This is a genomic window from Paraburkholderia ultramafica, assembly GCF_902859915.1.
Classification (GTDB): Bacteria; Pseudomonadota; Gammaproteobacteria; order Burkholderiales; family Burkholderiaceae; genus Paraburkholderia; species Paraburkholderia ultramafica.
Map to the genome: position 1 here is coordinate 1 of NZ_CADIKK010000023.1, position 114879 is coordinate 114879.

99 protein-coding genes and 3 pseudogenes are annotated in these 114879 nt (G+C 63.6%); 33 read left to right on the plus strand and 69 right to left on the minus strand.

The genetic code is table 11. The features are described 5' to 3' along the window. From HV744_RS22985 to acnA, 4 genes are all read left to right on the plus strand, one after another. The coding region (locus HV744_RS22985; protein WP_281363666.1) for a citrate/2-methylcitrate synthase at positions 1 to 178 on the plus strand (178 nt) is incomplete at its 5' end. A gap of 104 nt (positions 179 to 282) precedes the next feature. Further along, complete coding sequence (locus HV744_RS22990; protein WP_175151700.1) at positions 283 to 786, plus strand: hypothetical protein; 504 nt, start codon at positions 283 to 285, stop codon at positions 784 to 786. 25 nt (positions 787 to 811) lie between these two features. Beyond that, positions 812 to 2263 (plus strand): bifunctional 2-methylcitrate dehydratase/aconitate hydratase, encoded by a 1452-nt coding sequence (locus tag HV744_RS22995; protein ID WP_175151701.1) that lies wholly within the window; start codon positions 812 to 814, stop codon positions 2261 to 2263. 40 nt (positions 2264 to 2303) lie between these two features. After that, positions 2304 to 5021, plus strand: a complete 2718-nt coding sequence (gene acnA, locus HV744_RS23000; RefSeq protein ID WP_175151702.1) for an aconitate hydratase AcnA — start codon at positions 2304 to 2306, stop codon at positions 5019 to 5021. A gap of 137 nt (positions 5022 to 5158) precedes the next feature. On the opposite strand, the gene HV744_RS23005 is transcribed toward acnA, so the two are convergent. From HV744_RS23005 to HV744_RS23040, 8 genes are all read right to left on the minus strand, one after another. Beyond that, on the minus strand, positions 5159 to 6235 hold the full coding sequence (locus tag HV744_RS23005) for a hypothetical protein (protein ID WP_175151703.1): 1077 nt from the start codon (positions 6233 to 6235) through the stop codon (positions 5159 to 5161). Further along, positions 6232 to 7593, minus strand: a complete 1362-nt coding sequence (locus HV744_RS23010; RefSeq protein WP_246279153.1) for a sensor histidine kinase — start codon at positions 7591 to 7593, stop codon at positions 6232 to 6234. Before HV744_RS23010 ends, HV744_RS23005 begins: the two co-directional genes overlap by 4 nt. A 417-nt stretch (positions 7594 to 8010) precedes the next feature. Beyond that, on the minus strand, positions 8011 to 8649 hold the full coding sequence (locus HV744_RS23015; RefSeq protein WP_175151704.1) for a response regulator transcription factor: 639 nt from the start codon (positions 8647 to 8649) through the stop codon (positions 8011 to 8013). A gap of 114 nt (positions 8650 to 8763) precedes the next feature. Next, on the minus strand, positions 8764 to 9825 hold the full coding sequence (locus HV744_RS23020) for an OmpA family protein (protein WP_175151705.1): 1062 nt from the start codon (positions 9823 to 9825) through the stop codon (positions 8764 to 8766). A gap of 182 nt (positions 9826 to 10007) precedes the next feature. Next, positions 10008 to 10847: an ABC transporter permease gene (locus HV744_RS23025; protein ID WP_175151706.1), complete on the minus strand. Its 840-nt coding sequence runs from the start codon at positions 10845 to 10847 to the stop codon at positions 10008 to 10010. A 15-nt stretch (positions 10848 to 10862) separates the two neighbouring features. Beyond that, positions 10863 to 12131, minus strand: coding sequence for an ABC transporter permease (locus HV744_RS23030; RefSeq protein WP_175151789.1), 1269 nt, complete (start codon positions 12129 to 12131; stop codon positions 10863 to 10865). Positions 12132 to 12298: 167 nt separating this feature from the next. Next, positions 12299 to 13348, minus strand: a complete 1050-nt coding sequence (locus tag HV744_RS23035) for an ABC transporter substrate-binding protein (RefSeq protein ID WP_175151707.1) — start codon at positions 13346 to 13348, stop codon at positions 12299 to 12301. Positions 13349 to 13468: 120 nt separating this feature from the next. Further along, positions 13469 to 14575: an ABC transporter ATP-binding protein gene (locus HV744_RS23040; RefSeq protein WP_175151708.1), complete on the minus strand. Its 1107-nt coding sequence runs from the start codon at positions 14573 to 14575 to the stop codon at positions 13469 to 13471. Positions 14576 to 15055: 480 nt separating this feature from the next. On the opposite strand from HV744_RS23040, the gene pdxR reads away from it, so the two are divergent. Further along, positions 15056 to 16603 (plus strand): MocR-like pyridoxine biosynthesis transcription factor PdxR, encoded by a 1548-nt coding sequence (gene pdxR, locus HV744_RS23045; RefSeq protein ID WP_175151709.1) that lies wholly within the window; start codon positions 15056 to 15058, stop codon positions 16601 to 16603. Positions 16604 to 16669: 66 nt separating this feature from the next. Here the strand turns inward: pdxR and HV744_RS23050 are convergent, their stop codons facing one another. Together HV744_RS23050 and HV744_RS23055 are read right to left on the minus strand one after the other, a co-directional pair. Continuing rightward, entirely contained in the window at positions 16670 to 20470 is a 3801-nt protein-coding gene (locus tag HV744_RS23050; protein ID WP_175151710.1) for a DUF748 domain-containing protein, read from the minus strand. A 239-nt stretch (positions 20471 to 20709) separates the two neighbouring features. Continuing rightward, positions 20710 to 22128, minus strand: a complete 1419-nt coding sequence (locus tag HV744_RS23055; protein ID WP_175151711.1) for a DUF1254 domain-containing protein — start codon at positions 22126 to 22128, stop codon at positions 20710 to 20712. A gap of 314 nt (positions 22129 to 22442) precedes the next feature. Between HV744_RS23055 and HV744_RS23060 the strand changes: the two genes are divergently transcribed. From HV744_RS23060 to HV744_RS23070, 3 genes are all read left to right on the plus strand, one after another. Further along, positions 22443 to 23159 (plus strand): FMN-binding negative transcriptional regulator, encoded by a 717-nt coding sequence (locus HV744_RS23060; RefSeq protein WP_175151712.1) that lies wholly within the window; start codon positions 22443 to 22445, stop codon positions 23157 to 23159. Between the two features lie 141 nt (positions 23160 to 23300). Beyond that, positions 23301 to 25988 (plus strand): heavy metal translocating P-type ATPase, encoded by a 2688-nt coding sequence (locus HV744_RS23065; protein ID WP_175151713.1) that lies wholly within the window; start codon positions 23301 to 23303, stop codon positions 25986 to 25988. A gap of 144 nt (positions 25989 to 26132) precedes the next feature. Then, entirely contained in the window at positions 26133 to 28106 is a 1974-nt protein-coding gene (locus HV744_RS23070) for a methyl-accepting chemotaxis protein (protein WP_175151714.1), read from the plus strand. 18 nt (positions 28107 to 28124) lie between these two features. Here the strand turns inward: HV744_RS23070 and HV744_RS23075 are convergent, their stop codons facing one another. Beyond that, the gene (locus HV744_RS23075; protein WP_175151715.1) at positions 28125 to 28778 is read right to left on the minus strand and encodes a glutathione S-transferase family protein; all 654 of its coding nucleotides are present in this window, start codon (positions 28776 to 28778) and stop codon (positions 28125 to 28127) included. A 219-nt stretch (positions 28779 to 28997) separates the two neighbouring features. Between HV744_RS23075 and HV744_RS23080 the strand changes: the two genes are divergently transcribed. Further along, a complete protein-coding gene (locus HV744_RS23080; protein ID WP_175151716.1) occupies positions 28998 to 30392 on the plus strand; it encodes a polyhydroxyalkanoate depolymerase in 1395 nt (464 codons plus the stop codon). A 78-nt stretch (positions 30393 to 30470) separates the two neighbouring features. On the opposite strand, the gene HV744_RS23085 is transcribed toward HV744_RS23080, so the two are convergent. The 8 genes and pseudogenes from HV744_RS23085 to HV744_RS23120 all read right to left on the minus strand — a co-directional run bounded on the left by HV744_RS23085 (position 30471) and on the right by HV744_RS23120 (position 35239). Continuing rightward, positions 30471 to 30905, minus strand: coding sequence for a cupin domain-containing protein (locus tag HV744_RS23085; protein ID WP_175151717.1), 435 nt, complete (start codon positions 30903 to 30905; stop codon positions 30471 to 30473). Positions 30906 to 31062: 157 nt separating this feature from the next. Beyond that, positions 31063 to 31326, minus strand: a pseudogene (locus HV744_RS23090) (flavin reductase family protein); the annotation flags it as partial. A 22-nt stretch (positions 31327 to 31348) separates the two neighbouring features. Beyond that, positions 31349 to 32302, minus strand: a complete 954-nt coding sequence (locus tag HV744_RS23095; protein WP_175151718.1) for a 3-hydroxyacyl-CoA dehydrogenase family protein — start codon at positions 32300 to 32302, stop codon at positions 31349 to 31351. A 109-nt stretch (positions 32303 to 32411) separates the two neighbouring features. Then, on the minus strand, positions 32412 to 32714 hold the full coding sequence (locus HV744_RS23100) for a hypothetical protein (protein WP_175151719.1): 303 nt from the start codon (positions 32712 to 32714) through the stop codon (positions 32412 to 32414). A 217-nt stretch (positions 32715 to 32931) separates the two neighbouring features. Then, on the minus strand, positions 32932 to 33081 hold the full coding sequence (locus HV744_RS23105) for a hypothetical protein (RefSeq protein WP_175151720.1): 150 nt from the start codon (positions 33079 to 33081) through the stop codon (positions 32932 to 32934). Positions 33082 to 33148: 67 nt separating this feature from the next. After that, positions 33149 to 33307, minus strand: coding sequence for a hypothetical protein (locus tag HV744_RS23110; RefSeq protein WP_175151721.1), 159 nt, complete (start codon positions 33305 to 33307; stop codon positions 33149 to 33151). Between the two features lie 191 nt (positions 33308 to 33498). Next, positions 33499 to 33807 (minus strand): hypothetical protein, encoded by a 309-nt coding sequence (locus tag HV744_RS23115; protein ID WP_175151722.1) that lies wholly within the window; start codon positions 33805 to 33807, stop codon positions 33499 to 33501. Positions 33808 to 33877: 70 nt separating this feature from the next. Then, entirely contained in the window at positions 33878 to 35239 is a 1362-nt protein-coding gene (locus HV744_RS23120) for a hypothetical protein (RefSeq protein ID WP_175151723.1), read from the minus strand. Positions 35240 to 35651: 412 nt separating this feature from the next. Here HV744_RS23120 and HV744_RS23125 point away from each other — a divergent pair, with 412 nt between their 5' ends. The 3 genes from HV744_RS23125 to HV744_RS23135 all read left to right on the plus strand — a co-directional run bounded on the left by HV744_RS23125 (position 35652) and on the right by HV744_RS23135 (position 37983). After that, complete coding sequence (locus HV744_RS23125; protein WP_175151790.1) at positions 35652 to 36761, plus strand: AGE family epimerase/isomerase; 1110 nt, start codon at positions 35652 to 35654, stop codon at positions 36759 to 36761. A 68-nt stretch (positions 36762 to 36829) separates the two neighbouring features. Continuing rightward, positions 36830 to 37675: an HNH endonuclease gene (locus tag HV744_RS37515; RefSeq protein WP_246279154.1), complete on the plus strand. Its 846-nt coding sequence runs from the start codon at positions 36830 to 36832 to the stop codon at positions 37673 to 37675. 104 nt (positions 37676 to 37779) lie between these two features. Next, complete coding sequence (locus HV744_RS23135; protein ID WP_007178724.1) at positions 37780 to 37983, plus strand: cold-shock protein; 204 nt, start codon at positions 37780 to 37782, stop codon at positions 37981 to 37983. 112 nt (positions 37984 to 38095) lie between these two features. On the opposite strand, the gene HV744_RS23140 is transcribed toward HV744_RS23135, so the two are convergent. Continuing rightward, positions 38096 to 39718: a methyl-accepting chemotaxis protein gene (locus HV744_RS23140; RefSeq protein ID WP_175151724.1), complete on the minus strand. Its 1623-nt coding sequence runs from the start codon at positions 39716 to 39718 to the stop codon at positions 38096 to 38098. Positions 39719 to 39985: 267 nt separating this feature from the next. Here HV744_RS23140 and HV744_RS23145 point away from each other — a divergent pair, with 267 nt between their 5' ends. The 3 genes and pseudogenes from HV744_RS23145 to HV744_RS23155 all read left to right on the plus strand — a co-directional run bounded on the left by HV744_RS23145 (position 39986) and on the right by HV744_RS23155 (position 42033). Next, positions 39986 to 40420, plus strand: a complete 435-nt coding sequence (locus HV744_RS23145; protein ID WP_175151725.1) for a PaaI family thioesterase — start codon at positions 39986 to 39988, stop codon at positions 40418 to 40420. Between the two features lie 66 nt (positions 40421 to 40486). Further along, positions 40487 to 40624, plus strand: a pseudogene (locus HV744_RS23150) (ArsR/SmtB family transcription factor); the annotation flags it as partial. A 56-nt stretch (positions 40625 to 40680) separates the two neighbouring features. Further along, a complete protein-coding gene (locus HV744_RS23155; RefSeq protein WP_175151726.1) occupies positions 40681 to 42033 on the plus strand; it encodes a pyridoxal phosphate-dependent decarboxylase family protein in 1353 nt (450 codons plus the stop codon). Between the two features lie 105 nt (positions 42034 to 42138). On the opposite strand, the gene HV744_RS23160 is transcribed toward HV744_RS23155, so the two are convergent. The 9 genes from HV744_RS23160 to HV744_RS23200 all read right to left on the minus strand — a co-directional run bounded on the left by HV744_RS23160 (position 42139) and on the right by HV744_RS23200 (position 51083). Further along, a complete protein-coding gene (locus HV744_RS23160; RefSeq protein WP_175151727.1) occupies positions 42139 to 42987 on the minus strand; it encodes an ureidoglycolate lyase in 849 nt (282 codons plus the stop codon). A gap of 63 nt (positions 42988 to 43050) precedes the next feature. Continuing rightward, complete coding sequence (locus HV744_RS23165; RefSeq protein ID WP_175151728.1) at positions 43051 to 43794, minus strand: SDR family oxidoreductase; 744 nt, start codon at positions 43792 to 43794, stop codon at positions 43051 to 43053. Positions 43795 to 43848: 54 nt separating this feature from the next. Further along, positions 43849 to 44679 (minus strand): amidohydrolase family protein, encoded by an 831-nt coding sequence (locus tag HV744_RS23170; protein ID WP_175151729.1) that lies wholly within the window; start codon positions 44677 to 44679, stop codon positions 43849 to 43851. A 7-nt stretch (positions 44680 to 44686) separates the two neighbouring features. Beyond that, positions 44687 to 45727 (minus strand): aldo/keto reductase, encoded by a 1041-nt coding sequence (locus HV744_RS23175; protein WP_175151730.1) that lies wholly within the window; start codon positions 45725 to 45727, stop codon positions 44687 to 44689. Between the two features lie 109 nt (positions 45728 to 45836). Next, positions 45837 to 47147, minus strand: coding sequence for a UxaA family hydrolase (locus HV744_RS23180; protein ID WP_175151731.1), 1311 nt, complete (start codon positions 47145 to 47147; stop codon positions 45837 to 45839). 62 nt (positions 47148 to 47209) lie between these two features. Beyond that, a complete protein-coding gene (locus tag HV744_RS23185) occupies positions 47210 to 47536 on the minus strand; it encodes a UxaA family hydrolase (protein WP_175151732.1) in 327 nt (108 codons plus the stop codon). 25 nt (positions 47537 to 47561) lie between these two features. Beyond that, positions 47562 to 48617 (minus strand): ABC transporter permease, encoded by a 1056-nt coding sequence (locus HV744_RS23190; RefSeq protein WP_175151733.1) that lies wholly within the window; start codon positions 48615 to 48617, stop codon positions 47562 to 47564. Beyond that, entirely contained in the window at positions 48607 to 50130 is a 1524-nt protein-coding gene (locus HV744_RS23195; protein WP_175151734.1) for a sugar ABC transporter ATP-binding protein, read from the minus strand. Before HV744_RS23195 ends, HV744_RS23190 begins: the two co-directional genes overlap by 11 nt. Continuing rightward, positions 50127 to 51083: a sugar ABC transporter substrate-binding protein gene (locus tag HV744_RS23200; RefSeq protein WP_246279162.1), complete on the minus strand. Its 957-nt coding sequence runs from the start codon at positions 51081 to 51083 to the stop codon at positions 50127 to 50129. Before HV744_RS23200 ends, HV744_RS23195 begins: the two co-directional genes overlap by 4 nt. A 374-nt stretch (positions 51084 to 51457) precedes the next feature. On the opposite strand from HV744_RS23200, the gene HV744_RS23205 reads away from it, so the two are divergent. Beyond that, positions 51458 to 52246 carry an IclR family transcriptional regulator gene (locus HV744_RS23205; RefSeq protein ID WP_175151736.1) on the plus strand — a complete coding sequence of 263 codons (789 nt, stop codon included), beginning with the start codon at positions 51458 to 51460 and terminating at the stop codon, positions 52244 to 52246. Between the two features lie 130 nt (positions 52247 to 52376). Further along, positions 52377 to 52922 carry a hypothetical protein gene (locus tag HV744_RS23210; protein WP_175151737.1) on the plus strand — a complete coding sequence of 182 codons (546 nt, stop codon included), beginning with the start codon at positions 52377 to 52379 and terminating at the stop codon, positions 52920 to 52922. 24 nt (positions 52923 to 52946) lie between these two features. Here the strand turns inward: HV744_RS23210 and HV744_RS23215 are convergent, their stop codons facing one another. The 7 genes from HV744_RS23215 to HV744_RS23245 form a co-directional block, all read right to left on the minus strand. Further along, a complete protein-coding gene (locus HV744_RS23215; protein WP_175151738.1) occupies positions 52947 to 55415 on the minus strand; it encodes a bifunctional acetate--CoA ligase family protein/GNAT family N-acetyltransferase in 2469 nt (822 codons plus the stop codon). 213 nt (positions 55416 to 55628) lie between these two features. Then, positions 55629 to 57230, minus strand: a complete 1602-nt coding sequence (locus HV744_RS23220; RefSeq protein WP_175151739.1) for a peptide chain release factor 3 — start codon at positions 57228 to 57230, stop codon at positions 55629 to 55631. Between the two features lie 811 nt (positions 57231 to 58041). Then, complete coding sequence (locus HV744_RS23225; RefSeq protein WP_175151740.1) at positions 58042 to 58338, minus strand: H-NS histone family protein; 297 nt, start codon at positions 58336 to 58338, stop codon at positions 58042 to 58044. A 128-nt stretch (positions 58339 to 58466) separates the two neighbouring features. Beyond that, a complete protein-coding gene (locus HV744_RS23230; protein WP_175151741.1) occupies positions 58467 to 59666 on the minus strand; it encodes a serine hydrolase domain-containing protein in 1200 nt (399 codons plus the stop codon). A gap of 138 nt (positions 59667 to 59804) precedes the next feature. Then, positions 59805 to 60008, minus strand: coding sequence for a hypothetical protein (locus HV744_RS23235; RefSeq protein ID WP_175151742.1), 204 nt, complete (start codon positions 60006 to 60008; stop codon positions 59805 to 59807). A gap of 561 nt (positions 60009 to 60569) precedes the next feature. Next, entirely contained in the window at positions 60570 to 60830 is a 261-nt protein-coding gene (locus HV744_RS23240; RefSeq protein ID WP_175151743.1) for a hypothetical protein, read from the minus strand. An 87-nt stretch (positions 60831 to 60917) separates the two neighbouring features. Continuing rightward, positions 60918 to 62396 carry a sigma-54 interaction domain-containing protein gene (locus HV744_RS23245; RefSeq protein WP_175151744.1) on the minus strand — a complete coding sequence of 493 codons (1479 nt, stop codon included), beginning with the start codon at positions 62394 to 62396 and terminating at the stop codon, positions 60918 to 60920. Positions 62397 to 62708: 312 nt separating this feature from the next. Between HV744_RS23245 and HV744_RS23250 the strand changes: the two genes are divergently transcribed. The 9 genes from HV744_RS23250 (at position 62709) to HV744_RS23290 (ending at position 72765) form a co-directional block, all read left to right on the plus strand. Next, entirely contained in the window at positions 62709 to 64109 is a 1401-nt protein-coding gene (locus HV744_RS23250; RefSeq protein WP_175151745.1) for a GntP family permease, read from the plus strand. 124 nt (positions 64110 to 64233) lie between these two features. Beyond that, positions 64234 to 64635 carry a RidA family protein gene (locus HV744_RS23255; RefSeq protein ID WP_175151746.1) on the plus strand — a complete coding sequence of 134 codons (402 nt, stop codon included), beginning with the start codon at positions 64234 to 64236 and terminating at the stop codon, positions 64633 to 64635. A gap of 210 nt (positions 64636 to 64845) precedes the next feature. Then, positions 64846 to 66558, plus strand: a complete 1713-nt coding sequence (locus HV744_RS23260) for a methyl-accepting chemotaxis protein (RefSeq protein ID WP_175151747.1) — start codon at positions 64846 to 64848, stop codon at positions 66556 to 66558. 325 nt (positions 66559 to 66883) lie between these two features. Continuing rightward, on the plus strand, positions 66884 to 67480 hold the full coding sequence (locus HV744_RS23265) for a DinB family protein (protein WP_217469150.1): 597 nt from the start codon (positions 66884 to 66886) through the stop codon (positions 67478 to 67480). 186 nt (positions 67481 to 67666) lie between these two features. Beyond that, entirely contained in the window at positions 67667 to 67918 is a 252-nt protein-coding gene (locus tag HV744_RS23270) for a hypothetical protein (protein ID WP_007178686.1), read from the plus strand. 262 nt (positions 67919 to 68180) lie between these two features. After that, a complete protein-coding gene (locus HV744_RS23275; RefSeq protein ID WP_175151748.1) occupies positions 68181 to 69173 on the plus strand; it encodes a DedA family protein/thiosulfate sulfurtransferase GlpE in 993 nt (330 codons plus the stop codon). A gap of 88 nt (positions 69174 to 69261) precedes the next feature. Next, on the plus strand, positions 69262 to 70989 hold the full coding sequence (locus HV744_RS23280) for an FAD-dependent oxidoreductase (RefSeq protein WP_175151749.1): 1728 nt from the start codon (positions 69262 to 69264) through the stop codon (positions 70987 to 70989). A gap of 162 nt (positions 70990 to 71151) precedes the next feature. Further along, a complete protein-coding gene (locus HV744_RS23285) occupies positions 71152 to 71430 on the plus strand; it encodes a hypothetical protein (RefSeq protein WP_175151750.1) in 279 nt (92 codons plus the stop codon). Positions 71431 to 71541: 111 nt separating this feature from the next. Beyond that, the gene (locus tag HV744_RS23290; protein ID WP_175151751.1) at positions 71542 to 72765 is read left to right on the plus strand and encodes a winged helix-turn-helix domain-containing protein; all 1224 of its coding nucleotides are present in this window, start codon (positions 71542 to 71544) and stop codon (positions 72763 to 72765) included. Positions 72766 to 73020: 255 nt separating this feature from the next. Here HV744_RS23290 and HV744_RS23295 read toward each other — a convergent pair whose 3' ends face one another. The 7 genes from HV744_RS23295 to HV744_RS23325 all read right to left on the minus strand — a co-directional run bounded on the left by HV744_RS23295 (position 73021) and on the right by HV744_RS23325 (position 81080). Further along, the gene (locus HV744_RS23295) at positions 73021 to 73278 is read right to left on the minus strand and encodes a hypothetical protein (protein ID WP_175151752.1); all 258 of its coding nucleotides are present in this window, start codon (positions 73276 to 73278) and stop codon (positions 73021 to 73023) included. A gap of 110 nt (positions 73279 to 73388) precedes the next feature. After that, positions 73389 to 75572: an NHL repeat-containing protein gene (locus tag HV744_RS23300; protein ID WP_175151753.1), complete on the minus strand. Its 2184-nt coding sequence runs from the start codon at positions 75570 to 75572 to the stop codon at positions 73389 to 73391. A 443-nt stretch (positions 75573 to 76015) separates the two neighbouring features. After that, positions 76016 to 77230, minus strand: coding sequence for an osmoprotectant ABC transporter ATP-binding protein OsmV (locus HV744_RS23305; RefSeq protein WP_175151754.1), 1215 nt, complete (start codon positions 77228 to 77230; stop codon positions 76016 to 76018). Beyond that, positions 77227 to 77880 carry an ABC transporter permease gene (locus tag HV744_RS23310; protein WP_175151755.1) on the minus strand — a complete coding sequence of 218 codons (654 nt, stop codon included), beginning with the start codon at positions 77878 to 77880 and terminating at the stop codon, positions 77227 to 77229. Before HV744_RS23310 ends, HV744_RS23305 begins: the two co-directional genes overlap by 4 nt. A 15-nt stretch (positions 77881 to 77895) precedes the next feature. After that, entirely contained in the window at positions 77896 to 78852 is a 957-nt protein-coding gene (locus HV744_RS23315; RefSeq protein ID WP_246279155.1) for a glycine betaine ABC transporter substrate-binding protein, read from the minus strand. Further along, the gene (locus HV744_RS23320; protein ID WP_175151756.1) at positions 78849 to 79565 is read right to left on the minus strand and encodes an ABC transporter permease; all 717 of its coding nucleotides are present in this window, start codon (positions 79563 to 79565) and stop codon (positions 78849 to 78851) included. The genes HV744_RS23315 and HV744_RS23320 overlap by 4 nt, the downstream gene beginning before the upstream one ends. Before the next feature lie 612 nt (positions 79566 to 80177). Then, complete coding sequence (locus HV744_RS23325) at positions 80178 to 81080, minus strand: DMT family transporter (protein ID WP_175151757.1); 903 nt, start codon at positions 81078 to 81080, stop codon at positions 80178 to 80180. Positions 81081 to 81272: 192 nt separating this feature from the next. Between HV744_RS23325 and HV744_RS23330 the strand changes: the two genes are divergently transcribed. Then, positions 81273 to 82163, plus strand: a complete 891-nt coding sequence (locus HV744_RS23330) for an AraC family transcriptional regulator (RefSeq protein ID WP_175151793.1) — start codon at positions 81273 to 81275, stop codon at positions 82161 to 82163. Positions 82164 to 82191: 28 nt separating this feature from the next. Here the strand turns inward: HV744_RS23330 and HV744_RS23335 are convergent, their stop codons facing one another. The 4 genes from HV744_RS23335 to HV744_RS23350 all read right to left on the minus strand — a co-directional run bounded on the left by HV744_RS23335 (position 82192) and on the right by HV744_RS23350 (position 88792). Next, a complete protein-coding gene (locus HV744_RS23335) occupies positions 82192 to 85224 on the minus strand; it encodes an FAD-binding and (Fe-S)-binding domain-containing protein (RefSeq protein WP_175151758.1) in 3033 nt (1010 codons plus the stop codon). A 42-nt stretch (positions 85225 to 85266) separates the two neighbouring features. Next, a complete protein-coding gene (locus HV744_RS23340) occupies positions 85267 to 86016 on the minus strand; it encodes a 2-keto-4-pentenoate hydratase (protein ID WP_175151759.1) in 750 nt (249 codons plus the stop codon). A gap of 39 nt (positions 86017 to 86055) precedes the next feature. After that, positions 86056 to 87342 carry an MFS transporter gene (locus HV744_RS23345; protein ID WP_175151760.1) on the minus strand — a complete coding sequence of 429 codons (1287 nt, stop codon included), beginning with the start codon at positions 87340 to 87342 and terminating at the stop codon, positions 86056 to 86058. Between the two features lie 229 nt (positions 87343 to 87571). Continuing rightward, a complete protein-coding gene (locus HV744_RS23350; RefSeq protein WP_175151761.1) occupies positions 87572 to 88792 on the minus strand; it encodes a pyridoxal-phosphate-dependent aminotransferase family protein in 1221 nt (406 codons plus the stop codon). Between the two features lie 160 nt (positions 88793 to 88952). On the opposite strand from HV744_RS23350, the gene HV744_RS23355 reads away from it, so the two are divergent. After that, entirely contained in the window at positions 88953 to 89678 is a 726-nt protein-coding gene (locus tag HV744_RS23355) for a GntR family transcriptional regulator (protein WP_175151762.1), read from the plus strand. 335 nt (positions 89679 to 90013) lie between these two features. On the opposite strand, the gene HV744_RS23360 is transcribed toward HV744_RS23355, so the two are convergent. The 13 genes from HV744_RS23360 to HV744_RS23410 form a co-directional block, all read right to left on the minus strand. After that, positions 90014 to 90289: a hypothetical protein gene (locus tag HV744_RS23360; protein WP_175151763.1), complete on the minus strand. Its 276-nt coding sequence runs from the start codon at positions 90287 to 90289 to the stop codon at positions 90014 to 90016. A 349-nt stretch (positions 90290 to 90638) separates the two neighbouring features. Next, on the minus strand, positions 90639 to 90899 hold the full coding sequence (locus tag HV744_RS23365; protein WP_042325090.1) for a hypothetical protein: 261 nt from the start codon (positions 90897 to 90899) through the stop codon (positions 90639 to 90641). Between the two features lie 381 nt (positions 90900 to 91280). Next, on the minus strand, positions 91281 to 91556 hold the full coding sequence (locus HV744_RS23370; protein ID WP_175151764.1) for a hypothetical protein: 276 nt from the start codon (positions 91554 to 91556) through the stop codon (positions 91281 to 91283). 196 nt (positions 91557 to 91752) lie between these two features. Further along, positions 91753 to 92019, minus strand: a complete 267-nt coding sequence (locus tag HV744_RS23375; protein WP_175151765.1) for a hypothetical protein — start codon at positions 92017 to 92019, stop codon at positions 91753 to 91755. Further along, on the minus strand, positions 92019 to 92939 hold the full coding sequence (locus HV744_RS37520) for an RHS repeat domain-containing protein (protein ID WP_246279156.1): 921 nt from the start codon (positions 92937 to 92939) through the stop codon (positions 92019 to 92021). The genes HV744_RS23375 and HV744_RS37520 overlap by 1 nt, the downstream gene beginning before the upstream one ends. A 245-nt stretch (positions 92940 to 93184) precedes the next feature. After that, positions 93185 to 94090: an RHS repeat domain-containing protein gene (locus HV744_RS37530; RefSeq protein WP_246279157.1), complete on the minus strand. Its 906-nt coding sequence runs from the start codon at positions 94088 to 94090 to the stop codon at positions 93185 to 93187. 66 nt (positions 94091 to 94156) lie between these two features. Then, positions 94157 to 94390 (minus strand): hypothetical protein, encoded by a 234-nt coding sequence (locus HV744_RS37535; protein WP_246279158.1) that lies wholly within the window; start codon positions 94388 to 94390, stop codon positions 94157 to 94159. A gap of 308 nt (positions 94391 to 94698) precedes the next feature. Continuing rightward, the gene (locus tag HV744_RS23385) at positions 94699 to 96030 is read right to left on the minus strand and encodes an MFS transporter (RefSeq protein ID WP_175151766.1); all 1332 of its coding nucleotides are present in this window, start codon (positions 96028 to 96030) and stop codon (positions 94699 to 94701) included. A gap of 60 nt (positions 96031 to 96090) precedes the next feature. Then, positions 96091 to 97056: a hydroxymethylglutaryl-CoA lyase gene (locus HV744_RS23390; RefSeq protein WP_175151767.1), complete on the minus strand. Its 966-nt coding sequence runs from the start codon at positions 97054 to 97056 to the stop codon at positions 96091 to 96093. After that, on the minus strand, positions 97053 to 98246 hold the full coding sequence (locus HV744_RS23395; RefSeq protein WP_175151768.1) for a CaiB/BaiF CoA transferase family protein: 1194 nt from the start codon (positions 98244 to 98246) through the stop codon (positions 97053 to 97055). The genes HV744_RS23390 and HV744_RS23395 overlap by 4 nt, the downstream gene beginning before the upstream one ends. Before the next feature lie 105 nt (positions 98247 to 98351). Further along, a complete protein-coding gene (locus tag HV744_RS23400; protein WP_175151769.1) occupies positions 98352 to 99329 on the minus strand; it encodes a LysR family transcriptional regulator in 978 nt (325 codons plus the stop codon). A 20-nt stretch (positions 99330 to 99349) separates the two neighbouring features. Beyond that, positions 99350 to 99658, minus strand: a complete 309-nt coding sequence (locus tag HV744_RS23405; protein WP_175151770.1) for a type II toxin-antitoxin system RelE/ParE family toxin — start codon at positions 99656 to 99658, stop codon at positions 99350 to 99352. Further along, positions 99655 to 99939, minus strand: a complete 285-nt coding sequence (locus HV744_RS23410; RefSeq protein WP_175151771.1) for a YlcI/YnfO family protein — start codon at positions 99937 to 99939, stop codon at positions 99655 to 99657. The genes HV744_RS23405 and HV744_RS23410 overlap by 4 nt, the downstream gene beginning before the upstream one ends. Before the next feature lie 242 nt (positions 99940 to 100181). Between HV744_RS23410 and HV744_RS23415 the strand changes: the two genes are divergently transcribed. Continuing rightward, positions 100182 to 101144, plus strand: coding sequence for a GlxA family transcriptional regulator (locus HV744_RS23415; protein WP_175151772.1), 963 nt, complete (start codon positions 100182 to 100184; stop codon positions 101142 to 101144). Positions 101145 to 101258: 114 nt separating this feature from the next. Then, positions 101259 to 102017 carry an SDR family oxidoreductase gene (locus HV744_RS23420; RefSeq protein ID WP_175151773.1) on the plus strand — a complete coding sequence of 253 codons (759 nt, stop codon included), beginning with the start codon at positions 101259 to 101261 and terminating at the stop codon, positions 102015 to 102017. A gap of 622 nt (positions 102018 to 102639) precedes the next feature. Here the strand turns inward: HV744_RS23420 and HV744_RS23425 are convergent. The 7 genes and pseudogenes from HV744_RS23425 to HV744_RS38050 all read right to left on the minus strand — a co-directional run bounded on the left by HV744_RS23425 (position 102640) and on the right by HV744_RS38050 (position 109096). Next, entirely contained in the window at positions 102640 to 103005 is a 366-nt protein-coding gene (locus tag HV744_RS23425) for a response regulator (protein WP_175151774.1), read from the minus strand. A 23-nt stretch (positions 103006 to 103028) separates the two neighbouring features. Next, positions 103029 to 104000, minus strand: coding sequence for a chemotaxis protein CheX (locus tag HV744_RS23430; RefSeq protein WP_175151775.1), 972 nt, complete (start codon positions 103998 to 104000; stop codon positions 103029 to 103031). A gap of 37 nt (positions 104001 to 104037) precedes the next feature. Then, the gene (locus HV744_RS23435; protein WP_175151776.1) at positions 104038 to 104577 is read right to left on the minus strand and encodes a hypothetical protein; all 540 of its coding nucleotides are present in this window, start codon (positions 104575 to 104577) and stop codon (positions 104038 to 104040) included. Further along, complete coding sequence (locus HV744_RS23440) at positions 104574 to 105308, minus strand: methyl-accepting chemotaxis protein (protein WP_175151777.1); 735 nt, start codon at positions 105306 to 105308, stop codon at positions 104574 to 104576. The genes HV744_RS23435 and HV744_RS23440 overlap by 4 nt, the downstream gene beginning before the upstream one ends. 44 nt (positions 105309 to 105352) lie before the next feature. Continuing rightward, the gene (locus HV744_RS23445) at positions 105353 to 107734 is read right to left on the minus strand and encodes an ATP-binding protein (RefSeq protein WP_175151778.1); all 2382 of its coding nucleotides are present in this window, start codon (positions 107732 to 107734) and stop codon (positions 105353 to 105355) included. Positions 107735 to 108087: 353 nt separating this feature from the next. Next, positions 108088 to 108243: pseudogene (locus tag HV744_RS23450) on the minus strand (multidrug transporter); the annotation flags it as partial. A 538-nt stretch (positions 108244 to 108781) separates the two neighbouring features. Continuing rightward, entirely contained in the window at positions 108782 to 109096 is a 315-nt protein-coding gene (locus HV744_RS38050) for an SDR family oxidoreductase (RefSeq protein ID WP_281363665.1), read from the minus strand. 380 nt (positions 109097 to 109476) lie between these two features. Between HV744_RS38050 and HV744_RS23460 the strand changes: the two genes are divergently transcribed. Together HV744_RS23460 and HV744_RS23465 are read left to right on the plus strand one after the other, a co-directional pair. Continuing rightward, complete coding sequence (locus tag HV744_RS23460; RefSeq protein WP_175151779.1) at positions 109477 to 109659, plus strand: DUF2934 domain-containing protein; 183 nt, start codon at positions 109477 to 109479, stop codon at positions 109657 to 109659. Between the two features lie 70 nt (positions 109660 to 109729). Then, positions 109730 to 110125, plus strand: coding sequence for a DUF2784 domain-containing protein (locus tag HV744_RS23465; RefSeq protein ID WP_175151780.1), 396 nt, complete (start codon positions 109730 to 109732; stop codon positions 110123 to 110125). A 63-nt stretch (positions 110126 to 110188) separates the two neighbouring features. Here HV744_RS23465 and HV744_RS23470 read toward each other — a convergent pair whose 3' ends face one another. Further along, positions 110189 to 111634: a tetratricopeptide repeat protein gene (locus HV744_RS23470; protein ID WP_246279159.1), complete on the minus strand. Its 1446-nt coding sequence runs from the start codon at positions 111632 to 111634 to the stop codon at positions 110189 to 110191. Positions 111635 to 112108: 474 nt separating this feature from the next. On the opposite strand from HV744_RS23470, the gene HV744_RS23475 reads away from it, so the two are divergent. Then, positions 112109 to 113782 carry an FAD-dependent oxidoreductase gene (locus HV744_RS23475; protein ID WP_175151782.1) on the plus strand — a complete coding sequence of 558 codons (1674 nt, stop codon included), beginning with the start codon at positions 112109 to 112111 and terminating at the stop codon, positions 113780 to 113782. 134 nt (positions 113783 to 113916) lie between these two features. Here the strand turns inward: HV744_RS23475 and HV744_RS23480 are convergent, their stop codons facing one another. Beyond that, positions 113917 to 114819, minus strand: a complete 903-nt coding sequence (locus tag HV744_RS23480; RefSeq protein ID WP_175151783.1) for a LysR family transcriptional regulator — start codon at positions 114817 to 114819, stop codon at positions 113917 to 113919. Positions 114820 to 114879: the final 60 nt, after the last annotated feature.

Consider the following 114879-nt stretch of genomic DNA (forward strand, 5'->3'; position numbering starts at 1 on the left):
GTATCACATGATGGGCGTGCCGACGGCGATGTTCACGCCGCTGTTCGTGATCTCCCGCACGGCCGGCTGGAGCGCGCACATCATCGAGCAACGGATCGACAACAAGATCATCCGCCCGAGCGCGAACTACACCGGACCGGAGAATTTAAAGTACCTGCCGCTAAATAGGAGAAAATAGCGGTCACTGTGCGCTTTCCAGGCGCGTGCAGTTCAACCCGCGCGGCCGCCAGGACCGGTAGCCCGCGCAATGTTTAACTGAAACTAGATAGAAAGGTTTTCTCCATGAACAAGCTGATGATCGTCGCCGTGATTGGCGCCCTGTCCACGACGATGCTGACCGTCTCGACCGAAGCCGCCGCGCAAACGGAGACCACCACGAAGCCGGCTGGCAAGGCGGTGGCAAAGCGCCCGCAGCCGAGGCGCCTGATCAAGCGCAAAGAAAACCCGGCCAAGGAAGCGAAGGTTGATCCGGTGCCGGAAGGCTCGGAAAAGTGGTCGTGCAAGGACGGTCTCGCGTTCGAGATGAAGGGCGACATGAAGCGTGACCAGATCGTCACGGTTCACTGGGCGAACAAAAACTACAAACTGCCGCGCGAAACGACCACCACCGGCGCAGACCGTTTCCACGACGCCGCATCGGGCATGGATCTGGTCGTGATCCCGACCAAGGCCATGCTGTTCCAGGACAAGGACAGCTCGCGTCTGGCCGACGAGTGCAAGACGGCAGCGATGCTGGAAGGTTCACCGGCTCCGACGCAATCGAACGCGATCAACAAGAGCAACTAATCACCGTCATCAGGAAAGCTCCCCGATGTCCGCTCCAATTTCCAACGTGCGACCCGACCCGGACCCCGTCCTCGTCGATATCGTCGATTACGTTCGGGATTTTCCGATCGAAGGCACGCTCACGCTGGAAACCGCGCGTCAGTGCCTGATCGATACGCTCGGCTGCGGACTCGAGGCGCTCACCTACCCGGCCTGCACCAAACTGTTGGGACCGATCGTGCCGGGCACGATCGTCCCCAACGGCGCGAAGGTGCCGGGCACGTCGTTCCAGCTCGACCCGGTTCAGGCCGCCTTCAACATCGGCGCGATGATCCGCTGGCTCGACTTCAACGACACCTGGCTGGCCGCCGAATGGGGTCATCCGTCGGATAACCTCGGCGGAATTCTGGCGACGGCCGACTGGCTCTCGCGCACTGCCATCGCAGCCGGCAAAGCGCCGCTGACGATGAAAGACGTGTTGATCGCCATGATCAAGGCGCACGAAATTCAAGGCTGTATCGCGCTCGAAAACTCCTTCAACAAGGTCGGGCTCGATCACGTGTTGCTGGTGAAACTGGCATCGACGGCCGTGGTCGGCCAGTTGCTTGGCCTCACACGCGACGAGCTGATCAATGCGGTGTCGCAGGCGCTCGTCGACGGGCACGCGCTGCGCACCTATCGCCATGCGCCGAACACCGGTTCGCGCAAATCGTGGGCCGCGGGCGATGCGACCTCGCGCGCGGTGCGCCTCGCGCTGATCTCGAAGACCGGCGAGATGGGCTATCCGTCGGTGCTGAGCGCGAAGACGTGGGGCTTTTACGACGTCCTCTTCAAGGGCAATGCGTTCAGGTTCCAGCGTCCGTACGGCTCGTACGTGATGGAGAACGTGCTGTTCAAAATCTCGTTTCCGGCCGAGTTCCACGCGCAAACCGCCGTGGAAGCCGCCATCGCTCTGCACGCGCAATTGAACGCGGCAGGCAAGCGCGTGGAAGACATCAGCAGGATCACGATCCGCACCCACGAAGCGGCGATCCGCATCATCGACAAGAAAGGCCCGTTGAACAATCCGGCCGACCGCGATCACTGCATCCAGTACATGATCGCGGTGCCGCTGATCCACGGCCGCCTGACGGCCGCGGATTACGAAGATTCGATCGCGCAGGACGCGCGTATCGATGTGCTGCGCGCGAAGATGGAATGTGTCGAAGACGCGCAGTTCACGAAGGATTACCACGATCCGGAGAAGCGTTCGATCGCCAATGCACTGACGGTCGAATTCAACGATGGATCGAAGTTCGATGAAGTCGTAGTCGAATACCCGATCGGTCATAAGCGCCGTCGCGAAGACGGGATTCCGTTGCTGGTCGAGAAGTTCAAGACCAACCTCGCGCGGCGTTTTCCGCTCAGGCAACAACTGGCGATTCTCGACGTGTCGCTCGATCAGGCAAGACTCGAAGCGATGCCGGTCAATGAATACGTCGATCTGTACGTCATCTAGTGAAGTACTGTAGTTCCGCGATCAAACCAAGGAAAACACCATGGCCCACAACCTCCACAAAACGCTCAAGGAATTCGACAGCGGTTCCGGCAAAGCCAAGTTCTACTCCCTGCCGCAACTCGGCAAGGCACTGAACATCAAGATCGACCGCCTGCCGGTTTCGATCCGTATCGTGCTGGAATCGGTGCTGCGTAACTACGACGGCAAGAAAATCGCCGAAGAACACATCGAGCAACTCGCCAAATGGAAGCCGACCGCGTCGCGCGTCGACGAAATCCCGTTCGTTGTGTCGCGCGTCGTGCTGCAAGACTTTACCGGCGTGCCGCTGCTCGCCGACATCGCTGCCATGCGCGGTGTCGCGCAACGCGTCGGCAAGAATCCGAAGTCGATCGAGCCGCTGGTCCCGGTCGATCTGGTGGTCGACCACTCGGTGCAGATCGATCACTTCCGCGAAAAGAACGCGCTCGACCTGAACATGAAACTGGAGTTCCAGCGCAACAACGAGCGCTACCAGTTCATGAAGTGGGGCATGCAGGCATTCGACACGTTCAAGGTCGTGCCGCCGGGCGTCGGCATCGTTCACCAGGTGAACCTGGAATACCTCGCACGCGGCGTGCACAAGAAGGCTGACGGCGCGGACACGGTGTACTACCCGGATTCGCTGGTCGGCACCGACAGCCACACCACGATGATCAACGGCATCGGCGTGGTGGGCTGGGGCGTGGGCGGTATCGAAGCTGAAGCCGGCATGCTCGGCCAGCCGGTGTACTTCCTGACGCCGGATGTGGTCGGTGTGAACCTGAAGGGCAAGCTGCGCGAAGGCGTGACGGCCACCGACCTGGTGCTGACCATCACCGAACTGCTGCGCAAGGAAAAGGTTGTCGGCAAGTTCGTCGAGTTCTTCGGCGAAGGCACGCGCTCGCTGTCGCTGCCGGACCGCGCGACGATCGGCAACATGGCGCCGGAATACGGCGCAACCATGGGCTTCTTCCCGGTCGACGAAAAGACCATCGACTACTTCAAGGGCACGGGCCGCACCGACGCTGAGATCTCGGCGTTCCAGAACTACTTCAAGGCGCAGGAGCTGTTCGGCATTCCGAAGGAAGGCGACATCGACTACACCAAGGTCGTCACGCTGGATCTGGGCACGGTCGCTCCGTCGCTGGCAGGCCCGAAGCGCCCGCAAGACCGTATCGAAATCGGCAATGTGAAGTCGACCTTCAACGACCTGTTCTCGAAGCCGGTCGCGGAAAACGGCTTTGCGAAGAAGGCAGCCGATCTGGACGCGCAATACACCACGTCGAACGGCGTCGATGTGAAGAACGGCGACGTGCTGATCGCCGCGATCACGTCGTGCACGAACACGTCGAACCCGAGCGTGCTGCTGGCCGCCGGCCTGCTGGCGAAGAAGGCTGTCGAAGCCGGCCTGACGGTTGCGCCGCACATCAAGACGTCGCTGGCTCCCGGGTCGCGTATCGTCACCGAATACCTGACCAAGACCGACCTGCTGAAGTACCTCGACAAGCTCGGCTTCACGCTGGCCGCTTACGGTTGCACGACCTGTATCGGTAACGCGGGCGATCTGACGCCGGAACTGAACGAAGCGATCACGAAGAACGACATCGTCGCGGCAGCGGTGCTGTCGGGCAACCGTAACTTCGAAGCGCGGATTCACCCGAACATCCGCGCGAACTTCCTGGCCTCGCCGCCGCTGGTCGTCGCTTACGCGATCGCCGGCAACATCACGCGCGACCTGATGACCGAACCGGTCGGCAAGGGCACGGGCGGCAAGGACGTCTACCTGGGCGACATCTGGCCGACCAGCGAAGAAGTCAACGACCTGCTCAAGTTCGCACTGGACGCGGAAGCGTTCCGCAAGAACTACTCGCAGCTCACCAAGAAGGGCGACCTGTGGAGCAAGATCGAAGGCGAAGAAGGCCAGGTCTACGACTGGCCGAAGTCGACCTACATTGCTGAGCCGCCGTTCTTCGGCAAGGACTTCTCGATGCAGCCGGCTGACAGCATCGCCGCTGTGAAGAACGCGCGCGCGCTGGGCATCTTCGGTGACTCGGTCACGACCGACCACATCAGCCCGGCGGGCTCGATCAAGGAAGACTCGCCGGCAGGCAAGTGGCTGAAGGCGAACGGCGTGCAGAAGGCCGACTTCAACAGCTACGGCTCGCGTCGCGGCAACCACGACGTGATGATGCGCGGCACGTTCGCGAACGTCCGGATCAAGAACCTGATGATCCCGGCGAAGGCAGACGGCTCGCGCGTCGAAGGCGGCCTGACGATTCATCAGCCGAGCGGCGAACAGGAATCGATCTACGACGCAGCGATGAAGTACATCGACGCCGGCACGCCGACCGTCGTGTTCGCGGGCGAAGAGTACGGCACGGGCTCGTCGCGCGACTGGGCTGCGAAGGGTACGCAACTGCTGGGCGTGAAGGTCGTGGTCGCACGCAGCTTCGAGCGGATTCACCGTTCGAACCTGGTCGGCATGGGCGTTCTGCCGCTGCAGTTCAAGGGCTCGGATAGTGTGCAATCGCTCGGCATCACCGGCGAAGAAACCTACGACATCGAAGGCCTCGGCGCGGACTTCAAGCCGCAACAGGAAGTGACGCTGGTGATTCGCGGCAAGGACGGCAAGGAGAAGCGCGTGCAGGTGCTGCTGCGTATCGACACGCCGATCGAAGTCGACTACTACAAGCACGGCGGGATTCTGCCGTTCGTGCTGCGTTCGCTGCTGGCTGCTTAAGCTCAGTTCGGTTCAGTTCAGTTCAGTTCAGTTCAGCGATAACGCAAACGGCTTGGCTGTTTTGCAGGGGCTGCGTCCTGTGGAGGGCGCAGCCGACTTTGAAGCCCGACCTCTGGTCGGGCTTTTTTTATTGCCGGTCAGTTTTGACCGTTGGGCGCCTGGAAGGCGGTCGGGTTGTCGGTGATCCGGCGCTGGGTCAGGTGGGCGTTCCAGTCGGCGTTGGTCGGTGCAAGTGCCGGTGTGCCTGCCCGCGCCGTGACGTTCGGGCGCCGTTGCTGCTGCGCGGCCCAATCGAGCCATACGGCCTGCCCGGTTGCGTCGCCGGCGGTGGTGGCGTCGGCAGCGGACGAGCGTGCGGTCCATTCGGGTTGCGTCGATGCGGCGGCCCGCGTGGCCGGGCGAATGGAACGGTTTAGGGCCAGGCGCTCGTCGACTTGCGCTTCGCTCAGGCGCGTGGCTGCCATTTTGCGCTCGGCCTTGACCTTTTTGATGACCTGGCCAGTTGCCGTGTCATAGGTCGACGCTCGCGCAGCCGGGTATGGCTCGAAGTGCTGCGCGGATAGTGCGGGCTTGGCCGGAAGCGCTGCTTGCAGCGACGGCGTGGGCTCACTTCGAAGCGCGGCCTTTGGCGCAGGATCGGCTGGTGCAGGCACTGTCTGTGCAACGGTCGGCGTGACCTCGACGACCGGCTGCGCCGGTCTGGCCGATGCGTGCGGATCAACCACCACCGGAGCGCCCTGCTGGACCACGGCCGGCCGTGTTATCGCCGCCGTTTGCGCCTTATCGGCGTCGTGCGCTGAGCAGGTTGTCAGCAACCAGACGAGCACGATGCCGCAAGCGACGAAGATCGTCGCCCCCAGCACATAATCCGAACGGGACGAACGCTCGCGCGTCTTGTCCATCTCCAGGTAATGTCTGGCTTCGGCCAGCTCCGCATCGAGACGCGCGGAATAGTCGCGTGGCTGCGGCAACTTATAGAAGAAGCGAAACTTTTGGCCCGGCCCAGACAGACTGTGACGCGTCAGTGGCGTCCAGCGTCGCACGGCGTCCTGAATTGCCTGTTGCGCCGCGGTCGATGCCATCGGTTGCGGTCGACGCTGCGTTGCGGCTCGCGCCGGCCATCGATACACGCCGTACGGCGGCGGCAAGCCACGGAGCAACCGCGCATTCGGCAACGCCAGATCGCCTTGAATCAAGGCCAGCGGTCGGTTCATGGTTGAGTGTTCCGGTATGCGAGGGGCGGCGTGTCGAGTTGCTTGACGAGGTTTCTGGCGCGCTCGATCAGCGCGTCAATCGAGCCCGTGCTCTGTTCCAGGGGCGAAGCGCTCGCGCGTCGCAACGCCTCCATCAAACCGAGCGCGCCGACGAGACCCACCGCGCCGCTCAATCGGTGCAGCACAGCGTGCAGATGATCGGGATCGATCTGGCGGCGCCCCAATACGCTCAGGCGCGCCAGGTCGTCGCCCATCGCACGGCGCCAGCCGTCAAGGAATGTGGGAAGGTCGACCCCTTCTTCGGACAGTGCGTCCAGATAACGATGCTCAAAAGGCTCCAACGGCGCATTTGGAGATGAGTCTCGTGGCTTCGTGGCTAGCGGGGAAAGCAGCGCCGGTGTATGGCCGCGAGACCGTCCCGAAGATGGCCCCCACTGTTCGACGCTGAACGGCGCATTGAAGCTCGCGCGAGCACCCGCATTCGGGCCGTTCGTGATCGAAAGCTCGCCCTGCATACGCTGCGCAAGCAAGCGGCAGAGCGGCAAGCAGGCATCGGCGTCGACTTCGGTGGCGTCGGGCCGCTTGCCCGTATCCGGGTTATCGGCGGTGAAACCGGAACCCTGCTGTTGCACGGCCGATGCGTTCCTCGCACCCGTTTCCATCACGCTGATGAGGATGCACTGCGAGCGTGAATTCACCGGCTCGGTACGCACCACGAGCACGATCTCTCGATGCGTGTTGAGCAGGAGCGTCCGGTTCAGCAAATGGAAACAGAGTTGGCCGAGTCGCGCGCGGTCGGCGAGAATCGTTTCGGCTACCTGACGATCGATGCTCGCACTCAGACGCAAGCCTTGTTGGGTCGCGGACGGCGCCAACAGCGCGATGACGCCGTCGATCAGCTCACGCAGGTTCGTGGCGCTTTCGTCGATGATCAACGCGCGCGATTCCAGCGGCGAAGTATCCAGCAGATCGTTGAGCGTTTGGCTCCAGGTGCGCACCGCGGACCGGATCGCCGGCCATTGCTGGCGTGGTGCGAACGATGCGGGGGTCGTGTCGAGCGAGTCGAGTAGATCCGCGACAGCGGCCAATGACGCTTCCACATAGCGGCGCGTTGTGCTGGGAAGCCAAGGCTGCCCGGGTATGGCGGCGGTGCTTGCCTGTTTGGTCGCTGCGACGCAGGCGGCCTGCTCTCGCGCTTCAGCGGCTTCGCAGCGGCGAGCCCACTCGTCCGCGATTTGTTTGTGTTTGTCGGCCGCTCGCCGCAACGCTGCTCGAGATAGGCACGCGCCAAGCAGCGCGATGAGCGCCGCGACCGCCAGCGCCAATGCCAGCGCCGAGAACCACGGCTGCCGCGTCACTGCCACGTCCTGTGCGTCCCGTACCGGCCGCTCAGAGGCGGCGTAGCCACTGACTTTCGAAACAGATGAGAAAGCTGTTGTGCCAGCAACGGCGCCTCTGCGCGCCAGGACGTCAGGGGCCGGTTGCTCAACGAGGGGCGCTATGTCGTGCGCGCCCGACGCTGCTGCCTGACGCGAATCATCGGCGAGCACGACGTGCGACGCGTTGCCAACTGACGGTGCAGCATTGGCGCGTAACGAAAGCACCCACAGCAGTGCAAACGCAAAGAGACAACCCGAAAACGTTGCCAGACGAATTGCAGTCCGCCCCGCACGATGAGCGTGAGAATGAGAAAAATCGTCGACGACGCGCCGCGCACGACGGCCCGTACCGACAGAAGAACCCGGCAGGCTCATATTGTTCATAGCCCGCAAAACTTAATCGATCAACTTATGCAACGAAGCAAACTCGATCAGCGCCGCCAACGACGACAGTCCGAGCTTTTCCTGAATGCGGCTCTTGTAGGTGCTCACGGTCTTGTCGCTGATAAACAGCGCGTCGCCGATCGCTTTGTTCGACATGCCTTTCGAGAGCATCTGCAGGATCACCAGTTCTTTATCCGACAGCAGCCTCACCCGCTCTTCTTCGTGGCCGGCCACACCAACGGGGGGCGTGATGCCGCCGCCGGTGGCCGTCACCGGGAACACGGTGTAGCCGGCCAGCACGGCCTCCACGCCGCGCATGATCTCCTTCATTTCCTGCGACTTGCCGACAAAACCGTGGACGCCGGAGCGCATCGCGCGCGGCGCGAACGTGGCAGGGTCGTGCCCCGACAGCACCAGCACCCGGATCGACGGATGGACGAGCTTCAGGCGTGGAATCACGTCGAGCCCGCTGATGCGCGGAATATCCAGATCCAGGATGGCGAGTTTCGGCGTGTGTTGGCGGGCCATTTCAACGGCGGTCTGTCCGTTGTCGGCCTCGATGACTTCTTCGATGCCCAGCAACTGCTTGAGCTGCATCTTGATGACCATCCGGAATGCCGGGTGGTCATCGATAACCAGAATAGTTGACATGTGTGCCTTCCCCTTGAAACCATTCCACGCCGCACGATGCTCGTCATCGTCAGGTCTGAAGATGTATCAGGCCGTGCAGCGCGCTTGCTCGTTTTGATTATCAGTAAAGCGGACCTAGGAAGCCGCGTCTGCAAGATCTATCTCGACCCGGCGATTCGGTGCGAGGCATCGTACCAATTCGTCGCGCTTCGTTTGCCGGCAGTCGACCCGCTGATTCGCGCTGCCTTGACCCTGCACAATAATCGGCAAGGTCACGCCACGCGTTCGCAGATACTGCTCAATGGTTCGCGCACGCAGCAACGACAGGCGCCGGTTGTATGCGTCGCCGCCGAGGCGGTCGGTGTAGCCGGTAATCTTCAGCTCGCGCGTGGCCGGCACCTTCTTCAGATCGATTGCCACCGCATTGAGCCGGAGCTTGCCGCCGGGCAGTATCGCGGCGGTGTCGGAGCCGTCGAAACGGAACAGCGAGTCGGCCCGCAGCGTGATTTTTTGCGGCGACGCTGCAGCCAGTGCCGACACGGACATTTGACCAGCCTGCTTGCATTGCAACGCTGTTTCCGCCGACTTGCGCAAGTTCTCCCGTACCTCGGGCAAGCGCTTCTCCGCGTTGGAAAAGCCGCGGGTCCACGCGTCATGCCCGGCCTGCATCAGTTCGACTTCGGCGCACGCGAGCGGCGGCTGTGCCTGGGGACAATGAACCACGGCGGAGTCGGCCTTGATCGCATTGACGATATTCCACAGATCGGGGCGCACCGTGGACACGGTACGTAGCGTGGGATTGACAGCGGAGATCGGCGTGCCGCGCTCGAGGCTCATCGTGATCATCGCCGCCTGGCCGATCGCTTCTTCGACGAAGCCCCAGTCGTCATGCGCGTCGCGCGCCTGGCGGGCGGCATCGATCCAGCATTGGGCCTTCGCGTGGAAATAGTCGGTCTTTTCGCCCGACACCTGATCGAGCCGCGCCTGCAACGACGCCAACATGGCGCGCGTGCCCTTGATCGACGCGTAGGTGTTGATCCATTGCGGGTTGGCCGCGCCCGCGGCTTCGTTCTGAGTGGCGCCGAGGCCGGTTTTCAGCACGCTCGGGTCTTCGATGCCGAGCCGTTCACGCGCGGCATGGTCCGCGCAGCCGGTTAAGGCCAACGCGCACACCAGCGTCGTTAGCGGGAATTTCATGGCCTGTCTGCGCCGAGCGCATTGTTTTAAATAAGGCTCAGAGTATGCAGACCCGCGGACCCATCGGGAATGGGAACATTCTTAGAATCGCGTCAGAGAATTTGCCGATCACGACGCAGGCCGGGAAGCGGCTGTCATCCCCGCTTTTAATCCCCGCTTTTAATCCCCTCTCACGGCCCCGCTCAAGCCCTGACCGCCCGCGCGGCATTGCGCCCCCGCAGCCATTCGAGCGCCAGCAACAGGCACGTCGAGAAGACGATCAGAATCGTGGCCAACGCGGCAATGGTCGGGCTGATGTTCTCGCGGATGCCCGTGAACATTTGCCGCGGCAACGTGGTTTGATCCGCGCCCGCGAGGAACAGCGTCACGACCACTTCGTCGAATGAAGTCGCGAACGCGAACAGCGCGCCCGAAATCACGCCCGGCGCGATCACCGGCAAGGTGATGCGGAAGAACGTCTTCACCGGATTCGCACCCAGCGACAGACTCGCGCGCACCAGGTTGTAGTTGAAACCCTGTAGCGTGGCCGCCACCGTCGTCACGACGAAGGGCACGCCGAGCGACGCATGCGCGAGGATCAGGCCGATATAGGTATTGGCGAGTCCCAGCGGCGCAAAGAACAGATACATGCCGACGGCGACCACCACCACCGGCACGATCATCGGCGAGATCAGGATCGCCATCAACAGGCCTTTGCCGCGGAAGTTCGCCTTGGTCAACCCGATCGCCGCCAGCGTGCCGAGCACGGTCGCGACCACCGTCGCCGACGGCGCGACAATGAAGCTGTTCTTCGCGGCCATGCGCCACTCACTGGACGCGATCAGGTTCTGATACCAGCGCAGCGACCAGCCCGGAATCGGATACACCAGGAACGTGCTCGACGAAAACGACAGCGGCACGATCGCCATCACGGGCAGAATCAGGTACAGCAGCGTCAGCACGACCAGCACGCGCAGCGCGAAATACCACACGCGTTCGACCAGCGACGTATGCGGTGCGAACAGGGGCTTGGCAAGTTTCATCGCAGTCGGCTCCGTTCAGCCCAGGCTCAATGACGAACGCGTGAAGCGTCCGTAAATCACGTACAGCACGAGCGTCGCGGCCAGCAGCAAACCGCCGAGCGCGCACGCCATACCCCAGTTGATCGTCACGTTGGTGAAGTACGCGACGTAGTAGCTGACCATCTGATCGTTCGGACCGCCGAGCAACGCCGGCGTGATGTAGTAGCCGATCGCCAGAATGAACACCAGCAGCGCGCCCGCGCCGACGCCAGGATAAGTTTGCGGCACGTACACGCGCCAGAACGCGGCGAACGGATGGCTGCCGAGCGACACCGCAGCGCGTTGATAAGTGGGCGGAATCGACTTCATCACGCTATACAGCGGCAGGATCATGAATGGCAGCAGAATGTGCGTCATCGAAATGTACACGCCGGTCCGGTTGAACAGCAGCGCGAGCGGATCATGCAGCAGGCCGCTTGCGAGCAGCGCTTTGTTCACCAGCCCTTCGCTTTGCAGAATGACGATCCACGCGGCAACCCGCACAAGGATCGACGTCCAGAACGGGATCAGCACGAGAATCATCACCAGATTCGCGCGCCGCTCGGACAGCGTCGAAATCCAGTATGCGAGCGGATAGCCGAGCAGCAGCGTGAAAAAGGTCACCGCCGCGCCGATCACGAAAGTGCGGCTGAACACCTTGAGATAGATCTGCTGATCGGGATCGGTCGGGACGATGCGGCCGAACGCGTCCTGCTTGTGATCCAGAGAAGCCAGCAGATAGAACGGCGAAAACGTGCTGGCGTTTTTCGCAATGGCCTGCCAATACGCGATGTCGTTCCAGCGTTCGTCGAGTTCGACGAATTTCGCGCGCAGCTGGGCGGGCGTCAGTTGCTGGGGCTGGCTGTTGTCGTCGACGAACGGCATGGCACGCGCGGACTTGGCGACCAGCGAGCGATAACCGGGAATTTCCACGTTGAGGCGCCGCGCTAGCGCGCCCATGCCGTCGCTGTCGGCGATCTTCGTGAGGTCGGTCGCGAGCGCGACATATGCGGCATCCGGCGGCGGCGTCCTGCGATCCCAGCCGCTCAATGCGCTCAGCGTATGCGGCAAGGCGTTGGCGACTTCGGGATTCTGCGCGGCGCGCGTCAACAGCGCGCCGATCGGCACGACGAAGATCAGCAGCAGAAAGATCGCGAGCGGCGCGATCAGCAGCAGCGCCATCGCTCGCTTTCTGGATTCCGCGGCCTTCAGTTCGCGCTTGAGCCGGCCGGTTGAATCAGGCGTTGAATCGGCGGCAATCGTCATCGTGGTCACACCTGTCTCCTGTCGGCTGGAGTTAGCGCTTCAGCGCTTACTCCAGCCCCATGCACCATCCCGCGCGCCTCCAGCTTCGGCCATGCGCGCGCGTTTCATTACATCGATACAGCGCGGCTTCACTCACCGTGTATCCGCGCCCTCTCACACCAACCCGCTTACTTCGAAGCCCACGACGAAAACCGCTGCTCCAGCTCATCGCCATGATCGGTCCAGAACGCGAGATTCTGCAGCACCGCGTTCTTGCCATTAGCCGGCGAATTCGGCAGATTCGCGAGCGTCTTCGCGTCGAGCGACTTGATCGCGATCACGTTCACCGGCCCATACGCGATGTTGTGCGCGTAGTCCTGCTGCGGCTTCGACGAAAGCGAATAGGCGATGTACTTCTCCGCCAGCGCCTTGTTCGGCGAGCCCTTCGGAATCGCCCAATAGTCGAGGTCGTAGATGCTGCCGTTCCACACCACCTTGAGGTTCTTGCCTTCCTTCTGCGCGGCGTCGATCCGGCCGTTATACGCGGTGGACATCACCACGTCGCCCGCGACGAGAAACTGCGGCGGCTGCGCGCCCGCTTCCCACCACTGGATGTTCGGCTTCAGCTCGTCGAGCTTCTTGAACGCGCGGTCCTGGCCTTCCTTGGTGGCGAGCACCTTGTAGACGTCCTTCGGCGGCACGCCGTCGGCCATCAGCGCGAATTCGAGGTTGTAGCGCGCGCCCTTGCGCATCGCGCGCTTGCCCGGGAATTTCTTGACGTCCCAGAAATCGGCCCAGCCGTTCGGCGCGGTTTTCAGCTTGTCGGCGTTATATGCGAGCGCCGTCGACCACACGAAGAAGCCGACGCCGCAAGTCTGCGGCGCTTCAGGAATCAGATCGGACTTCTTGCCGATCTTCGACCAGTCGAGCTTCTCATACAGCCCTTCATCGCAGCCGCGGCCGATGTCGCCCGACTCGACTTCCACCACGTCCCAGTTGACATGCTTGGCTTCGACCATCGCCTTCACTTTGGCCTGCTCGCCGTTGTATTCGACGGCCGTCACCTTATTGCCGGTTTGCGACTCGAACGGCTGGTTGAAGGCGAGCTTTTGCGCGTCGCCATTCGCGCCGCCGAAGTTGACGACCGTCAGTTCGGCTGCCTTGACTTGCGCGGCGCCCAGCGCGAGCGCGACAGCACCGACAGCGATGGCGCAGCGCGATTTCCCGATCTTGCTCATGGTGTGTTGCTCTCCTTTGGTGGTTTGCATCAAGCTGAGTACAGTGCAACGTTGTTATGTGCTGCTTATCTGCGGCCAAGCTGCGCTGCCCGCGTCGAACCCATTACGGGTTTAACGCGTTCACGCCCCTGCGAACACCCGCAGATGCTCGGGCGCGAACTCCAGTGCGACCGGCGCGCCGGGCGCGAAACTGTCGAGTGCGTCGGTGCCGAGCGGCACCTTGACGAAGCACTCGTCCTGCTGCGGCAAGCCGCAGCGCATGCGCACGTGGTCGCCGAAATAGATCAGCCCGCGTGCTTCACCGCTGAGCGCGTTGGCGCCGGATCGCGCGAGGCCGTTGGTCAGGTTGGCGAGCTTCATGCGCTCGGGCCGGATGCAGGCGATCGCCGGCGAGCCCGCCCGCGCGCCGCCGATATTGCGTCCCGTCAGGCGCGTGCCGTCGCTCAGATGAAACTCGCAATACTCGCCTTCGACATTCGCGATCGTGCCGCGCAGCTTGTTGCTGTCGCCGATGAAGTTCGCGACGAACTCATTGCATGGCGACTCGTACAACCGGTCGACGGTGTCGAGCTGCTGCACGATGCCTTTGTCGAACACGGCGACGCGGTCGGACATGGTGAGCGCCTCGCCCTGATCGTGCGTGACGTACACGAAGGTGACGCCGAGCTTCTCGTGCAATGATTTAAGTTCGTACTGCATGTGTTCGCGCAACTGTTTATCGAGTGCGCCGAGCGGCTCGTCCATCAGCACGAGCTTCGGTTCGAACACCAGCGCCCGCGCGAGCGCGATGCGCTGCTGCTGGCCGCCGGAAAGCTGTGCGGGATAGCGCTTCGCGAAGCTCTCCATGCGTACCATCTTCAGCGCGTTATTCGTGCGATGGGCACGCTCTTCGGCCGAGAGCTTGCGCACCGTCAACGGATACGCCACGTTCTGCTCGACCGTCAGATGCGGAAACAGCGCGTAGTTCTGGAACACCATGCCGATGTTGCGCTTATGCGGCGGCACCGTATTGAGCAGCGTGCCGTCGAGCCAGATTTCGCCGCCGGTGGGAAATTCAAAGCCCGCCAGCATCATCAGACAGGTGGTTTTGCCCGAGCCGGACGGCCCGAGCAGCGTCAGGAATTCGCCCTGATAGATATCCAGATCGAGTTGTTTGACGACCAGCGTTTCGCCGTCGTACGTTTTGCGTACACCTCGAAAGCTGACGATCACGTCATCGGTTTTCATACCCTCGTCTCCTCTGTCGATCGGAGTTAGTGCTTCAGCTGTCGGCCGGAGTTAGTGCTTTAGCACTTACTCCGGGCCCATGCAAAGCTCTTACTCCGATCCCATGCAAAGCTGTCGACCAGAGTTAGCGCTTTAGCGCTTACTCTGGTCCCATGCAAAGCTGTCGATCGGAGTTAGTGCTTCAGCTGTCGGCCGGAGTTAGTGCTTTAGCACTTACTCCGGGCCCATGCAAAGCTCTTACTCCGATCCCATGCAAAGCTGTCGACCAGAGTTAGCGCTTAAGCTCTTAGTCTGGTCCCATGCAAAGCTGTCGATCGGAGTGTTTACGCTTCAGTGCTTACCCCGATCCCATGCAAGATGGTTGCTGCGCTCCAGCACACTCCCGCCGCGTGGCAGCGGGATTGCATCGATTGCGTGGCTCACTATAGACCGTTACGGTTCTACAATATGGAACCATTTCATTATTCCGGATAGAACCACTTGGACACTGTGATCTTGTCGGACTGGCTCGCCGCACGGCTCGACCGCGGCGCCGCCGAACCGGTCTACAGGCAGACGTTGCGGCTGATGCAGCAGGCCATCCTGACCAGCCAGCTGCCGCCGGGCACCAAGCTGCCCAGTTCGCGCACGCTCGCCGAGGACCTCGGCATCGCGCGCAATACGGTGCTGCACGTCTACGACCAGCTAACCGCTGAAGGCTATGTGATCTCGACCACCGGCAGCGGCACCTATGTCGCCGACACGCGGCCGGACACGGCCGCGATGAACGCGCGCAAGCAGCCGGCGGTGGCGGGCGTCGCCGCGCAAGCCCAGTTGATTGGGGAAATCCCGAAGCCGCCCAAACGCGATCAGAGCGACCTGTCGAAGCGCGGACGCCGCCTGATCGACCAGGCCGGCGTGTCCGCGAAACAGTGGGGCGCGTTCATGCCGGGCGTGCCCGACGTCGCGGAATTTCCGGCGCGCACGTGGAGCCGCCTGCAGGCGCGCTTGTGGAAGGAAGCCAATCCCGATCTGCTCACCTATGCGCCCGGCGGCGGCTACCGGCCCTTGCGGCGAGCGCTGTCGGACTATCTGCGGGTGGCGCGCTCGGTGAATTGCACGCCGGACCAGATCATCATCACCACGGGCATCCATCAATCGATCGATCTGGCGGTGCGTTTATTGACCGACGTCGGCGATCGCGCGTGGGTCGAGGAGCCGTGCTATTGGGGCGCGCGCAGTGTGCTGCAATCGTCGGGGGTCACGCTGGTGCCGGTGCCGGTGGACGACGAAGGTCTGAATCCGCGCGAACAGGATCTGCAACAGCCGCCGCGTCTCGCGCTCGTCACGCCGTCGCATCAATACCCGCTCGGCATGGTGATGAGCCTCGCGCGCCGCCGCACGCTGCTCGAATACGCGCGCCAGCACAACGTGTGGATCATCGAGGACGACTACGACAGCGAGTTCCGCTACGGCAGCCGTCCGCTCGCATCGCTGCAAGGACTCGACGAGGCCGGCCAGGTGATCTACGTGGGCAGCCTCGGGAAGATGCTGTTTCCCGGACTGCGGATCGGCTACATGATCGCGCCGGAGCATCTGGTGGATTCGTTTCGCACCGGCGTCGCGGAGTTGTACCGCGAGGGCCAGTTGATGCAGCAGGCGGTGATGACCGACTTCATCATGGACGGCCATCTCACGTCGCACGTTCGGCGCATGCGGGCGCTGTACGGCGAACGCCGGCAGATTCTGATCGACGCGATCACCGCGCGCTTCGGCAGCGAACTGCCGGTGATGGGCGACGAGGCCGGTCTGCACCTGGTGCTCGGCCTGCCGGATCACGCGAACGATCGCGCGGTGACAGCCGCCGCTTACGATGCCGGCGTGATCGTGCGCCCGCTCGCGAGCTACTACAGCACCGACACGCCGCCGCGGCGCGGACTGCTGCTCGGCTATGCGTGCGTCGCGAACGAGAAGATCGGTCCCGCGTTCGACACACTCGCGCGCGTGATCGAGCAAACCGCGTTGAAGGTGCCGACGCGCGCCGCCTGAGCGGCTCAGATCGCACGCCGCGCGCATGATGCCAGGCGCGCGGCGTTACGAGAGCCGGTCACACCGTCACTTCAAGCCGAAGTCCACACGCGTGGTCGCGCCCTTGTCCTGGATGCCGTCGGCGTTCAGCTTCGGCGCAACGATGAACACGCGGCTGCTGTCAATTTTGCCTTCCAGATACTGCTGCACGCTTTGCGCCCGCTGTTGCGCGAGCTGGCGCAGGCTGGCGTCGTCGATCGGTGCATTGGCGGCGAGCGCGCTCTTCATGTCGTCGGCCGGCAAGCTCTTGGTCAGGCCGACAAAGTTGCGCGGCTTCTTGAAGTCGGCGGACTTGTAGGCCTTGCTCAAGTATTTATCGTAGTCCTTGGGATCGACGGTCACGGTCGACAAATCGACACTCTCGCCGTTGCCCACCACGTCCTTGATCTTCTGCTGCTTGACAAGGCGCTCGACGTACTGCGTGCGCAACGCCGGTTCGTCGAGCGCCGGGTCGACCCGGCCAATTACGTCCATCTTGATCGACGGCTTGTCGGCCAGTGCCTTGACGATCGTGTCGAGCTTTTTATTGTCGGCGTCCGAGAGTTTCGCCGAGCCCGGCTCGAACTCGACATAGCCCAATTCTTCGCCACCGCCGCCGAATGCGTGCGCGATCAGCGAGAACGGCGCGGTCACCGCCTTCTGCAACAGATTGAGCACCGCATGCCAGATCAGGCCACCCACGCTGAACTCAGGATTCGACAGCGAGCCCGACACCGGCAGGTTCACGTCGATTTCGCCGCGCGAGTTCTTCAGCAGCGAGATCGCGAGACGCACCGGCAGTTTGGTCGCCGTATCGTTCTCGATGTGGTCGCCGAACGTAAGCTGATCGATGAACAGGTGGTTGTCCGCGTTCAACTGATCGTTGTCGAGCTTGTAGTGCAGGTCGACGTTCAGCTTGCCCTTGGTGATCGGATAGCCGGCATATTTCGACGAATACGGCGTGAGGTTGGTCAGCTCGATATCGTGCGCGGTCGCGGTCAGATCGAGCGACGGTTTCGCGATCAGCGGGTTGACGGTGCCGCGAATCGACAGCGGACCGTTGGCCGCCAGTTTCGCGGCAATGTCGACCGGCGCGGGCGTGGTCGACTGCGTGCCGAATGCGCCGACCGTACCCTGAATGGCAACGAGGTTCGCGGTGTAATTCGGCCTGATGAAGTTGTCCGTGTACGTGACGCGCCCTTGCTGCAGCACCAGTTGGCCGAAGTGCAGCTTGACCGGGCTTTGCGGCGGCGTGGCGGCCGTGACCGTGGCCGGCGTGGCGGGCGTTGGCGACGAGGCCGGCACCGGCGCGGACGCCTCAGCTACCGTCGACGCCGCCGGTGGTGTCAGTTGCACGTGTTCGGCGCCGCTCTTGTCGCGCGTCAGCGATTGCGCGGCGCCGCTTTCATGCGCGACCACGTCCTTCAGGTTGAGTTTGCCTTGCGCGTCGAGCAGCACGCGTCCGTAGAACTTCGTGAACGTGACGCGGCCCGCGTCCACTACGGTGCCGCGTTCGTCGTAATCGGCCTTCAGGTTGGACAACGCGAGCGAGCCCCAGCCCGCGAACGGGTCCGAGGTCGCCTTGTCGAGCATCCGCACGTCGACGAGCGCCATCTCGCCGTGGTAGCTCGCTTGCACCGACTTCGCCTGAGTCAGCGCGAGATCGCCGTTCGCATTGAGCAGCGCACTCGCGATCACCGCGTTCAGCTTGCTGCCGAAGTACGGTTCGAAGGCCGCCGCGTCGAGCCGGTTCGCATTCACCTTGACGGCCACCTTGAGCGGTGTCGCCGTGACGTCGCCCTTCACGCCGAGCGTGCCCTTCTTGTTCAGTGTGGCTTGCAGATCGACCGGCAGCGGATGGCTCAAGTCGTCGCTGATCTGCTCCACCTTCAGCTGCAACGGCGTGATGCTCAGCTTCACCGGCTGCGGCGTGGTGTTGTCGGTGAAATTGGCGGTCGCGTCTTTCAGCGTCAGCTCGCCGATCTTGTAGTGCCACGCGGGCCCTTCGGCATGCGCCTTTTTGGCCGCGTGGATCGCGGTGCGCTCCTGCGCGGCTTCGTGCGGACCGGCAAGCGATGCGAGGTTGATGCTGCCGTCTTTCAGACGCTGCGCATCGACCGCGAGGCCGGTCGCGGCGACGCTGGTGACGTCCGCCGTGCGTGCGGCCACGTCCACCTGCTTGACCGTCACGTTGCCTTGCGCGAGCGAGATCACCGGCTCCTTGCTGCCGCGCGCGGCCAGCTTCAGCGATTGCAGATCCAGTTGCGTATCGGCGACCATCACGGCCACCGGCGACTTCGACCAGTTCGCGTCGATCTTCGTCGTCGCGGACAGCGCGCCGTCCGTCACTTGCGCGGCAGTCGCGGTGTCGAGATAGGGCTGCAATTCCGGCAGCTTCAATGATTTCAGATCGAGCTTCGCGCTGGCCGTCTTCGCCGCGAGACCGACCGTGCCTTCGGCGCCGAGCGAGCCGCCGCCGTCCTTGAAATCGGTGTTCAGCGTGTAATGCGCGGGCGCGGCGGCGAGCGTCGAAAAATCGTTCAGCGTCACCGCGAGTTTTTGCAGGCCGACGTCGACCGGCCGCGAGGCCGCGGCGTCGTGGACTTTGACGGTGCCGTCATCGAGCACGAAGCGTTTGATCGACAGGTCCATTGGCGCGGCTTTTTCGGTGGCGGTAGCTTTCGCCTTCGCGCCGGACGCCGCGGCCGGCGTGCTCGCCGCAGGTTTCTCCGCCACTGCTTCGGCTTCTGACGCGCTTGCCGATGCAGCAGCCGCGCCAGGCGCCGGCGCGACCATCCGCTCGACGCTCAGTACACCGTCCTTATCACGCGCGAGGCTCGCGCTCGGCGCATCGATACGGATCTCGTCGAAGTGGTAGAGACTCTTCAACGGCTCGAGCGTCGCCGCTGCAACGTGCACCGCGCGGGCCGCGAAGAACGGTGCCTTGCCCTGATCCCGCACGTCCACGTCGTTCAAATCGACGGTGCCGGCCACGCGCAGCGAAGGCGCGTCGTTGGACATCAGGAAGTTGAGCTTCAGATCGGTGGACAGCTTGCCGGACTGCACGATCACCGGCAGTTTGGCCGGCGCGTAGGACATCAGGCGCGACACGTCGAGCCCGTCGAAACGCAGCGACACTTCGGACTCGCGCGACGCCGCAAACGGCTTGGTCCTGCCGTCGATGGCGAGCGGACTGCCGTCGACACGCGCACGCAGCAACGGCTCGACGAAGATATCGGTTTTCGAAGGCAGCGTGGCGATGAACGGAATGCCGAGCTTCCATTGATCGATCACGTGAGTCGCGCCGAGCAGTTTGTCGTCGAACGTGATCTGACCGTTTTCGAGCCGAATGTTCGAGACGGAGAAGAGCGTCGGCTTGCTCTCGGGCTTGGCCGGCTGGTTAGCGAACTTCTCGATCAGGTCGGTGAAATTGAAGCGCTGCGTATCGTAGCGAACGATATGAAAACGCGGCGAGTCGAGTTGCACTTCGTCGACGATCGGCGCGCCGCGAAACAGCGAGCTCCACGACGGCTGCACGATGAGCCGCGAAATATCCACGAAGTCGCCCGCGCCGCCGCGCTCGCCGATCTGCACGTTATCGGCTTCGAGCCTGAGCGTGTAGGGATTGAGCGCGATGCGGCCAATCGTGGCGGGGCGGTCGAGCTGCTTGCTGAGCTGTTGCTCGGCGATGTGGCGAATCAGCGGCGGCGCCGCGAAAAAGCCCAGCAGACCGAACAATACGAGAAAGATCAGCAGACCTATGAGGACGCGCCGTGTACGGCGTGACTGCGCGACCTTGCGCACGGTCTGCATTGAAGATGCTAGTGATGCTTTATTGAGGCTTGCCATGCTCGGTCTTGGGTAATGCGGCGGCAAGCCCGCCGCGAAAACGAAAATCCCGCAAGCGGCAGTATAAGTCGTGAACGTGGCGTGGGATAGGAATGTCGGCCGCGGCTTGCACATTCGGCCGCGCGATAGCGCCGCATATCCGTCGCGGTGAGGCGATGGATATGCGGTGTTTGATGCGTCACGAGTGCGTAGCTGTCATTTCACTGACGCACATCAATACCGCATGTCATTGCGGTATTTCATTGACGCACGACGGCGGGCGGTTGCCAGCTGCCGTCGGTGGCTTGCGGCTTCGGTGCATAGAGGCGCAGCACGAGCTGCATATCCGCGCGCGGCGCCGGTAGCCAGTTACCGCTTTTGGCGCGCGCGGACGACACGATCACATCGAGCGAGCCGTCGCGATTGCGGTGCGCGCCGTTGCGATCGCCGACCGCGAGACGCGCCGGCGCGCTTTCGCCCAATGCGCCGTCCCTGGTGTACGCGGTGATCGACCAGAAGCCGCGCACCGGCGGCAACTGGTTCGGCGCGAAGTGGATCACGTAGCGGTTCGCGCCGTTGAGCGGATGGCCGTCGCTGTCCTGCGTGACGACGGCGCGCACTTCATCGTCCCGGGTGCCGATGCCCGGTTGCGCACTCGCGGCGTACGCGCGCAGCGCGTAGTCGGGACCGTAGTTGCCCGCGCCGTCGCCGAACCAGTTCCAGCCATTGCCGGTCAGCACATTGGAAGGCGGCGTGGCGACGCGCTCATGGCCGTCGGCGAGACCCGCGGCGATGGCCTCGGGCACGCGCGGCAGCTTCACCGGATCGCCGGGCGTCACCCCGAGATCCGAGAGGATTTTCAGCGCATGGGGATCGGCCGGCGTCGGCGGATTGTCAGGCAGCGAATCCGCGAGACGGCTGAAGAAGCCGTTCGCGTCGAGCGCGGCAACTTGCGCAGCCGGCGTGCCGTTGGCGCTCAGAGCGGTATCGGCGGCATTGCTGCGCGGCGGCGCAATCGAGGCCGAGCGTGAGTCGCCCACGTAGACGCTCAGCGGCGCGACGCGAATCGCATGTTGCAACTTGCGTACCGCCGTCAGATCGCGCGCGCCGTTCGACTGGATGCGCACGCTCATCCATGCGTTGCGGGTCGGCACGTCGACGCGCTTCGCACCCTTGGGCAGATCGCCCTGCCAGCCCGGGCCGACGAACGCGATGGTTTGCGCCCTGAGGCCCTTCACGCTCGTCGCGAACTGCGGGCCGGTCGACCACACCACGTTGGTCCACATGTCGAGCACGCGGGCATCGACGTAGCGGCCATGCGAATCGGGTAACGATACGATCACCGGCTCGCTGCCGACGTCGAGCCAGCCGGTCGAGTCGAGCGTGTCGACGCTCGGCCGCGGCGGATTGGCTGCGCCGATCGGCGGCAATGCCTGCGCGTGACGCAGCGTATTGAGGGGCGCCTGGCCCGGATCGGTGCCGACCGCCGCGTCGCGCGCGACGCCCATCAGCACCAGCGGATAACCGAAGACGTACGAATCGGCGACTTCATCCTTGATCCAGCCGGTGGTCTTTGGCGTCGCGGACGGTGTCGACGAGCAACCGGCCAGAAAAGCGAGGCCTGCGAGCGATGCGCAGGTCCAGTGAATCGAAAACAGTTCTCGGCGATTTTTTATCATGCGTTCAGATGGCGGAACGTGCGGTCCTATGGGAGATGCCGGCGCGCAGCGATACCTGCATGCGTGGTCTCCCAAAGCCCAGCGCAGCCAATTCGCGGTTCGCGATGCCGACAACATCGGGTTGTATCGTATCCTTGCTTGCCAGGCAAGCGCAAAGGCTGCGATAGCGCTTTATAACGCGCAGACGGAGTCTATTTAATGTACGGTTGACGTTTTTAGCCACATTCGTACTGGCTCGCGCGCCGCGCGCCATGCTTGCCGAGTCATCGACGACCGCTCGCTTCTTTCGCCCCTTTTGTATCCGGAGCGCTTCAATGTATATGCCCGCCCATTTCGAAGAGAACCGTCCAGAGGTTCTCCACCGCCTGATCACCGAGCAGCCGTTCGGCACGCTGATTACGAACGGCCCGAACGGACTCGACGCGAACCATGTGCCATTCGACGCGGAGCTAATCTCCGTAGGGGGCGACGCGCAACCCGTCTCCGCCAGCGGCGAAGCACAGCACATCTCCACCGGGGACGATTCAGCCCCTCGCACCCGCTGCATCCTCCGCGCTCACGTTGCCCGCGCCAACCCTGTCTGGCAGGAAGCCGCCACGCATCCCGACGCGCTCGTGATCTTCCAGGGCCCAGCGGCCTACATTTCGCCGAGCTGGTATCCGGGCAAACATGAAGCGCATCGGCAGGTGCCGACTTACAACTACATGGTGGTGCACGCTCATGGCCGGATCGCCGTGCGCGACGACGAGTCGTTCGTGCGCGGTCTCGTTGCGCGGCTCACCCGCAAGATGGAAGCCGGTGAAGCGGTGCCGTGGAAAATGGGCGATGCGCCCGCCGACTTCATCACGCAGATGCTCGGCGCGATCGTCGGGATCGAGATCGAGGTGACGCGGCTGGTCGGCAAATGGAAGCTCAGCCAGAACAAGGTGGCCGCCGACCGGCGCGGCGCAGCCGACACGCTGCTGGCACGCGCCGGCGATCAACAGCAGGCCGTCGGCCGGGCCATGCTGGATGCGCCGCCGGCTTTCTGAGCGAACGCTTGCGACGCTGGGCCGGCAGCCCGCCTGGCGCGATAGATCGTCGCCGCATCATCGGTCCTTGACCTTCCCTTCATGGGAAGGTCGATACTGGATTCACGATGCGGCCCAATGCCGCCACGAGCCTTGCCGACCATGACCGACCTTGCCAATCCCCAGCGCGCCGCCGACGCTGCCGCCTCCCCAGCCCCCGCCCGACTCGCTGAACTCGACATCGGCGGGATGACGTGCGCTTCGTGCGCAATGCGCGTCGAGAAGGCGCTCGCCAAAGTACCGGGCGTCACGCGCGCGTCGGTGAATCTCGCCACCGAGCAGGCACGCGTCGAAAGCGATGCCACGGTCGACCCCGAAACGCTTGCCGACGCCGTGCGCAAAGCGGGTTACGAAGCCACGTTGTCCGTCCGCGCCGACGTTGCGCCGGCTGAAGCGCCGCAGACCACCGAGCTGGCGATCGGCGGGATGACATGCGCGTCGTGCGCGATGCGCGTCGAGAAAGCGCTGGCGAAGGTGCCGGGCGTTGCGGGCGCGTCGGTGAATCTGGCGACCGAAACCGCCACCGTCAATCTGAGCGGCGCAGCTTCCGACCCGGATGCGCTGATCGCCGCCGTCAAGAAGGCCGGTTACGAAGCGACCTTGATCGCGCAGCCAGATGCGCCAGCATCCGCCGACGCAGCCGCCCCCGCCGCTGCGGTCGACCGCAAGCGTGACCAGGCGCGCCGCGAACTGGCGGCCGTGCTCGCCTGCGCCGCGTTGACGCTGCCGCTCGTCGTGCCGATGGTCGGCGAATGGTTCGGCGTGCACGCGATGCCGCCGCCGTGGCTGCAATTCGGGCTCGCGTCGATCGTGCAGTTCGTGTTCGGCGCGCGCTTCTATCGCGCGGCTTACCGGGCCATACGCGCGGGCGCGGGCAACATGGACCTGCTGGTGGCGCTCGGCACGTCGGCCGCTTATGGCATCAGCGTCTACGAGCTCGCCTCGCACCCGGGCGACATGATGCATCTGTATTTCGAAGCGTCGGCGGTGGTGATCACGTTGGTGCGCTTCGGCAAGTGGCTCGAAGCGCGCGCCAAGCGTCAAACCACCGATGCGATCCGTGCGCTCAACGCGCTGCGCCCCGAGCGCGCGCGCATTCGCGTCGGCGCCGGCGAGCGTGACGTGCCGCTCGCGCAAGTGCGCGTCGGCACAGTGGTGATCGTGCGTCCGGGCGAACGCGTGCCGGTCGACGGCGCGGTGCTCGAAGGCCGCACGCATATCGACGAATCGCTGATCACCGGCGAAAGTCTGCCCGTGCCGAAACAGGCGGACGATGCGGTCACGGCCGGCTCGATCAACGGCGAAGGCGCGATTGCCGTGACGACCACCGCGATCGGCGCAGAAACGACGCTCGCGCGGATCATCCGCCTCGTCGAAAGCGCGCAGGCGGAAAAAGCGCCGATCCAGCGACTCGTCGACCGGGTCAGCGAAATCTTCGTGCCGGCGATCCTGGCGATCGCCGCGCTCACGCTGGCCGGCTGGCTGATCGCCGGCGCGGGCGGCGAATCCGCGATTCTGAACGCGGTTGCCGTGCTGGTGATCGCCTGCCCCTGCGCGCTCGGGCTGGCGACGCCGGCGGCGATCATGGCCGGCACCGGCGTCGCGGCACGGCACGGCGTGCTGATCAAGGACGCCGAGGCGCTGGAGACCGCGCATCGGGTAACGATTGTCGCGTTCGATAAGACCGGCACGCTGACGCTCGGCCAGCCGTCGGTGACGGCGTTCGAGCCGATCGGCGAGTTTGGCCGCGACGACGCGCTGGGACTGGCCGCCGCGGTGCAGCGGCACAGCGATCATCCGTTGGCGCGTGCGGTGGTGAAGGCGTATGAAGCGGCGGCAGCGGGGGCGGGTACGGGAAGCCTGCCAACGGCCAGGAAGGCGGCGGATGTGGTTGCGACTGCGGAGACCGCAGCAACCGTAGCGACCATGGCGAATCAACCGGCGACGGCGGACACCGCCGCTATGTCTTCGGCAAGTGTCAGCCCCGCAGTCGCCCGCACTCACGCTCCCGCGCCCCACGCGACAGCCGCGCGCGCAGTCGCCGGCCGTGGCGTCGAAGCGGACGTCGACGGCCGCACCCTCGCGCTTGGCAGCACGCGCTGGCTCAACGAACTGGGCATCGCTCTGCCGCCCGCGCTCGCCGCGCGTGCTCACGAACTCGAAGCCGCCGGCAACACCGTCTCGTGGCTCATGCAGCGCGCTCCGCAAGTGCCCGCCGCGCTGGCGCTGATCGCTTTCGGCGACACCGTCAAGCCGACCGCGCGCGCCGCCGTCGAGCGGCTGGCGCGGATGGGCATCCAGAGCGTGCTCGTCACCGGTGACAACCGCGGCAGCGCGGCGAGCGTCGCCCAAGCGCTCGGCATCGATGAATTCCACGCCGAAGTGCTGCCCGACGACAAGGCCCGCGTGATCCGCGATCTGAAAATCCGCCGCGCCGGCATCGTCGCGATGGCGGGCGACGGCATCAACGACGCCCCCGCGCTCGCGGCCGCCGACATCGGCATCGCGATGGCGACCGGCACCGACGTCGCGATGCACGCGGCCGGCATCACGCTGATGCGCGGCGACCCGGCGCTGGTGGCCGACGCCATCGACATTTCGCGCAAGACCTGGCGCAAGATCCAGCAGAACCTCTTCTGGGCGTTCGTCTACAACCTGATCGGCATCCCGCTGGCCGGCTTCGGCTTGTTGAATCCGATGCTCGCCGGTGCGGCGATGGCGTTTTCCAGCGTCAGCGTCGTCACCAATGCGCTGCTGCTGCGCACGTGGCGGGGCGCGCCGGGGCGGTAGGGGCGTTGGGCGCCCGCATCCAATTACGAACCGCTTTCAACGACCCTAAAGGTTGCAGCCGCCGCAGCCGTAAACCAGATATCGAAGCCGGTCATGCCTGCGCATGACCCGCGCATTCGCTCATCCCCCTTACCGCGACTGCCCATGGATTTTCTCTTCTTGCGCCGCGCCAGCGTCGGCGCCCGGCTCGCCGTTCTCTCGTGCGTGCTGGTAGCGTTGCTTTTCGCCACCTTTACGTGGGCGCTCACGCGTGCCGCCGGCACGCAGGTCCGCGATCAGGTGCTCGAGCGCATCGCCGGAAAAGACCGCTCGATCGCCGCGATGATCGCGCTGTTCGACAAGGCGCTGTCGGCTGAAGTCGATCGTTCGATGTCGCTGTTCGCGAGCTTCCTGCCCACCGGCTACTCGCTCGACGACACGCAGAAGGTCGACATCGGCGGCGTCGCGACGCCAACCATCAAGGCCGGTGACAAAGTCCTGAACATGGACTTCACGATCCCCGACCAGTTTCTCGAACGCAGCGGCGCGGTGGCCACCGTGTTCGCGCGCAGCGGCGACGACTTCGTGCGCGTGACGACCTCGCTGAAGAAACAGGACGGCTCCCGCGCGATCGGCACGCTGCTCGACCGCAAGGGGCCGGCATATGCGCTGCTGCTCGCGAACCGCTCCTATACGGGACTGGCCGCGCTGTTCGGCAAACGCCTGATCACGCAATACCGGCCGATTACCGACGCGAGCGGCCGCGTGATCGGCGCGCTGTTCGTCGGCGTGAATGTGGACAAAGAGATCCAGTCAGTCGAAGACGGCATTCGCAATCTGAAGATCGGCACGAGCGGCTACTACTTCGTGCTCGACGCGTCGAAGGGCGCGGATCGCGGCAAGCTGATCGTGCATCCGGCCGCCGCCGGCCAGAAAGCGGACGACGCGAATGCGCCGTATCAGCGGATGCTCGACATGAAGCAAGGCCAGCTCGACTACAGCTCGGCCGATGCGGCACTCGGCGAGCACGACGCGCGCGACAAATTCGTGTCGTTCATCACCGTGCCGGAATGGCAATGGCTGGTGGGCGGCATCGCGCCACGCGACGAAGTGTTGGCCGACGTCGTCGCGACCCGCAATCAATTCCTGCTGCTCGGCTTCGCGCTGGTCGGCGTGTTCGCGATCGTGTTCCTGATCGCGGTGCGGCGTCTGGTGAGCCGTCCGCTCGACGAAGCGGCGAAAGCCTCCGAGCGTTTCGCGTCAGGCGATCTGAGCGTGCGCGTGGCGCAGAACGGCAACGCGCGCGCCGATGAAATCGGCCGCCTGATGCAGTCGATCGACGGCATCGGCGAAGGCCTCGCGCGCATCGTTTCGCAGGTGCGCAACGCATCGGCGGATATGAAGGAGGGCACCGAAAAGATCGCCGCCGGCAGCGGCAATATCGCCGCGCGGATCGCCACCCAGGCGAGCAGCCTCGAGGAAACGGCGGCCAGCATGGAACAGATCACGTCGACCGTGCAGCAGAACGCCGATCACGCCACGCAAGCCAACACGCTCGTCACGCACGCCGCCGACGCCGCGCTCGAAGGCGGCCGCGCGGTCGAACGCGTGGTGTCGACGATGGGCGAAATCAGCCGCTCGTCGCAGAAGATCGCCGAGATCACCACGGTGATCGAAGGCATCGCGTTCCAGACCAACATCCTCGCGCTGAACGCCGCCGTCGAAGCCGCGCGCGCGGGCGAGCACGGCAAGGGCTTTGCGGTGGTGGCGTCGGAAGTGCGTGCGCTCGCGCAACGCAGCGCGGCGGCGGTGAAGGAGATCGAAGGTCTGATCGCGACTTCCACGGCAACTGTCGAAAGCGGTTTCCGGATCGCCGAGGAAGCCAGCTCGACGATGCAGGGCATCGTTGCCCAGGTCGGCCAGGTGCGCGCGATCATGAGCGAGATCAGCGTCGCGTCACGCGAGCAGTCGGGCGGCATCGAACAGGTCAACCTCGCCGTCACGCAGATCGGCGAGGCGACCCAACAGAACGCGACGATCGTCGGCGAAGCGGAACTCGCGGCGGCCGAGTTGCGCGAACAGGCTGTGCGTCTTGCGCAGGTGGTCAGCGTGTTCAAGCTCGAAAGCGGGCGCGAGTGAGGTGGGGTTTTCCCTCTCTTAAAACTCGACGTCCAGTTCGTCGATCTCTTCCACTTCCAACTGCGCGTCGGCGATCCACTGCTGCATTTCCGGCAGCGCGATGATTCGTTGTCCGTATTCGACGATCTCCGGATCGAGTTTCACGTCATAGGTCACGAAACGCGTCACCACGGGCGCGTACATCGCGTCCGCGGCGGTGCGCTCGCCAAACAGAAACGGCCCTCCATACTGTTTCAGGCATTCGCCCCAGATCGTCACGATCCGGTCGATATCCGACTGAGCGCGCGCCCACACCTTGAAGCCCGGAAAATGCGCCTTGAGGTTCATCGGCAACGCCGAGCGCAGCGAACTGAAACCCGAATGCATCTCACCGCAAATCGAGCGGCAATGCGCTCGCGCGCGAACGTCTTTCGGCAACAGCGCGGCTTCCGGTTTCACTTCGTTCAGATATTCCGCAATCGCCAGCGTGTCCCAGACCTTGATGCCTTCGTGCACGAGGCACGGCACCAGAATCGACGGCGACAGCAGCAGCAATTCGGCGCGCGCCGCGGGATCGTCGATCGGCATGACGATCTCGTCGAACGGCAGGCCGCTGAACTTCGTCAGCAGCCAGCCGCGCAGCGACCACGACGAGTAATTCTTGCTGCTGATAGTAAGCGTGGTGTTCGCCATACGTTTCTCCTCCAGATCACGCGTTCGGCCGCCGCCTGCCGGCAGGTATGCACGCCACCGTGCGCGCACGCACCAAAGCGCGGCAGTTCCTGCGCGTTGCATCGACTTGCGCAAATGCCATGCCAACGCGCGGTAGCGGCTGGGCGCGCGCGGCAGTATGCTTGGCACATGACTTGCCTCTATTCGGGCTCCTTTCTTTCCTGCACTCGTGCGAAGGTTATGAACCTGTTCGCATACCCCACCTACCAGGCTTGCGCCGACCTGATGCTGCCAATGCGGCACGGCGCAGCACTGATGATTCATTCGCTCGACGCCTGGCCCGCGTTCGGCGACACATCGCATGGGCGCTCGCTACGCGCATCCTGCGAGCTGTTGACGCTGGCCGGACTCACGCCGGTGCGGCCGCCGTTCGGCATCGGCAGCGTGGTGACGGAAGGCAAGCAGGTGGCGGTCATCGAAGAAATCGTCGCGCACACGCCATTCTGTTCGCTGCTGCATTTCCGTAAGGACACCACGCCTTCGACACCGCAGCCGCGCGTGCTGGTCATCGCGCCGATGTCCGGCCACTTCGCGACACTGCTGCGCGGCACCGTGCGCACGATGCTCGCCGAACACGATGTCTACATCACCGATTGGCACAACCCGCGCGACGTGCCATTGAGCCAGGGCCGCTTCGGCTTCAACGAATTCGTGCAGCACGTGATCGACTTCACGGAGAAGATCGGGCCCAACTCGCATCTGCTAGCCGTGTGCCAGCCGACCGTCGCAGCGTTGGCCGCGGTCGCGCTGATGGCCGCCGACGATCATCCCGCGCAGCCGGCCAGCATGACGTTGATGGCCGGGCCGCTCGATACGCGCATCAATCCGACGCGCGTCAACGAACTGGCGAAGGGCAAACCGATCGAGTGGTTCGAGCAGAACCTGATCAGCGCGGTGCCGTTCGGTTTCGCGGGCGCACATCGGCGCGTGTATCCGGGCTTCGCACAGTTGATCGCGTTCATGTCGATGAACCTCGGCCGCCATGTCGACTCGTTCGAGACGATGCACTACGAGCGCGCGAAGGGCGAACCGGCGAAAGCCGACACGATTCACTCTTTCTACGAAGAATACTTCGCGACGATGGATCTGACAGCCGACTTCTATCTGGAGACCGTCGACACGGTCTTTCAGCGGCATGCACTGCCGCTGCACGAACTCGAAGTGCAAGGACGTCTCGTGGAACCGTCGAAAATTCGCCGGACCGCGTTGCTCACGGTGGAAGGCGAGAAAGACGATATCTGCGCGGTCGGGCAGACGCTCGCCGCGCAGGACATGTGCGACAAGTTGCGGCCGTACCTGAAGACGCATCATGTGCAGACCGGCGTGGGGCACTACGGCGTGTTCAACGGACACCGCTGGGAGCGGCAGATTTATCCGCGCGTGCGGGCCGTGATTTACGACAACGAGCCGCGCGCAGTGCTGGTCAGTTCGCGGGCACGCACGATCCAGCCGGTTCAAGTGCCTGCTGCAACCGCCGCCGAGGTCACGGCAGCGGCGCCGGCTGCTGCCGCGGTGGTCGAGGTGGCAGTGGATGCGCAGCCGGCGGCTGGCGGCTCGCATGGCGCCGGCGCTTAGCACTGGCGCCGGCGCCAACGGCAGTTCACACAGTGTTTGCACCACTGACGACCGACACGCCGCCTCCTTCCTCGGCAATCAAACCGCGCCGTTCTTCCAGGGCGTCACGGCCGGCACTTCGCACGGGCCTTCAACTTCGATCGACTTGAAATCGGCCGGCGAGACGATCTCGAGGTACTCCATGTCTTCCGAGTAGTCGAACAGATAGTGGACGATGCCCGGCGCCTGATGCACGCAATCGCCGGCGGCGACGAGCGTTTCCTTGTCGCCGTACATGAAGCGCGCCCAGCCTTTCAGCATGATCACGATGTGGAAATCGGCCGCATGGCGGTGCCAACCGGTGCCTTGCTCTGGTGCGTGGTTCGCCTTGACCAGTTGCGCGAGTACCTTGCCGCCGGTCGCCTGCGCGATGCCCAGATCGCGGTAGAGAAAAAAGTCGCGTAAGCCCTGATCCACGTAGGACGTGTCTTGCGGACGGACATGGCTGAATTGCGTGGCGAATTCGGTGGACATGATCGCGCTCCTGGAGAGTGAGCCGGCGGTTGAAAACGACGCGTGGGAGCGTCGGTTGCAAGCATCAAGCGAGCCAGTTTCAGGGCGCGGGCTTTGCTTCGCATGGGCGCGCTGCGGCAGGCGGCGCGGCGCGGCGTACTTCAAACGCCGACGGTGTTCATGCGCTCGGACGGAACATATCGAACATCTCGCCGATTTCGGCGTAGTCGGCGCGATAGCCCGCGCGCATGATCGGCTGCGCGGCGTGCGTATCGAACAGACCGTCTTTCAGATAGGCCTCGTTGATGTGAACGCCGACCACCTGGCCGAGCGACAGATAATTGTCCACCGGCGTGCCGTCGAGCGCATGCGGACGCACCACTTGCAGCTGTTTGCATTCGAGCGCGGCCGGCGATTCGGCGACGTGTGGCACGGCGACGCTCGTGCACCTTCAGTCGCCTGGATCAGCCGCGGCTGATCACGCGTTTGCGTCCTTCCTTGACCTGCGCCAGATGCGCGTCGTCCCATTCATAGAAGCCCGCGCCGCTGCGCACGCCGACACGCCCCGCTTCGACCTGCTGACGCAGCAGCTCCAGCACGTCTTCATCTTTGGCGAGTTCCGGCATCAGATGCGTGGAGATGTCGAGAAAGGTGTCGAGCCCGCCCATGTCCGCGCCTTCGAGCGGTCCGACGATCCCCCAACGGCGTCCAAGGGATGCCTTCATGACCCGGTCGACCACATCCGGCGTCGCCGCACCGGAGCGTACGATGTTCAACGCCTCGCGTAGCACCGCGAACTGCAAGCGGTTGCCGACGAAACCCGGAATCGCCTTCGCCAGCACCACCGGCTCCATGCCGATCGCGCTCATCAGCGCGACGGTCTGCTGCGTGACGTCCGGCGCGGTCGCGGTGCCCGGCACGACTTCGACGAGCGGAATCATGTGTGGCGGGTTCCAGAAATGCGCGATCAGGAAGCGCTCTTTCGCGCGCAGCGGCGCCACCAGCTGATCGGGCGGGAAACCGCTGGTGTTGCTCGCGAGAATCGCGTCGTCGGCCAGCAGCCCAGTCAGCGCCGCATACAGGCGGTGCTTCAGTTCAAGCACCTCGGGAATCGCCTCGATCACGAATTGCGCGGACGCCATCACGTCGAGTTGCGCATGGGTCTCGATGCGCGCAAGCGCCGCCCGTTTGGCCGCCTGGTCGATACGTCCGGCGTCGATCAATTCGTCCAGCACTGCTTCCGCTTTTGACGCAACGCTCGCGAGACGCGACGGGTCGACGTCGTGGACGATCGTCCTGTGTCCGTGCAATGCGCTTTGCGTCGCAATGCCGACGCCCATCAACCCCGTGCCCACTACGCCTATCGTTGTTTTCCCCACGCCGCTCTCCTGCTGCCGTCGATAAAAGCGTTCAAGCATAGCGCAGCGCGCCTTTTCGCAAGCCCGAACGTGACAAAGCCGGTCTTCCGCGAGGAAGGACCGGCTTTGTGGACTTCATGCCGCGGCGGGCGGCGCCGTCATGCACGCATCAATAGCGGTGCTGCGGCTCACGGTGGTCGTCGTGACGGTGCGGATCGCGATCGTGCGGGTGATTGCGCATCCACTCGTCATGATCCCAGTAGCGGTGGCCGTCGTAGTAACGGTCGCCATGCCAGCCGATATTGATCGACACACCCACCGGCATCATGTGCGGCTGACCATAAACCGCCGGGCCGTGGCCGTTCTCGACGATCACCCGTTGCTGGGCGAAGGCACTGCCGGCAGCGAGCAACGCGCCGCCTGCGAGCAGAGTTGCGATGATCGAACGCGATGTCTTGTTAAAGGTTTTCATAGTGATCTCCCATCAAAGTTTGTTTCAAGCCAGCGTCCGTGTTCGTTCGACCTTCGAACTCCGATTTCGGACTCGAACCGGACGCCGTACGCTTGAGACCAACTTTAGCGGCGCAAACCGCGCGAAGACGTGAGCACTTGTAAGCGGGCATTTCAGAGATGGTGCCGGATGACGGGGCCGCGTTTTCGCGCTCGACGCCCGTCTACAAAGCCATGCGTCACGGATCGGCCGCGATACGCGTCGGCATGATGTCAGGCGCCGTTACATTCATTTCGTCGGGGAAATATTTGGCAAGGCGATACCGTCGCCCGAACCGCCCAAAACAAAAAGCCACGGTACGCGTTTCGCGAACAGTGGCTTCAATCATGCTTTGCGCACCTGAAGTGCGCGCCCATTGCGCGGTGCTCCGCGCTCTGGACAGTACAACGTGGCTTTTAGTCGGTCAGCTTGAGGCCGAACAACGTAGCTTGGGCTTTGCGCACGCGCTCCGATTCGCGGCTACGCGCTTCGTACGAATAGTCCGAATCCATCGGCAGATGGGGCGACGCAAAGAGGTCGCTGACCTTTTGGAACAGTGCAAAAATGAAGCTCATGGCGACTCCCGGTTGGTGACTGCATTTGCTAGGGTTTTCCCTTAAGACAGAGTATAGGGTTTTCCCTAGTTAAAAGCTAGTGCAATGCAGCAATTTTTCGGTGGATGTGATGTCGCGGCAGCTTCTTGTAGTGGTGCGCTGCACCACTACAACGTCCCTCTTTTCAGAATCCTGGGGTCAAAAGCCTTCGGCTATTGCAGAGTGGTCGATACGGACTTCCGGCTCCGCACCGGTTTCGCGCTCGTTGACGCTTTGCGCGGATTGACAACGGCAGCGTCGAGCGCGCCGGCTGCGGCGCTGTCCGCACGCAAGAGTGTTGCGCTATTCACGGACACGATCAGGCCCGGCAGCGTTCGCGCGGGATTGTCTTGCGGTTTGACGGACGCTCCCGTCGCCGAAAACTCGATATTCAACGCCCAGTGGCCTTCGTGGATGCCCTGATCGCGCAGGAGTGCGCCCAGTAGTTCCTCGATGGAAGATTTGTGCTCGCTAGTCGGCATGGTGGCTCCCGTCAGAAGATGCGCTGGCGTATCCGGTCCGGCTTATCGCCGGCGCGGCGGTGACTGGCGATCAGTCCGGATTCACCGTTTTCACCCTATGCCCGTGCAGCGCTCGTGCGGCGCGCCTGCCATGAGCCAGCGTCGCGGCAGCTTGCTGTGCCGCAGCGGGCACCGTCGCAGCCGTCGCAGACGCGGCATTGGCCGCCGCCGCGTTGGCCATCGCGATGTGCGTGTCGAGCAAACTGGCCATGGCCGCCTGCTGGCTCTGCATCATCTGTTCAATGCGGTGCTGCTGGGCCGTGGTCTCGCGCGTCAGACGCATCAGGAGCAGCGTCTGCGTGATGCCGATCGCAACCGTGACCAGCAGCGCGCCCACCACGATCGACAACATCCATTTCATGCGGCGCGAATGATCGGTCGCGGCGCGGCGCTGATCGGCGATCACGCCATATAACGCATCGACGGTATCGGCAAAGGCGGTTGCCCGCGCGCGATCGAGTTCCGGCGCGACTCGCAGCGCGGCCGCTGCCGCTGCCGCCTCTGCGCGCTGCGCTTCCCGCCAAGGCGCGGCGAACGCGGCGTTAGCCTCGGCGGACGCGGATGCATTGGCCAACGGCTGCGCACCCGGCTTGAGCCCGGCAGACCTGGCAGATTCGGCCGACTCAGCAGGCGCAGCGCCCGCCTCCTCCAAAGCGCCATCGGCCCGCTTGCTCACCACTTCGACCTCAGCCGCGGCCGCGTCCCGCGAAGCGGTCGCCGCCTTCGCGAAAGTCGCGGCAAAGCGCTGCGGCGGCTTGCCGCCGGAGTTCGACGCAACCGCGGAGTCGGTCGTCGCAGCGCCCGGTTCGGCCGCCTGACGCAGCGCGGTCACGCTGCGCGCGACGCTCGCCGCCGCCATCGCCGGCGTGAGCGGCGCGGCCGAATCGCGCACCGATGCCGTCGGCTTCCCGTCGGCGGCCACTTCCGCCGCGGGCTTCGCGTCCGCCAAAGCCCTTTCTTCGGCAACCGGCGAAGCCATCGGCGTCAACGGCTCGATTTCGAGCCCGCTCAATTGCGCGCTGACCGGCGCCGGCTCATCGGCCCTGGCGGTGCGAGGGGCACGGCGCGCAGCCTTCGCGTCCGCCGCCATGCCGTCGCCGGCATCGATTGCGCCGACCGCCGCCAGCACCACATCGGGCAATTCGAAGCCATCCAGCGTGCCTTGCCGGATATCGATGTTCATCGCTTCCAGCGTGGCGCGGGTGGGGTCGTCGGGGAACAGGTCGAGCGTGCTGTCGTCGCGCGGCGCGCCGCTCAGTTGCGCGAGCCGTTGTGCCGAGCGCGCGGCGCGCGCCAGCTTGTTTTCGGTTTCGGTCGAGACGGTGGCCTGGCGCCGCTTCTTCGAAGCGGCGCGCTGTGGCCGGGATTGCCTGGATGCTACGGAATCTGCCATAGAGAAAAAAGCGGTCGTCGCCACAAAGCGGGCGCCGAGCACCGCTCGTCAATGCCATTGGAATTTTTCGAGACCGCATTGTCGCATGGTCGCCCGCACCTGCCGAAGCCATTCGCCGAGGATTTTCCGTTTTTAAGATGACGCCTCGTCAGAAATTATTCGAAGGGTTTTCCGCGCCTGCGCGGGCGTGTCAGCGGCACCCGTTTGCTTTATGCTAAGCCGCACGCCGCCGCGCGGGTTGCATCGACAGCGGCAGCGCGCAATTGCCGACGCAAATGCCGCGCCCGCTGTGTGCAAACCGGGTAGCATCCGGACTCGCCAGCGTGTTTGCCGGCCACTGCACCGCGCCGCCGCTCAAGCTACGGACCTGGTCCGAGGACGCTTCGAGATCCCGCGCTTGACCAATTGGACTATGCCGAGCATGAACCTTCCCGCCGCTTCGACGATCGCCCTCGCCTCCGCACTGCGCGATCACTTCACGGGCGTGGTGCTGCCCATCTGGCGCGGACCGGGTTTCAACACTGCGCTGAAGCTGCCCTACGAAGCGGTCAGCGCCGAGGACCACAGCCCGCTGCCCGCCGAACGTTACCGGGCGATGGCCTGCGCGCGGCAATTATTCGTGTTCTCGCAAGCCGGCGACGCGGAGCATGCAAACGTGCTGTTCGACTCGCTGCGGCACACCTTTCAGGACACGGTCCACGGCGGATGGTTCTATAGCGTGGACGCGCACGGCGCGCCGCTCGACACCACCAAAGACCTGTACACGCACGCGTTCGTCGTGTTCGCGTGCGCGGAATACGGCCGGCATTCCGGCAATCGCGACGCGCTGAAGCTCGTGCATAACACGTCGGCGCTGATCCAGTCGCACTTCGCGACCGCCGGCGATCTGTTCAACGCGGCACTGTCCGCGGACTTCGGCAGCGTCACCGGCACGCCGATCCAGAATCCGCTGATGCACCTGACCGAAGCCTGGCTGGCCGCGTGCGAAGCCACGCGCGACAACGTCTTCGGCGCCGCCTTGCGGCGTCTGGCCGGGGCCGTCGCGCATCACTTCGTGCATGAGCCGACCGGCTGCATCGCCGAATTGCCGATCGGCGCGAGCGCCAACTGGCTGGAACCCGGCCACCAGTTCGAGTGGTTCTGGCTGGTCAGGCAGGCGGGCGCCCAGTTCGAAGGAACCGGCCTCGCCGAAGCGCTGACGCGCGCGTTCGCCTTCGCGCAGCAATACGGCGTGGACCGTGGCACCGGCGGGGTGTGCGCATCGCTCGACGAAACCGGCAACATTAAGGACGCCACTCAGCGGATCTGGGCGCAAACGGAATATCTGCGTGCATTGGCCTGCCACCACGAACCGGCTGCGCTTGCCGCGCTGCCACGGCAGATCGAGCTGTTCCAGCAGCGCTTTTTGCATCCGCAAGGCTGGTTCGAGTGCAAGACGCCGGCTGGCGACGTCGCACGCGCCGACATGCCGTCCACGACGCCCTATCACCTCGCCACCGCCTACGCCGCGTTGCCGGCCTGAGCGGCGTCGATCAGCGATCAGCGATCAGCCACGCGGCGCGCGGCCGTCGGCAACCGCCTATCCCGGCCATGGCCAAGAAGCTCGCTGAACCCTGGTATCAAGCGCCGTCGGCGGAGGAAATCTGCCCGCTATGCGGCCGGCCGATCCCGGCGAGCCAGCGCGACCTGCACCATTGGGTGCCGAAGACGAAAGGCGGCAAGAAAGTCGCCGCGTTGCACCGCATCTGCCACCGCCAGCTCCACGCGCTGTTTTCGGAAACCGAACTGGCGCAGCGCTATTCGACGGTCGACGCGCGGCTCACCGACGAGGCGGTACGCACCTTCGTCCGCTGGGTCCGCACCAAGCCGAATCATTTTTACGAGCGCAGCCGCCGCAGCGCGAGGAAAGGCCGAGGGCCAACTGGCGAAGCAATGATGAAGGGCGCGACCGGTCGCGAGGCCGGCTGGATGCCGACGGCGAGCTCAAAAACGGGGGCCGGCACAAAAGCCAAACCAAACCCAACCCAAGGCCGACCGCCCGGTCGATCAATACGCTGCGCGCTGCCAGGGTCCCCAACCGGCGTCGGAAGATTTAAAGCGCATATAAGTTGCGCTTTGTCCGGTGGGAATGTCCGATGTGTCGCCGAGCGGCTTCTGATCGGTTGTGTGAAGGGCGAAAGCCTGGCGGTCTTCGGTATTGACGGTGATGCGGCCGACCGGGTCCGGGGCGCCTTCTTGAGGGGATTTAGACTCCAATATCGCGAGATAGGGGGTCAAACGACTCCAGAACGACGTGAGTTCTTCTTGCAAATAATGTGTCAATGTTTTTCCTGGAAAAGTAATACAAGCAGCTTACCCTACCGGCCGGAACAGCCTTCCAAGTGCTTTCCGGAGCCTCAAAAAGGCCGAAGCGGGGAATACCCGGATACGGGTTGATTGGCGTCCTTCATAAAGACGTGATACAACTCTCACTTCGCGCTCGATCTCGTGTTGAGAAATAGCGGGCGCGAATGCAACACACAACATTTACTGGATCAAAAATGGCAACAGGTACTGTGAAGTGGTTTAACGATGCAAAGGGCTTTGGCTTCATCACGCCGGACGACGGCGGCGAAGATCTGTTCGCGCACTTTTCGGAAGTTCAAGGCAGCGGCTTCAAGTCCCTGCAGGAAAACCAGAAAGTGACGTTCGAAGTTAAGCAAGGCCCGAAGGGCAAGCAGGCTGCAAACATCCAGCCGGCCTAAGTACTTCAGGTACTTTGAGGCACCCTTAGGCGCTTGCGTCTGATGCAAAATGGCCCGCTTTCGCGGGCCATTTTCTTTGGAAAAATGCCTTCTTTTTAAGCGCTTGCCTGGTTTAAATTGCGCGCATTTCGGATCCGCCTGATTCCGCAAGCGGCCCGCGCATTTCATCGAGTTGTTGCGTACGCAACACAGTTTCAGAAATTTCGAACACGGATACGGCCTGCTTCAATTGCTGCGTCTGTTGATGCAGCGAAGCCGCCGCGGCTGCCGCCTGTTCGACGAGCGCCGCGTTCTGCTGCGTCATCTCGTCCATCTGCAGCACCGCCTGGTTCACCTGCTCGATGCCCGTGCTCTGCTCGAGCGACGACGCGCTGATTTCCGCCATCATCTGCGTGACGCGCGAAATCGATGCGGACACGTTGCGCATCGCTTCGCCGGCATGCTCGACCAGCGTCGAACCGTCCTGAATCTCCGCGACCGATTCGCTGATCAAGGTCTTGATCTCCTTCGCCGACTGCGCGCTACGCTGCGCGAGGCCTCGCACTTCGCCGGCCACGACCGCGAAGCCGCGCCCCTGCTCGCCCGCGCGCGCCGCTTCGACGGCCGCGTTCAGCGCGAGGATGTTGGTCTGGAACGCGATGCCGTCGATCACCGAAATGATTTCGGCGATCTTGTCCGAGCTCTGCGCAATGCCGCGCATCTTGTCGACCACCTCGTTGACCACTTCGCTGCCGCGCGACGTCGCGTCGAGCGCGGTCTCGGCGAGCGCATTGGCTTCGCGGGCGTGATCGGCGTTCCGGCGCACCGTGGCCGTCAGTTCTTCCATGCTCGACGCGGTTTCTTCGAGCGAAGCCGCCTGGTTTTCGGTGCGCGCCGACAGATCGGCGTTGCCGGTCGCTATTTCATCGGCGCCGAGGTGGATCGAGTCGGCGGATTCACGCACGGACTGCACGGTGCGCGCCACGCTCGCCTGCATTTTTGCGAGACCTGAGAACAGCCGGCCGATTTCGTTGGTGCCGCGCGCGGCGATCGGCCGGTCGAGGCGTCCTTGCGCGATGCGGTCGAAGTGGCGGCCCGCTTCCTCCAGCGGCGCCACCACGCCCCGGCGCAGCGCCGCGTAGACCGCGAACGTGCCGGCCACCAGCGCCAGCAGGATCACGATGCTGACGACGCGAAAGGTCGCCATGCGCTCATCGATCGAATCGAGCGATGCACGGATCGCCGCGGCGCCGAATTGCACGAAGTTGTGCGACTCGGCGAGGTAGGCGTCCTGCAGCGACTGGGTCGGCTGATCGAGGAAGGCCTGGATGTTGTTCGAGTCGAGAAACTGCACGAGTTCGGCGAGCGCGTCGTGCAGCTTTTTGTAGCGCCCGGCGAGCGCCGTCGCGCGGGCGCTGTTTTCGTCGCTGGTCTTCTGCGCGCTCATGAACGCACCGAACGACTGATCCGCAGCCGTCAGCTGTTCGCGCGCGTGCTGCACGATGTCCGCCGGCTCCGCGCCGCCGCGCACCATGCGCGTCCCGGCGCGCGACAGGTTGATGCGCGCATCCATCAGCCGCTGGGTTGTTTCGTTGACCGCGTCCACCTGCTTCAACGCAATATTCGACAGATCGCCCACATCGTCATGGGTGCGGGTGAGCGACCAGAAGCCCAGACCCACCGTGACAAGCTGGAATACACAAAACGCGGCCAGAACAGACAACAGGCCGGATGCGACCTTGATCTTGCTGAACATCGTGAACACCTGAAAGCAAAGAATGACGGGAAGCTACCTCAGAGTTAACGGCAGGCTCGCGCTTAGCTTGAGGTCAATTTCATCAAAAATCGGCTTAATACGCTTTTCATCGGCCAACGTCATTATTGGGATTTTTTCGCGCAACAATGCGCCGCACATTTTTCCGATTCACCTTGACGCACTGCATCCACGCTTCCTAGAGTGGGTAGGACTGCACAACACAGGCCAGTGCAGATGCCACCACGGGCGTTGCCCGAAGGAATCACGATGACCGACCTCCTCGACCGGGCGCGCGGCGCACTGCATGCCCAGCCGTTCAGCATGCTGCTAGGCGCAGAGTTGATGCACACGGGCACCAGCGAACTCACACTGAGCTTGCCGATCCGCGACGAGTTGCGGCAGCAGCATGGCTTCGTGCACGGCGGGGTCATCAGCTATCTCGCCGACAATGCGCTGACGTTCGCCGGCGCGCTGTCTCTCGGGCCGAAAGTCGTGACCGGCGAATACAAGATCAACTATCTGCGTCCTGCGGTAAACGGGACGTTGATCGCGCGCGCGAAGGTCGTCTTTGTGGGCCAGCATCAGGCGACCTGCCAGTGCAACGTGTATGTGATGGACGGCAACCGCGAAAAGCTCGTCGCGGTCGCGCAAGGCACGGTCAACCGCATTCGCGAAAACGGCGAACACGAACCAGCGGGTTGACGGCAGCGCTTCGAAACCGATCGCACCGCACTGAAGGCGGTTGCCCATGGTTTGTCATTTGGCACGCCCGCCAGCACCACGCGCCACATGCGCATCCTCGCCGACGCGGGACTCGTGCGCGCGCAGCGGATCGGCAAATTCACCTGCTACAAGCGCATCGACGCCGAATTGCGCAAGCTCGGCCGCGACCTCGCCAATCTCTGAACGCGCCGGTCTCCGGACCACGGCGCCATCAATCGCTCGACACTCTGAGGAACCCCATGGACGAACTCGCCCTCGCCGCCGACGCGGACCAGCGCGCGCACGCTTACCTCGCCGGCATCGGCAAGCGCCGGGTGTTTCCGGACGCGGCCGCGCTCGCGCAACTCGCCGCCTTCGACGAAGCCTTGCCGCAGCATGGCCACGCCCCCGCCGACGTGCTGCGCCTGCTCGACGAACGCGGCTCGCCGGGCACGGTGGCGTCGAACGATCCGCGCTACTACGGCTTCGTGATCGGAGCGGTGCTGCCGGCCGCTGCGGCGGCCGAGCGTCTGATGGGCGCGTGGGATCAGTGCGCATCGACCTTCGACAACTCGCCGGCCGCCGCCACCATCGAGAAGATCGCGGCGCGCTGGGTGCTCGACGCGCTCGATCTGCCGCGTGATGCAGCGGTCGGCTTCGGCACCAGCGCGACGGCTTGCACGCTCGTTTGTATCGCGGCGGCACGACGTGCGCTGCTGGAGCGCAAGGGTTGGGATTTCGACAACGACGGCCTGGATGGCGCGCCGCCGCTGCGCGTCGTGATCTCCGAGATGGCCCACATCACGGTGAAGAAGGCATTGCGTGTGCTCGGCTTCGGCATGAAGCGCGTGATCGCCGCGCCTGTCGACGAGCATGGCCGTATCGATCCCGCGCAGTTGCCGCCCCTCGACGATATGACGATCTTCTGCGTGCAAGCCGGCGAAGTGAACACGGGCGAGTTCGACCCGTTCGCCGCCTTGATACCGCGCGCCAAAGCGACAGGCGCGTGGGTCCACGTAGATGGCGCGTTCGGCCTGTGGGCGCGGGCGTCGTCGAAGCGGGCGCTGACGGACGGCATCGACGGCGCCGACAGCTGGACCACCGACGGCCACAAATGGCTCAACACGCCCTATGACGGCGCGATGGCGATCTGCCGCGATGCCCGGGCGATGTCGGCGGCGATGAACAGCGACGCGGTCTATTTGAGCGGCGCCCACGACGCGCAGAAGAACCTGACGCTGGAGTTCTCGCGCCGTCCACGCGGCATTCCGATCTGGGCGGCGTTGCGTTCGCTCGGACGCAGCGGCGTGCGGGAGATGGTCGACCGGCATTGCGCGCAAGCCGAGCGGATCGCCGACGGCTTGCGTGCCGCGGGTTTCGAAGTACTGAATCGCGTCGTGCTGAATCAGGTGCTGGTGCGGGCCAAGACCGACGCGCAAACGGTCGCGGTTCGTGAAGCGGCCCAGGCATCCGGCGAAACGTGGTTCGGCGGCACGGTCTGGCAAGGACGGCCCGCGTTTCGCATCAGCGTGTCGTCGTGGCGTACGCAAGACGAACACGTCGATCAACTGGTCGCGCTGCTCGCACGGTTGCTCGCGGACCGAGGCGCCTGAACGATCAGGACGGCGGCTCAACCCAACTAAAAAGGCCGTTCCCGCATCGCGCAGGAACGGCCTTTTACATCGGCAACGCGTTTCAGCCGCGCGCGTAGGCGCGTGTTACTCCGCCGCGTAAGTCTTCTGCGTCTGCTCGCCGAGACCTTCGATACCCAGACGGATCGTCTGACCCGGCTTCAGGAACACCGGATTCGGCTTCACGCCCATGCCGACGCCCGGCGGCGTGCCGGTCGAGATCACGTCGCCCGGTTGCAGGCTCATGCACTGCGACACATACGAGACCAGCTTCGCGACGCCGAACACCATCGTCTTCGTGTTGCCGTTCTGATAACGGTGGCCGTCCACTTCGAGCCACAAGCTCAGGTTCTGCGGATCGGCGACTTCATCGCGCGTGACGACCCACGGGCCGATCGGGCCGAACGTGTCGAAGCCCTTGCCCTTGTCCCACGTGCCGCCGCGTTCGATCTGCCATTCGCGTTCCGACACGTCGTTGATCACGCAGTAACCGGCGACGTAATCGAGCGCGTTGGCTTCGTCGATATATTTCGCCGGCCTGCCGATCACCACGCCCAGTTCGACTTCCCAGTCGGTCTTCTTCGAGCCGCGCGGAATTTCGACGTCGTCGTTCGGGCCGCAAATCGCGCTCGTCCACTTGTTGAAGATGACCGGCTCGGACGGCACCGGCAGGTTCGATTCCGCCGCGTGGTCCGCGTAATTCAGCCCGATGCAGATGAACTTGCCGATCTTGCCGACGCACGGACCCATGCGCGGATTACCTTCGACCAACGGCAGCGAAGCCGGGTCGAGCGCGCGCAGTTTGGCGAGACCTTCAGCGGTCAGCGCGGCGCCGTCGATATCGCCGACCACCTTGGACAGATCGCGAAGCTTGCCTTGCGCGTCCAGCATACCCGGCTTTTCCTGGCCTTTCGGCCCATAACGAAGCAGTTTCATCGTGGTACTTCCCTTTACGTTCAGCAGTATTCGGTTCGTGGGTCGATTCGTAAGCGGCGTGCGTCAGTTCGACCAGCCGCCGTCGATCACATGTGCCTGGCCGGTGGTAAACGACGATTCGTCGGACGCGAGATACAGCGCCAACGCGGCGATCTCTTCCGGCTTGCCGACGCGGCCCATCGGCTGACGCGCGACGAACGCCGCCTGCACGGCGTCCACCGTCGCGCCTTGCGCCTGAGCCTGCGCGGCGATCCGCTGTTCGAGCGACGGCGAAGACACCGTGCCCGGGCAGATCGCGTTACAGCGTACACCACGTGTGACGAAGTCCGCAGCAACGGCCTTGGTCAGCCCGATCACCGCGGCCTTCGAAGCGCCATAGGCAAAGCGGTTCGGCACACCCTTCACGCTCGACGCCGCCGACGACATGTTGATGATCGAGCCGCCGCCTTTCTCGAGCATCGCCGGCAGGAACGCGCGGATCATGCGGTACATCGCCTTCGCGTTAAGGTCGAACGCGAAATCCCAGTCCTCTTCACTGCATTCGAGAATCGAGCCAGCGTGCACGAAGCCCGCGCAGTTGAACAGCACGTCGATCGCGCCGATCTCGGCGGCCAGCGCGTTGATCGCCACGTTGTCGCGCACGTCGAGCTTGCGCGCATCGACCGGCTTGCCGGCCAGTCCGTCGATGCGGATGTCCGTGGCGATCACGCGCGCGCCTTCGCGTGCGAAGAGTTCCGCGGTGGCGAGACCGATGCCTTGTCCTGCCGCGCTGATCAGGGCCGTTTTGCCGGCCAGTCTTTGTGTCATCTACGACTCCAGTTGAATGGGCTGCTCGTGTCCTGCTGACGCTTCCAGAAAAAATCAGAGCCGGTAAAACGCGGCGGCGTTGTCGCCGAAAACGGCTTCGCGCTCGGCGTCGCTCAACGACGCGAGCAAGGTGGTCGCCACCGAATGCCAGAGCAGGTAGTCGCCGTTCAGATCGAGCACCGGCCAGTCGCTGCCCCACATCAGGCGCGCCGGACCGAACGACGTCAGCAGATGCTCGACATACGGACGCAGCGTGTCCTCGGTCCAGCCGGGCGATGCCTCGGTGGCGAGGCCCGACAGCTTGCAATGCACTTGCGGCAGAGCGGCGAGGCGCGTGATCGCATCGGCCCAGCTCTGATAGCCCGCGCGGCCGTAACGGATCGGCGGCTTCGCGCCATGATCGACGACGATGCGCAGCGCGGGAAAACGTGTGGCGAAGGTTTCGACATGCTCGACGTGACGCGCGTAAATCAACGCGTCGAACGCGAGATCGTGCGCGATCAGCGCTTCGATTGCCGGTGCGAGATCGGGGTTCGCGATCCATGTGTCGTCCGGCAGATCCTGGAGCATCGGCCGTACGCCCTTGAACTTCGGCTCGCTCGCCAGCGCCTCGATCACGGCCGGTGCCGTGGGCAACAGCAAGGGCACCCAGCCGACCACGCCCGCAATCGACGGCTCATGCCGCGCGAGGTCCAGCAGGTAACGTGTTTCGTCGATGGACGGCGCCGCCTGCACCACCACTGTACGCTCGATGCCCGCTCTCTCGCGCAACGGCTCGAGATTCGCCGGGCCGAACGGCCGGTACAGGATCTTCAGCTCCGGCGTGAGCCACTCATAGTCGCCTCGCGCGGGGTCCCAGTAGTGCTGATGGGCGTCGATCGGCATCGTCGAATCAATCCTCTGGCGCGGGCGCGCGCGGGTCGAGCAAGCCTGCGTCGCGCAACGCGGACCACAAGCCCGCGGGGATCGGCTGCTCGAACGACGCGACGTTCTCACGCAATTCGTCGGCGCTGCGCGCGCCGGTCAACACGGTGGCGACTGCCGGATGCGCATACGGAAACTGCAACGCGGCGGCGGGCAGCGGCACGCCATGCGCACGGCACACCGCCTCCAGCCGCGCGACGCGCTCGATCACTTCGCGCGGCGCTGCGCCGTAGTTGAATTTCAGATCGCCCGCGACGCCGCGCGCCAGAATGCCCGAGTTGAACGCGCCGCCTAACAGGATGCTGACGCCGCGCGCTTCGCAGGCCGGCAGCAGGTCGTCGAGCGTGGTCTGTTCGAGGAGCGTATAACGGCCCGCAAGCAACGCGCAATCGATATCGAACTCGGCCATCGCGTCGAGTATCACCGCGCCTTCGTTGACGCCGAGTCCGACCGCCTTGATCGCGCCCGACGAGCGCAACCTGTCCAGCGCGCGGAAGCCGCCGCCTTCGGTCAGTTGCCGCCAGTAGTGGGGGTGCTGGTCGCCGTGCGTGACACGGCCGATATCGTGCACCAGCAGAATGTCGATCTCGACGATGCCCATGCGCTGCTGACTGTCTTCGAACGACCGCAGGATGCCGTCGTGCGTATAGTCGTAGATCGCTTCGAAAGGCAGCGGGTTTTGCCAGCCTTCGCGGTCGTCGAAGGGTGTGGTGCGCGGCACGAAGCGGCGGCCCACTTTGGTCGACAGCACATAGTCGCCGCGCGGATAGCGGCGCAACGCGTCGCCCAGCCGATGCTCGGCCTTGGTGTTGCCGTAATGCGGCGCGGTGTCGAAGTAACGCACGCCGGCGTCCCACGCGGCGGCGATGGTCGCGTGGGCCTCCTCATCGGACAGATCGCGGTACAGGCCACCCAAAGGCGCCGTGCCGAGACCCAATCCGCTCACCTGCAACGTGCCGCGGCCGATGCGGCGCCGCTGCCCGATCTTCGAAGCGATCATGGCCGTCATTGAGCGCGTCTCCTGATTTTTTGTGTTTTTACCATGTACGGATGCGATTTGCCCACCGCGCTCGCGGCCTGTTTGCCGCGAGCGTGAACGGTGCGCCCGATGGGTCCGCTCAATGCGGCTCGATCGCGACGACCCGTTGCGCGGGCGCGGCGCTCGACGGCAAGCACGCGGGCCCGACCGGCTCGAACGTTTTGTAGGTCAGGATGAATTCCTGATGACCAAGCGTTTCCGATTTCGACGCCGCGCCGCGCGACACCGCGACCGTTTGCCCGAACACTTCGCGGCCCACTTCGTCGAGCGTGCCGCGGCCTTCGAGAATACGGCCGGCATCGACGTCCATGTCGCCGGCTAGATTGCGATACGTCGACGGGTTCGCGCACACCTTGATCACCGGCGAGATCGCCGAGCCGACCACCGAACCGCGCCCGGTCGTGAACAGGATCACGTGCGCGCCGCAAGCGATCAGTTCGCCGATTTCCGCATTGTCGCTGATATTCGGAAAGCCGAAGCGCGGTTCGCCGTCCGGCACGACGTCGAGCAGATAGAGGCCGCCGGTCGGCGGAATGTCGCCGGGTTTGACAATGCCGACAATCGGCGACGCCCCGCTTTTCGCATACGCGCCCAGCGATTTCTCTTCCTGCGTGGTGAGCCCGCCGTCCGCGTTGCCGACCGCGAAGCTGCCGTGCCCGAGAGTCGAGTAATAGCGCGCCGCCTTCGCGACGCACGCAACGATTTCGTCGCCGAGGTCCGGGCGCGCCGCGCGCGTCTTCATATGGAATTCGCAGCCCACCAGCTCGCCGGTTTCCTCGAAGATGCAGGTCGCGCCCGCGTCGATCAGATGATCGAACGCGCGGCCCACGGCCGGGTTCGCGGTGATGCCGCTGGTGCCGTCGGAGCCGCCGCAAATCGTGCCGACCACCAGTTCGCTCAGCGCCATCGGCACTTTGCGTTGCGCGGCGAGTTGCGCGCGCGCGCCGCGAATCCAGTCGACGCCGTATTGAATCGTGCTGCGCGTGCCGCCCTTTTCCTGGATCGTCAGGACTTCGACAGGACGGCCGCTGGCACGCACCACGTCCACCAGGTAGTGCTTGTTCATGCTCTCGCAACCGAGCGACACGAACAGCACCGCGCCCACGTTCGGATGCGTGGTGAGCCGTTCGAGCATCTTTTCCGCGTAGCCGTTCGGATAGCAGCCGGGAAAGCCGATCAGATGCACCGGCGGCTCGCATTCGGCGCGAGGATCGTCGAACGCGTCGAGCGGCGCGCGAAACTGCGTGACGATCTCGCGCGCCACGTGATGCGCGCATTCGACCAGATAGGCCACCGCGACCACATTGCGGATACCCTTGCGGCCGTCGCTGCGCAGATAGCCTTGCAGCATCGTTTGCTGCGCGGCGGTTGCTAAGAAAGTGTCAGTCATGGATGATCGTTCCAGCGGTTTCAGCGGTTGCAGAGGCATAGGGCCGCGTGATGGTGCGCGTGTCAGTGATGGACGAACTCGTGACCCGCGTCGTGCGTATAGGTCGGCAGGTAGTCGCTTTCGAGGTTGTGCGTATGCAGATGCGCGCCGCGCTCGACCGCCTCGGTCACGTGGCCGATCACCGCGCCGTAGCGCAACACCTTGTCGTCTTTCGCGAGTTCATGGCGCGCCACCTTGTGACCGAGTTCGATGGTTCGGGTCAGCGTGACGCGCTCGCCTTCGATCTCCACCTGCGTGCCCGCGTCGAGCCGCGCCGCCGCGATCAGGCAGTTGTCGGCGGGACTGAGCAGAATCAGACGCGGGTCGGTTGGCAATGGACGGCTGGTCAAAAGAGTTCTCCGTAGTGCGTGCGCATTAGTTCTGGCCTTCGCCGCTGGCAAGCCGCGCCACCATCAGCGAGCCGAGAATGATCGCGCCATAGATCGCCTGAATCCAGAACGACGGCACCTGGGCGAGCGTCAGCAGGTTCTGCACGACGCCGAGCAGCAGCACGCCGGAGAGCGCGCCGAGCATCGTGCCCTTGCCGCCGTCGAGCGAGATGCCGCCGATCACCGCGGCCGCGAACACCGTGAAGATCATGCCGTTGCCCTGATTCGCGTTGATCGCGCCGACATAGCCGGTCACGATCAGGCCGCCCAGCGACGCCAGCATGCTGCCGAGCACGAACACGCCCCACGTGATGCGCTCGACGCGAATCCCCGCCGCGCGCGCCGCTTCCGGATTGCCGCCGATCGCATACAACGCGCGGCCCAAGCGGTGATAGCGCAACACGAACGCGGCGATTGCAAAGGCCGCCGCCGCGAGCCACACCGACAACGGCAAGCCGAACACGATGGTGGTGGCGAGCGTGAAGAACGACGCCGGCATATCGAACAACGTGCCGCCTTTGGTCGCGCCGACCAGCATGCCGCGCAACACGATCAGCATGGCCAGCGTGACGATGAACGCGTTCAGCCGCAAACGCACCACGAGAAAGCCGTTGATCAAACCGATCACCGCGCCCACCGCGACAATCGCGATCAGGCCGACCGCCGCCGGCCATTGCGTGCCGAAGCCCGCGGACGCCGCCGGCATCACCAGCATCGCGCCCACGGCGGGGGCAATGCCGACCGTCGATTCGAGCGACAAATCGAACTTGCCGGTCAGCACGATCAGCGATTCCGCGAGCACCACCAGCGCCAGTGCCGCCGATGCGCCCAGCACGCTGATCAGATTCGCCCGCGTCAGAAAGCTCGGGCTGACGAACGCGCCGATCACGATCAGCAATGCGAGCGCGGGCAGCAACGCCAGCTCGCGCAGGCGGACGAGTTCGGAGCGGGCGCGTTTGCCTCGCGACGCCGCTGCGGCGGGCTGCGGCTGCGCTTGAGCTTGCGCGGTGCCGAATGCGGGGCTGGGCACACTATTCTTCATGGAGACTGACTCCTTCAACGGATGCGATCAGGTCGTGGTCCTGCCAACCCGCGGAAAATTCGGCCGCGACACGGCCACGGAACATGACCAGCACACGGTCACAGATGCGCAGATCGTCGAGCTCGCCGGACACGACCAGCACAGCCTTGCCCTCTTCGCGCACGCGATCCACGACGGAGAGCAACGCTTCTTTCGATTTCACGTCGACGCCCGCGGTGGGGTCGATCAGCACGAGCACGTTGGGATCGGTAGCGAGCGCACGCGCCATCACCACCTTCTGCTGATTGCCGCCCGATAGACCGGACACGACATGCTCCGGACCTTGCGCAACGATGCCGAGCGCGTCGATCATCTTCTGGCCGAACGCGTTCTTCTTCGCGGGCGGCGCGATGCCGAACTTGCCGAGCATCCGCGCGATCGTCATCGACGCGTTTTCCGCGACCGATTGCGTGAGCACCAGCCCTTCGTGATGCCGGTCCTTCGGCACGCAGCCGATGCCGTGCGCCAATGCCGCCGGCACGTCAGCGGGCGGCAACGCTTTGCCGTCCACGCTGACCGTGCCGCGTTGCACCGCGCGCAAGCCGGCGATCGCTTCGGCGACGCTGGTGCGGCCGCTGCTCGTCGCGCCCGTCAGGCCGACGACTTCGCCGCGCTTGACGGTAAACGACACGCCTTCGTAATCGGAGCCGGCCAGTTCGTCGACCTGCAGCGCGATCGCGGTATCGGGGGGCAACGCGTCGCGCGCCGCCGCGTCGGCGACGTTCAGACCGCCGCGTTCGCCCGTCATCGCTTCGATCAACTGCGCGCGCGGCAACGCGGACACCGGCGCGCTGACGATATGCCGCGCGTCGCGCAGCACCGTCACCGCCTGACAAATCTCGTAGACTTCCTGAAGATGATGCGAGATGAACAGGAAGGTCACGCCTTCGCGCTGCAACTCGCTGATACGCCGAAACAGGCGCTTGATTTCGTCGCCGTCGAGCTGCGCGGTCGGTTCGTCGAGGATGATGAAGCGCGCGCCGTACGACAGCGCCCGCGCGATCTCCACCAGTTGCCGCGCTTCCACTGTCAGATCGCCGGCGCGCGCATCTTCACGCACGTCGATCTTCCAGTGATCGAGCAACGCGCGCGCGTCGCGGCGCATCGCTTGCCAATCGATCATGCCGCCGCGCACCGGCTGCCGGTTGATAAACAGATTCTCCGCGACGCTCAGGTCGCGGATGATCGTCGAATGCTGATAGACGCAAGCGACGCGCTCGCGCCACGCATCGCGATCCGCGATCGACGGCGCGAGCGCGCCGTTGAAACGCACCTCGCCGGTGTCGGGCTTGCGCAGGCCGGTGAGAATCGACACCAGCGTCGATTTACCCGCGCCATTGCGCCCGACGAGCGCATGCGACTCGCCGGGCACCACGCGGATGCTCACGTCTTTCAGCGCTGCCGTCGAGCCGAAGCGTTTGGTGACCTCGAACGCTTCGACGACCGCCGGCATGGAGGGCGTCAGCTCGCTCATTTGACCGTGTTGCCCCACAACGCCTTGTCGTCGACATTCGACTTCGTCACGAGCGGCGCGGGCAACTGGTCTTCGAGAATCCCCGGCGTCAGCTGGATGATGTTGCTGCCGTGATCGGTCGGGCCCGGCTTGAAGGTTTGCCCCGCCAACGCGGCCTTGATATAGAACAGGCCGTATTTCGCGTACGAATCGGCGGGCTGCGACACGGTTGCGTCGATGTCGCCACGGCGAATCGCGTCGAACTCCTGAGGAATGCCGTCGTTACTCACGATCACGACGTGCTTCGCATCGCCGGCGGGAAACAGCATCTGCTTGCGCCGCAAGGTTTGCAGCGTCGGCGACAGATAGACGCCGCCCGCCTGCATGTAGATCCCCTTTACGTCAGGATTCGCCGTCAGCAAGCTGTCGAGCGCGGTGGCCGCCACGTCGCCCTTCCAGGCCGCCGGAATTTCCAGCACCGACACACCCGGATAACCCTTCATACACGCGCGGAACGCTTCGGACCGGTCGCGCCCGTTCACCGATGCAAGGTCGCCCATGATCTGCACGACCTTGCCCGACGTCACGTGATCACCGATGTATTTGCACGCCTTCTCGCCGTACGCGCGATTGTCGGCACGCACGACCATCGCGACCTTGCCTTGCGTCGGCGCGACGTCCACGGCGACCACGGGCACGTTCCTGGCCGCGGCGGCGTCGAGCGCGCGGCTGATCGCCGCCGAATCCAGCGGGCCGACCACGATGCCTTTCGAACCGAGGTTCAGCAGATTGTTCATGTCGGTGATCTGCTGGGCGGGATCGCCATTCGAATTGACCGGCGCCAGGATGTCGAGGCTCATCTCCTTCGCGTATTTGGGCAAGTAGTTGTTGTACGACTGCCAGAACGGCGAGGTGAGCAGCGGCAGACCGAGGCCGATCTTGCCGGCGTCGGCGGCCTGCACGGTGCCGCTCATCGCGACGCCGGCGGCGCACGCAGCGGCCGCGAGAGTGAAGAATGATCGACGGAACAAACGGTGGGCCGCGTGCGGCCGGGTAGAGAACTTGACGAACGGCATGGGGGTTGTCTCCAGCTATGTGTTGTTGAACTACGTGAACCGGTCAACAGGCCGGCACTTCGTCCTGCGCTTTCTTATCGATTCATCGGGTATCGGCGTGCGCTCATTCACCAATGAACGTATTATTCATATACGGACTTTTCGAAGTCAAGAAATGTGCACTGCACCAAGCGTCCGTGTTTTCCCTGGACGGGTGCGCCTTGCCCAAGATTCGCGCCGCACTTACATTCATGCGCCAGATAATGAGAACTGCACACGGAACCTCGCCAACGATGGACGCAGACGACAAAGACGACGCCGACCGCTATCGCGCCCCCGCGCTCGACAAAGGTCTCGACATCCTGGAACTGCTCGCCGAGCAGAAGGAAGGGCTGACGCGCGCCGAAATCACCAAGCTGCTCGGACGCAATGCGAGCGAGATGTACCGGATGCTCGAACGGCTGGTCGCGCGGCAGTACGTGGTGCGCTCGACGGGAGGCGACCGCTATTCGCTGAGCCTGAAGCTGTATGCGCTCGCTCATCGTCATCCGCCGATGAACCGGCTGATCTCCGAAGCGCTGCCGCTGATGCAGCGCTTTGCCGATGCTGCCGAACAATCGTGTCACCTCGTGGTGTACGACCGCGGCAATCTGCTGGTGATCGCCCAGGTGGATGGGCCTGGTACGTGGGGCATGTCGGTGCGGCTCGGCTCGCGGGTCGGCCTGATCGATACCGGCTCGGGCCGCGTGATGCTCGCGTTTCAAAGCGTCGAGCAGCGTCGGCAGATGCTGGCCGAACACACCAAGGTGAAGGGCGAGGTCACGATCGACCGTGACGCGCTGGAGCATGCGTGCGAGCGGATTCGCGCGGCGGGTTTTTCGCAGAAGGACAGCCAGCAGACCTTCGGCGTGACCGACGTCACGTTTCCGATCCAGGGGCCGTCCGGCCAGGCGATTGCGGTGCTCACCTGCCCGTACCTGCGGCGTATCGACGAATACGTCGCGCCGACGCTCGAAGCGGCGACGGCCTTGCTGCGCGAAACGGTGCAGGCGCTGTCGATGTTCCGGGGGCACGCCGCCTGAACTGCGTTGCTAAAGAGCGGCACCATGCGGCGGTTCGTTGAAATTCGGCGTCTTGCGCGCATGGTTTAGAATGGCGACCCTCTCAAAATTACGCCGCATGGGTTCGCCCATGCGCGCCCATCGATAAGCAATGGCGAAACTTCTGACCGATTCCGAATTCCAGCGTTTTTCCGAACTCCAGCAGAGGCAGTCGAGCTTCACGATCACGCCCGCAGAAGCCGACGAACTGCGCGACATCGTCGCCCACGCGCAAAAGCGTCGCGACGACCGCGCCGCGGCGATGCAAAGCATCGAGACCTTCATCCAGCAATTCGACATCAGCCCGGACGAGCTGTTTTCGCCGGAGCAGATCGGCGAGGCCGCGCGCACTTACGGTCTGATTCCGGCCGCGAGGAAAGAGCGCGTGCTGCCGCCGTCGTTCACGCTCAACGGCAAGCCGTACCAGTGGACGACGCGCCCGCTGCCGGACGATATTCGCGTGCCGTTGTTCGATGCGTTCACGGCGGGTCAATCGGTGAAGTCGTTCATCGCGACGCTGAAGGATGCGAACCGGTGCGCGGCGACGATTGCGCGTCTCGAGCGTGAAACCGGCGCGGTGTATGCACAGGCGTGGCTCGAAGAATTGGCCGTGACCCGCACGCAAGTCGACGAAGCAGCGGCGAAGCTGCCGGCTTGAGGTAGCCGCTGAAGTTGTGTGCCGTCAGCTCCCTTGACGCGGCGCCTGGGCGCCAGGCTCGGCTGGTTCGTCGAGCGCCAGGCGAAAGCCGACCACACCCGGATCTTCGGTCCGCGTAATCGTGAAACCGCAGGCTTTGGCGAGCGCGATCATCGCGGTGTTTTCGCGCAGCGCCTCGCCGACCAGCCAGTGAGTGCCGCGCGCCCGCGCGTACTTGATGATCCGATCCATCAGCAACTGACCGAGGCGCCGGCCTTTCTGGTCCGAGCGCACCGTGACCGCGAATTCGGCGGTTTCGTTGTCGGGATCGGCAACGGCGCGCACCACGCCCAGCGTCCGCGTAAAACCCTCTTCGCTCGCGACCGTCGCGATCAGCGCCATTTCGCGGTCGTAGTCGATCTGCGTCATCCGCGCGAGTTGCGAGTGGTCGAAGCTCCCCACCGCGCCGAAAAAACGCAGACGCAAATCCTCGGGCGTCATCGACTCGACGAAGTCATGATGCGCGGCCTCGTCTTCCGGACGGATCGGCCGCACGGTTACCCGCAAGCCTTGCCAGTCGAGCGTCTCTTCGAAGCGGCGCGGATAAGGCACGATCGCGAGGCGGCTGCGCTGCGCGCCGAGCCTCAAGGTGGGATCGACCACCGTCACCTGATCGCTGTAGACCCTGAACGTCAGCGTGAGACCGACGATTTGCCTGACCTCGCAGACCGTCTGCGAGAGCGCCGTCAAGGCCGCCAGAGTCGGCTCGGGCGCGACCAGCCGCGCGTAGTACGAACGCGTGACGAGGTCGCGCGCGAGCACCGGATTGAGCGGCGGCAGGCCGTAGACGCGCAGCGCCTCGGACACGCCGTCAACCGATGGCACGGTGAAGTGGAACACGGGGCCGAAGTTATCGTCGTCGTGAAGCTCGATGGCGATGTCGACTACCGGCTTTCTGGACGGCTCGGCGTTGTCTTCTGTGCGGTCCGCGGCGGGCAGCGGTTTGGTCGGGGCTGCGTCAGGTGCTTGTGCCGTTGGCCGCCCCTGTGTTTCCACCGTCAACCCGAAACGCTCGAGAAACCGCGCCGCCGCTTCGCCAGTCAGTTCATGCTCACCCGCAGCCAGCGCCGCACAAGCCTGCGCCTGAGCCGCGTCGACCGTTTCGGGAATCTGCGCGGGCAATCCTTCCGGCGTTTGCATCAGCAGTTCACGGCCCATCCGGTAATCAACCAGACGAGCGAATGCTCGCGCGAGCCGCTGCGGCGTCGTATGAACCGGGATGCCCTGCGCGTGCAACGCGTCGCGCGTGGCGGCATCCAGCCCGCCGAAGAAACACGCGAGCAAGCCGCGATACGCGAAACGCTGGTTCGCAATCAGCGCCTGCGCGACCTCGCCGACCGGCGCGCCGTGTGTCGACGCATGGACCACAAACGCGGTGCCGGTGCTGCGATGCTCGGCGAGCAGTTTGAGCGCGGTGCCGAAATGCTCGGGACGCGCGTCATCGCCCAGTCGCAGCGGATTGCCGCCGACCGCGTGCGGCAGCGCCTGCAGCAACGCGTCCGAAGCTTCGGCGGGCCACGGCGCGAGCATGCCTCCGGCGGCGGCGAACGCGTCGCAGGCGAGCGTGGCGAGACCGCGGTCGCTGGTGATCAGCGTCGCCGTCGCGCCCGCCGCCACCCGGCCGACGCCGAGCGTTTCCACTTCGTCGAGCAGATCGTCGAGCGCATCGACGCGCACCATGCCCGCGCGCCGGAACGCGGCGGAGTAGAGCGCGTCGGCGGGATCGGCGCGCCCCGAGCGCAGCGCGAGCACCGGCTTGTTGCGCGCCGCCGCCCGCGCCGCTGACATGAACTTGCGCGCCGCGCGCACGCTATCGAGTTCGAGCAGAATGGCGCGCGTGCCGGGGTCGCTGGCGAGGTAGTCGAGCACGTCGCCGGCATCCACATCGGCCTCGTCGCCGAGCGCCACGGCATGCGAAAAACCGAGGCCGCGCGCGTGCGCCCAGCCGAGCACCGCATTGGTCAGCGCGTTCGACTGCGACACCCACGCGACGCCGCCCGCTTTGACCGTGCACGACGGCGCGCCCAGATGCGCGCGCAGCGCCGGCGACACCACGCCGAGACTGCCCGGCCCGACGATCCGCAGCAGATGCGGCCGCGCCGCCGACAGCGCGTGCCGCACCGCGAGCCGGTCGGCATCGCGGCGCACCTCGCCGACGATGATCGCCGCGCGCGTGCCCAACCCGCCGAGCTTATGGATGATCGCCGGCCACGTGTCGGGCGGCGTGCAAATCAGCGCGACGCTGGGCGCTTGCGGCAGATCGCCGGCGTCGCCGATCACCGCGTGGCCGCCGAGCGTTTTGTACTTCGGATTGACCGGCCACAGCGGGCCGCCGAAACCGCCTTCCAGCACGCGCGCCCACACCATCGCGCCGGTGCTGCCCGGCCGCTCGGAGGCGCCGATTACGGCGACGGATTTGGGTCGAAACAAGGCGTCGAGATTGCGTACGGTCACGGGCGCTCCGCAGAGTAAGAGAGACGAGCCGGGCTGGCGGCGAGGTGCGCGTCTCCGTCAGCATAGGCGAAGTCGGGCGATTGCGCGGGGTGTCTGCGCGGCAACCATGGCCTGCGTCAGATTGCATCCGACGAACAGGCGCACGTGGCGGAAATTGCAGGCGAAAAAAAGCCGCGTCACCGACGCGGCTGTTAATTCATTCGCAGCAGGAAGTCACATCGACTTCTTGAACGGTGCGCCCGAATGCTCGCGCAGTTCGTTGAACACGACCTTCGGCCATGCCTTTTGCGCGACTTCGATCTCGGACACATGCGAGGCCAGATACGTCGGCGCATCGGACGCATCGAGCGCAATCCGCGCCGCATACGAGTCGGTGAAGCGGCGCAGTTCGGCGGCGTCGTCGCAGGTCACCCAGCGCGACATCCGGTAACGCGCCGGCGCCATCCGCACGTCGACCTTGTACTCGGTCGACAGGCGATGCGACACCACTTCGAACTGCAGTTGCCCGACCGCGCCGAGGATCATCAGGCCGCCCACTTCCGGACGGAACACCTGAATCGCCCCTTCTTCGCCGAGCTGCTTCAGCGCTTCGCCGAGTTGCTTCGCGCGCATCGGATCGACCACTTCGACGGTCTGGAAAATTTCCGGCGCGAAGAACGGCAAGCCGACGAATTGCAGTTGCTCGCCTTCGGTCAGCGTATCGCCGAGACTCAGCGTGCCGTGATTCGGAATACCGATGATGTCGCCCGGATACGCCTCGCTCACGGTCTCACGACGTTGCGACAGGAACGTCACCACGTTATTGGCGCGGAAGGTCTTGTTCGACCGCGTGACCTTCACGGCCATGCCGCGCTCGAAACGTCCCGAGCACACGCGGATGAACGCCACGCGGTCGCGGTGCGCCAGATCCATGTTCGCCTGCACCTTGAACACGACGCCGGTGAACTTCGGCTCGTCCGGCAGCACCGGACGCTGCACGGTCATGCGCATCGACGGCGGCGGCGCGAGATCGACCAGCGCATCGAGAATTTCCTTCACGCCGAAGTTGTTGATCGCCGAGCCGAACAGCACCGGCGACTGCTGGCCGGCGAGGAACTGCTCGCGGTCGAAATCGGGCGTCGCGCCGGTGATCAGATCGATCTCTTCTTTCGCCTTCGTCCAGCTATGGCCGAAGCGGCGCTCACCTTCCTCTTCGCTCAGGGCTTGCAGCGTTTCGACGTCGCCGCCCGCCTTGTCCTGTCCGGCGCGGAACAGGCGCACCTGATCGCGCTGGATGTCGTAGACGCCCTGGAATTCCTTGCCCATGCCGATCGGCCACGTGAACGGCACCGCGGCCACGCCCAGGTGCTGCTCGATTTCGTCGAGCAGTTCGAGCGGCTCGCGGACTTCACGGTCGAGCTTGTTGATGAAGGTGACGATCGGCGTCTTGCGGCTGCGGCAGACTTCGAGCAGCTTCAGCGTTTGCGCTTCGACGCCGTTGGCGCCGTCGATCACCATCACGGCGGCGTCGACCGCGGTCAGCACGCGATAGGTGTCTTCGGAGAAGTCTTCGTGGCCCGGCGTATCGAGCAGATTGATCACCGCGTCGCCGTACTCGAACTGCATCACCGAGCTGGCGACCGAAATACCGCGCTGCTTTTCGATCTCCATCCAGTCGGACGTCGCGTAGCGATTGCTCTTGCGGCCCTTCACGGTACCGGCGATCTGAATCGCGCCCGAGAACAGCAGCAGCTTTTCGGTGAGCGTGGTCTTACCCGCGTCCGGGTGGGAAATGACCGCGAACGTGCGGCGGCGTTTGAGTTCGGAGACTGACATCGGGTCTGGCGGTCACGGATAGGGGGTTCGGGCGGTTCCCGGCGGCTTGTGGCTGCCGGTATGCCACGCCTTGCGCGGCGGCGTCGAGCTGCGGGAGTTGGGCCGGAACCCGCGTCGACTGGCAATCTCGCCGCGTCGGAAACAGGTCGCGAACAAACGTTCGACAATACGGGAATCGCCAGCGCAGAACAGCGCAGGGAACGAATGATACACGCCCGGCGCAACGCCAGGGGGAAAGGGGCCGGCCGTGCAGGTCGGCGAGCGGCGGACCAGGACGCAAACCGGGCGGCGGATTTGTCCGGAGCGCAGCGTGCGGTGCGCTTCGGAAAACGCAATGGTGAGAGTTTTCGGGACTTGCGATAGCGAGCGTCGAAACGCGGCGAAAGGTGAAGACGCTGCAGCGTCGTTCACGCACCTGCGCTGCGAAATTGGGCGCAGCCTTGAACCGTGTGGAAGCGGCGGAAAAGCTCCGGGCGCTGGCCGATGCGATTACTCTGCACGCCTGTAAACGCCCGCCAGCAAGGGCTGACGCCCGTTTTAGGAAGATCGCGCAGCACTGAGACGGGCGGTAGCGGCAATCACGTCAAGCGGTGCGTCACGCGACAAAGCCTGGCTCACCGAAGTAACGGAACCCGGCGTGAGTTGCGCAGAAAATCTCTCGGCCCGCGCTCAGGCCCGTGTCAAAGGTGAGCGTTTTCGGGACCTTCGCAACGGTGAGAAACCAATCTGACACGACATCACTTCAGGAGAACTCGCCGCGAGACAAGCGCCGAGCAACACGTAAAAACGCATACAGCAACGCGTTTCACATTCACCCTTCGATCAGAAAGCGCTCGCGATTCTTGCCCGCGAGCCAACCGGGCGAGCGTCCACGACCACTCCAGGTCTCGCCGGTTTTCGGGTTGCGATATTTGGCGACCGACGCCGCAGCCGCTTTGCGCGCCGGCTTGCGCTCGGTCGTAAAGCCGAGTTCTTCGGCGGTCAAGTCGTACTCGGCGACCTTCTGCTTGATGTCGGCGATCGCCTGAGCGACTTCCTTTTCGCGGGCCGCCGCGACTTCCTTGTGGAGTTTTTCGAGTTGGGCAGTCAACTGTTTGTACGAGGCCATGGCGGGTGCTCCCATCTGTTTGGCGAATTGCAGTGCGCACACTATCAGACGAATAAAGTGCCGGATAGAGCGGCACGCAACCGCGCACCGTTCCAGACGGCGCGACTCGGTTGCGGCTGCCAAGGCACTCAGTCGTCAATGGCATCGTACACGCGGCGTTCGAAGTCGATCGCCATTGGAAAGGGTTCGACCGCGCGCCGCTGAATCAGTATCAGGCCGATCAGATTTTCGACCGGGTCGGCGAACCAGCTGGTGCCATACGCGCCCGGCCAACCGAACGAACCCATCGAGCGATAACCGTGCGGCAATTGCTGCGCCGGATCGTCGACGACGGACACGCCCAGGCCGAAGCCTTGGCCAGCCCATAGCACATGCCCGAACGCCGGCACGCGACGCTGGTCGCGCGTTAAAAAATTGGAGCGCATCAGATCGACCGAGCGATGTGACAGCAAACGCGTTGCGCCGACGCGTCCGCGTCCGAGCAGCAATTGCGCGAATTGCAGGTAGTCGTGCGCCGTCGAAACGAGGCCGCCCCCGCCGCTCTGGAAGCGGTCCGGGTTCGCCCAGCGGCTCGTCGACGGATGATCCTCGACCCTGCGCCGCCGCGTGCCCGGCTCGACGCCATACGCGGTGGCGAGCCGCGCAAGCTGCGCGTCGGGCACCCAGAAAGCGGTATCGCGCATGCCGAGCGGTTCGAAGATCCGCGTCCGGAAGAACTCGCCGAGCGGCATGCCGCTCACGCGTTCGATCAGCACGCCGAGCACGTCGGTCGCAATGCCGTAGTGCCAGCGCGAACCGGGCTGGAACATCAACGGCAAGCCCGCGATGCGGGCAAGCCATGCGTGGGTATCAGCGTGCGCGTCGAAACCGTTGAAAGCGGCCGCGTACGCTTCGGCCAACGGGCCGGTCGCGGTGAAGTGGTAGGCGAAGCCCGCGCGGTGCGTCAGCAGATCGAGCACGGTGAGCGGCGCTTTGACCGGGTCGGTGTCGTCGAGCGGGCCGGTGGGGTCGCGCAGCACGCGCAGCGCCGCCAGTTCGGGCAACCACAGCGAGATCGGCGTGTCGAGCGCAAGCCGATCCTCTTCGATCAGCATCAGGATCGCGGCGCTGGTCACCGGCTTGGTCATCGAAGCGATGCGAAACAGCGTGTCACGCTCCATCGGCAACTGCGCGGCTTCGTCGCGCCAACCGAGCGGCTCGAAATAACCGATTGCGCCGCGCCGCCACACCATCGACACCACACCCGCTACTTCGCCGCGTTCCACATAGCCCTGCATGGCGTTGGTCAACGCCGTCAGCCGGGTCGCGGAAAAACCCGCTGCCTGCATGTTTGTCCTGGGTCAGGAGAGGAAGGGAGCCGCCCGCTCACAGCGCGGCGAGCCAATCTGGCTGTTATGTTCGCTTATTCTTGCAGAAAACGTTACGCGATCGAAGGGTACACCACGGCCTGCCGCTGTCGCCGGCATTCAGACTTTCTGCTGCTTTTCCAATTCCAACAGTGCGGCATTCAGGCGTTTGATTCGACTGGCCTGCGCCGGCACCCGGACCGCGCCAGAAACCGAGTCGATACGGTTACGCCAATATGACAAGGGGATGCGGTCGGCAGCGGAAATATGGGAGATAACGTGTTCCAGATGCTCAATATCTTTTTCGAGTTGATGGTGATTCATTGCTTCCCCGGAATCTATTGGATTAGTTTCAAAGCATAAATCGGAGCATGGAACGTGCCGCATTCAGCGCAGCGCCGTTACCGAAAGCAGAAAATACTTCCTGACCGCCTCCACATCAAAAAAAAATCGGAAAAATCTGCTTGCTCGGTTAAATCGCGAACCGTGAAACAAGAATACAGCCGACCAACTTCGTGTTCCGTTGGGTTCCGCACCGACTCATTCATCGACAAAGAATCAGGCCGCCACCGTTAGCGGTGATTTAGCGTCGAAGGCAAGAGAATAATCCGAAACTGGCTGTTAAAAGCCCGCCGCTAGAAAACCCAATACGCATACCAACCCGCAGTCGGATGCACATTAAGCGCACATATTTATGACGGCCATGTGCTTATCGAGATGGTACGGGCGTGCTAAATGAGCGAGTTTCCTGAGCCGTGGAGAATGCGGAACACCTTGCGAATGAGAGGCCCGCACTAATCCCGGGTCGCGGGCTGAGGCAGGGAATATCTGTCAAGCTAACTGCGCCAACATTGCGCCGGCGTCGCGTCATCGTGTCATTTCGTGTTACTTCGCGCGGCAGGCGTAGATCAGACTGTGCGTGCCGCTCGCGCTGGACTGCCGTACGACGTCGAACGCGCCACCGCAACTTGCGCTGGCCTGCTGCGAGCAGGAGTCAGAGCCGACCGGGCATTGAACCAGCGTGGTTGCGCGGCCATCCGAAAGAAACAACGGCGCACTGCTGCTGCAACCGCTCAGCATGGCCATCGCGCCAGCCGCAAGCGTGACGCAGGCCCGGCGCACGAAAGAGGAGAGACTGCGTTTCATTGGAAACCCCGATCACGTCTTGTTGTTCGATTTCGCGATTGTGCCACGCGGCCATTGCGCTGCGTCAGTCGACGTCGCCGGACTTTCTCAGACCTCGATACCGTATCCCGCGATCTTCTTGTAGAGCGTCGCGCGGCCCATGCCGATCTGGCGGGCGGTGTCGATCACGCGCCCGCCGTTGGCGCGCAACGCGTCGCTGAGAAAGCGCTTCTCGAATGCCGCCATCGCGTCGCTCCACAGCGCCGGCCCAGCCACCCCGGCCGTCGCGCCGGGCGCGTTTGCATGCGCCTGCGAGGCCGCCTCGGCTGCCTGCGGCCGCCGGCCGCCGGCCTGTGCCGAACCGATGAACGGCGCCAGCATCCGCGCGTCGATCCGCTCGCTGTCGGAGAGCATCACGGCCCGCTCCAACGTGTTGCGCAACTCGCGCACGTTGCCCGGCCATCCGTACGCGCACAGCAGCCGCAACGCGTCGTCCTGCAATTCGAAGTGACTGCCGCCGCGCGCCTGGGTCGACAGATCCTCGAGCATCGCGTAGGCCAGCGCCTCGATGTCGGAGGCCCGCTCGCGCAATGCCGGCGCGTGGATCGTCAGCACGTTCAGCCGATAGAACAGGTCCGCGCGAAAGCGCCCCGCCGCCACCAGCGCGGGCAGATCGGCCGAGGTCGCGGCGATGATCCGCACATCGGCGCGCACGATCCGGTTCGAGCCGAGTGGTTCGAACTCCTTGTCCTGCAGCACCCGCAGCAGCTTGCCCTGCAAAGGCAACGGCATATCGCCGATTTCGTCGAGAAACAGCGTGCCGCCGTTCGCGAGCTCGAACTTGCCGACGCGACCCTTGCGATCCGCGCCGGTGTACGCGCCAGGCGCGGCACCGAAGAATTCGACTTCGAGCAAGGTGTCGGGGATCGCCGCGACGTTGACGGTCACGAGCGGCTGATTCGCTCGCGCCGAGCCGCCGTGGATCGCATGCGCGAGCAGTTCCTTGCCGGTGCCGGTTTCACCGAGCAGCAGCACCGGCGATTCGAGTTGTGCCGCACGCCGCGCCTGGCGCTTCACTTCGAGGCAGGCCGCGCTCGTGCCGACGAAACTGCCGAACGTATAGCGCGCGCGGCGCGCCTGCGCGAGCGACTTACGCGTCGCGATCAATTCTTCCTGGACGCGCGAGTAGCGGGAAAAGAGCGGCGTCAGCGCCTTTAGCTCGTCGAACAGCGCGAAGCCCACCGCGCCGACCGTCACCCCGGCGTCGTCTTTCAGCGGCAGACGCGTGACGACGAGCGGTTCGCGGTCCGTCTCCATGATATCGAGCAGAATCGGCTTGCCCGTGGTCACGACCTCGCGCATCAGGCTGTTGGGGATCACCGCCTCGCAATCGCGGCCAATTGCCTGTTGCGGGTCCGAAAAACCGAAGCGCGCCGCGTATCGCTTGTTGATCCAGACGACGCGCGCATCCGCATCGACAATGAACGTGCCTTCACTGAAATTTTCGAAAGTGCGAAAGAGCGACTCCATCGCCCGGCGCAGTACGTCGCCGTAGGTGGCAGGCAGGCCCGCCCAGTCATTCATCATGTTGTCGCTGTCTCCGGCTATCGTTTTATTTATGTTTGTCTCATTTTGTGGACAGCTTATCTCATTGGAGAGATCCCCAGCAAGCCTGAATTATAAGGGTTTAACCTCAGTTCAGCTTATCTTGGGTTGATTTGCGTCCCGTTTCAGAGACGTTTGGGTACAATCGGCCCGATTACGTTTCCCGCCTCGGCCCGCGCGCTCGACGCATTGGCCGTGGCAGTGGGCGTGGCACGGAACCTGCTCTCTGCCGGCGCCGTGCCGTCGCACCATCAGGACGACGTACATGTAGAACAACCAAGCTTTGGAGACTCAATGTCCTTTGTCATCGTCCTCGCCGCGCTGGCGTTTCTGATGTTTGCCGCGTATCGCGGCTACAGCGTCATTCTGTTCGCGCCCATTGCCGCGCTCGCCGCCGTTCTGCTGACCGAACCGGCCGCCGTCGCGCCGGTTTTCACCGGCATCTTCATGGACAAGATGGTCGGCTTCGTGAAGCTGTACTTCCCGGTGTTCCTGTTGGGCGCCGTGTTCGGCAAGGTCATCGAACTGTCCGGTTTCTCGGAGTCGATCGTCGCGGCCGCGATCCGCTATATCGGCCGCTCGCGCGCCAATGCGGTGATCGTCGCGGTCTGCGCGCTGCTCACGTACGGCGGCGTCTCGCTGTTCGTGGTGGTGTTCGCGGTCTATCCGTTCGCCGCCGAGCTGTACCGCCAGAGCAATATTCCGAAGCGCCTGATGCCCGGCGCCATCGCACTCGGCGCGTTCTCGTTCACGATGGACTCGCTGCCCGGCACGCCGCAGATCCAGAACATCATCCCGACCACCTTCTTCAAGACGACTTCGTGGGCCGCGCCCACGCTCGGCGTGATCGGCTCGCTGTTCATCATCGTGGTCGGTCTGACGTATCTGGAATGGCGCCGCCGCGCCGCGATGGCGACCGGCGAAGGCTACGGCACGGAACTCGTCAACGAACCGGAGCGCGTCGAATCGAAGCAACTGCCGCATCCGTTGCTGGCGGTGGCGCCGCTGGTGCTGGTGGGCGTCGCGAACTTCCTGCTGACCCGCTGGATTCCTACCTGGTACGGTCCGACGTTCACCATCACGCCGGAGATCCTGCCGGGACTGCATGCGCCGGTCGAAACGACGGTCAAGAGCCTGGTCGGGATCTGGGCCGTGCAAGGCGCGTTGCTGCTGGGCATCGTGATGGTCGTGGTGACGGCGTTCGGCCGCGTGAGCTCGCGCTTTGCGGTCGGCACCAAGGCCGCGGTGGCAGGCGCGCTGCTGGCTTCGCTGAATACCGCGTCGGAATACGGCTTCGGCGGCGTGATCGCGGCGTTGCCCGGTTTCCTGGTGGTGAGCGACGCGTTGAAGAGCATTCCCAATCCGCTCGTCAATGCTGCCGTGTCGGTCAGCACGCTGGCGGGTATCACGGGCTCGGCGTCGGGCGGCATGAGCATTGCGCTCGCGGCCATGTCCGACGTGTTCATCAAGGGCGCGGAAGCCGCGCATATTCCGCTGGAAGTGCTGCACCGCGTAGTCGCGATGGCGAGCGGCGGCATGGACACGCTGCCGCACAACGGCGCGGTGATCACGCTGCTGGCGGTCACGGGGTTGACGCACCGCCAGTCGTATCGCGACATCTTCGCGGTCACGGTGATCAAGACGTTGGCGGTGTTCTTCGTGATCGCGGTTTATTACGCGACTGGGCTGGTTTGATCGTCGCGCGCCGCGCGGCGGCTGCCTGGGTTCACATCTCAGGCACCCGCGCGGTTCGCGCGTCGAGAGTTTTGATCGGTTAGCGTAACGTTTCGACAATCGAAACGCTACGCTAACCCTTCCCATGAGCTCAAACCCCACGTTCTGGATGATCCCGCAAGCCCCGACGCCCGTCGGGCCGTTTTCCCATGCCGCCGAAGCCGACGGCTGGGTCTTCGTCACCGGCCAGATGCCGACCTCGCCCACCGACGACAACGCGCCCTTGCCGGATGGCGTCGTCGCGCAAACGCAGCGGGTGATGGACAACCTCATGCTGGTCCTGCAAGGTCTCGGCCTGGGACTGCAACACGTGGTCGCCGCGCGCATCTTTCTGACCGAGTTCAAGCGCGACTATGCGTCGATGAACGCGGTCTACCGCGCTTACTTCCCTGCGGACGCGCTGCCCGCCCGGACCTGCATCGGCGTCACCGCGCTTGCGCGTGATGCGCTGGTCGAGATCGACTTCGTCGCAAAGCGGCCGGGCTGATCCTGATCCGTGGCGTCTGGCGAAACGCTTTCAGCGTCTGTTTTGAGGTCGACTCCGGCCATATCGACGCAACCCTGTATTAACGGCCTGGCGCCCCATAAACCTGAGTGGTTTACTGGGAGACCCTAAAGCGCACGAGGTTAATTGCCGTTATTCCTTGCAACCATGTAGGCACCGCGCCCACGCGCGTCAGCATCAGCAAGGAAAGCCATGCGCAACAACCAGCCTGTCACTGGGCACGAGTACGAATTCCCGTCGTCACACATGCTTGTTTCAGCGACCGACCTGACCGGCCGCATTCAATACTGCAATCCGGCCTTCGCCGCCGTGTCGGGCTTTACGCGCGACGAGCTGATCGGCCAGCCACACAATCTGATTCGCCATCCGGACATGCCGCGCGAAGCGTTCGCCGACATGTGGACGACGATCCGCGACGGCCGCCCGTGGACTGCCCTCGTCAAGAACCGCCGCAAGAACGGCGATCACTACTGGGTTCGCGCCAACGTCACGCCGGTGATCGAGAAAGGCGCGGTGGTCGGCTACCTCAGCGTGCGCGTGAAGCCGGAGCGCGAAGCGGTGCGCGCCGCCGAAACTTTGTATGCACGCATGCGCACGGGCGAGTCGCGCGGCCTCGCGTTGCGTCACGGCGTGGTGGTGCGCACCGGCCTGCCCGGACGCCTGCAGGCGCTGATGCGTCTGCCGGTTGCGAAGCGCGCGGCGGCCGGCTATGCGCTCACGCCGCTGGCGTTGCTGCTGACCGGTCTCGCCGCATGGCAAGGCGCGCCGCCGGTGCCGTTCTGGATCGCGTGCGGCGTCGCCACGGCGATCAGCGTCGTGTCGTGGCGAGTGCTGACGCGCCAGCTCGCCGCGCCGATCGACGATATGTCGAGCTTTGCGACCCGTCTCGCCGCCGGCGATCTGACCGCCGATCTGCGAATCGCGCGTCACGACGATCTCGGCGACGTGTTGCAGGCGTTGAACCAGTTGAGGGCGAATCTCGCGGCCATCGTCTACGACGTGCGCGCGCAGATCACCGGCATGCTCGACAACGCGCGCGAAATCTCCAGCGGCAATGTCGATCTCGCGCGCCGCACCGAGTTGCAGGCGGCCTCGCTCGAAGAGACCGCCGCCACCATGGAAGAGCTGACCACCACGGTGCAAGCCAACGCCGATGCCAGCGTGCGCGCGCTCGACCTCGCGCGCGACGCCCAGGCGGCGGCGGCGGTCGGCGGCAAGATCGCGGGCCAGGTCGAGCAGACCATGGCCGGCATCACGGCGGCGTCGCGGCGCATCGCGGACATCACCGGCGTGATCGACGGCATCGCGTTCCAGACCAATATCCTCGCGCTGAACGCCGCCGTCGAGGCGGCGCGCGCGGGCGAAGCGGGCCGCTCGTTCGCGGTCGTCGCGGGCGAGGTGCGGATGCTCGCGCAGCGTTGCGCGGCATCGTCGAAGGAAATCAAGTCGGTGGTCGAGGCGAGTGCGAGCGAAGTCGCCGCGGGCACCGAACTGGTGGCACGCACGACCTCGCAGATGCGCGCGATCGACGAGGCGGTGGAGCGCGTGTCGTCGATCATCGTCGAAGTGGCGAACGCGAGCAACGAACAGGCGGAAGGGATTCGCCAGGTCAATCAGGCGGTCTCGCATCTGGACGGCGCCACCCAGCAGAACGCGGCGCTCGTCGAACAGGCGGCGGCCACCGCACAACGTCTCGCGGAACAGGCCGACGTGCTCGATGACGCGGTGCGTCTGTTCACCGTCGCCGATGCGGCGTCCGCGCAACACTCTGCAAGCGGGACGCGCCATGCCTTCCCGGCCGATGCGTCGAATCGTGCGGCGCCCGGCTTCACGCGCCACGCTGCGCAAGGACTTCAGCGAAGCGCGCACGCTATCGAGCAGGAAGAAACTACTTTGATCAGATAGATCGGCGTTACTCCCACCTCGACAGTTCGCTATTGGTGCGTGAGGATGGAACTGTCAGCGCCCACTGTTGCATGGGCAGGCTGACCCGAGTAACAACGGCGTTTAGCAGCCCGTCCCTTGTCGGACGGGCTATTTTTTTGCGCACCGGGTCGACTGCCGAGTCGAGGATTGTTGAAGGTGTGCCCGCGAGCAGCTCGTGCTGCGCGTCGGGACGACAGCGCGAACGGTGAGGCAATACGGGAGCCGCCGCCGGGGACTTGCCGCACGCCGATGGTCCGCTCACACTTGAGCGCACCTACGACGATTTCCATCTCCGGAGGCCGACGTGACCCCTTCCGACTCGCCGCGCGCCCATCCGCTGGCCGCGCACTTCACCGCGATGGCGCGCAACAACGCGTGGTCGAATCTGCGCCTCTACCGCGCGTGTCTCACCTTGACCGACGCAGCGTTCGCCGAGCGCAGGGTGAGCTTCTTCCCGTCGTTGCAGCTCACGTTGAATCACATCCTGCTGGTGGACCGGTATTACTTCGACGCGCTAATCGGCGGCGGCGAGGGGCTCACCATTTTCGACAACGAATTGCCCTATCCGCGCGCAGCCGACCTGTGGGATGCACAAGCGCGGAGCGACCAGCAACTGCTCGCCTTCTGCGAGTCGCTCGCCGACGCGGATCTGCGACGCGAGGTCCAGATCGACCGCGGCCCAGCGGTCGGCGTCCAGCGTGAAGACGTCGGCAGCGTGCTGCCGCATGTTTTCATCCACCAGATCCACCATCGCGGGCAAGTCCACGCGATGCTGAGCGGCACCTCGGCCGCCCCGCCGCAACTCGACGAGTTCTTTCTCGCCGCCGACGCGCCGCTGCGCGCCGCCGAACTACGCGATCTGGAGCGCATGCGCGGGCCGCGATGGGCCGCGCTTCCGTAATCGGACCATGCGTCAGCAGCGTGACAGCCAGGGAGAAGGATCGCACCGCCACGGGGCACGAAAAATGCGCCCGGCGTGGCGGGGAGTCGCGTTAAACTGGTTGCCACGCGTGTGCAGCGCGCGGCAGACGACGCGCGATGCTGCCCGTACAATGGTTCGATTATCAACGGAACAAGGACAACTTCGATGCGCACTACCGGGTCCTCCGGGTCAATGGCCCTGCTCACCGAATATGACGACGCAACGGCGCGCGAACTCCGCTCGCTGCGCCTCGAATCGACAGAAGACGGCAAAGGCATTCTTCTGATCGAGGTCGACGAGCGCAAGCCGGGCATACATCGCGAAGTGCGCTACGAAATCACGCCTGCCGAGCTGATTGCCGCGATTCGCGCGCATGGCGCGGAATTGCCCGGCGAACAGCACAACCATCGTCAATGAAATAACGCGCGCGGCATTGCGTTCATGCGCGAATGCCGCGCGCCTGCATGCCGCGCGAGTTCCAGGCTTTTTCTCTTTGTTCCGCTCGCGCCGCTAATGCGCGCTTTGAATCCATTCAGCGCGCCGCAATAGGGCTTTCAACACCCGAATATCGGGCAAATTTTCACGCCGTTTGCACGTCTTGAAAATGCGTCCATAATCCTTGCATTCTCCTTTGCTTTCTTACCCGCGCCGCGCCCGAAAGGGTCGCGGATGTAAGTCGATGCTACATGATCTCGTCGAGCAATATGGGCCGGCGCTCGTCTTCGCCAACGTGCTGGCCGCCTCGGTTGGGCTGCCGGTGCCGGCGATGCCGTCGCTCGTGCTATTCGGCGCAATGGCCGCGATGCATCCGGGCTCGGTAGGCACGCAATTGCTGCCGGTTCTGATCCTGTCGATATTCGCTACGCTGATCGGCGACAGCGCTTGGTATCTCGCCGGCCGTATCTACGGCGGCAATACGCTGAAAACGATTTGCCGCCTGTCGCTGTCGCGCGACACCTGTGTGAAAAAGACCGAGCGCTTTTTCGGCCGCTGGGGCGTGCGCGTGCTGGCCGTGGCCAAGTTCGTGCCGGGCCTGTCGATCGTGTCGATTCCGATGGCCGGCGCGATGGGCACCCGCTACCGCACCTTTCTCACCTACGACAGCATTGGCGCCGCGTTGTGGTCTGGCACGGGCCTGATCATCGGCGCATTGTTCGCGCGGCAAATCGACATGCTGTTTGCAATCGCCGGGCGCCTCGGCCGCACGGCGGCGCTCGTAGCCGTCGCGCTGCTGCTGATGTACGCGGCTTACCGGTGGTTCCGGCGCCGCCAGTTGATTTCGAAGCTCGCGTCCGCGCGCATCGAAGTCGACGAACTCGCCATGCTGGTCGCGGCGGGCGATACGCCGGTGATGTTCGATATCCGTTCGCAGGAGAAGCGCAAGCTCGACCCGTTCGTCATTCCGGGCTCGCAATTCGCCGACGAGCGGCAGCTCGACGAGATCGTCGCGACCTATCCGCACGATCAGAAACTGGTGATCTACTGTTCCTGCCCGAATGAGATTTCCGCGGCATGGATGGCCAAGCAACTGAACGAGGCCGGCTTCTCCGACGTGCTGCCGTTGCGCGGCGGCATGGAAGCCTGGCGCGACTCGGGCAAGCCGGTGGACGCGCTGCCCAACATGCCGCCGCCGGAAGTCGCGGTCGACGACATCGCGCCGAAGGCCGTATAGCGCGGCAGCGCACCTGCATCGGCGCGCTCGCGCGCCGCGCCGCTTCGCCTCCGTTCAATCGATCAATGAACACCGAAGGAGCGGTTCAATGCTTTCGACTCAGGAAGTTTCGACTCAAGATGCTGAAGGGCAACAAGCGGTAGTCGCCGACGCGCCGTTTTCGTCGCTCTCGACGCGCATGCACCAGATGTTCCCCGCGCTCACCGGCGCGGAAATCGACCGCCTGCGCCGCTTCGGCGAAATTGGCCACTGGAATGCCGGTGAACTGATGTTCGAGACCGGCCATACCGGCCCCGGCATGTTCGTGCTGCTCGAAGGACGCGTGAAGGTCTATCAGCGCGACGGCATTGGACGCGAAGTCCTGATCGGCGAACACGGCGCGGGGCATTTTCTTGCCGAGGTCGGTCAGTTGTCGGGACGGCCCGCGCTGGTGAACGGCATGGCGCTCAGTTCGGTGGAAGCGCTGCTGATTCCACCCACCGGGCTGCGTGCGCTGATCGTCGCCGAAGCGGAACTCGGCGAGCGCATCATGCGCGCGCTGATCTTGCGCCGCGTGTCGCTGATCGAAAAGGGCGCGGGCGGGCCGATCCTGATCGGCAATAGCAGCGACGCGCAGCTTGTGATGCTGCAAGGCTTTCTGTCGCGCAACGGCCATCCTCATTCCGTGATCGACGAACGCGACGAAGACGCATTGCGTCTGATCGAGCAGTTCGCCGCGCAGCAGGAAGACATGCCGCTAGTGATCTGCCCGGACGGCTCGGTGCTGCGTCATCCGAGCACGCCGGAACTCGCCACCTGCCTCGGCCTGCTGCCCGATCTCGACGATTCGCATGTCTATGACGTCGCGATCGTCGGCGCCGGACCGGCGGGACTGGCGACCGCGGTGTACGCGGCGTCCGAAGGCCTGTCGGTGATTGTGCTCGACAGCCGGGCGCCGGGCGGCCAGGCGGGCGCCAGCTCACGGATCGAGAACTACCTCGGCTTTCCGACCGGCATCTCCGGCCAGGCGCTGGCGGGCCGCGCGTTCGTGCAGGCGCAGAAGTTCGGCGCGCACGTCGCGATTCCGGTCCACGTGACGGCGTTGAAGTGCGCGGAGTCGCCGTATCGGCTGGAACTCAAGTGCGGCGGCCATATCACTTCCCGCACGATCGTGATCGCGAGCGGCGCGGTCTACCGGCGGCCCGCGCTCGAAGGCCTCGACCGGTTCGAAGGACGCGGTGTCTACTACTGGGCGTCGCCGGTCGAAGCCAAGCTGTGCAAACGCCAGGAAGTCGTGCTGGTGGGTGGCGGCAATTCGGCGGGCCAGGCGATCGTCTATCTGGCGACGCATGCGGCCAAGGTCCACGTGCTGATCCGCCGGAGCGGCTTTGAAGCCACCATGTCGCGCTATCTGATCGACCGGATCCGCTCGCTGCCGAATGTGTTCGTGCATCCGAATTCGGAAATCGGCCGGCTCGAAGCCGACGAAAGCGGACTGGCGTCGGTCGGCCTGAAAAAGCCGCTGCCCGACGGCGTCGATCATTTCGACACGCGGCATCTGTTCCTCTTCACCGGCGCGGACCCGAACACCGACTGGCTGCGCACCTGCGGCGTGCAACTCGACGCCAAGGGCTTCGTGTTGACCGGCACCGGCGTGGACGGCGCGGCCGCCTGCGACCTCGCGACGACGGTCGCAGGCGTGTACGCGATCGGCGACGCGCGCGCCGGCTCGACGAAACGGGTCGCGGCGGCGGTTGGGGAAGGCGCGGCCGTGGTCGCGCAGATCCATCAATTGCTGGCGGTTTCCGCTGGCGAAGCGGTCGCGCTGGGCGCCTGAACAGCTCGCCGGGCCTGCGCGTTGCGATGATGCAAGGCCCGGCGGGTAACCTGCTGTTACACACGCCTTCAACTCGTTGCACCTGCGTGCCTTTCTGTTTCGTAATATTGATGTCAGCCGTTCGACAGCGAATGGCTGCCTCTTTCGGAATCGGAGACACGCATGATCAAACGCGCGATCGTATTCACCGCCCTCGGCCTTGCCGCCGCCTGCGCATCGACTGCCGCCCTGGCACGGGTGGACGTCGGTGTGTTCGTCAATACGCCGGGCCCGGTGTACGCCGCGCCGCCCGTGGTGTACGCACCGCCGCCGCCGGTCGTCTATGCGCCGCAACCGCTCTATGGTTACGGCTATCGAGGCGACTATTACCGCGGCCGCGACTGGCATCATGACCATGGCCGCCATCGCGGCTGGGAGCGGCATCATGGGCGCGGCTGGTAGGTACCGGCCCGCGCCGATTCATCCACCGTATTCACGCTACAGTAGCGGCTGCTGATCCAGGTCGGGCCTTGGGCCCGCTCCCCTCGCAGTCACTCACTGACCGACGCACGCGTGAAGACTCTGCCGCTATCCGCAGCCCGCACCCTGCATCTGGCCGCGCAAGGTTTGCTGACGCCGCCGCGCCGCAAGGCCGTCAAGGCCGACGTGCTCGACTCGATCCGCCGCATGGCGCAACTGCAGATCGACACGATCCATGTCGTCGCGCGCAGCCCCTACCTCGTGCTGTTCAGCCGGCTCGGCGCATACCCCCAGCAGTGGCTCGACGAACATCTCGCCGAAGGCAAGCTGTTCGAGTACTGGTCGCATGAAGCCTGTTTCGTGCCGACCGAAGACTACGGCCTGCTGCGTCATCGCATGCTCGACCCGAGCGGCATGGGCTGGAAATACGCGGGCGAGTGGCACAGGAAGCATCGCAAGGACATCGAGACGTTGCTCGCGCATATCCGCGCGACGGGTCCGGTGCGTTCGGCGGATTTCGTCCGCGAGGCGGGCAAGCGCAACGGCTGGTGGGACTGGAAGCCGGAGAAGCGCCACCTGGAAGTGCTGTTCGCGATCGGGCAATTGATGGTGGCCGAGCGCCGCAATTTCCAGCGCGTCTACGACCTGACCGAGCGCGTGTTGCCGAGTTGGGACGACGCGCGCGATCTGCCGCCGGCCCACACGATCACCACTGAAGTGCTGCGCCGCACCTGCCGCGCGCTCGGCATCGCGCGCGCCGATTGGGTCGCCGATTACTACCGGCTGCCGCGCCGCCCCTATTGCGACGAACTGTATGCGCTGGCCGACGAAGGCGAACTGATTCCGGTGCAAGTGGAGGGCTGGAACCAGGACACGTTCGTCCATCATGACTTCGCGTCGACGCTCGACGACGCGGCGAGCGGCAAGCTCGCGTCGACCGTCACGACGGTGCTGTCGCCGTTCGATCCGGTGGTGTGGGATCGCAAGCGCGCCGCCGCGCTGTTCGACTTCGACTATGCAATCGAATGCTATACACCCGCCGCGAAGCGCAAATACGGCTACTTCGTGTTGCCGCTGCTGAGCCGGGGCCGTCTGGTCGGCCGCGTGGATGCGAAAGCGCATCGGGCCCAACGCGTGTTCGAACTGAAGTCGCTGCACATCGAGCCGCGCGTGCGTCTGAGCGCCCGTCTTGCCGACGACCTGCGCCGCGCGTTGCAACGTTGCGCGGACTGGCACGACACCCCGCAACTGGCGATCACATCCGCGCCGCCGGATTGGCTCGAAGCGTTGAGCGCCGACCACGACATGGCAGCGTGACCACACCGCGCGAGCCGTCGCCAGCAGCGTGCAATGCGATTGCAGTCGCAGAGAACATAGAAAAGGCGCAAGGTTGGAAACAGTGCGCCCTTTTAACACAGACAACGAGACCGCCGTCATGTGGCGGCGAATTGCGTGGACGTATCGCAATGCGCAAACATTGCTTGCAACGCCGACGTCCAGTCCACATCGGCACGCATGCCGACGCTTATACCGATGCCAACCGCGCCGCCCATACGGTGGCGCGCCATCGCTTCAGCGATCGAGCTTCGCGCGCAATTCACGGGCGGCTTCCAGCAGCCCTTCGTAACCCGAACGCGCGTGCTCCGGCAGATCGGGATCGCCAACCAACGCGCCGAGCGTTTCGATCAGGCTGTACAGAATGCCCTTGGCTGCGCCCGATGCAATCCTGCCGGACGATACCTGCTGATGCACGTGACTGAGTGCTGCATCGAGGTTTTCCAGGTCGGGCCGCTCGCCCGTGGGCGGCTTTGGCGAAACGTCTTGGGTCATGATGAAACATCGCTCCTGTTGATGCAGCGGTGAACAAGCCGTCCTTTCACGTTGTTATATACCGATCGTGCGCCGCCGTCCATTCGTGATCGGGGCGAGCGCCATCCACGTTAAGGCGTCCATCGATACATCAGGATTTTCGCGCGGGCGTCGTCTTCGAGCAGGACCACGTACTCGCCGTTGTGGCGCTGCACAGCGCTGATGCCGAGATACACGTCCACCCAGCCGCTGGTGTTGCCGACGCTCGCGCCCGGCGTCATGTAGCCGATCGCCTGACCGGTGCGCGCGTCGTACACATCCACCTTCGCCGTGTACAGCTCCGCGACGAAGATGTAACTGCCCGCCACCGCGACGCCCACCGTAGTCGTCTGCGGATTGCTCTGCGTATTCCACGGCAGCGAGATGGCGTACTGTTGCGTCGGCGCGCCGGAGCTCCAGTTGTCGTAGCGTGCGAGCACCGGGCCCGCTTCCTTCCAGTGCGTCGCGTCCCACGGAATCGCGCTCGTGAAACCGGACAGGTACATGGTGTCGGTCTCCGCGATGTAGACGAGCCGCGCGAGCCGCGTGAACGGTTGCGGCATCGCGAACATCTTCGAACTGGCGTACGTGTAGATCGGATTGCCGGCGGAGTCGAGCCCTTGTAACGGCATCTCGCGGATGCCGCTCAGCGGCGTGGCGAGCCAGATGTTGCCCGGCGTGTCGACCCACCAGAAGCCGTTGCCGACCGTGCTGCCGGTCGAAGGATTGCTGCTGATTTCGCTGGTGTCGACCGTGCCGTCGCCATTGCTGTCGCGCCACAGCCATTCGCCGTAGGTCGGCTGTCCGGCGGGCCACGTGCCCGGCAGCGGATTCTGTGCGAGCAAGCCGGATGGAATCGCTATTTCGCCATGCGCGGCGTCAAAGCGATAGACGTTCAGATAGTGCGCGCCCGGATCGAGCGTATAGAGAAACGGCTGACCATTGATTCGGCGCACCATCGGCTCGCCACGCACACCGCGCGGCTGGTGAAACGCGGGGTCGTCGGGATAGTCGAAACGGTCGAGCGTGAAGGCCGCATACGACCATTCGCGGCCGACCGGTTGGCTGTAGTCGAGCGTGAACCGCTTCGAGCCCGTGTAGACGGAGTTGGGCGTGGCCGGATCGAACGCGGCGCTATCGACGAACGTCAGGCCGTACAGCCGCCAGTTGAACGCATGCGAGCTGAGCACGTAGCTTTCGAGCACCGCGCCTTGTCCAACCGATGCCGAGCCGGGCGCGCGCGGCCCCTCGCCGTTCTGCGCGACATACAGATTGCCCGCCGGATCGACACCGATGCCCGTGATGCCGTTGAAACGCACGTTGCCCGGCACGCCCTTGACCGCGTGAAACAGGCCATTGCGCGTGCCGATCGCCGTGCCGGCTTGCGGCTGGCCGTTGGCGTCCCTGTTGAAGACCAGAATCTGCTGCGACGGTCCATTGTCGGCGACAAGGATTTGCCCTGACGGCGTCACCGCGATGTCGGCCGGCACCGTGCCGGCGGGCAACGTCAGCGTGCCGGCGAGCGCAGCGCCACTGGCGGCGTAGTGCAGAATAGTTAGGCTTCCGGATGAAACGCCGCTCAACACCCAGAGCGTCGAATCGGTGTCCACCGCAATGCGTCCCGGCGAAGTCACGTTCCACGAGCGCAAAGGCCGCATCGACTCTGCGTCGAACACGACGATCCGGTTGGAGTAGGTGTCGGCCACATACAGTTCGGTGTCGGTGGCGGCCATCCCGCGAATGCTCGCGTCGGTGCCGGCCGTCACCGTGTCGAGTGCCAGAAAGCTGTTCTTCGTCGCATTCGCGCTGTTGCCGATGCCGCCGCTGAACGGCGCGCCAGTCGCCAGATTCGCCAGCGTGCGGCGTGTGATGCCATACCAGCTCTGGTTGGCCGGCGGATAGTCCGCGCCGACCAACGCGTTGCTCTCGTTGCCGATCGACATCGCCGCATACAGGTAGGTGTGGTTCACCGCGACCGCGTCGCCGCCGGCGGCGCCCCAGCCATGCGTCGAACCGGCCACCGCGAGTTTGTCGCCCGCGCGATAGGCGGCGATTTCGCTGCCGCTCTCATCCCACGGCGCGTTGGTATAAACGGTGCCGTCGGCACCGACGCTAATGGCCTGAATATCCTGCTGCATCCATTTGCCATCGCCAAAACCAAAGCTATTGCCAATCCAGGAAGTGGTGTAGGTGAGTTGCGATTGCGCGGACGCATTCAGGGGAATAAGACTGTGGATTAAAACCACGGCCACGCCCAGGCGAGAGAGGAGTTTCACGACAGTAGTTCCTTGCGAGGCGCGAAGTGCGCGCGGCCGGCGTGTCGGGCGCACTTTCGCATGTACGCGCGTTGGTCAGCTATTGCGCATACGTAAAAGTTGGCGCTTTATCCTCGCATAGAAAAAGCGGAAATTTATTGCTAAAAAATTCGCGGCAAGCAATAGGCGATTCAAATAATTCGAAGCGCATAGAATTACGCTGTAATGGAGTGCTATTTGATTTTTATGCGTAGGCTTTCTGGACATCGTCGCGTGGCGCGTGGCGCAAGTTTCTCGCTTTGCTGTCTTCTTGGCGGAGGAAGCGACCTTGCGTCGTCTGTGTCGATGACGTGATGGTGCGTGGCGGGGATCGGGTTTGCGACCTGGGTGAGCGCAGCGGCTCTGGCGGGGTGAGCGGCCTTCGCTCCGCAACGGAGCGAAGGTCTGAGTGCAGCGCGACTACCTTACGAATGCGCGGCGGCGTGCTCCGCCACCGCCGCTTGCGCAGCCGCCGCTTCCGCTGCGGCGACGGCAGGCGACACGATCGCCGGCTGCCCCGTCTGCTGACGCGACCGGCCCGAGCTTAGATAATCCGCGATCGAATCCTGCGTGACTTCGCCGACATAGCGGCCATCGCCATCCAGCACCGGCATCCATGACGAATTGAACTGGTACATCTTCGACAGCACGATGCGCAGATGCTCGTCGGCGCTGACCGTCGCCTTGAACGCGGTGAGATGATCGCCGCACACACCCTGACCCGCGCGCGCCGCGCGGCGCGTCACATAGCCGAGCGCCTGCCGGTTGTCGTCGACGATGGTCAGATAGCGGTTATCGCTGTCGTCCATCATCTGGAACGCGCGCGCAACCGGCATCTCGGCGCGCGCGGTTTCGGGCTGCGTGGCGGCGTCGCCGGCCTTCACCAGCAACAGGCGCTTCAGCGTGCTGTCCTGGCCGACGAACGCGCCGACAAACTCATCGCGCGGATGCGCAAGCAGCGTATCCGGATGATCGTATTGCACCAGTTGACCACGGCGGAACACGGCCACGCGGTCGCCGAGCTTGATCGCCTCGTCGATGTCGTGGCTCACCATGATCACCGTCTTGTTCAGCTGACGCTGCATCTGGAAGAACTCGTTCTGGATCGACTCGCGATTGATCGGGTCGACCGCGCCGAACGGCTCGTCCATCAGCAGCACCGGCGGATCGGCGGCCAGTGCGCGAATCACGCCGATGCGCTGCTGCTGCCCACCCGACAATTCGCGCGGATAGCGCTTCAGATACTGCTTGGGATCGAGCGCCACCATCGACATCAACTCGGTGGCCCGTTCGCGGCAGCGCTTCTTGTCCCAGCCGAGCAGGCGCGGCACGACCGTGATGTTCTCCTCGATCGTCATGTTCGGGAACAGGCCGATCTGCTGGATCACATAGCCGATGTGGCGGCGCAATCCGACTTCGTTCAGGCCCGAGGTGTCCTCACCATTGATCAGCACGCGGCCCGAAGTCGGCGCGATCAGACGGTTGATCATCTTCAGCGTGGTGGTCTTGCCGCAACCCGACGGGCCGAGAAACACGCAGATTTCTCCTGCGCCGACGGTGAGGCTCACCGAGTCGACCGCCTTCACCTGCTGGCCGTCCTTCTGCGTAAACGTCTTTGTCAGTTGGTCGAGTTCGATCATGTCTTTTGCACTCCCTTCGGTGTCAGCAGGCGTTGCAGCGCTTGCAGCAGCAGGTCGGCGACGATCGCGAGCAAGCTCACGAGCACCGCGCCCACCAACAGTTTCATCATGTTGCTCTGGCCGATCGCGCGGATGATCAGCGTGCCGAGACCGCCCGCGCCGATCACCGCGGCGATCGTCATCACGCCGATGTTCATCACCACGGCCGTTCTCACGCCGCCGAGAATCACCGGCACGGCGAGCGGCAGATCGACGAGCCGCAGCCGTTGCCATACGGTCATGCCGATGCCGATGCCGGCTTCCTTGATGCCGGCGTCGACGTTGCGCAGCGCGAGGCAGGTGTTGCGCATGATCGGCAGCAGCGAATAGAGGAACACCGCGGTGATCGCCGGCACCGCGCCGATGCCCTGGCCGAAGCGCGAGAACACCGGAATCATCAGACCGAACAGTGCGATCGACGGCAAGGTCAGCACCACGGTCGCGATGCTCAGCAACGGCGCGGCGAGCCACTCGTGGCGATTGATCAGGATCCCCAGGGGAACGCCGACGATGATCGCGCAGCCCACCGCAATCCCCACCAGCCACACATGTTGCGCGGTCAGTTGCAGCAGTTCAGGCCAGTTGGCCGATAGATAGTCGAATACAGTCATGTAAAAGGTCTCCGCTCAGGGCAGCTTGTGCGTGCGCAGGAATTGCGCCGCGACTTCACGCACCGGCTTGCCGTCGATGTCGACCTGCTTGTTCATCTCCAGCATCGTGTCGTTGTTCAGCGCGTCGGAGAGTGCGTTCAACTGCGTCGCGAGTTGCGGGTTCTGGTCGAGCGTCGCCTTGCGCACCACCGGCGTCGCGTTGTACGCTGGGAAGTAGTGACGGTCGTCTTCGAGCGGCATGATGTTGAAGCCCTTCACGCGGCCATCCGTCGTGTAGATCAGACCGATCGGCACCTGGTTGTTATGCAGCGCGGTGTAGACGAGGCCCGGGTCCATCTGACGCGTTTCCGCGCGGCTGAACGCCATCCCGTAGGCGGCTTCGAGCGGCTTCAATCCATCCGGACGATTGGCGAACTCCGCATCCATCGCGAACACGTGCTTCTTGTTCGGCTCTGCCGCGAGCTTCGCGGCGAGTTGCGAAATCGTGCGAATGCCGGTTTGCTGCGCCGCCTGCTGCGGCAAGCCGAGCGCGTACGTGTTGTTCAGCGGCGACGCATCGAGCCAGATCAGGCCGCGTTTCGCGTCGAGTTCTTTCACGCGCTCGTACATCGTCTTCGGATCGAGCTTCTCGGTGATCTTGTTGTAGACGATCGCGGCGGTGCCGGTGTATTCCCACACCACGTCGATCTGGCCGTTCTCCTGCGCGCTGCGCAACAGCGTGCTGCCGAGCCCCGTACGCGCGTCGATCGTGTAGCCCTTCGATTGCAGGTATTGCGACGTGATCTCGGTAAGAACGTACTGCTCAGTGAAATTTTTTCCACCAACGACGAGCGTCGCCGCGCTCGCGTGAAGGCTCGCGAACAGCAGTGCGCCAGCCGCGAACCAGCCGCGGGGTCGCCAGCCACTGGTTCGCCAGCCGCTGGATCGCCAGCCGCTGGATCGCCAGCCGCTGCGTTTGAACAGATTCATCATGCCGTCACCCCGCGTCGTGCGAGCAGGTAGCGGCTGCCGGCCGAAACGATGCCGTCCAGCACCAGCGCGAGAATCGCGGTCGCTGCGGCGCCGAGCAAAAGCTGCTGCTGGTTGTTCAGGTAGATGCCGGGAAATATCAGCGTGCCGAGACTGTCCGCGCCGATCAGATACGCGAGCGGCGCACTGCCCACGTTGATCGCGAGCGCCGTGCGCACCCCGCCGATGATGATCGGCATCGCATTGGGCAACTCGACGCGCAGCAGCGACTGCCACCCCGTCATGCCGATACCGCGCGCCGCTTCACGCAGCGCGGGCGAAACGTTTTTCATGCCTTCGTACGCGTTGCGCGTGATCGGCAGCAACGACGCGAGGAACAGCGCGACCAGCGCCGGAATGTCGCCGATGCCGAAGATGCCGAGCGCAATTGCCAGCACCGCCAGCGAGGGGATCGTGTTGCCGATGTTGAAGATCTGCATGAAGCGTTCGGCGTGGCGCGCGAACGACGGACGGCTCAGCAGGATGCCGGCGGGTATGCCGACCAGCAGCGCGAGGGCCATCGAGTAGCCGACCAGCAGCAGGTGCCGTTTCGTGTAGTAGACGAGATCAGGCGCGTACTGATGCAGTGCGCCGGGGTCGATCGCGTGCCATAGCAACGCGACGACCATGCCGATGGCTACAAGACTGCCGATCAGTCTGGCAGGACGATGAATCATGAAGATGCGCCTCCTTGTTCGAGCGACGCGCGCAAATAGCCGCGCCGCACAGGCGTCGTGATGACGCTGCGAATGGGAAGTTCGGGACGCGGCAGGTGCCGCGAGTTGAACCGAGTGGTGCCGGGCATGTGTTGTTGCCCGGCGCGAGGGTTTTGGGCGATGAGCTGCTTGTTCCCTCGGTGGCTTGCCAGTCAGCAAAACTGGTGCCAGATCCATCGATGATGTGGACAGCGGCGCTGGGCCGCTTGTCCGACGGGGTTTGGGAGCCGCTTGGGAAGACCGGTTTCTTACCGGCGACAGGAAGGATGCAATGTGCTGCCAGTTTGCATTCAACCCCTTCTAACTTAAGCTATTTAGCTGCGATTTCGCGGTTAGGGTGCAAGGATTATACGGGCGTTGGGTCGGTTCGTCTACCCATGTGGTTAATTTATGGGCAACCGGGCGGCCGGTTGGCGCAGGAGTTGTCTCCCGCAAAGGCTCACCAGTCAGGTTTTCAACCGCTTTTGCGTCTCCCGAAAACGCTCACCTCAAACGGCCGCCGGAGCGGCCGTCGAATACGATTTGCCATCGCGTCGTCGAGGGACGCTAACGGTGAAGCACGGCATCACCGCGTCACGATCGCGCCACCGGGCGCCGCGCAAAAATCCGCCGCGTCAAATCAAACGCCACCAGATTGCCGGCCACCACCAGCAACAGTCCGACCACCGCCAACGCGGACCATTGATAACCTTCAAATACCGTCGACACCGCCAGTGCCACAATCGGAAACAGCACCGTGCAGTAAGCGGCGCGTTCGGGGCCCATGCGCCCGACCAGCATCAGGTACGCGGTAAAGCCGATCACCGAGCCGAACACCGCGAGATAAGCGAGCGTGCCGAGATAACGTACGGACGGCTCGACGCCGAACGAGAAGCCGGCCAGCAAGCTCCCCACCGTCAGAATGCTGGCGCCGATCAGCATCGCCCAGCTATTGGTGGCGAACGGGTGCAAGCCCATTGACTGCATCCGGCTCGACAACAGATTGCCGGCCGAAAAACACAAGGTGCCGAGAAACGCGACGCCGAGGCCCAGCCACGCCACGTGATCACCGAGGTGTCCGGCCATCTGCTGAACGAACAGACAGACGATGCCGACGAGCCCCAGCAACGCGCCGGCAATCGCAGTCGGTTGCAACGGCCGGCCCATGAAGAGGCGGCCGTTGATCGAGTTCAGCAGCGGCGCGGTGGAAAACACCACCGCCACCAGGCCGCTAGGCACGACCTGTTCGGCGTAGTAGAAGCAGAGGAAGTTAAGGCAGAACAGCGCCAGCCCTTGCGCGGCGAGGAAGCGCCACGCGGCGCGCGGCGGCCAGATCCGCCGGCGCATGATGCGCAGCAGCGCGAACAGCAGCAGCGCCGCGATCCAGAAGCGCCACGCAATCGACACCGGCGGCGGAACCGAGCCGAGTTGCCATTTGATCGCGATCCAGGTGGTGCCCCAGATCAATACCGTGACGGCATAAAGCGCGAGATTCATGGTCGAGCCTGCAACGGCGAATGCGGAAGGAACCTCGACTATGCAGCCGCGCGGCAAGCCGCACTTGTCCAGGATTGCGCACTTTTTCGCGTCGATGAGCCGCCGCGCGAGGCTCGCCGTATACTCGTGCTCATTCAGTCATCGGAAGTGATCCGCCCGTTTGCCGTGAACGCCGCCTCGCCCGCCCCCGTGATGCCCGCTACCGAAACGCCGTTCGGCCTTCAGTCGGTCTGTCACACGCTGAGCAGCGCCAATGCGAATCTGGACCGCTTCGCGTGGCTCGGCGACCGGCTCGCCATCGCCGTCTGGACGCGCGACACGGAAGAAGCCGAGACCGTCTACGAGCGGCCCGGCCATCACACGCTGTCGTGCTATCTGGATGGCGGCTATCGCACCGAGCGGCAGAAAATGCCGGGCCACTATGGCGCGCCGTCGCGGCTGTGCGCACTGCCCGGCGAACACGAATCACGCTGGTGGGTGCGCGGCCACATGCATTTCATGCATCTGTACTTCCTGCCCGAGCACTTCACGCAGCGCGCCGTTCAGGAGCTCGACCGCGAGCCGCGCGAACTGACGCTCGCCGATCGCACCTATTTCGAAGACCCGCGCATTGCCAGCTTGTGCCAATCGCTCGTCAATGAAGACTGGCAAAACCCTGACGGCCTGCTGCGCACCAACGAGACCGCGCACGAAGTGCTGAGCCTGCTGCTGCGTGCGCAAGGCGTGCGCCGCACCGACGCGTCGCTCAAAGGCGGTTTGTCGGTGGTGACGCGGCGGCGTCTGCGCGACTACATCGAAAGCCATCTCGCGCAAACGCTGACGCTCGGCGAACTCGCCGGCGTCGCGGCGTTGTCGGAGTTTCATCTCGCGCGCATGTTCCGCGAATCGTTCGGACTGCCACCCGCCGCGTGGATCGCGCAGCAGCGGCTCGAACGCGCCCGTACGCTGCTGCGCACCACCGCGCTGCCGCTCGTGCAAGTCGCCGAGCAATGCGGCTATGCGAACGCCAGCCATTTCAGCCACCGCTTTCGCGAGAGCGTCGGCGTGGCGCCCACTGTTTTCCGGCAGGTGGTCGGCGTTTGAGTTTGACCGCGAGCCAACCTGCCGTGCGTCACTGCAATGCCATCGCCAGCACGCGCGCCACATGGATCGCATCGACGCCCGCGCCATCGTGAATCTGGTGCCGGCAACTCGTGCCGTCGGCGACCATCAGCGTGTTGCCGTCGATCTTGCGCACCGCCGGCAGCAGCGACAATTCCGCCATTGCCTGTGAGGTCACGTAGTGCTCGGCTTCGTAGCCGAAGCTGCCGGCCATCCCGCAACACGACGACTCCACCGTCGACACCTTCAGCTCGGGAATCCACTTCAGCACGGTCTGCACGGGCGTAAACGCATCGAAGGCCTTTTGATGGCAATGGCCATGCAGCAACGCCTGCTGCACGGCCAACGGCTTCAACGCAAGCTGCAAACGACCCGCCTTTTCCTCGCGCACCAGAAACTCTTCGAATAGAAACGCCTGCTGCGAAAGCCGCTGCGCTTCTTCGCCAAAGCCGTAGTGCAGAAACTCATCGCGCAACGACAGCAGACAAGACGGTTCCAACCCGACAATCGGCACGCCCCGCTCCACGAACGGCTTGAACAGATCGAGCATGCGCCGCGCTTCCTGCTTCGCTAAGTCGACCAGACCCGCCGCGAGGAACGTGCGGCCGCAACATACCGGCCGCTCGCCCTGGCGCGTATTGAAGCGCACCGTATAGCCCGCGGCCTCCAGCACCTGCTGCGCGGCGCGCGCGTTATCCGGCTCCATGTTGTTGTTGAACGTGTCGACGAACAGCAGCACTTCTTTCAGCGCGTCGCTTTCAGCCGGTCCGGCAGCCGCTTTGCCCGCCACGGCGCCCGACAGAAACGACTTCCTGAAGCGCGGCAAACTGCGTTCAGGCGCAAAGCCCACGGCTCGCTTGAACCACGCCGACAACACCGGCACGTTGTCCGCCAGCGCCAGCAGGCCCGGCATGCGGCTCGCGGTGGCGGCATAGCGCGGCATGAAGGCGACCAGCCTGTCACGCAGACTCAAGCCATGCCGTTTGACGCGCGCCGCCCGCGCCTCGATCTTGAACTTCGCCATGTCGACGCCGGTCGGGCAATCGCGCTTGCAGCCCTTGCACGACACGCAGAGATCGAGCGTGTCCTTGACGTCGTCGCTCGCCAGTCCGGCTTCGCCGAGCTGACCCGAGATCGCGAGGCGCAACGTATTCGCGCGTCCGCGCGTGACGTGCTGCTCGTCCTTCGTCACGCGATAGCTCGGGCACATCGTGCCGGCGTCGAACTTGCGGCAGTGGCCGTTGTTGTTGCACATCTCGACGGCCTTCGCGAGCCCGCCGGACAGATCGTTGCCGCTGCCCGGCAACGTCTGCTCGCCGGTCAACGGATCGCGTTCGACGTTCCATGCCGACCAGTCGAGCGCCGTGTCGATCCGCTGTTCCTTGTAGCCCGGCGCAAAGCGGAAGTTGCGCGCGTCGTCCATCTTCGGCGGACGCACAATCTTGTCAGGATTGAAGCGGTTGTCCGGATCGAACAGCGCCTTGATTTCAGCGAACGCCTGATTCAGCCGCGGCCCGTATTGCCACGCGACCCACTCGCCGCGGCACAGCCCGTCGCCGTGTTCGCCCGAATAGGCGCCCTTGTATTCGCGCACGAGTGCCGCCGCTTCGTCGGCGATCGCGCGCATCTTCACCGCGCCGTCGCGCCGCATGTCGAGAATCGGCCGCACGTGCAGCGTGCCGACGCTCGCATGCGCATACCAGGTGCCTTCGGTGCCGTGCCGATGAAACACGTCGGTCAGACGGCTCGTGTAGTCGTCCAGATGTTCGAGCGGCACCGCGCAATCTTCAATGAAGGAGACCGGCTTGCCGTCGCCCTTCATGCTCATCATGATGTTGAGCCCGGCTTTGCGGACCTCCCACAACGCCTTCTGCTCGTTCGCGTCCGGCATCTCGACGACCGAGCCGGGCAAGCCGAGGTCGGCCATCAGTTCCGTGAGTTGTCTGAGCGACGCGAGCTGCGCGTCGCGGTCCTCACCCGCGAACTCCACCAGCAGGATCGCTTGCGGCTCGCCGACCAGGGCACGGCCGATCACCGGACGAAACGCGGGATTGCTCATCGCCAGATCGATCATCGTGCGATCGACCAGCTCCACCGCCACCGGATTCAGCTTGACGATGTGCTGCGTCAGCGCCATCGACTGCCGGAACGTCGGGAAGTTGACCACGCCGAGCGTTTTATGCGCGGGCAGCGGCGCGAGCTTGAGGGTCAATTGCCGGCTGAACGCGAGCGTGCCCTCCGAGCCGACCAGCAGGTGCGCGAGATTCGCGCTGCCGTCGTCGGTATAAGCGCGCGGGTTCTGGCAATCGAACAAGTCGATGTTGTAGCCCGCCACGCGCCGCAAGACCTTCGGCACGCGCGCGACGATTTCGTCGCGCTCGCGTTGAGCGATCTGCGTCACGCCCGCGAGTATCTGCTGCAGGCGCGCGCCTTGCAGCGTCTCGCGTAGCGACGCGAAGCGCGCTTCGCTGCCGTCGGCGAGAATCGCGTCGATCGCCTCGACGTTGTGCACCATGTTGCCGTATTCGATCGAGCGCGACCCGCACGAGTTGTTGCCGGCCATCCCGCCGATCGTGCACTGCGCGGCCGTCGACACGTCCACCGGAAACCACAGGCCGTGCGGCTTGAGCCACGCGTTCAGATGATCCAGCACGACGCCGGGCTCGACCGCCACCGTGCGCGCGTCGGCATCGAACGCGACGATGTTGTTCAGCCACTTGCTCGTGTCGATCACCAGCGCTTCGCCGACCGTCTGCCCGCATTGGCTGGTGCCCGCGCCGCGCGCGAGCAGCGGCACGTTCTCGCTGCGGGCGATTTCCAGCGCGATGCGCAGATCGTCCTGATCGCGCGGCACCACCACGCCGATCGGCGTGATCTGATAGATCGACGCATCGGTCGCGTAACGGCCGCGGCTCGCCGTATTGAACAACACGTCGCCGCGCAGCGACTTGCGCAAGTGCTGCGCGAGCGGACTCGTCAGACGCGCGGCGGACGGCGCCAGATAAATCGGCTGGACGAGTAAAGCGGAAGTCGGGTTCGTCATATCGTCGGTCGGTGGGAAAGCTGCGAAAGCGGGTGAAGCCGGTTAGTACAACGTCACGCTGACCGGCGCGAGCCCTTCGATGCGGCCGCTCGCCGTGCCCGCCTTGCGCGGAAAAAACATGCCGCTGTACGAACCCGTGGTGACGACCATCTCCGGCGTCACCGCGATGCCGCGCGAACTCGCGTGATTGACGAGCCACGTCAGCAGACGCCGCGGATCGCCGGCCGGATTGGCGGGCGCCACTTCGACCACGTCGTGACCGTCGAAACTGAAACGCAACGACGGCGCGACGAACGGAAAGTCCTCGCGATACGGCATGAATTCGCCGACGATCAGCGCACCGTGATTCTGCAGGTCCGCGAGCTGCGCGAGCTTGTCGATGTCGGGCCACGCGGAGTACCGGCTCGAAACGATTTCGATTGTCGCGCCGATCGAACCGATGCCCGCCTTCACTTCGTCTTCGCTATAAGGCGTGGTGGAAGGGTCGAAGCGGCGGCCGAAGCGAAACGCGATTTCCAGTTCGAGCCCGAGCGGCGCGAAGCCTGCACGCGCCAGACGCGCGCCGTCGGCGTGCAGATCGATGTTGGGCAACGGCGCGCCCTGGATCGGGCCGCTCGCGGTCTTCGCGCCGATCTTCCAGCCGCCGATCCGCGCGCCGCAGACGTTCAGGATTTCGTGCTGGATCGCGTACGCCGCGCTGGCGTCGGCGGGCGTTTGCTCCGGCGGCAACGTATCGAGCGTGAGTCGATCGCGGCGTGCATCGGCAAGACGCCGGCTCAGTGATGTAGTCATGTCTTTCATCGCGAACAGAGAGAGAACCGTGCTTTGCGCTTACACGCCCATACGGGTGGGCACCTGCGCGCCGTCCGCCGGATCGAGCGCGAACTGGCTTTCCGGCTGCATGCGAAACGCGAGCACCACGCCGATGCCCATCAACAGCATGCTGCCGACGAACGGCAAATCCCAGTTGCCGAAGTAGTCGATCAGAAAACCGCCGACCACCGGCGAGATGATCGCGGCCAGTGCCGAGCCGGTGTTCATCATGCCGCTCGCGGTGCCCGCGAAGTCCGGCGCGATATCCATCGGGATCGCCCACATCGGGCCGATCGTCATCTCGGCGAAGAAGAAGCCCGACGCGAGACACGCAATCGACAGAGCGAGGTTGTGCGTGAACATCAGCGGAATCAGCGAGAGCAGGCAGAAGAACATGCAGATCGACACCATCCAGCTGCGCGCGCGTTTCAAACTACCGGTGCGCTTGAAGATCCAGTCGGTCACGAGGCCGCCGAGCGTATCGCCAAGCACGCCGGCGAAGAACACCACGGAAGCGAAGATCGCCGACTTCTGCAGTTGCAGGTGATGGTTGTGCAGGAAGTACAGCGGAATCCAGCTCAGGAACAGCCACAGCGTCCAGCCGTAACAGAAGTACACGACCGTGACCGGCGCCATGCGGCGAAACAGTTTGCTCCATGGCACGCCGGCCGCTTTCGGCTTCGGCATGGGCAGCACGGCGAGTTCTTCGGGCGTGATGCGCGGATGATCTTTCGGATGTTCGGTGAAGGTGACCGCCCACACGGCGACCCACAACAGGCTGAGCGCGCCGCAGATGTAGAACGATTCACGCCAGCCCCAGTTCGCCATCACCAGCACGATCAGCGCGGGCGCAACGGCGTTGCCGACACGCGACGCCGCATGCGTGATGCCCTGCGCGAAGCCGCGCTTGTCCTTCGCGACCCAGCGCGCCATCGCGGAGGTCGCGGCGGGGAACGTGGCGCCTTCGCCGAAACCGAGCAGCAAGCGCGCGGCCAGCAACGAGGCCAGCCCGCCGGCCATGCCGGTCAGCAAGGTGGCGACGCCCCAGATCGCGCCGCAGAACAGCAGCGTGCGTCTCGCGCCGAAGCGATCGCTCACCCACCCGCCCATCACCTGGAAGATCAGATACGGATACGCGAAAGCCGAGAACACGAGGCCGACCTGCGTATGCGAGAGTTGGAATTCCTTGCCGAAGCCTGCCGCCGCGGTGCTGACGTTGACGCGGTCGAGGTAAGTGATGAAGTACATGACGCATAGCATCACTAGAACGATACTGGTCGCACTGGTCAAACGAAACCGCTTCATCGTCTCTCTCCATTGCATGTGTCGACGGCGCGCCTGAAATGGCGCGCTACGTCGTTGACCATCAGCGGCACACGCTGCTGCGGACAAACTGCATGTTGTTCGGACCGCGTTCTATGCGCGGTTTCTTGAGGGAAGTGCTCCCCGCCCTCCCTTGCTCCCTTTTTGCTTTTTTTTAATGCGGACCGCTTGGCGCTCGCTGTTCAGGCCGGGCGATTGCGCCCGGCGCGCTTCAGGCCGCGGCCTTCAGACCCGAGGCTTTGGCCGGCTGGCTCAACCACTCCATAGCGGCAGGCAAACCACTTTCCTTGAGCGGCACACCCGCGAGCCGCAAACCCATTTCGCAGCCGGCCAGCGTGGCCAGCAGCATCAGATCGTTGCAATCGCCCAGATGGCCGATGCGGAACATTCGGCCTTTCATCTTGCCGAGGCCCGTGCCGAGCGACATGTCGAAGCGTTCGTAGATGATCTTGCGCACCGCGTCGGCGTCGACGCCGTCGGGCATCATCACGCCGGTGAGCACCGGGCTATACACGGCCGGGTCCGCGCATTGAATCTCGAGACCCCACGCGCGCACCGCACGGCGGGTTGCCTCGGCGAGACGCTCGTGACGGGCGAACACGTTGTCGAGCCCTTCGCCGAGAATCATCTCCAGCGCTTCGGACAGCCCGTAGAGCAGGTTCGTGTTCGGCGTGTACGGCCAGTAGCCGGTCTTGTTCATCTCGACGATGTCGGTCCAGTCCCAGAAGCTGCGCGGCAGTTTCGCGTGCTTGCTGGCGACCAGCGCTTTCGGCGAGATCGCGTTGAAGCTGATGCCCGGCGGCAGCATCAAGCCCTTTTGCGAGCCCGACACGGTCACGTCGACGCCCCATTCGTCGTGACGATAGTCGGCGCACGCGAGGCCCGAGATCGTGTCGACCAGCAGTAGCGCCGGGTGGCCCGCGGCGTCAATCGCACGGCGCACGGCGGCGATATCCGATGTGACGCCCGTCGAGGTTTCGTTGTGCACCACGCACACCGCCTTGATCGCGTGTTGCGTGTCGGCGCGCAAACGCTCTTCGATCATCTGCGGCTGAACCCCGCGCCGCCAGCCTTCAATGCCTGGCAGACCAAGGAACTCCGGCTTAAGGCCGAGGCTTTCCGCCATCTTTTTCCACAGCGTCGCGAAGTGGCCGGTCTCGAACATCAGCACCTGATCGCCGGGGCTCAGCGTGTTGGACAGCGCCGCTTCCCACGCGCCTGTGCCGGAGGCCGGATAAATCACCACGGGCTGCTGCGTCTTGAAGATCTTCTTGATGCCGTCGAGCACCTTCAGACCGAGTTCGCCGAACTCCGGACCACGGTGATCGATGGTCGGATAGCTCATCGCGCGAAGGATGCGGTCGGGCACCGGGCTCGGACCCGGGATCTGCAGAAAGTGGCGGCCAGCGGGATGAAAGTCTAGTTTGAGCATTGGGTTCCTCCGATTGAATTTTGCATTCAAAAAACTATATCAGACGAAGTGCGACGCTCCCAAGCCGAAAATTGCGCGCTGGGACCAGTGTTTACCCGCGCTATTAACTAATCTTTCGGCTTCCGATAAAATCTGATTCATGCGATTTGAGGGTTTTTGTATGCAAAATTCGGATTTCAATGCGGGTGTGGCCGCTTCCCCGCTGATGCCGAAGGTCGAGCGCCAGCGCTTGCACGACACGGTGGTCGAGCACATTCGCCGCTTTATCGTCGAAGGGGTGCTGGAGCCGGGCAAGAAACTGAATGAGCGGGAGTTGTGCGAGACGCTTGGCATCTCGCGCACGCCGTTGCGCGAAGCGCTGAAGGTGCTGGCCGCCGAAGGGCTGATCGAGATTTCGCCGAATCGTGGCGCGTCGGTGTCGAAGATGTCGGAGGCGGAGCTGCGCGAGACCTTCGAACTGATGAGCGGTCTCGAAGCGTTCTCCGGTGAGCTGGCGGCGGAACGGATGACCGCGGCCGAGCTTGCCGAGATCAAGGCGCTGCACTACGCGATGCTCGCGTGCCGCACGCAAAACGATCTGCCTGGGTACTACAGCCGCAACCAGGCGATCCACGACAAGATCAATGAGGCAGCGAGGAATTCAGCGCTGCGGCAGATGTATATCGCGGTGAACCGGCGCTTGCAGGCGCTCAGGTTCCGCTCGAACTTCCAGATCCCCAAGTGGGACAGCGCGATTCACGATCACGACGAGATGTTGAAGGCGCTCGAAGCGCGCGATGGCAAGAAGCTGAGCGCGATTCTTCGGCAGCATCTGCTCGATAAACGCGATGCGGTCTTGCAGGTGCAGTCGCAGGAAGCGGCGGCGGGGGCGCAGTTGAAGACTTGAGGGGGCTGAGCGCGGGTTACCTCTTCCGAATGCGCCCCAAGGGTAAAAACTTGTCCACCTAAAATGTTGGCAAGCCTGTGGACAACCTTCTCATATGCCCGCCAAGTGGTTGATACAGCAGCAATATCGTCGCGCGGTTCATGCGTAAGCATCGGTCACCGGCACGCAGTCGGCCGCGCGGAAAAGCTCGCTTAACAAGGAGGCCATATGAGTGATCTGCCATAGAAATCTGGGGCAGAAATGAGTATGAGTGGAGTGGCCGTACCTGAAAACGTCCAACCATATCGTCGCGCTCACCGGACATCGTTCGGCCAAGTTACCCGATCAATCGGCGATTACTCTTCTGACGACTTGTCGATTGGATGCTGAGTAACATAGAGGCACCGTTTGATACCAGGCCGTCCCGCTGCAATGACATTGAGCATTGCGACGCCTAACTGTCGCGCCAGTTCGTCATCGAACTCGAAATTGTCGTCGTCCAGAAAAAACGGCACCTCCATAGTTCCAGCCACAACGGGAGCCAACCTAGCTGAATCCACAGCCTGCATAGTCAGTTGTTGAGGATTTTCGGTGTAGGTCAGAACTACGGAATACGGCGGATGATTAACCATTAATACCTTCTGCACTGTCGATATACGAAAATGGCAGAGGCTCTCCCTGCCGCCCTTTCTCATCACATCTCTGGAACTCGTTATTTCGATGTTCTGATGCCCGGCCTATTTGAGGCCGCCTGGTATAGAACATCCCCGTGGTGTCCGAATAGCCTTCCGTCATACCACGTTGCTCATCTTTCATGTAATAGAATCCATCATCCGATTTCGCGAGGGTGAGATCAGGTTTCCTGATACAACCCACGCCCACGCCGCTCAACTTGCAATAAAATGACGCCCGTATAAGCGGGCGTATGAAGAAAGCGACACAGTAAAAATGCGTCAATCAGGCAGTTACTGTCCTGACGGCCTATTGACCCGGGGGCGGCGTAAGCGTCATGTACTGCTTGATGTCAGGCTGACCCAGCGCGATCATATTTAACATCGTCGCTCCAAGCCCGTGCGCGAATTCATCGTCAATCTTGAAATCCTGTGTTTCCAACGGAATCGGTACTGCGAATTTTCCGGCCATGACTGGTTCCAGCATGGCGCGATCAATAGTCTGCAATGCAAACTCCTGACGATCCTCCAAGTAGGTCAGAACAACACAGTACGGCGGATGATTAGCCATCAATAACCTCTACATGATTGGTAATTCTGAAATGCCTTCTGCTTACACAAGGCAGCCAACCTCTCGCCCCCCCGGGCGAAAGCAACCGCACTGCCTGTGATTTCACGCCAGTGATCGCCTTCAGCGCGGGCTATGCAGTACAGGCGTGAAGTGGGAACAGACCAGATAGAATGACGCCCGCGTTGAGCGGGCACATAAAAAGGAAACGGCGCTAGACGGAGACCGCCGCATTCCGAGGTACACAGCGGAGTCCATCACATTCGGACGAGGGTCGGATAAGGAACCGGCTAAAGTTCCCACTTGTTGCCATACCTACAAACGTCGACCATACCATCGCGCTCGCCGAACATCGTTCGGTCAAGTTACCGGACCAATGAGCAATTACTCTTCTGACGGCCTGTCGATTGGATCCAGTCTAAAGCTCGTATACTGTTTGATATCGGGTTGCCCCAGTGCAATCAGAGTGAGTATCCCTGATCCAAGTCGACGCGCAAATTCATCGTCAAGCTTGAACTTATGCTCGTCAAGCAGGATTGGTATCTCTAATTCCCCGGCCACGATCGGTGCTAATCTGGCTCGATCAACAGCTTGCACTGCAATCTCCTGACGATCTTCGAAGTAAGTCACAACCACGGAATACGGTGGATGTTGAGCCATTAGTACCCTCTGCACTGTTGGTAGGTTTGGAATGCTCTCTGCTTACATAGAGCGACTGCCCGCACGCCGCCCATCGCCGGAGCAGACAACAAGCACAGAGTCATTTGAGCACTTGTAGTGAGCGATGTATTCACTCTCATGATCTTCCGAAAGCAGGAGTGGTTAACGTCTCAGTAGGTGTTAGTGAGGTACTGCCCTATTCTCTGTCGATCGGTTTCTGTGTGACGCTCATGTATTGCTTGATATCGGGATGACCCAACGCTATTGCATTAAGCATTGCGACTCCAAGCCGTCGCGCGAATTCGTCGTCAAGCCTGAAATCGAAATCATCCAACAGGATTGGCACTTCGAACAATCCAGCCAGAAGCGGGGCCAGCTTGTCCGGCTCAACTAACTTCACCGTCAGCCGTTGCTGCTCCTGGTCATAGTTCAGAACCACGGAACGCGGTGGATCAACTGCCATCAATACCCCCTGCACGATTGATAATTTTGAAATGCCTGCTGCTTGCACAGCGCGACGCCCCGAATACCACCCATTGGGTAAGCAATCGAAGTGCACAGTAGCATATCGGATTCATACCGTGCGAAGCATTCATCCTCATGATCTTCTCTTGCACTACACTTCACCATCCCTCCGCCTTCGTTTCCTGCTCCGAAGACAGAACTGTAAAGCATCATCCTCTTGGCAGAACTGGCTATATCCGGCACCAAGGTCGGATAAGGAACCTGCGACTGATCACTCAGCATCAGCTCCGTTGTCTCGCCCCACTGCGGAAGTACATCGGTCAGTTCGCTACCAAATAGCTTTCCCGCAAACTTGGCTTTCCACGCCATGTAGCATTCAACGCAGAGGCTTGGAACGAACGGATCAGCGTCAGACTTGAGTCCGGTGAGGTTAGCGGGCGGCGAAACCGGATCATTACCCAATTCCCAGTTGGTAAGCCATACGTCCAGTTCAGCATCGCTGATCGATTGCCACCATGCGCCATTCGTTGACACCTGTCCAGTGCGCGTCGATACCGCGCCGTCCGGACCATACTTATAATCGACCTGCAACTTGCGGGCGAGACCGCCGTTGATAACTCCGGCCGGTTCATTATAGGTAAATCTCGATACGCGCCCGCGCTCATCGTAAGCAATGCCCGCCTGACCACTATTACCTGCAATAGTTTGCGCACGACCTTCGTTGCTGCGATCCACCGTCCGCATCTGCCAACCCGACACGGCATCCCGCGTTAATGCAATGTCGCCCCTTGGGTCATACGTGTAGGTCCAGTCTTCAAGCGTCTTGCCATCCTGGGTCACGGTGGCTGACAAAAGGCGGCCCGCACCATCGTAACGCGCGCCAACGGCCAACTGGCTGCCTGTCCCGACCGCCTGCATCCCCTGTTCGCCTGTCAGGTCAGTCGTTTGCCGCTCTGCATAACCCGTGACGTTACCGCTTGAGTCATAGACGAACGCGCGGATTTTGCCGGGTGTAGCGACCAGATGAGGACGCAGGGAGCTGCCATCGGCATACTCAATTGTCGTGACCGTTTTTGTTCCGGAGACCGTGGCAAATGCTTTGGTTGGCCGGTTGACGCTGTCCCACGTGTACTGAATGTTTCCGGCAGGCGTGGTCCTCTGCTTCAGATTGCCTGCTGCATCCCACGTGCGCGATACCGTGCCCCCGGTGTGGCAATCGAACGGGGGCGCAACGTGTCCGCGGTATCAAAGCTATACGTACTGGTGCCCGACATGTCACTGACTGTCGTCGCGCCGGAACCGTAGCTCAGCGACGTATTCCGGGTGGTGTCAGGATGCGTGACCGAGGCTACGCGACCGCTGGCATCGTAACTCCACGTTGCAATCCGAGATCCAGACTCATCCTTTACGCCTGTCAGTGCATTGGGGAAGCGCACATCCTCATACAGATATTGACGAACATGCGCGATCGGTAGAGTTACCGAAGCAAGATTCCCTTTCGCGTCGTACGCATAATGTACGGCATTCCCAGTAGGGGGCACCACGGCAATGATGCGACCGCTACTGTCGTAAGTCAGAGTGAGCACCACCCTGTTCTGTGCTGTGCTTGCTGTGCTATCGACCGGCCGCTGGACAATCTCCACTATCCGCTGCCCGTCGTAGCGAACCTCGCGAAGCATACCCGTGCGTGTTTTCTCGGTATAGAACATACCCGTGGTGTCCGAATAGCCTTCCGTCGTACCACGTTGCTCATCTTTCAGGTAGTAGAATCCATCACCGGCTTTCGTGAGGGTGAGACCAGGATTTCCTGGTACAACCCACGCTCCGCCGCTCAGCTTGAACGTCACGGGTTGCCAAAATCCTCTATAAGCGACGATATGCGGCACACTTGCATTGACACCGTTCAGATCAATCCGTCGCTGCCAGTTGTTGACCCAATTGGTCCCCATCAACGTCTGAGTGGTGTCGTAGGGCTTCGAAAGATATACCCGCGTGAAGACGATTGGCGACGCGCCACCGCTTTGAAAATCGGCTTCGGAAAGCGCGACAATCCCCTTTGCTGGCAACACGGGATCCGCCACCGGACAGGAGTCATCCGGCGTAGAGTCGTCAGGCGGAGTTGTGGGGGTGTTACATCACTGATCAATCTGGGCAAGGTCATTGATGCAGGCGTAATTGCCGAGACCACCTGGCGTGTTGCTGGTCACGGTAAGCTTGCAGCTCGGCGTACCCGGCGTTGCACCGGACTGCGCGTATAGCGAGAAGCAGTCGGTCGCATTTGCTCCGAACGCGAACATGAGAAGCATGAATGCAGCCAGCAGGCGGGTTGCAACACCTACGACCTCGACGGTGGTTTCGTCTCTTTTCATAGTTATCCTTAATAGTTGTACATGGTTGTTTCCCAAGCACCTTATCGGGCACGCCCCATCCCCAGCTATCCGACAACTCCTAAAATTACAATTTCCCTGTGGACTCTCAAACAGTCTGATACACGCGCTGACGAGTGAAAGTTATCCCCTGTTTTTGTTCGCAAGCCTGTGGACAACTTGCTCACAGGCCAGCCAAGTGATTGATGCGACAGGCCTATCTGCCGCCGGTGCAGTCGCAGGCAGGCCGTCGGCTCATCATTTTGCGAGGCGCCGCGCCGACGGTCCACCCACACGCTCCAAGCCCACCCTCACCGCGCCATCTCCTTGCGCCGCAGCGACTCCGGCATCCCGTACAACATTATCAGCGCGCAGATCACGCTCATCGTGCCGATCACGTACAACGCGGGCGTCGTGCTGCCGGTCAGATCCTTCACGCGTCCCACCATGATCGGACTCACGATCCCGCCGAGCTGTCCGAGCGTATTGATCAACGCGATCCCGCCAGCCGCGCCGGCGCCCGTGAGGAGCTTGGGCGGCAGCGCCCAGAACGCCGGAATCGAAGCCACCACCCCTGCGCCCATCACGGCCAGCGCGATGACCAGCAACGTGGTCTGCTTGTCGAAGAAGCCCGCCGCAAAGAAGCCGATTGCCGACATCACCAGCAAGCCAAACACGAACTTGCGCCGTTCGCCGGTCGCGTCGGACAAACGCCCCACCACCACCATGCAGATTGCGCCGCATATGTACGGCACCGCCGTCAGCAAGCCGATCATGGTCGGATTGTTAGTGCCCGCGACGTGAATCAGATGCGGCGTCCAGAAGTTCAATCCATACGACGCCACCTGAATCAGGAAGTAAACCAGCCCCAGCGTGAGAAAGCCCGGTGTCCTGAGCGCCCCCATCAGCGAATGCCCGGTGTCCGGATGACGGCTCTGCTGCGCGATCTGCCCCGCCAGAAACGTCTTCTCCGACGACGACAACCAGCCTGCGTCCTCGATACGATCCTTGAGCAGTTTCAACACCAGAATCCCGAGCACGACGCAAGGCAGGCCGCCGAGCAGAAACAGCCAGTGCCAGCCCGGCATGCCCAGCACCCCGTTCATGTTTCCGATCACCAGCCCCGCGAGCGGCGCGCCGACCAAACCTGAGAACGCGGACGCCAGAAACAGCATCGACGTGATACGCCCGCGATAGCTCGGCGGAAACCACAGCGTCAGGTAATACAGCACGCCTGGCGCAAAGCCCGCTTCCATCGCGCCGATCACGAAACGCAGCCCGTAGAACTGCCATTCGTTGTTGACGAACACCATCGCCGCCGTCGCGAGTCCCCACGAAATCATGATCCGCGCGATCCAGCGCCGCGCGCCGACCTTGTACAGAAACAGATTGCTCGGGACTTCGAACAACACATAGCCGATCACGAACAGACTCGCGCCGAGGCCATACGCGGTATCGGACAAGCCGAGATCGCTCTGCAACTGGAACTTCGCGAAGCTGATATTGATGCGGTCGAAGAACGCGAACAGATAGCAGATCATGATCAGCGGCATCAGCCGCCACGCCACTTTACGGATGATGGCCGCGGCATCGTCCGCGCTATGCTCACGGCTGCCGCTTGCGACTGCGCCCAGGTCACTCATGCTTGTCTCCAATGCCGGATTCGGCGATGCCGTCCGGTCGTTTGATCGGTTAGGGGAGTGTCAGATTTGTAGAACGTATTCAGGCACGGGATGCAGATCGCAATTGCGGCCCGCCTTCGCCAGTTGCCCAGGCACGTCGTGGCCGAGCAACGCAGGCAAGCCGCGCGACAGCGCGAGCAGCTTTTCCAGATCGATCGCGGTGGGGATGCCCATCTCGACGCACAGATTCACGAGGTCTTCCGTGCAGATGTTGCCGGACGCCCCCGGTGCGAACGGGCAGCCGCCGAGGCCGCCCAGTGCGGCGTCGAAACGGCGCGCGCCGGCTTCGTATGCCGCCAGCACATTGGCGAGGCCGAGCCCGCGCGTGTTGTGAAAGTGCAGCGTGAGCGTGGCGGCCGGCAGCCGTTCGAGCACGCGCGTGACCAGCCGTGACACCTGGCGCGGATTCGCCATGCCGGTCGTGTCGGCCAGCGTGATGCCTTCGATGCCCATCTCGCGATACGTATCGGCAATGCCGATCACGCGGTCTTCGTCGATCCGGCCTTCGAACGGACAACCGAACGCGGTCGCCACCGACGCGTTCAGCAACACGCCCGAATCCTTGACGTGGCGCACGATGTCGTAGAACGCCAGCAGCGACGATTCGCAACTCATCCGCATGTTCGCTCGGTTGTGGGTCTGGCTCGCGGACATCACGAGGTTCAGTTCATCGGCGCGTGCGGCGAGCGCGCGCTCGGCGCCCTTCAGGTTCGGCACCAGCGCGACGTAGATCACGCCCGCGTGCCGCTCGATCTGCCGGAACACGGCTTCGCCGTCACGCAAAGCCGGAATCGCTTTCGGCGACACGAACGAGCCGGCCTCGATGCGTGTGAAGCCCGCGGTGGATAGCGCGTCGATCAGCGCGATCTTGCCGGTGGTCTCGACCCACGTAGGTTCGATCTGCAAGCCGTCGCGCGGCGACACTTCCTGCACGATCAGTTTGTCGAAATGGCCGGTGTTCATTGGATGGTTGACGGCGACGCTCATTGCACGGCTCCTTCGCGGCGCAGCCGCTCGATATCTTCGTTGGCGAATCCGAGTTCGCTGAGTACGCTGCCGGTATGTTCGCCGAGCGACGGCCCTTGCCAGCGCACTTCGCCCGGCGTGTCCGAGAGCTTCGGCACGATCCCCGGCATCTTCACCGGCGCGCCGCCGGGCAATTGGGTTTGCAGCAACATGTCGCGCGCCTGGTAGTGCGGATCGGCGACGATGTCGGCCACCGAATAGATGCGCCCCGCCGGCACCTCGGCGCGTTCGAGCGCGGCCAGCACGTCTTCGGTCGCGTGGTGGGAGGTCCATGCGGTAATTGCCTGATCGAGCATCGCGCATTGTTTCGCGCGGCCGTCGTTGTGCGCCAACGCGGGATCGTCGGCGAGATCGGGGCGGCCGATCAGATGCATCAGGCGCTTGAAGATCGGATCGCTGTTGCCGGCGATCACCACGTAGCCGTCGTCTTCGGTGCGATACGTGTTCGATGGCGCGATGCCCGGCAGCGCGCCGCCGCTGCGTTCGCGCACGTGGCCGAGCAGGTCGTATTCGGGCACGAGGCTCTCCATCAGATTGAACACGCTCTCGACCAGCGAGACGTCGACCACCTGGCCTTTACCCTGACCGGTCTTCACGCGCAGCAGCGACATCAGCGCGCCGATCACGCCATGCAGCGAGGCGAGCGAATCGCCGAGACTTACGCCGACGCGCGCCGGCGCGCCGTCCACTTCGCCGGTCGTATAGCGAATCCCGCCCATCGCTTCGCCGATCGCGCCGAAGCCCGGCCGGTCGCGATACGGACCGGACTGGCCGTAGCCGGAGATGCGGACCATCGTCAGCTTCGGGTTGATCGCGTGCAGCACGTCCCAGCCGAGGCCGAGCTTTTCGAGCGCGCCGGGACGCAAATTTTCGATCACGACGTCGGCATCGGCGGCGAGCCGTTTGACGATCTCGACACCGTCCGCTGATTTCAGATTCACGCAAACCGACTTCTTGTTGCGCGACTGCAGATACCACCAGAGCGAGGTGCCTTCATGCAGCTTGCGCCATTTGCGAAGGGGGTCGCCGGTCTCGGGCGCTTCGATCTTGATGACGTCGGCGCCGAACTCGGCCATGAGGCGCGCGGCGAACGGCGCGGCGATGAGGGTTCCGATCTCGACGACGCGAATACCCTGAAGGGGTCCACCCATGATGCTGTCTCCGAAGCTGGTTTGGTGTTGAGACACAGCTTAGGAGGGGCGCGGCGGCGGCGTCCAACCGCCATTCGCCAACGACCGTTCGCGAACGGCGAACGCTCAGTGCTTGGCGGGGGCTGGCGGGGCTTCGGGGGAAGCTGAAGCGTCGGCGGCTTCAGCGGCTTCCAATGCTTCGATCGAGCGCAGGTGGTCGAACAGCAGGCGGCTCACCGGTGAAAGCGCGTCGACGTCGCGCACCACCAGCACGAGGCTGCGCTCGGACCAGTCGTCCTCGAGCGGTGTGCCGACCAGTCCGAGCGGACGGCCCATCAGTTGATACACCTTGCGCGGCAACACGCCGACGCCCATGCCCGCTTGCACCATCCGGCAGACCGCGTCGAAGCCCGGCACGTGGATGCGCAAGCGCAGCGGCTTGCCGGCCTGGCGCGCGGCCATGTGGGTGCGGGCGTTGATCGAACTCGCCGCGTGCAGGCCGACGTGATCGCCGTCCAGCGTTTCGGCGAAGGCGACGCTCTCGCGCGCCGCCAGCGGATGATCGTCGCGCATCACGAGCACCAGAGAATCGTGTCGATAGTGCTCGACGTGCAGGTTATGCGTCTCGGCGTCGCCGGAACAGATGCCGAGATCGGCGAGGCTGTTGTCGACGGCTTCGACCACGGCGCCGCTCGGCCGCTCTTCAAGGTCGAGCTTGACGCGTTCGTGCTGCAACTGGAACGCGCGCAAATCCTCGGGGAGAAATTCGACGATCGCCGACAGATTGGCCATCATCCGCACGTAGCCGCGCACGCCGCTCGCGTGGCCGGCCAGTTCGATGCCGATGTTTTCGATGTCGCGCAGCACACGGCGCGCGTGATGCAGCAGCGTTTCGCCTGCCGGCGTCAGCGTCATGCCGCGCGCGTTGCGCTGGAACAGCGTGGCGCCGACCGCCTGTTCGAGTTCGAGCAGACGCTTGCTCGCGGCGGACACGGCAATCGCCTCGCGCTCGGCGGCACGCGTGAGCGTGCCTTCTTCGTAGACGGCGAGGAAGAGCTGGAGTGTAGTGAGGTCGAGCCTTCGGTGAAGGTTTTTGATTACCATCGCGGGCGCCGGAAGTTCTGTCAGTGGTAATCATCCTCTAGCTGATGGCGCACCGCCAGCACGGTCACTATTTGACTGTCCTCGATTTCGAACAAGGCAACATAACCTGACCGGCCAATCGGGATCAGCAGTTCACGCCGAAACGGCACATCCCGCTGAGCCTTGCGGCAGGTAAACGGCGAACTGCGAAGCGTGGCGATACCGTCACGGATTGATTGCAACGCGCGTTCGGCGAGCCGGAAATCCATATCGTCCCGTTCGGGAATGAAGTCGTACAGTCGTTCAAGGTCGGCCGCGGCAGCGCGCGTGAAACGAACCTGATACGTCATCGTTTCTTCCTTGCTCTGGCCTTGGCTTTCGCTTCACCGAGCCGCGTTTCAAGGCCGGCGACCATTTCGTCAGCCAGCACGTAGTCGCCGCTCTGCCTGGCATCCTCTCGCGATGCGAGCCCTCGCGCGACAAACTCACGATGATTCAATCGCCGCGCAATGTTGTCGCGGATGGCCTGCTCCACGAGACTGGAAAGGCTTTCGCCGTCCTGCAGCACGTCCTCGGCCGCGGCTCGCAATTCAGGCTCGACACGCACCGACGGAAAATTAGCGCTTTTCATCCTCTGCTCCACGCATCGAATGAACGGAACGCGCTGTCCTCGCGGCTTCAAAGCGCGTTTGGTATGCTGGTCCGCGGCGCTTTTTCATGCGGCTCAAGCCGGTTCAAGCCGCGCGTCCGATGAAGCCCAGTATTGGTCAACGCGCGGCCACCGACCATCGCCGTGGACCGCTGAACACTGCCCCGCACCGCGTCGACTGCCGCGGCTTGCGGATTCCGTCCATCGTCAAAGGAAGTCTTTCGATGCCTACCGTTGCGATCGCGATCTTCCCCGGCGTGCAGGCGCTCGATGTCGCCGGTCCCGTCGACGTCTTTTCCGAAGCCAACCGCTTCATCGCGCCTGACGATCGCTACGAGGTCAAACTGCTCAGCGCGGAGTCCGCACCGCTGCGCGCGTCGAACGGCATGACGCTGGTCGCCGACGCCACGTTCGAACAGGCGCGCCGCCCGTTCGATCTTGCGCTGGTCGCGGGCGGCCCCGCGCTGCCCGATAAGCACCTGCCCGATGCGCGCCTGCTGGACTGGCTGACGAACGTCGCCACCCGCTGCGGCCGCTACGGCTCGATCTGCACCGGCGCGTTCGCGCTAGGCCATGCCGGCTTGCTCGACGCGCGCAACGTCACGACGCACTGGCAGCATGCCGCTCAGCTGGCCGCGCAATTCCCGCAGGCGCACGTCGATTTCGACCGCATCTATCTGCGCGACGGGCAGCTCGTCACGTCAGCGGGCGTGACGGCCGGCATCGATCTGTCGCTCGCGCTGGTGGCCGAGGACCACGGTCCGCAAACCGCGCTGGCCGTCGCCAAGCGGCTGGTGGTGTTCGCACAACGGCAAGGCGGCCAGTCGCAATTCAGCCCCTACCTGACCGCGCCGGCCGACGACACGTCGCCGGTCGCCAAAATCCAGGCGCACGTCATGGAGCGGATTCGCGAGAGCTTCACCGTGAAGCAACTGGCGGACGTCGCAGGCATGAGCGCACGAAACTTCGCGCGCGTGTTCGTGCAGGAGACCGGCGTGACGCCGCACGAATTCATCGAACGGGCCCGTGTGGATGCAGCGCGCAAGCTGCTCGAAAGCAGCGGCGCGGCGCTCAAGGCGATTGCCTACGACTGCGGCTTCGGCACCGCGGACCGGATGCGCATTGTCTTCACCAAACGCATCGGCGTGACGCCGATGCAGTATCGCGAGCGCTTTCGCTCGACCTGAAAGCGGCGCGCAAGCGAGCGAGAACGGCGACGCCGCTGCATGCGTGAAATGCAGCATGAGAATGTTGCGTGAGAAAATGTCGGCCTCCGCAAGCCAACGCTCACAAGGAACGACATGACCTCCACTTCTCCGATTCGCGCGATCGTCACCGGCCACACGCGCGGCCTGGGCGCGGCGCTCGCCGAACAGCTGATCGGGCGCAATGTCACTGTGCTGGGCTTGTCCCGCTCGCGTCATGCGACGCTCAAGACACGCTTCCCGGCGCAACTCGAAGAGATCGAACTGGAACTGGCCGACCCCGCGCGCGTCGCGCAATGGATCGCGACCGATGCGCTGCGCGCATTCGTCAGCGGCGCGCAAACGGTCCTGCTAATCAACAACGCGGGCATGGTGCAGCCGATCGGCCCGATCGAAGGTCAGGACGCGGCGGCGGTCGCCAGCGCGGTGAGCCTCAACGTGGCCACGCCGTTGATGCTGGCAAGCGCGCTCGCGGCAGCCGCCGTCGATGCGAGCGACCGGCGCATCGTGCACATTTCCAGCGGCGCGGCGCGCAATGCGTATCCCGGCTGGAGCATCTATTGCGCAACCAAGGCCGCGCTCGATCATCACGCGCGCGCCGTCACGCTCGATACGAATCGCGCACTGCGCATTTGCAGTCTGGCGCCGGGCGTGATCGATACAGGCATGCAGGCGGAGATTCGCGGCAGCGGCGACGAACAGTTTCCGATGCGCGCGAAATTCGAAGACCTCAAGCGTAACGGCCAGTTGTCGACGCCTGAACAATGCGCCGCGCAATTGATCGACTACGCGTTCAGCGATGCGTTCGGGCAAACGCCGGTGGCCGACATTCGCGAGATCGCCAAGCCGGCGTGACGAGCGGCGGCAGCGCCTCCCGAAAAATCTCACCTTTGGCACGCAGTGGTGGGGGTTCGAGGTGAGGCACTGATCGGATTACTCCCGAAAACGCTCACCTTTCGAGCTTGGGGGCAGGGCGCAAAGGCATGCCGGGCTTGGTACGGAGGGTTCGAAACAGGCTACTCCCGCAAACTCTCACCTTTAGAATGGGGCGAGTAGTCTGCATACCCAGGTAAGAGGCTGTGGGCTGGCGCGCTTCGCGCGCGGTGGCAGGCGATCTACGCACGGGCAGCGATCGCGTGAGATAAGCGGTCGCAAAACACGCGTGCATGACAGCGTCAAAGCGACAATCGACTCGCGCATTGCAAGAAATGTGCGGTTGAGAACGTACGAGACGATGCTGTAGATGACGGAAGCGCAAAACTCCAGTGCGTCGCGACGTCAGGCTCCCGAATCTCCTCACCTTTAAGCCTGCAGACCCATACGCAAGCCCCTCCGCAGCAATCGCACGGACCGGTTTTACCCCGTATTTAGCGGGTTTCGACAGCCACGGAGCCCGCGCAACAGCACTTTGAAAGTGCCCCACGCGCCGCCCCCGAAAACCCTCACCTTTCTCGAGCAGAGCCGCGCCTGAGCGCGTCTAGCTCGCCAGCTTACGGAACGTTTCCAGCACCGCATCGCCTTTGAACGGCTTGACGATCCAGCCTTTGACGCCGGCCGCCTTGCCGCGCTCCTTCATCGCCGGGCTGCTCTCGGTCGTCAGCATGATGACGTTGACGGTCTGGTTCGCGAGCTCGCCGCGAATCTTCTCGACCATCGTCAGCCCGTCCATGTTCGGCATGTTGACGTCGCTGATCACCAGCTTGATGCCGGGGCTGGCCTTCAACTTGGCGAGGCCGTCCTTGCCGTCCACCGCCGTATCGACGTCCAGACCGTTCTTCTTCAGAAAGCCGGCCACTTCGTCGCGCACCGTGCTCGAATCATCCACCACCAGAATTTTCGACATGTTGTTGTTTCCTATGACACTACTCAGAACAGATCCAGTTCGCCTGCTTCAACCATCGCGCCGACATCGCCGGTGACTTCCCTGAAGTCTTCCGGCGACCAGCTCAGGCTGAACACAAAACGTTGATGCAGCCTGACCGCGCGGCCCGACTGCGGATCCTTCAGCCAGTACATGAAGCACAGTTGCGGATTGCCGCTGCCGAACGAGATGTACTTGTGCTTGTGATTCACCAGCAGCGGCACTTGTACCTCGCTGCGCCGCCACGCATCCGCATCGCCGACATAGCGGTTCCTGAACGAACCCCAGACCAGGTTCGTCACTTCGCCGAGCACGCTGTTCAGATCGCGGAAATCCGCCTCGCCGTCCGGCGCGTTATCGATCATCCGGTAACGGTCGAGCAGTTCGAGAATCGGCGCCTCTTCGGCCTGCATCATCATGTAGCCGCGGCACCACGCGCTTTCCAGCGGAATCAGGCTGAACACTTCGCCGAAGATGATGCGGTCGCGCACGATATACGGCGTATCGCACGTGATGGTCAGATCCTTGAACACGTCGCCGAGAATCGCCTGGGTCATCTCGGCGATGCCGCGCACCAGCGCGTTCGGATAGTCCAGGCTGAAGATGTATTCGTCGATCACGCGGCGCAGCGGCGCCATATCGTGCGCGACGTACGCGGCGCAGACCACGCGGCGCAGGCTCTCGGGCAAGCCGTCCATGCCCGGGTCCTGGTCGCGCCGCATGATGATCGGCAACTCGGGACGCACTGCGTTGATCCTGATCGCAAGCTCGGCGCTGGCCTCGGGCGAGCCGCCGTAATTTTCGGCGAACAGAACCGCGCCGAGATCGATGTTCGAGCGCAGCACCGACTGCAAGCGGTTCTTGCCCACTTTCACGCCGACCAGATTGTTCTTGTCGCAAAAGCGCTTCAGCGCCGCTTTGTGCAGCGGGCAGTCGTCCAGCACCAGCACCTTGCTGACCGGGTCGTTGAGGTTCATGTCACGTTCCTGATGACGGCAGCGCTCACGGTCATGGTCAAAACAACTCCAGCTCGCCGCTGGTTTCTTCGATGGCGCTCGTGTCCGCGACGAAGTCGAGCGGCGCATTTGCGCATACGCACACGGTCGCGGCAAGCCGCACGTCACCGTTGAGCGTGACCGAATACGACGCCAGCAGAGCCGGTTTCAATTCATGCAGATGCGGCAGGCAACGCGCGTTCAACACATACGGCGTCGACATGCCGAGGTCCGGAAAACAGCGCAGCAGCTCCTGGTTCATCGCGCCACAGCACAGATTGCAGATTTCCAGAAACACTTCCTGGAACGGCCGCTCGTCGGCGTCGTTCAGGTAATAGCGGCGCGTGTGGTCGTCCTCGTCGAAATGAAGAATCAGCAGCAGCCTGAACACGATCGACGAAATGGTCAGCACGACCACCTGCGTGTCCCTGGTTGCGCCGGCGCCGGCTTCGGCAAGCGGCGCAATCTCGCACAGGTCGCCCGAGTCCATCGGCAGGCGCGTCTGCGCCGCCTTGCGGAAGATGCGATCGAAGCTGTCCTTTGCGTGGGCCGAAATCACATCGGCACCTCATCGAGCCGCGCATGAAACTGATTGGCGAGCGATTCGACGCTGGCGAGCGACGCCGCGATCATCTTGCCGCCCGCCTGAATGTCCTGGAACGTGGACGTCGTGGTCAGGTCGTTGCGATGCAGACTGTCGCGATAGCTCTTCGACAATTCTTCCGAACGCGCGGCAAGCGCTCGCACTTCGCTCGCCACCACCGCGAAGCCGCGACCCGCCGGACCCGCGCGCGCCGCTTCGATCGACGCGTTCAGCGACACGATCACCACATGCCGCACGATCGACGACAGCTCCTGATTCTTCGCGTGCATGTCGTGGTTCTGCGTCATCAGCGAGATCATCTGTTCGTGCCAGCGCTCGAACGTCGCGCCGAGATGTTTCAGACGCGCGGCTTCGCCGGCGATCTGCCGCGCCTCGCGGGTCCACTGTTCCCGGTTTCCGTTCACGGCGTCGAGCGACGCGCGCAGTGCATCGGCGCTGGCCGACTGCTGCATCAGCTCGTCGCGCAACTGCCCGGTCAAAGCTTGCAGCGCCTGCTCGGCCTGCTCGCGTTCGCGGATCGCTTCGCGATGAGCCGCCTGCGCGGCTTCGAGCTTGTCGATGCGCGCTTGTGCTTCGGCGCGCAACCGTGCCCTCAGCTTCGCGCTGTGCAGCCTGTGTGCGGCCCATGCCGGCAACGCGGTCAATGCGCCGCCAGCCAGCGCCGCCAATACATACTGTTGAATCACAACCAATCCTTGCAAAGTCCGTCGCGAAGTCTGCCGATCAGCGCTCAGCTCGCCATCGCGTCGAGTTGCAGTGCGCCGGCTTCGCCACGCGCCTGAACGCCCAGTGTATCGACGGCTACGTTGTCCGGCAGGCAGACGATCGTCTGGAACTGACGGAACGGTGCGCCCTTGCGATCGTCGGTAAAGCGCAGTTCGATGCTGCCGTTCTCGCGCTGCAGGAAATCGCGCACCGCGTCCATGCCGACACCACGGCCCGACACTTCGGTGACCGTCTCCGCGGTCGAGAAGCCCGGCCGGAAAATGAAATCGGCGATGGCCTCGTCGCTCAGCGTGTCGCCGCCGCCGATCCAGCCGCGCTCCAGCGCGATGCCGCGAATCCGTTCGAGCGCGAGGCCACGGCCGTCGTCGCTGAGCGTGATCTGAAACGCGCCGCTGTCCACGCCCACTTCGATATCGATCGTGCCGGCCGGCGTCTTGCCTTGCGCGCTGCGGGCCTCGGCGGCTTCGATGCCGTGGTCGATCGAATTGCGCAGCAGGTGCATGAACACGTTGCTCAGCGTGCCGCCCGCCTGGCCACGCAGACGGTAGCCGTTGTCGTCGATCCGCACGGCCGGCGCCGGCTTGCCCAACTCGCTCGCGAGCGACGGCAGCGAGTCCAGCACGCCGGACAGCGCGTCGCGCACGCTCTGGCTGCCCAATGCGCGCAGCGTGCGGCGCAACGCTTCGCGCATCGATTGCAGTTCGTGGAGGTCGCCGGCATGGGTCTGGTCCAGCATGCTCAGCGTCTGCTGGATGTCGTCTTTGTCGACCATCACATAGCGGCCCGCGTCGTTAGCCTGGCCTTTGCCCTTGCGTCCGAGGCTCTGCTCATTGATCTTCGCGTAGCTCTCGATGGCTTCGCGCACCCGCGTCAACTCCCGCATCAGGTGCTCCTGATCCCACGAGCGATCCGCATCCGGTTGACGCAGCTCGTGATAGCTGCGCTCGGTTTCGTGCACGACGTTCGTCAGATGCTGCAGGTTGTAAGTCCGCGCATTGCCCTTGATGGTGTGCATGTTGCGGAACAGCTCGGCAATCGCCGCATGGTCCGCTTCCGAATGCTTGCGAATGATCCGCTCATTCTCGCTGACAAAGCCGGCCGAGCTTTCGATGAAGTGATGAAACTTCTCTTCGCTGACCGCGAGAATCTCGCCGATCATGTCGAGGCGGCGGCGCTGTTCGCTCGCTTCGGCCGCGAGCTTGCGCAGTTCGGTGACGTCGCGCACGCACAGCATCAGGCGCACGACGGTGTCGTGTTCGTCGGTAATCGCCGACCAGCTCAGGTCGAGGATCTTCACGCGGCCATCGGGCATGCGCTTCTCGATCTCGCCGACCAGCAGATGCTGATTGAACGCGAAGTTGATGCAGTCTTCGCCGAGGCACGCATGGGTTGCCGCGTCGACCTGCGACAGCGCGTCGGCGCCGAGCTCGGTGTCCGCGAAGACCAGATCCATCAGCGCGCGTCCGGCGATGTCCTTGGTTTCGAAGATGTCTTCCAGATACGCCGAGTACTCCGCGTGAATCACCGCGCCGTCGATCACCGTCAGAATGCCCTGCTGCATGTTCTGCAACATCGCCTGGATGTCGGCGGTTTTCTGCTTGAGTTGCGCGGAGCTTTCCTGGATCTTCTCGATCATGCCGTTGAACGCGACGATCGAGTGGCCGATCTCATCGAGCCGGCCCACCGGCACGCGGCGTGTGAAGTCCTGGCTCGACGCGATTTCGCTCATCATGCCCTGCATGCGGCTGAGCGGGCGGGTGATCTGGCGATAGAGCAGCGCGCCGATCGAGGTCAGCAGAATGATCGCGATGCCGGTGACGAAGGCGATGGCCGTGGTCGTCGTCGCGAGCTCGGCGTTCAGTGCGGTGATCGCCTCGTCTTTCTCGCGGTTCTTCTCGACGCGCAAGGTCTCGACGATACCTTCGAGTTCGTCGCGATACTGCGCGACGTTGGCGAACAGATACGCCTGTGCGAGTTCGTTCTTGCCGTCGGCTTTCATTTTCGCCGTCTCGGCGATCGCGGAGAAATAGTTCTCGAGGCTGTCGTTCGCCTGGGCAACGAGACCCTGCTGCGCGTGGCTCGTGGCCCCTTTGGCCTGCAACGCGAGCGCCTGTTGCAGCGAGGCCTTTTTCTTCGTCAGCACGTCTTGCGCCTGCGCGACCATGTTGGCGTCGGGCGCGTAGACCAGCGTCATCGTGGCGAGCTGCACGTCCTTGACTTGCGACACGAGGTCGGCGGACGCGAGCGCGCTGGGCACCACGCCCTCGGTCACCTTGCGCACCTCGGCGGCGCTGCCGCGCGTCTGGTAGACGGCATAGCCGCCGATCGTCGACAAGGCGACAAACATCAGAACAACCAATAGCGTGATGCGATGACGGATCGTCATTTGAACCCCCCGGGTCTGGCCTTCGCGCCAGCCCTCGATCGGAGCAGCGCGTTTTGTGCAAAGTATGGTCTGACTTGCAGCGCTGCCGAGTATTGCCGACGCATATTACTCAGCGATGACTGCATTGGTTTTTCGCACGCTCAAGGCGTTAAATTTAGTTCTAAAGTTTTTGTGCAAAAAGCCGTTAACCGACGGCCTTTGATTTTGTGTGCTGGCGAGAGTGCATGGGTTGCGCGTGTGCTCGCCAACACACAAGCACGCTCCCGGATTCCCTCACCTTTGAATCTGAAGTGCGCCGACAGGTGGCCATATTCTCACCTCGCCGGCTCCCGAATCTTCTCACCTATCAACTTTCAGCCATTCTCCCGGCCGCCGCCCAGCACCTTGTACAGCGTCACGAGATTGGCCTGCCGCGACAGACTATCGGTCGCGAGCCGGTGTTGCGTAGTGAAGAGCGTACGCTGCGCGGACGCCACATCGTCGCGATCCGCCTGCACCTGATCAACGTAAGCGGGCAATGACCCACCTCCTGGAATCGCTCACCTTTGCCGATCGTCTCCTGGAACAACTCACCTTGCAGCGTCCCGGCAGGCTTCCACGGTGCTGTTCGCCCCCTGGAACGGCTCACTTTTCCGCGAACCGGGAGAGCCGTCTCCTGGAACGCCTCACCGCTGATCACCAATGAGGCGATCTCCTGGAATTTCTCACCTTTGATTGCAGCGAGCCACATCTCCTGGAAGTCCTCACCGCTGACCGCGCTACCGCCATCCCCTGGAAATCCTCACCACTCATCGTGATGAGCATCTCCTGGAATTCCTCACCATCCTGGAACGACTCACCTTTGGCCGGATGACGGCGGTTCTCTCATTGGGCAATAAAGATGCGAGTTGTTGCACCACGAGGCAGATCTCAGCAAGCCCATCTTGTCTTCTCCGAATTCGAACCAGACCAAAGCAATCGGCCGGCAATCGAAGAAGCGGCTTCGAGGAGTGGCCGCCGGCGAATCGACGCCTGGCAACGTGCCAGCGAAACCGCTCCCCGGTTTCCTCAGGCTATCCACCCGCCATCGACCGTCAGACTTTCACCGGTGGTGTAGCCTGCCTCAGGGCTCGCCAGGTACGCTACCGCCGCCGCGATTTCTTCGGGCTTACCGAAGCGGCCCACACTGGCGAGCTTCGTCATCGTTGCGTGGTCGTCCGTCCCCGGCTGGGGAGCCAGTGCTTCTCCGCCAGCATCGCGGATTGCATTGACGACTGCTTCGGCGCGCTCCGGGCTCGATGCGTAGTGGACAATGACTGATGCGCCGTCTTTCGCGAGACGGGTTGCGATAGCGGCGCCGATGCCACGGGAGGCACCGGTCACGAGTGCACGGCGGTTCCATAAGAAATACGATTGGCAAACAGATGAGGTCTTGATGCAACCAACGCCTCTATGTCACCACCTACCGCTGGGTGACGTCATGCTGCGCCGCGACAGCATCACCATGGCACACCGATACCTTTGAAAAGTTTGTTCCCACAGATTGATCTAGCGCCCATCCCAGCATTAAGATTGCTGCCGTAGCGCGCGACACGCCGCCCGCTCGAAGGGCGGCCTTCCGCGGCCGCCATGCCCGACCATCGTCACTGTTGGGACGTGATGCGGCACACGCGCTGAAGCGCGCATTCAGACACGCAGGTGGTCACGACACAAAGTGCCTTGCGCTGTTTTCGTGGAGACTCCTTGCAAATGGAGACGACGGCATGTCCGAACTGACATTGGCAGAAAGCATCTGCGAGCGCGCACACCAGTTGTGGCAACTGGACGGAAGCCTCGAAGGCTGCGCAGACGAGTATTGGCGATTGGCACGTGTGCTTGTCGAGGAAGAGTTCGGACGTCCTGTCGTTGCGCGCTCCTCGGACTCGGAGCCTGTGGCGCCGCGCTGATCGTAGGACGGAATCAACCCCGTTTCACTCCCCCGAACCCGCAGTCAAGCAGGCTGCAAGAAAGCCGATCATGATCTGGCTAGCCAACGCGGTGCTCGTGCTGCATGCGCTGCTTGCGATTTTTATCGTATGCGGACTCGCCGCCATCTGGGTAGGCGCCGCCTTCGATTGGGCGTGGATACACCAACGCCTTTTCCGGCTCACGCATCTGTTCGCAATCGGACTGGTGTCGGTGCTGTCACTACTTGGCATCGCCTGTCCATTGACGGTGCTCGAGGACTGGCTGCGCAATGGTTCGCTAGCAACTCAAGGCTTCATCCAGCGCTGGGTGAGCCGCCTGCTCTACTACGATCTACCGGCCTGGGTGTTCACGCTCTCGTACGTTGCATTCGCTCTGGTGGTGTTGCTGACCTGGCGCCTGATTCCGCCCGACGACGCACGTCATTCAGGAGCGCCGCGCCGGTGAGCGATGGGTTTGATCTCGCGGCAAGCGCACATCGTCAAATCGCCCGGAGCAACGTGACCCGATCTATGGCGCGTCCGTCGTCTCGAGAAGCCGGGTTGCTTCGCGCCTGGCCTCCTCCGCCTGACGCGGTCGTTGAGTCTGGCTGAAAAGCGCGCCAAGGTTGCCGAGTGTCCGCGCTTCGTCCTGCCGGTACGTTACCGGGTCGTCTCGCGACAGCGTCCGGTAAAGGTCCAGCGCCTGCCGGTAGGCGTCTTCTGCCTCACGTGGCCGCTGCGTGTGGCTGAAGAGGACGCCCAGATTGTTCAGCGTCCGCGCTTCGTCCGGCTGGTCGACAGCGGGGGTTTTCCGCGCGAGTGTCCGATAGATCCGCAACGCCTCCTCGTAAGCCTGCTGCGCCTGCCTTGGCCGTTGCGTGGCACGATAGAGCACGCCAAGATTGCTGAGCGTGCGCGCCAGGTCGGACTGGTAGCGCGCGGGGCTCTCGCGGACAAGCTGCCGCCGGATCGTAAGCGCTTCCTGATACGCCTGCTCTGCTTCCCCAAGCCGCTGCATCGCGCTGTAGACGTTCCCGAGGTTATTGAGCGTACGTGCAAGCGCCGGGTGCCACGCGGCGGGATTGTCGCGCACCAGCGCACTCTGGATCTCGAGCGCCTCCTGATAGGCCTGCTCCGCTTCGCTCATGCGCTGTGCGGTGCTGTAGAGGATCGCGAGGTCATTGAGCGTCGTCGCTATATCGGGCAAGTAGGTTGCGGGATCGCGAGACGCTAGCGCCCGATCGACGTCCAATGCCTCGCGGTAGGCATCCGCCGCATCGCTCAGGCGCCCTGTGTCGCGATACAGCGCACCAAGCTTGTCCAAAGTATCCGCCACACCGGGCCCGTAAGTCGCCGGATTGTCTCGCGCCAATAACCAGTCGATTTCCAGCGCCTGTAGCCAGGCCGTCTCCGCCTCCTTCGGACGCCGCAGTGCAACGTACACGTTGCCGAGTTTGACGAGCGTACGTGCGACATCGGGCTGCCAGGTTGCAGGCTTCTCCAGCGCCAGCGCCTGATAACGCAAGCGCAGCGCGCGGTAAATCGGCTCCGCCCGTGCAGGCTCGCCTTGCTCCTGAAGGGTGTCGGCAAAAGCCGTTGCAACGTCGGTGTCTTCAGGTTGCAACGCGTATGCCTTGTGCAGATAAGGCAGCGCACTCTGTGGCTTGAAGCGCAGCAGCTCAATTTCCGCGGCGTCGTAGTAACGCGCGGTGATGGTCTTCGTGGTCGTCTGTTGATCGGCGAGCAGACCGGACACCAGCGCGGAGGTCAACGTCGATGCCCGATCCAGATCGAAACGATCAAGTGCGGCATCGATCTGCAACTCCAAAGGATTGGAACTCCGTTTGATGGACGACCTGTGCAGCAGGTTCTTGTAGCGTGCGTTCCATTTGTGGGCCGCGGCTACTGGATCCGTGTCGGGCTGCACCTTTAGCTTCACGGCGAGACTTTCGATGAGCGGGGCGATGTTGGCCAACTCGACCTCAGTCTTGTGCTGCATGCCTCCCGGTGGCACATGTACCGCGCCGAGCATCACGTTGGCCGCTCTCGCGAGCGAGACTCTCTGGGCACCGGAGAGTTCGGCGCCCTTCGCCGCGCGGTTCAATTCGTCAGGAAGACGGCGGACGGTTCGGACAGCAAGTCCGCAGTCAGTCTGAACCTTGAAACCATGCTCGACATCGACCTCGGACAACGCTGGAGAACACGGACTCGCCGCTTCTGCAGCCATGCACCCTCTGAACGCCACGGCGATCATCACGTTGGATAGAATCCTGCGCGCACTCATTTCCGTCACGCCTGCTGTGCAAGTCGCCATCACCAGATTAGCACTGGATGATGCCCCGCGTAGCCTCATCCGGATCGGGCGCGTGTCGCAAACGGCGATATCATACCGATACCGGATGCGGCAGTTCCACGACAAGGACCGCATCCTGATTTGATGGAATCCGCCATGGGCAAAGACTCTTCAGGCAATCCCAACGAGCTGTCATCCGGCGGCAGCCGCTACCATCAGGTGTATCCGACGCTGGACGAGAGGCAACTGGCGATACTGGAGCGATACGGCGAGCGCCGCAGGCTCAAAGCCAACGACATCCTCTATTCCGAAGGCGACCGGCACACCGGAATGTTCGCCATTCTCACCGGAACGATCGAGTCAATCAGAGGGTCCGTTCAGGGCCCGAAATCACTGGGCACACATGGCCCCGGCGCGTTCACCGGCGAGGTGAGCACGCTCGCCGGCCGGGCTGCGGCCGCCACGACACGCGCCGTTTCCGATTGCGAGGTCATCGTCATCGATGAGGAATCACTCCGCGAACTCGTGGTTGCGGAAGCGGAATTAAGCGAAACCATCATGCGCGCCTATATCCTGCGCCGGGTCGCTTTCATCCAGGGCCAACACGTCGGCGTGATGGTGATCGGCAGTACGTCCTCGGCCCCTACGCTGCGCTTGCGCCACTTCCTGAGCCGCAACGGTCAACCTTCGGCCTACTTCGATATTGTCGAGCACGCCGAGACAAAAGAACTCCTGACACGTTATGGCGCAACGGAAGCCGATATTCCGATTGTGGTCACGTTGCAAGGCATCGTGCTGAAACAACCCAGCCACAGGGCCGTCGCAGATGCGATCGGCCTGAGTCCGGACAGGCTGAATGGCGAGCGCTTCGACCTCGTTGTGGTCGGCGCGGGACCCGCAGGGCTCGCCGCCGCGGTTTATGCAGCCTCAGAGGGACTCAAGGTGGCGGTTCTGGACGCCAAGGCGCCGGGAGGCCAGGCGGGCACCAGTTCGAAGATCGAAAATTACTTCGGTTTCCCGACTGGCATATCGGGGCAGGCGCTAGCCGGCCGCGGGCTGTCTCAATGTCGCAAGTTCGGCGCCGAGGTCGGGGTGCCGATCGAGGCGCTGAAGATCGACTGCCCGGACGCCCGATCGTTTTACATTGGACTGGATCATGACGAGGGCGTTTACGCTAACGCAGTCGTCATTGCCACCGGCGCGCGTTATCGGAAGCCGGACCTCCCCCGCCTCGAGCATTTCGAGGGTCGTGGGATCTACTACAGTGCGACATTCATGGAGGGCGCGTTCTGCAACAACGAAGAGTTGATTGTAGTTGGTGGCGGCAATTCGGCCGGACAGGCGGCGGTATTCCTTGCGAGGTTCGCGCGTCATGTGCACGTCGTTATTCGCGGCAACGGACTCAGTGCAAGCATGTCGGACTATTTGATCAGGCGGATCAACGCGACGGCCAACATCACGCTTCACACGAGGACACAGATCGTCGAGTTATGCGGCGAGTCGAGACTTGAGGCGATACGGTGGGACCGGCAGGGGCAGATCGAATACAAGCCGATTCGGCACGTTTTTCTTTTCCTTGGAGCCCAGCCCAATACCCGGTGGCTCGGCGATTGTGTCGCCGTGGACAAGGATGGCTTTGTGCTGACAGGTGCCGATACCGGTGACAAGTGGACAGCAGATCGGCCGCCGCATGATCTCGAGACCAGCCGGCCCGGCATCTTTTCAGCCGGTGACGCGCGCAGTGGTTCGGTCAAGAGGGTGGCGGCCGCCGTGGGAGAGGGGGCCGCCGCCATTCAGGCGGTGCATCAATATCTTGCTCACCGTGAGTGAGATCTGACGAGCGTCGCAGCGATACTACCTCGCACGCGACGTTCAGCGTCCGCTACGGCAGTCGCTCCAGAGAGGAGACGGCGCCCGACCAACGAAAACTCGGTGTAGTCAGGAGCTGAGATTCCGTCAGGCGGTCAGCGCAAACTGCTGAATAACTGAGCCACCAGATCGCGCAGCCAACGATTGCCTGCTTCGTGGTGATACCTGGCGTGCCAATGCTGCCGAACGGCGAAACCCTCGACGGGAACCGGGCACGAATGGACCGCCAGATCATTGACCTTGGCGAGCGTTTCGCCGATGTGTCGAGGCAGCGTGGCAATCAGGTCAGTGCTCTTGATGATTGCTCCGAGCCCAAGAAACCCCGGTAACTCCAGCACCACATCGCGTTCGATGTGCGCGCGTACCAGCGCCTGTTCCAGCAGCTGCGCGCCCGTCCCCTCCGTAATCGCGACATGGCCCTCTGCGCGGTACTGCTTCGCCCCGAGCTTGCGCACTCGCGGGTGATGCCGATTCGTCAGGCACACCCAGTCCTGCATGTACAACTGCTGCTGATAAATCCCACCGCCAAGCCAAGGCACATGGCCGATCGCGAGGTCGGCTTCGCCGGATTCCAGCGCGCGTTCCGTATTGCCGTCGATGCTGGCGGCTTCGAGACGAACTCCCGGTGCCTGCGCGCGGACATGCGCCAGCATCCGCGGAAGCAACGTGATGTGACTGGCGTCGGTCATGCAGATACGGAACCGCCGTTTCGCGGTAGCGGGATCGAACGCAATTTCCCACGCCGCGAAGCGCCGCAGCGATTCGAGGATTTCCCGGCACGGCCCGATCAGCGCATCGGCTTGCGGCGTCGGCGCCATACCGCCCGGTGTGCGGATGAATAACGGGTCTTGCAGATGCTTGCGCAATCGCCCTAACCAGATGCTGATGGTCGGCTGACTCTGTCCGAGTTGCTCGGCCACGCGTGTGACGCTGCGCACGTCGTAGAGCAGGTCGAAGAGTTGCAGCAGCTTCAGATCGGGGAGTTCCGTCGAATCCATGGCTCTATTGTCTGGCGCAATGACGCCATTGTAGCCATTGCATTGCCGACATCAACGCCG

What these genes read in the sequence shown, in the direction of transcription:
- HV744_RS22990 (WP_175151700.1), top strand. Translation starts at nt 283, where the DNA reads ATGAACAAGCTGATGATCGTCGCCGTGATTGGCGCCCTGTCCACGACG.
- HV744_RS22995 (WP_175151701.1), top strand. Translation starts at nt 812, where the DNA reads ATGTCCGCTCCAATTTCCAACGTGCGACCCGACCCGGACCCCGTCCTC.
- acnA (WP_175151702.1), top strand. Translation starts at nt 2,304, where the DNA reads ATGGCCCACAACCTCCACAAAACGCTCAAGGAATTCGACAGCGGTTCC.
- HV744_RS23005 (WP_175151703.1), bottom strand. Translation starts at nt 6,235, where the DNA reads ATGAACCGACCGCTGGCCTTGATTCAAGGCGATCTGGCGTTGCCGAAT.
- HV744_RS23015 (WP_175151704.1), bottom strand. Translation starts at nt 8,649, where the DNA reads ATGTCAACTATTCTGGTTATCGATGACCACCCGGCATTCCGGATGGTC.
- HV744_RS23020 (WP_175151705.1), bottom strand. Translation starts at nt 9,825, where the DNA reads ATGAAATTCCCGCTAACGACGCTGGTGTGCGCGTTGGCCTTAACCGGC.
- HV744_RS23025 (WP_175151706.1), bottom strand. Translation starts at nt 10,847, where the DNA reads ATGAAACTTGCCAAGCCCCTGTTCGCACCGCATACGTCGCTGGTCGAA.
- HV744_RS23030 (WP_175151789.1), bottom strand. Translation starts at nt 12,131, where the DNA reads ATGACGATTGCCGCCGATTCAACGCCTGATTCAACCGGCCGGCTCAAG.
- HV744_RS23035 (WP_175151707.1), bottom strand. Translation starts at nt 13,348, where the DNA reads ATGAGCAAGATCGGGAAATCGCGCTGCGCCATCGCTGTCGGTGCTGTC.
- HV744_RS23040 (WP_175151708.1), bottom strand. Translation starts at nt 14,575, where the DNA reads ATGAAAACCGATGACGTGATCGTCAGCTTTCGAGGTGTACGCAAAACG.
- HV744_RS23050 (WP_175151710.1), bottom strand. Translation starts at nt 20,470, where the DNA reads ATGGCAAGCCTCAATAAAGCATCACTAGCATCTTCAATGCAGACCGTG.
- HV744_RS23055 (WP_175151711.1), bottom strand. Translation starts at nt 22,128, where the DNA reads ATGATAAAAAATCGCCGAGAACTGTTTTCGATTCACTGGACCTGCGCA.
- HV744_RS23060 (WP_175151712.1), top strand. Translation starts at nt 22,443, where the DNA reads ATGTATATGCCCGCCCATTTCGAAGAGAACCGTCCAGAGGTTCTCCAC.
- HV744_RS23065 (WP_175151713.1), top strand. Translation starts at nt 23,301, where the DNA reads ATGACCGACCTTGCCAATCCCCAGCGCGCCGCCGACGCTGCCGCCTCC.
- HV744_RS23070 (WP_175151714.1), top strand. Translation starts at nt 26,133, where the DNA reads ATGGATTTTCTCTTCTTGCGCCGCGCCAGCGTCGGCGCCCGGCTCGCC.
- HV744_RS23075 (WP_175151715.1), bottom strand. Translation starts at nt 28,778, where the DNA reads ATGGCGAACACCACGCTTACTATCAGCAGCAAGAATTACTCGTCGTGG.
- HV744_RS23080 (WP_175151716.1), top strand. Translation starts at nt 28,998, where the DNA reads ATGAACCTGTTCGCATACCCCACCTACCAGGCTTGCGCCGACCTGATG.
- HV744_RS23085 (WP_175151717.1), bottom strand. Translation starts at nt 30,905, where the DNA reads ATGTCCACCGAATTCGCCACGCAATTCAGCCATGTCCGTCCGCAAGAC.
- HV744_RS23095 (WP_175151718.1), bottom strand. Translation starts at nt 32,302, where the DNA reads ATGCTTGAACGCTTTTATCGACGGCAGCAGGAGAGCGGCGTGGGGAAA.
- HV744_RS23100 (WP_175151719.1), bottom strand. Translation starts at nt 32,714, where the DNA reads ATGAAAACCTTTAACAAGACATCGCGTTCGATCATCGCAACTCTGCTC.
- HV744_RS23105 (WP_175151720.1), bottom strand. Translation starts at nt 33,081, where the DNA reads ATGATTGAAGCCACTGTTCGCGAAACGCGTACCGTGGCTTTTTGTTTT.
- HV744_RS23110 (WP_175151721.1), bottom strand. Translation starts at nt 33,307, where the DNA reads ATGAGCTTCATTTTTGCACTGTTCCAAAAGGTCAGCGACCTCTTTGCG.
- HV744_RS23115 (WP_175151722.1), bottom strand. Translation starts at nt 33,807, where the DNA reads ATGCCGACTAGCGAGCACAAATCTTCCATCGAGGAACTACTGGGCGCA.
- HV744_RS23120 (WP_175151723.1), bottom strand. Translation starts at nt 35,239, where the DNA reads ATGGCAGATTCCGTAGCATCCAGGCAATCCCGGCCACAGCGCGCCGCT.
- HV744_RS23125 (WP_175151790.1), top strand. Translation starts at nt 35,652, where the DNA reads ATGCCGAGCATGAACCTTCCCGCCGCTTCGACGATCGCCCTCGCCTCC.
- HV744_RS37515 (WP_246279154.1), top strand. Translation starts at nt 36,830, where the DNA reads ATGGCCAAGAAGCTCGCTGAACCCTGGTATCAAGCGCCGTCGGCGGAG.
- HV744_RS23135 (WP_007178724.1), top strand. Translation starts at nt 37,780, where the DNA reads ATGGCAACAGGTACTGTGAAGTGGTTTAACGATGCAAAGGGCTTTGGC.
- HV744_RS23140 (WP_175151724.1), bottom strand. Translation starts at nt 39,718, where the DNA reads ATGTTCAGCAAGATCAAGGTCGCATCCGGCCTGTTGTCTGTTCTGGCC.
- HV744_RS23145 (WP_175151725.1), top strand. Translation starts at nt 39,986, where the DNA reads ATGACCGACCTCCTCGACCGGGCGCGCGGCGCACTGCATGCCCAGCCG.
- HV744_RS23155 (WP_175151726.1), top strand. Translation starts at nt 40,681, where the DNA reads ATGGACGAACTCGCCCTCGCCGCCGACGCGGACCAGCGCGCGCACGCT.
- HV744_RS23160 (WP_175151727.1), bottom strand. Translation starts at nt 42,987, where the DNA reads ATGAAACTGCTTCGTTATGGGCCGAAAGGCCAGGAAAAGCCGGGTATG.
- HV744_RS23165 (WP_175151728.1), bottom strand. Translation starts at nt 43,794, where the DNA reads ATGACACAAAGACTGGCCGGCAAAACGGCCCTGATCAGCGCGGCAGGA.
- HV744_RS23170 (WP_175151729.1), bottom strand. Translation starts at nt 44,679, where the DNA reads ATGCCGATCGACGCCCATCAGCACTACTGGGACCCCGCGCGAGGCGAC.
- HV744_RS23175 (WP_175151730.1), bottom strand. Translation starts at nt 45,727, where the DNA reads ATGACGGCCATGATCGCTTCGAAGATCGGGCAGCGGCGCCGCATCGGC.
- HV744_RS23180 (WP_175151731.1), bottom strand. Translation starts at nt 47,147, where the DNA reads ATGACTGACACTTTCTTAGCAACCGCCGCGCAGCAAACGATGCTGCAA.
- HV744_RS23190 (WP_175151733.1), bottom strand. Translation starts at nt 48,617, where the DNA reads ATGAAGAATAGTGTGCCCAGCCCCGCATTCGGCACCGCGCAAGCTCAA.
- HV744_RS23195 (WP_175151734.1), bottom strand. Translation starts at nt 50,130, where the DNA reads ATGAGCGAGCTGACGCCCTCCATGCCGGCGGTCGTCGAAGCGTTCGAG.
- HV744_RS23200 (WP_246279162.1), bottom strand. Translation starts at nt 51,083, where the DNA reads ATGAGCGGCACCGTGCAGGCCGCCGACGCCGGCAAGATCGGCCTCGGT.
- HV744_RS23205 (WP_175151736.1), top strand. Translation starts at nt 51,458, where the DNA reads ATGGACGCAGACGACAAAGACGACGCCGACCGCTATCGCGCCCCCGCG.
- HV744_RS23210 (WP_175151737.1), top strand. Translation starts at nt 52,377, where the DNA reads ATGGCGAAACTTCTGACCGATTCCGAATTCCAGCGTTTTTCCGAACTC.
- HV744_RS23220 (WP_175151739.1), bottom strand. Translation starts at nt 57,230, where the DNA reads ATGTCAGTCTCCGAACTCAAACGCCGCCGCACGTTCGCGGTCATTTCC.
- HV744_RS23225 (WP_175151740.1), bottom strand. Translation starts at nt 58,338, where the DNA reads ATGGCCTCGTACAAACAGTTGACTGCCCAACTCGAAAAACTCCACAAG.
- HV744_RS23230 (WP_175151741.1), bottom strand. Translation starts at nt 59,666, where the DNA reads ATGCAGGCAGCGGGTTTTTCCGCGACCCGGCTGACGGCGTTGACCAAC.
- HV744_RS23235 (WP_175151742.1), bottom strand. Translation starts at nt 60,008, where the DNA reads ATGAATCACCATCAACTCGAAAAAGATATTGAGCATCTGGAACACGTT.
- HV744_RS23240 (WP_175151743.1), bottom strand. Translation starts at nt 60,830, where the DNA reads ATGAAACGCAGTCTCTCCTCTTTCGTGCGCCGGGCCTGCGTCACGCTT.
- HV744_RS23245 (WP_175151744.1), bottom strand. Translation starts at nt 62,396, where the DNA reads ATGATGAATGACTGGGCGGGCCTGCCTGCCACCTACGGCGACGTACTG.
- HV744_RS23250 (WP_175151745.1), top strand. Translation starts at nt 62,709, where the DNA reads ATGTCCTTTGTCATCGTCCTCGCCGCGCTGGCGTTTCTGATGTTTGCC.
- HV744_RS23255 (WP_175151746.1), top strand. Translation starts at nt 64,234, where the DNA reads ATGAGCTCAAACCCCACGTTCTGGATGATCCCGCAAGCCCCGACGCCC.
- HV744_RS23260 (WP_175151747.1), top strand. Translation starts at nt 64,846, where the DNA reads ATGCGCAACAACCAGCCTGTCACTGGGCACGAGTACGAATTCCCGTCG.
- HV744_RS23270 (WP_007178686.1), top strand. Translation starts at nt 67,667, where the DNA reads ATGCGCACTACCGGGTCCTCCGGGTCAATGGCCCTGCTCACCGAATAT.
- HV744_RS23275 (WP_175151748.1), top strand. Translation starts at nt 68,181, where the DNA reads ATGCTACATGATCTCGTCGAGCAATATGGGCCGGCGCTCGTCTTCGCC.
- HV744_RS23280 (WP_175151749.1), top strand. Translation starts at nt 69,262, where the DNA reads ATGCTTTCGACTCAGGAAGTTTCGACTCAAGATGCTGAAGGGCAACAA.
- HV744_RS23285 (WP_175151750.1), top strand. Translation starts at nt 71,152, where the DNA reads ATGATCAAACGCGCGATCGTATTCACCGCCCTCGGCCTTGCCGCCGCC.
- HV744_RS23295 (WP_175151752.1), bottom strand. Translation starts at nt 73,278, where the DNA reads ATGACCCAAGACGTTTCGCCAAAGCCGCCCACGGGCGAGCGGCCCGAC.
- HV744_RS23305 (WP_175151754.1), bottom strand. Translation starts at nt 77,230, where the DNA reads ATGATCGAACTCGACCAACTGACAAAGACGTTTACGCAGAAGGACGGC.
- HV744_RS23310 (WP_175151755.1), bottom strand. Translation starts at nt 77,880, where the DNA reads ATGACTGTATTCGACTATCTATCGGCCAACTGGCCTGAACTGCTGCAA.
- HV744_RS23315 (WP_246279155.1), bottom strand. Translation starts at nt 78,852, where the DNA reads ATGATGAATCTGTTCAAACGCAGCGGCTGGCGATCCAGCGGCTGGCGA.
- HV744_RS23320 (WP_175151756.1), bottom strand. Translation starts at nt 79,565, where the DNA reads ATGATTCATCGTCCTGCCAGACTGATCGGCAGTCTTGTAGCCATCGGC.
- HV744_RS23325 (WP_175151757.1), bottom strand. Translation starts at nt 81,080, where the DNA reads ATGAATCTCGCGCTTTATGCCGTCACGGTATTGATCTGGGGCACCACC.
- HV744_RS23330 (WP_175151793.1), top strand. Translation starts at nt 81,273, where the DNA reads ATGCCCGCTACCGAAACGCCGTTCGGCCTTCAGTCGGTCTGTCACACG.
- HV744_RS23335 (WP_175151758.1), bottom strand. Translation starts at nt 85,224, where the DNA reads ATGACGAACCCGACTTCCGCTTTACTCGTCCAGCCGATTTATCTGGCG.
- HV744_RS23340 (WP_175151759.1), bottom strand. Translation starts at nt 86,016, where the DNA reads ATGACTACATCACTGAGCCGGCGTCTTGCCGATGCACGCCGCGATCGA.
- HV744_RS23345 (WP_175151760.1), bottom strand. Translation starts at nt 87,342, where the DNA reads ATGAAGCGGTTTCGTTTGACCAGTGCGACCAGTATCGTTCTAGTGATG.
- HV744_RS23350 (WP_175151761.1), bottom strand. Translation starts at nt 88,792, where the DNA reads ATGCTCAAACTAGACTTTCATCCCGCTGGCCGCCACTTTCTGCAGATC.
- HV744_RS23355 (WP_175151762.1), top strand. Translation starts at nt 88,953, where the DNA reads ATGCAAAATTCGGATTTCAATGCGGGTGTGGCCGCTTCCCCGCTGATG.
- HV744_RS23360 (WP_175151763.1), bottom strand. Translation starts at nt 90,289, where the DNA reads ATGGTTAATCATCCGCCGTATTCCGTAGTTCTGACCTACACCGAAAAT.
- HV744_RS23365 (WP_042325090.1), bottom strand. Translation starts at nt 90,899, where the DNA reads ATGGCTAATCATCCGCCGTACTGTGTTGTTCTGACCTACTTGGAGGAT.
- HV744_RS23370 (WP_175151764.1), bottom strand. Translation starts at nt 91,556, where the DNA reads ATGGCTCAACATCCACCGTATTCCGTGGTTGTGACTTACTTCGAAGAT.
- HV744_RS23375 (WP_175151765.1), bottom strand. Translation starts at nt 92,019, where the DNA reads ATGGCAGTTGATCCACCGCGTTCCGTGGTTCTGAACTATGACCAGGAG.
- HV744_RS37520 (WP_246279156.1), bottom strand. Translation starts at nt 92,939, where the DNA reads ATGCAGGCGGTCGGGACAGGCAGCCAGTTGGCCGTTGGCGCGCGTTAC.
- HV744_RS37535 (WP_246279158.1), bottom strand. Translation starts at nt 94,390, where the DNA reads ATGAAAAGAGACGAAACCACCGTCGAGGTCGTAGGTGTTGCAACCCGC.
- HV744_RS23385 (WP_175151766.1), bottom strand. Translation starts at nt 96,030, where the DNA reads ATGAGTGACCTGGGCGCAGTCGCAAGCGGCAGCCGTGAGCATAGCGCG.
- HV744_RS23390 (WP_175151767.1), bottom strand. Translation starts at nt 97,056, where the DNA reads ATGAGCGTCGCCGTCAACCATCCAATGAACACCGGCCATTTCGACAAA.
- HV744_RS23395 (WP_175151768.1), bottom strand. Translation starts at nt 98,246, where the DNA reads ATGGGTGGACCCCTTCAGGGTATTCGCGTCGTCGAGATCGGAACCCTC.
- HV744_RS23400 (WP_175151769.1), bottom strand. Translation starts at nt 99,329, where the DNA reads ATGGTAATCAAAAACCTTCACCGAAGGCTCGACCTCACTACACTCCAG.
- HV744_RS23405 (WP_175151770.1), bottom strand. Translation starts at nt 99,658, where the DNA reads ATGACGTATCAGGTTCGTTTCACGCGCGCTGCCGCGGCCGACCTTGAA.
- HV744_RS23410 (WP_175151771.1), bottom strand. Translation starts at nt 99,939, where the DNA reads ATGAAAAGCGCTAATTTTCCGTCGGTGCGTGTCGAGCCTGAATTGCGA.
- HV744_RS23415 (WP_175151772.1), top strand. Translation starts at nt 100,182, where the DNA reads ATGCCTACCGTTGCGATCGCGATCTTCCCCGGCGTGCAGGCGCTCGAT.
- HV744_RS23420 (WP_175151773.1), top strand. Translation starts at nt 101,259, where the DNA reads ATGACCTCCACTTCTCCGATTCGCGCGATCGTCACCGGCCACACGCGC.
- HV744_RS23425 (WP_175151774.1), bottom strand. Translation starts at nt 103,005, where the DNA reads ATGTCGAAAATTCTGGTGGTGGATGATTCGAGCACGGTGCGCGACGAA.
- HV744_RS23430 (WP_175151775.1), bottom strand. Translation starts at nt 104,000, where the DNA reads ATGAACCTCAACGACCCGGTCAGCAAGGTGCTGGTGCTGGACGACTGC.
- HV744_RS23445 (WP_175151778.1), bottom strand. Translation starts at nt 107,734, where the DNA reads ATGACGATCCGTCATCGCATCACGCTATTGGTTGTTCTGATGTTTGTC.
- HV744_RS23460 (WP_175151779.1), top strand. Translation starts at nt 109,477, where the DNA reads ATGTCCGAACTGACATTGGCAGAAAGCATCTGCGAGCGCGCACACCAG.
- HV744_RS23465 (WP_175151780.1), top strand. Translation starts at nt 109,730, where the DNA reads ATGATCTGGCTAGCCAACGCGGTGCTCGTGCTGCATGCGCTGCTTGCG.
- HV744_RS23475 (WP_175151782.1), top strand. Translation starts at nt 112,109, where the DNA reads ATGGGCAAAGACTCTTCAGGCAATCCCAACGAGCTGTCATCCGGCGGC.
- HV744_RS23480 (WP_175151783.1), bottom strand. Translation starts at nt 114,819, where the DNA reads ATGGATTCGACGGAACTCCCCGATCTGAAGCTGCTGCAACTCTTCGAC.